Source organism: Amycolatopsis sp. QT-25, assembly GCF_029369745.1.
In the GTDB taxonomy this organism is placed as follows: Bacteria; Actinomycetota; Actinomycetes; order Mycobacteriales; family Pseudonocardiaceae; genus Amycolatopsis.
On the sequence record NZ_CP120210.1, the window covers coordinates 3,772,874 to 3,884,521 of the forward strand.

Genomic DNA, 111,648 nt, shown 5'->3' on the forward strand with positions numbered 1-111,648 from the left:
CACGCCTCGCGCGCTGGCGCGAAGCCGTCTCCATCGGCACCGGTCCGTCGGCGGAGGACACCGTCGCGCGACTGCGTGACCACCTCACCGACGACCTCGACACGCCCAAGGCGCTCGCGGCCGTCGACGCGTGGGCGGAGCAGGCGCTGAACCGCTCCGGCACCGACCCGGCGGCCCCCGGCCTGATCCGGAACGCCGTCGACGCGCTGCTCGGCGTCGAGCTCTGAAACGTCGAACTCGGAAACACTGCTGGGGCGGAGAAACCCCTCCGCCCCAGCAGTGTGTATAACGCCCTACACGACGACGCGGCCGGCCTCCAGCCGGAGGTGGTCACCGGCCCAATCCCGCCGCAGCCACCGATCGTGCGACGCGACGACGACGGCACCCGGCGCGGAATCGAGCGCGGCGAACAGTTCCTCGGCCAACGTGAGCGAGATGTGGTTCGTCGGCTCGTCCAGCAGGAGCACCTCCGGCGGCTCGGCGAGCAGCAACGCCAGCGCGAGCCGCCGCCGCTGCCCGACCGACAGCGCGCCCACCCTGGTCCCGAGATCGCGCGGAGCCAGCAGGCCGAGACCACGCAACGGGGGAGCGTCCTCGCCGAGGGCTTCGGCGTAGGTCCGCTGCGCGGTCTTCTCCGGCTCGGCGAACGAGACGTCCTGCGCCAGCAGGCCGATCCGCACTCCGCGGCCGGAAAGGACGGTCCCGGAGTCCGGCGTCAGCGAGCCGGCGAGAACGGACAGCAGCGTCGACTTCCCGGCGCCGTTCCCGCCGGTGATCAGCAGTCTGGACGTCGTCGTGACGTCGAGAGTCGCCAGGCGCAACCGCCCGGCGATCTCGATGTCCCGGACCGAGATGGCCGTCTTGTCCTCACCGGGTTCGCCGGTCAGGCCGCCCCGGAACCGCAGCGGCGCGGGCGGTTTCCGCACCTGGTCGCGTTCCAGTTCGTCCAGCCGCGACTGGGCGTTGCGGACCCGGCGTGAGATCTGCTTCTGCACCCTCCCGGTCTTGAAGTCGTAGAGCATCTTGGCGTTGTCGCGCTGCGGCCGGTCGTGCGCGACGGCGCGTGCGGTGACGGCCACCGATTCGCGCAGTTCCTTGAGTTCGTCCTGCTCTTCGGCGTAGCGCTGTTCCCAGCGTGCCCGTTCCGCCCGTTTCTGGTCCAGGTAGTCGGAATACGTGCCGCCGTACCGGGTCGGCCCGCCCAGTGCCGGGTCGAGGTCGACGATGTCGGTGCATACCGCGTCGAGGAACACGCGATCGTGCGACGACAGCACGAGGACACCGGTCAGCGACGCGAGATGCCGTTCCAGGAACTCCATCGCGGCGTCGTCGAGGTGGTTCGTCGGTTCGTCCAGGATGAGCGTGCCCGGCCGCCGGATCAGCAGCGCCGCGAGGCCGAGCCTCGATCGTTGCCCGCCCGACAGCGTGCCCAGTTCGCGCGCCGGGTCGATGCCGGCGAGCCCGAGACCCGCGCAGACCACCTCGGCCCGCCGGTCGGCGTCCCAGAGATCGTGCGCCTGTGCCCATTCCAGGACGCTGCCGTACTCGTCGAGCACGGCGGCGTCCTCCGGACGACGAGCGAGCGCTTCGGTCAGTTCGCCGAGTCTCGCCGACGCTCGCCGGATCTCGGTGAGCGCGTCGTCGATGACGTCGGAGAACCGTGCGGTCAGCGGAAAAGGCAGTTCCTGCAAGAGGAAGCCGAGGTCATCGCCTCGCAGTACCTCACCACCGTCAGGCTCTTCGACCCCGGCCAGCAAGCGCAGGAGCGTGGACTTGCCGACGCCGTTCTCACCGACCAGTCCGAGCCGCTGTCCCGCCGAGGCCGTCAGATCGACGCCGTCGAGCACGACACGGGCACCGTAGGAATGGACGAGGTCTTTGGCGATCAGGGAACGAGACATACGACATCACCGTGTTTCTTCGGACAGGAGGGATCCCTGCCGGGCGTCGTGGCTTACGGGAGCAGCGCTCGACCGAAGCCGCCTCGGAGCGGGGAAGGGGTGATGTCAGTCGTCCATGATGGGAGCAGTCTAACGCAACCGATGTAGCGTTAGTCAACCCCTCTTTTCGGGGAAACCCGATCGCAGGCGCGCGGCCTCTTGTTCGGCGAAGGCGCGTCCGTCGGTCATGACGCCGAGAAGCGCGGCGAGCTGACGCCGGTCGAGCCTGCCGAGACGGTCGCCGAAGAAGCGGGCCATGGGGGAGTAGAGGTCGGCGATGTCGTCGAGCCGGTCGGGAAGCGGGCGGATCGCGATCCGGCGGCGGTCCGCGGGATCGGGTACCCGCTCGACCAGGCGCTGTGCCTCCATCCGGTCGAGCATCCGGGTCACCGCGCCGGTGGTCATGCCGAGAGCGCGCGCCAGTCCGGTCGGCGAGGTCGCGGCGCCGCTGATGACCAGCTGGAGCCCGTGCAACTCGGTGGCGCTGATGCCGAGCCGCTCCGCCATGGCCGTCTGGAACAGGACGGTCGCGCTGACGAACCGGGGGATCTCCAAAGTCACCGCGGTGGCGAGTTCTTGCTGGTCGGACACGTACTTCCCTGAGTCGATAGTTGAGCTGTGCAGCTACTGCAGCGTGCAGCAACTGTCTGGACAAGGTATCCGAATGCCGTTTCTCGCAGGCTTGACATCTTGCCGGGTAGCGGCGAATCTGAAAGGGAACTTTCGAAAGAATCCTTTCAGATTGGATCGGACGATGACCGGATTGCCGCCGCGCAAGCGGATCGAAGACGTCGAGCTGATGCGGGCGCTGGCGCATCCGCTGCGCTCGGCGCTGGTGGACCACCTCATGGCGGTCGGTCCGCGGACCGCGAGCGACTGCGCGGCGGCCGTCGGGTCGACCGCCTCCAACTGCAGCTGGCATCTCCGTCAGCTCGCCCAGCACGGCCTCGTGGAGCGGGTCGAGGGGGAGGACGGGCGGGAGCGGCCCTGGCGGGCGTGTCAGGTCGGCATCGAGTTCGGCGACGACCCGGCGCTGCACGGCGCGCAACTGGCGGTCGTGGGCACCACGCTCGCGCGGGAGAAAGAGCTGACCGAGCGCTATCTCGACGCCGCCGACCGGCTCGGCAAGGAATGGCGGGACGCGTCCGGAATCAGCAACTACTCGCTGCGGGTGACCGCGGCGGAGCTGGACGAGCTGGTGCGGGGGATCGACGCGCTCGTGCGGCCCTATGTCGGCGCGATCCGTGAAGACACCCCTGCGGAGGCCCTCCCGGTCCACTTGGGACTGCGGGCCTTCCCCCGCATCGACGCCGAGGGGAAGCCGAGTAGATGAAACCGTTGAGAGAACCCGCCTTCGCGCGGCTGTGGATCGCTGCCTTCTTCTCCGAGACCGCCGAGTGGATGCTGCAGATCGCGTTGCCGGTGTTCGTCTTCCAGGCGACCGGTTCGGCGGCCACCACGGCGTTGAGCATCGTTCTCGGCCTGGTGCCCGCGGTGCTGCTCAGCCCGGTCGCCGGGGTGATCGCGGATCGCTGGAACCGGCGGCTGGTGCTGTGCGTGGTGTGCGCGGGGCAGGCGTTCGTGGCGCTGCCGCTGCTGTTCGTCGCGTCCGGCGGTCCGGTGTACGTGCTCTACGCGGTGATGGCCGCGCAAGCGGGTCTGGCCTCGTTGTTCGAGCCGGCCCGCAACGCGCTCGTGCCCGAACTGGTCACCCCCGGGGAACTGGTGGGTGCCAACGGTCTGATGAGCATCAACGGCAGCGTCGCTCGCCTCGTCGGCGGCTGGGCGGGCGGTCTTCTGCTCGGGTCCGGCGGCCTGGGCCGGGTCGTGGTGGTTTATCTCGGCGTGCTGGTGATCGGTGCGGCCCTGCTGGCGCGCCCGTTTCCGCGCGTCGCCGCGCCGAAAGCGGCAGGACCGCACGAACCGGTGTTGCGAGCCTGGATCGACGGGCTTCGCGAGATCGGCCGCGAAGGACGTCTTCGCCTCGCCGGGGTCGTCGTGGTGCTGACGTCACTGGCGCAAGGGATGTTCCTGGTGCTGTTCGTGGTCTTCGTACTCGACATCCTCGACGGCACCGAAGGCGACGTCGGCCTGCTGCGCGGTGTGCAGGCGCTCGGCGGGCTGGCCGCGGGGTTCGCCGTCGCCACCGTCGCCCGCAAGGTCGCGCCGGCCGCCTTGCTCGGCTGGGGCGGGCTCGCGCTCGGTCTGCTGTCGGTGGTGATCTGGAACCTGCCCGCGCTCACCGTGTCACTGCCGCTGGGTGTCTTCGTCGGACTCTTCGGCCTGGTCGGCGCTCCGGGGGTGCTCGCCGGTTCCGGGCTGCTCTCCCTGGTACAGACGACCGCTTCCCCCGCACGGTCCGGCCGCGTGCTGAGCACGGTGTTCGCCGGCACGGCGGGGTTCACGGCGCTGGGCGCGCTGCTGACGGGCGCACTGGTGACCGTGCTGGGCACCGGGGTGCTGCTGAACGTCCAGGCGGGGCTGCACATCGTCTCGGCGTTGGTCGTGCTGGGCGTGTCGGCGACCGGCAGGCCGCGTCGTGACGCGGTCTCGGCGGTTCCCCGGTCCGAGTGAAGCTACGGTGGTGGAGTGCCGCATCTCTTCGCCACCAGCGATCTCCACGTCACCCATGAGGGCAACGCCCCGCTCGTCGACGAGGTCGTCCCCCGGACCCCGGACGATTGGCTGCTCGTGGTCGGCGACGTCGCCGAACGCGCCGAATCGGTGATCGGGGTGCTCAAGACCCTGCGCGAACGTTTCGCGAAGGTCGTCTGGGTCCCCGGCAACCACGAACTGTGGACCACCCAGAAGGACGAATGTCAGCTACGGGGCCAGCCGCGCTACGAGCATCTGGTCGAGCGCTGCCGGGAGATCGACGTCCTCACCCCGGAAGACCCGTATCCGGTGTGGGAGCACCAGGACAAACCACTGACGATCGCCCCGCTGTTCGTGCTGTACGACTACAGCTGGCGGACCCCCGCGGCCGACGGGCTGCCGATGCCGGCGGCCATCGAGCAGGCGCGCGAGGCGGGTGTGCTCTGCACGGACGAGTTCTTCCTGCACCCCGATCCGTATCCGAGCAGGCAGGCCTGGTGCGCCGACCGGGTGAAGATCAGCACGGAACGGCTGGAGGCGATCCCCGAGGACCACGGAACGATCCTCATGTCGCACTGGCCACTGCACCGCCACCCGACCGAGCCCCTGTACTTCCCGGAATTCGCGCTGTGGTGCGGGACGACCGAGACCGAGGACTGGCACCTGCGCTTCCGGGCGGAGGTCGCCGTCTACGGGCACCTGCACATCCCGCGCTCGACGGAGGCGGACGGCGTGCGGTTCGAAGAGGTCTCGCTCGGCTATCCGCGCGAGTGGCGGAAGCGGTCGCGGGGGCCGATCCCGCTGCGGCGCATCTTCTGACGCCTAGTGAGTGTCCAGGACGGTTCCGATCTCTGTTCAACGGTCTGAATCCTCCCCACTCGACCGCCTGAGCCCGATCAAGGCCGGAGCCCGGACCGTGGAGGAACATGAGACGACCGAGTCCGTGAAGGCCTCCTTGAGAGACCCAGAGTCCCTCAAGGAGGCCTTCACGGACCGGGCTGGAGACCTACCGCGGCCAGAATTCACGTAGGTACCCGAGAGAGATACGAGACCGCGCGCTCAGCCTCGTCCGGGGCCGTCCTGACCGGGGCGCCGCCGCCGCAGGTACCGCTCGAACTCGGCCGCGATCTTGTCCCCGCTCACGTCGTCCAGCGTGAACTCGGTCTCCGCGTCACCGCGCTCCTCGAGCCCCCGGACGTACTCGCTGATCTCCTCGTCCTCTTCGGCCATCTCGGTGACCGTCCGCTGCCACTCCTCGGCCTGCTCGGGAAGCGCGCCGAGCGGGATCTCGACGTCGAGGACGTCCTCGAGTTTGTGCAGCAGCGCGAGTGTGGCCTTGGGCGACGGCGGATGCGAGACGTAGTGCGGCACGGCCGCCCAGATCGACACCGCCGGGACGCCCGCCTGCACGCAGTAGTCCTGCAGGACGCCGACGATGCCGGTCGGCCCCTGATAGTTGTTCAGTTCCAGGCCGAACTGCGAAGCCGTGTCTTTGTCATACGCCGTCCCGGTGACCGGGACGGGCCGGGTGTGCGCGGTGTCGGCCAGGAGCGCGCCGAGGGTGACGACGGTGACGACGTCCAGTTGCTGGATGTACTCCAGCAGTTCGGCGCAGAAGGCCCGCCAGCGCATGTTCGGTTCGGGGCCCTGGACCAGCACGATGTCCCGGCTGATGCCCTCCGGGCGGCACACGGAGAGCCGCGTGGTCGGCCAGTCGACCCTCCGGGTGACGCCGTCCACCATGCGTACGGTCGGTCTGCTGACCTGGAAGTCGTAGTACTCGTCCGGACTCAGCTCGCTCAGCGGTGTCGCATCCCAGTTGAGCTGGAGATGCTCGACCGCCCGGCTGGCCGCGTCACCTGCGTCGTTCCATCCTTCGAAAGCGACGATCATGATGGGCTTGGTGTCATCCGGGTGGTCGCGGCCGGGCCGCTGGGTCTCGTCGACGGGCTCACTCACCGGACCAGCCTACGACCAGACGGCCGTGCGGCGTCGGGCGTGTCCGGTGGCGTTTCGTCGTGACGAACCGCACGGAGCCGACGTAATGCGGCATTTCGGGCGACGACCGCGGCGCCGACGTGAATCGGTCTCGGCTACCGTGGGCCCCGAAAGGTCCATCAGATCGTGAGGGGGAGCCGTGACCGAACCGTCCACACCGGACGGACTCGCCGCCGTGCTGTGGGATATGGACGGCACGCTGGTCGACTCGGAGAAGCTGTGGGACGTCGCGCTCTACGAGACCGTCGAAACCCTCGGCGGCACACTGACCGGGCAACAGCGCCTGAGTCTCGTCGGGTCCAATATGGACGACACGGCCGCGTTCCTGCTCGAAGTGTGCGCCAAACCCGTCACCCCGGAGTCGATCGCGGAGATGGGGAAGTGGATCCGCGAGCGCACGGCCAACCTCTTCGACGGCCCGCTCCCGTGGCGCCCCGGCGCGCGGGAACTGCTCGAACTGTTGCGCGCCAACGGCGTCCCGATGGCGCTGGTCACCTCCACCGAACGGTCGCTGACCGAACTCGCGCTCGACACCATCGGCCGCGAGTACTTCGCCGCCACCGTCTGCGGTGACGAGGTCGATGGTCTGAACAAGCCGGACGCCAGGCCGTATCAGCTGGCCGCGGAGCTGCTGGGAGTACCGGCATCCCGCTGTGTCGCGATCGAGGATTCACCGCCGGGCGCGGCTTCCGCGGTCGCGGCGGGCTGCACGGTGGTGGTGATCCCGAACGACGTCGACGTCGCACCGGGAGAGCGGCGGGTGTTCCGTTCCTCGCTGGTCGGGCTCGACGTGCCCGCGCTGACCGCGCTCCTGCCCTGACCGCCATGTCGCATTTCCGCTAGACCGCGGCCCGTGCGGTCGGCGATGCTGACCGGGTGCATGAGGATTTCGAGCGCTGTGTCCGCGCGGTCCAGGCGAAGGACGCCCGGTTCGACGGCTGGTTCTTCACCGCCGTCCTGACGACGCGGATCTACTGCCGGGCGAGCTGCCCGGTCGTCCCGCCCAAACCGGAGAACATGTCGTTCTATCCGAGCGCGGCCGCCGCACAGGAGGCCGGGTTCCGGGCCTGCAAACGGTGCCGTCCGGACGCCAGCCCCGGTTCACCGCAGTGGAACGAGCGCGCGGACCTGGTGGCCAGGGCGATGCGGCTGATCGCCGACGGCGTCGTCGACACCGACGGGGTGCGCGGTTTGGCCGCCCGGCTCGGCTACAGCGTCCGGCAGGTGGAGCGGCACGTGCGCGCCGAACTGGGCGCCGGCCCGCTCAGCCTCGCCCGTGCGCAACGCGCGCAGACGGCGCGGCTGCTGATCGAGACGACCGGCCTGTCGATGATCGACGTCGCCCTCGCGGCGGGGTTCGGCAGCGTCCGCACCTTCAACGACACCGTCCGCGAGGTCTTCGCGTTGTCTCCGACCGAACTGCGGGCCAGGGTCCGTACCGAGCCGTCGACCGCGCCCGGGACGCTGAATCTGCGCCTGCCGTATCGGAAGCCGCTGTTCCCGGACAACCTGTTCGGCCATCTGGTCGCGACCGGGGTCCCCGGCGTCGAGGAATGGCGTGACGGCGCGTACCGCCGGACGCTGCGGCTTCCGCACGGCCCCGCCATCGTCGCCCTCAGCCCGGAAGACGGCTACATCGGCTGCCGTCTCTCGCTCTCGGACCTGCGTGACCTCCCGACCGCGATCAGCCGTTGCCGCCGCCTGCTCGACCTCGACGCCGACCCGGTCGCGGTCGACGACGCGCTGGCCGGGGACCGGCTGCTCGGGCCGCTCGTGGCCGCCGCGCCGGGCAGGCGGGTACCGAGGACGGTCGACGGTGACGAATTCGCCGTCCGGGCCGTGCTGGGCCAGCAGGTGTCCACCGCCGCCGCCCGCACCCACGCCGCCCGGCTGGTCCTCGCGCACGGCGACCCCGTCGACGATCCGGACGGCGGCCTCACCCACGTGTTCCCCGACGCGGCCGCGCTGGCGGAGATCGACCCGGAAAGCCTCGCGATGCCGCAAAGCCGCAAACGGACCCTGCTCGGCCTCGTCGCCGAACTGAACGACGGTGGACTCGACCTCGGCGCGGGAAGCGACTGGCAGCAGACCCGGGAGAGGCTGCACGCGCTGCCCGGCTTCGGCCCGTGGACCGTCGAGAGCATCGCGATGCGCTCGCTCGGCGACCCGGACGCCTTCCTCCCGACCGACCTCGGCGTCAAGATCGCCGCGAAAGGGTTCGGGCTCGGCCCGGCCGCGTTCGCCGCCCACGCCGAACACTGGCGCCCGTGGCGCGCCTACGCCGTTCAGCACCTCTGGGCGACCGGAGACCACCCGATCAACCGCCTGCCCGCAGCCTGAAGTGCAGAGGAACGCCATGCGCACGCACACCGTCATCGACAGCCCGTACGACAAGCTGACCCTGGTCGCGGACGGCGAAAGCCTCTGCGGGGTGTACATGGTCCAGCAGCGGCACCGTCCGCTCGAGGAGAGCTTCGGCCATCCGGATCCGGGCTCGCCGATCTTCGTCGACACCGAGAGGCAGCTTGAGGAGTACTTCGCCGGCCGGCGGAAGGATTTCGATCTCCCGCTGAGCTTCGGCGGCACCGCGTTCCAGCGGATGGTCTGGGAGGGGCTGCTCGAGATCCCGTATGGCGAGACGGTCTCCTACGGCAGGCTCGCCCACCGGCTCGGCAGGCCCACCGCGTCGCGCGCGGTCGGGCTCGCGAACGGCAAGAACCCGATCAGCATCATCGTGCCGTGCCATCGCGTGATCGGTTCCACCGGCGATCTCACCGGTTACGGCGGCGGGGTCGAACGGAAGCGGCACCTGCTCGATTTCGAGCGCGGCGGCTCGGTGCTGTTCTGAAGTGTGAAGCGAGCGGCGCCACACCGGCCCGGGGCAGCGCGAGACGGGCGCGGATGGAAGGATCTCCAGACTGTGAAGACCTTCGATGAGCTGTTCGCCGAGCTTGCCGAGCGCGCCCGTACGCGCCCCGATGGTTCCGGCACCGTCGCCGCGCTGGACGCGGGAGTGCACGCCCAGGGCAAGAAGGTGCTCGAAGAGGCGGGCGAAGTGTGGATCGCCGCCGAGCACGAATCCGACGACAGGCTCGCGGAGGAGATTTCGCAACTGCTGTACCGCGTACAGGTGCTCATGCTCGGCCGAGGACTGTCGACAGAGGACGTGTACCGGTACCTGTGACGCGTCCGCGTCCGGAAAACCAAGGAGAGACAATGTTGCGTGTCGCCGTGCCGAACAAGGGAGCCCTCGCCGCCGCGGCGTCGGAGATGCTCGGAGAGGCCGGCTACCGCAAGCGCCATGAGGCCCGCGACCTGACCGTGCTGGACACGGTCAACGAGGTCGAGTTCTTCTTCTTGCGTCCCAAGGACATCGCGATCTACGTCGGCTCCGGCGAGCTGGACCTCGGCATCACCGGCCGCGACCTCGCGCTCGACTCCGGTGCCCCGGTCGAGGAAATCCTCGGCCTCGGCTTCGGCGGCTCCACGTTCCGCTACGCCGCACCCGCGGGCCGGGACTGGACGGCCCAGGACCTGCACGGCAAGCGGCTCGCGACGTCGTACCCGCGGCTCGTACGCGAGAATCTGAAGCAGCACGGGGTCGAAGCGGAGGTCATCCGCCTCGACGGCGCCGTCGAGATCTCGATCCAGCTCGGCGTGGCCGACGCCATCGCGGACGTCGTCGAGTCCGGACGGTCGTTGCGCCAGCACAACCTCGTGGCCTTCGGTGATCCGATCTGCGTGTCGGAGGCGGTGCTGCTGCAGCGCGCGGGCACCGAGCACACCCGGCCCAAGGACCAGCTCACGGCCCGGTTGCAGGGTGTCGTCTTCGCCCAGCACTACATGATGCTGGACTACAACTGCCCGCGGTCGCTGCTCGACGCGGCCATCGCCATCACGCCGGGTCTCGAGTCGCCGACCGTCGCGCCGCTGGCGGGCGAGGACTGGGTGGCCGTGCGGGCGATGGTGCCGCGCAAGGAGGTCAACCGGATCATGGACGAACTCGCCGAGACCGGCGCCAAGGCCGTGCTGGCCTCGGACATCCGGGCCTGCCGCCTCTGACCCTCCAGTCACCGACGCTATGAAAGGTCCTTTCCTTGCGAAATTTGCAAGGAAAGGACCTTTCATAGCGTTGGCTAGCGGGGCCGGTTCGGCTTCTTGGGCATGAGGTCGTAGAGCTTCTTGCGGGCCCCGTTGTCCTTCGCGCTGCGAGTCACCGACACCTCGGTGATGAAATCCTCGAAGACGAAGTCCTCGTCCGCGGGCACGATCGCCGCTGCCGGATGGTTCCGCAGGTAGCCGTCCAGCGTCTCCGCGATCTCCCGGAACGAGAGCGCCTGCAGGGTTTCCGGCGCGTACGTCGTCACGGGCACGCCGTGGGCCGCGGCCTCGTTCATCACGACGCCGAGCGGCACGTGCGACAGCATCGGAATCCCGAACGTGTACAACTCCTGCAACGCCGCCGCCGCGTAGTGCGAGATCGGGCGGCGGTACAGGCCCGGCACGAGACCGTAGTAGGCGATCGGCGGGCGGCCGACGGTCTGTTCGACGTACCGCACCTGGTCCGCGAGCAGGCGCAGCGCGCGGATGCTCGTCCGGTCCGGCTGCACCGGCACGAGGATCCCGTGCGAAGCGGCCAGCGCGTTGTTGGTCAGCACGTCGAGCGCGGGCGGGCAGTCGATGACGATGTGGTCGTAGTTCGCGAACTGGATGACCCTGGCCAGCTGCCAGCCAGGGACCCGGAACTGGTCCAGCCGCCGGATCAGGTCGAACATGCCCGGCGACGTCGGGATGACGTCGAACGCGCCGCCCCGCCCGACGTTGCTGCGCGGATGCCGCACGGCGAGTTCCTCGATCGGGCCCTTCCACACCTTGGTCAGGGCTTTCGCCAGGCTGGGCATGTCCGGGGCCACCTCGTCCAGCCCGAGGAGTTCGGTGGTCGCGTGGCCCTGTGGGTCGAGGTCGATCAGCAGCACCCGGCGACCGCGTTCGGCCAGTGCGGCCGCCGCGCCCACGCTGAGTGAGGTCTTGCCGACCCCGCCTTTCTGGTTGACCACCGAGGTGATCTGCATGCCGAAGCGCTCCCTGCGTCTGTTGTTCCGGGAAGGCTATTGGAAACGGGCTCGGAAAGCGCGTCTATCAGCCCGCCTGTCGCGGTCTCACCAGCAGCGCCTGCGCGCCGGAGGCGATGGGGCCCGAGGCGTCGTGCAGTGTGGTGGTCGCCGTGCCGATCCCGTTCGGGCCGACCAGCGTGGCCGCCTCGACCCCGAGCCAATCGCCCAGCGGCGGACGGCGGAGGTGCACCGTCAGCTCCGAGTTGATGAACCACCACTCCCGCGGGTCGAGGAAGTTCGAGATCCCGTTGCCGGAGTCCGCCAGGACGAACAGCCGCTGCAGCGCGCTCGGCTTCTCGCCATCGACGAGGGCGACCCGCTGACGGCCCCAGACGGTCGCCGGGCCGGGGGTGTCCGGCGAACCGCTGATCCGCCGCCATTCGACCGCGTCGAGGTAGCCGCCGTGCCAGCTTTCCGGCCAGCTCGGCGGCGGAAGGCCGTCCGGTGGCGGCAGCGGGGGACCTTCGGGAGTGGCCACCGCGGTGGTGTCCGAGGTCGCGATCCGCCATGCCGCGGCGCGGGCGACGACTCGCTCACCGCGGGAGAGCTCGGCTTGCAGCCATTCGACCGATCGGCCCGGCCGCTGCACCCAGGCTCGCGCCGAAAGCTCCTTGAGCGGCGCGGGACCGAGAATCTCGATCGTCACCCGCGCCAGCTGGCTCGCGTGCGGCGCGTCGAGCTCCTCGAGCGCGCGGACCAGCAACGCCGAGGGCGGCCCGAAGTGCTGCGCGTCCGGCGTCCACGGGCCGGCGGTGTGCGGGGTCGGGAGGAAGACGCCGTCGCCCGACGGCACGTAGAAGGCTGCTGTCACCAGGGCACCCTAATCCGCACGGTCCAAAACGGACTCTTCCCCGGGATCCGGCTCTGGCCAGCCGGGATACGGCGGGGGAGTGCCGCCGTACTGCGGGCAGAGCGCCTGATGGTCGCACCACGCGCAGAGTTTGCTCGGATTCGGCCGGAAATCGCCGGTCTTGCCCGCTTTGAGGATCGCCTGCCAGATCGCCTCCAGCGTGCGCTCGAAGCGGATCAGCTCGCCCTCGTCGGGCGTGTAGGCCAGTGACTGCCCGTCGGTGAGGTACATCAGTTTCAGCTGGCGCGGCACGACACCGCGAAGCCGCCAGAGGACCACGGCGTAGAACTTCATCTGGAACATCGCCTTGGCCTCGCCGATCTCGCGGGGCGCGGCGCCGGTCTTGTAGTCGACGACGCGGATCTCGCCGGTCGGCGCCACGTCCAGCCTGTCGACGTACCCCCGGAGCAGCACCCCGGAGCCCAGTTCGATCTCGACGTGCAGCTCGCACGCTTCCGGCTCCAGCCGGCGCGGATCCTCGAGGCCGAAGTAAGTGTCGACGAGCTGTTCGGCCGAGGAAAGCCACGAGGTCACGGCCTCGGGATCTTCCTGGTCGAACAACTCGATCCATTCGGGTCGTTCCGCGGCCAGGTTCTCCCACGCCGGCGCGAGCAGCTCCTTGGCCTGAGGCGGCGTGCGCTCGTCCTGCGGAAGGGAGAACAGCCGCTCCAGCACGGAATGCACCAGCGTGCCGCGCAGCTGGGCCTTCGTCGGGATCTCGGGCAGTCTGTCGACCGCTCGGAAGCGGTAGAGCAGCGGACATTGCTTGAAGTCGCTGGCACGCGACGGGGACAGGGCCGGCCGACGGCGCGGGACTTCGGCGCCGGGCGGCGGATCGGCGGTGACCGTGTCGGTGTCGGGCATGGGACGAGGGTATCTCCGGACACCGACAGTTCTCCGCCCGCGCATCGGCGCGGCATGACCGACACCACTCGGACGGGAAGGGCGGGTCACCGCTACCCCACACCTGGGCATCTACGCTCTCTTCCATGGCGGTGACGGGTGAGCAGGGCCCGCCTCGACGAGGCGTGGCACCAGAGGGCGGGCTCCTGCTGTTCCGCGTCTCCGGGATCCCCGTGCTGCTGGCCCCCTCGTGGTGGATCGGCTCTCTGCTCATCGTGGTGCTCTACACGCCACTGGTCGAACGGTTCCTGCCCGGCGCGTCGACCCTGACCTCCTGGCTGCTGGCGGCCGCGTTCGCGGTCCTTCTCGGACTCTCGGTGCTGGCGCACGAACTCGGGCACTGCCTGGTCGCGCTGCGCCTCGGCATCCCGGTCCGGCGGCTGCGCCTGTTCCTGCTCGGCGGGCTCTCGGAGGTCGCCAGGACACCCCGCCAGCCACGGCAGGAAGGGCTCGTCGCCGCCGCGGGACCGGTCGTTTCCTTGCTGCTCGGCGGTTTCTGCGGACTCCTGATGTTCGCCGCCCCGCCGGAAAGCGCGGCGTGGCTGCTCGTCGCGGAATGCGCCGTCGCGAACTTCGCCGTCGGGATCTTCAACCTCCTTCCCGGGCTTCCGCTCGACGGCGGCCGTCTGGTCCGCGCCGGGGTCTGGGCGGCGACCGGCCACCGGGAGAAGGGCACGCGGGTGGCGGTCGCCGGTGGCGGCGTCGTCGCGGCGGGCCTGGTCGTCTGGGCGCTGTGGGGATTGGCCGCGGGCAGCGAAGACCGCTGGCTCCGGCTCGGCGTCTGCCTTGTGACGGCGTGGTTCGTGATCCTCGGGGCGCGAAGCGAACTCGCCGCCGAAACACGCCGAGGCTGGCCTGAAGGCGTGCGGTTGAGCGAACTCGTCCGGCCCGTCCTTCAGCTTCCCGCGGAGAGCCCCGTCTCGGACGCGTTGGCCGCTTCGGCGGGCCGTGGAGTGGTCCTGGTGCGTGCCGACGGCGTCGCGGCCGGGCTGCTCGACGAGACGGCCGCCGCGCGCCTGGCCGGGACGTCACCGCACGCGCCCGCGGAGCTGGCCGCGGAACCGATCCGCGCCGACACGGTGCTGCTTTCCTCCGAGTCGGGGGAGGAGATCGCCGAGCGGGTCCGCGAGACCGCCGCGTGGCAGTTCCTCGTCGTGGACGACGAGGGCAGGCCGGCCGGGGTGCTCCGGCGCGAGGACCTGCGTGCCGCGATGACCCGGAGCCGACCCCCGGCGTAGCGCGGTGCGGCCACCTGCGAGGATCGGTCGTCCCGTTCGAGGCACTCTTTCCCGCCGAGGACGCATGGGCTCAGCAGTTGTTCGCGCGCGTGTGGAGGTTCCGTGTCGGTCCGTGGGCCGTTTCGTGTTGGTGACCGGGTTCAGCTGACCGACTCGAAGGGGCGGCACTACACCATGGTCCTCGCCGAGGGGCAGCAGTATCACACCCATCGCGGCGCGCTGGCGCACGACGACGTGATCGGGGCGCAGGAAGGCTCGGTCGTCACCTCGGCGGGCGGCAGCCACTACCTGGCGCTTCGCCCGCTCCTGCCGGACTACGTGTTGTCGATGCCGCGTGGCGCGCAGGTGATCTACCCGAAGGACGCCGCACAGATCGTGATGTGGGGCGACATCTTCCCCGGGGCCCGGGTGCTCGAAGCGGGTGCCGGCTCCGGTGCGCTGACCTGTTCCCTGCTGCGAGCGGTCGGTTCGGAAGGCACCGTGCGGTCCTACGAGATCCGGGACGACCACGCCGAACACGCCGAGCGGAACGTCGAGAAGTTCTTCGGCCACAAACCGGACAACTGGTCGCTCACGGTCGCGGACCTGTCGACGCACACCGGCGAGGTGGACCGTGTCGTCCTCGACATGCTGGCGCCTTGGGACCAGCTCGAGACGGTCGCCGCGCATCTGGTGCCCGGCGGCGTGCTGACGGTTTACGTGGCGACGGTCACACAGCTTTCGCGGATCACGGAGGCTTTGCGGGACCAGCAGTGCTGGACCGAGCCGGAATCGTGGGAGACCCTCATGCGGCCCTGGCACGTCGTGAGTCTCGCGGTGCGGCCGGATCACCGGATGGTCGCGCACACCGCGTTCCTGCTGACGGCGCGCCGTCTGGCCGACGGGACCGTGTCGCCGCGGGTCCACCGCCGCTCCGGCAAGGGCTAGCCACTCAGGTCAGCCGATCGTTTGCTGTCCGTGAAGGCCTCCTTGAGGGACCCAGGGTCCGTCAAGGAGGCCTTCACGGATCGAAGACCAAGGGAAAGCCGTGCGATGTCAGGGCACGCACCACTTGCCGTCGCGCTTCTTGAGCGGGAACGGCGTGTCCTTCCGCCCGCCCGCTCCCTCGACGTGCACGGTCACGGTGGCGGAGTCGCCTCTCACCGCGGGCGGGTCGGGGACGGTCGCGGTGACCTTGCCGGCCGCGTCCCACTTCCGCTTGAGTTCGGCCAGATCGGCCGAGGACTGCTGGACGCAGGTGAGCGTGCCGAACGCCGTCGCGTCGTGATCGACGATGGCCGCGGCGATCGCCTTGCCGACGACCTCGACCGCCGCCACGTCCGGGTCCACCGGGACGGGACGGGACGCACTCGGCCCCGCCGAAGGCGTGACGGTGTTCGACACGGCCGGGTCGGAGCCGGACGGGGCCACCAGCAGCAGCCCCACCACGACCCCGGCCACGACCGCGCCACAAACCACCGCGGCGGCGGTCAGTTTGTGGCTCACCGTCACCGGTGAGTCACTTCTTGTCGGCCTTGATGTCCTTGAGGCACCACAGTTCCGACTCCTTGGCCGCGGTGATGGTGCCTTCCGCCGTCTTGGTGCCCTGGGTGGCGCGGTAACGGCCGGTCGCCCGGTCGCCGCTTTCCTTGGCGGGCTGGGTGATCTCCAGCTTGATGGGGTCGAGCGGCTTGCCCTCGTCCTTGGTGTTCTCGCTGCGGCAGACCAGGTCGAGGAACGTCTTCTTGTCACCCGCGCTGTAGGAGGTCGCGGCACTCTCGAAGACTTCCTGAGGCGAGGCCTTGCCGCCGGGTGCCGGACCGGAGCCCTTGGTCGCCGACGTGCTCGGCGAGCTGGACTTGCTCCGGGTCGAACTCGGCTTCTGCGCCGACGAGGACGGGGCCTCCGACGGGGCCGCGCTGCTGGTGGGCGGCGCGGCGGTCGGGTTGTCGTCACCGGAGTTCAGCGCGATGACGAGGGCGGTCACCCCACCGCCGACCAGCACGACCGCGCCGATCGCGATGCCGACGATCAGGCCCGTCTTCTTTTTCTTGGGCGGCTCGCCCCCGTAACCGCCGCCTCCCTGCGGGTACGCGTTGTAGCCGCCCTGCTGCCCGTAGGGATCCGGCTGGCCGAACTGCTGCGTGCCGCCCGGGTATCCCTGCTGGGGCTGAGGTCCGCTCTGCGGATAGCCACCTTGCTGCTGGCCGTACGGGTCCTGGCCGTACTGGCCGCCCCCGGGGTATCCCTGCTGCGGCTGGGGGCCGCTCTGCGGGTACCCGCCCTGCTGGCCGTACGGATCTTGTCCGTAGCCGCCGGGCTGTTGCGGCGGGTAGGTCATGGCTGTTGCCCCCTAGCTGTTCTGCGAAAATGCTCAACACGACGCGCCGGTCGACCTCCCCGGCGAACGTCGCCCGATGCTAGCCATCGAGCCGGTTCGCCGCTCGATTAGGGCCGAACTGATACCGGGAACCCGTTTGCACCCGGACGGAGCCGGGTATCCCGCCGCAGGTCAGGCCAGGTGGACGGATTGTGACCAGGAGAGTGCCGGACCCGGCACCGGGATGGCCCCTTGCGCGTGCCGAAGGTACGTGCTGGGGGGTCGTCCGGAAGGCGACGCGCCGATCTTGTGATGCGGAAAGGCCTTTTAATGTCGGTGATCGCCGGTACCGTGGAATGAAAAGCACTCCGAGGAGGTGCCCGATGCATCATGACCTTCCCGGAGGTCGGCGCGAGGAGGCCGACCCTTCAGAAACGACCGGAGCTGGAATCACGTCCGACGAGCAGGCACGACAAGTTCGCTTCCTCGAGGAGGAAGTGGCCCTGCTGCGCCGGAAGCTCACCGATTCGCCACGTCAGAACCGAGTGCTGGAGCAGCGACTCGCCGAGGCGTCGGACCGAGTGAGCCAACTCACGGAACGCAACACGAAACTGGTCGAGACGCTCCGCGAGGCGCGTGGCCAGTTGCTCGCGTTGCGGGAGGAGGTCGACAGGCTGGCCCAGCCTCCGAGCGGTTACGGCGTGTTCGTCACCGCGTACGAGGACAACACGGTGGACGTGTTCACCGCGGGCCGCAAGATGCGGGTCTCGGTCTCACCCGCGGTCGAAGTGTCATCGCTGCAGCGCGGACAGGCGTTGCGGCTCAACGAGGCGCTCACCGTCGTCGAAGGCGGCGACTTCGAGCGTATCGGCGAGGTCTGCGCGTTGCGCGAGGTGCTGGCCCCGGACGTCGAGGGCGGCAGCCCCCGTGCGCTGGTGGTCGGGCACGCGGACGAGGAGCGGGTCGTCCTGCTCTCCGATCCGCTGGCCGGACAGCCCCTCAAGCCGGGCGATTCCCTGCTGGTGGACTCGAAGGCCGGTTACGCCTACGAGCGCGTGCCGAAGGCGGAGGTCGAGGATCTCGTACTGGAGGAGGTGCCCGACGTCCGGTACGAGGACATCGGTGGTCTCACCCGGCAGATCGAGCAGATCCGCGACGCCGTCGAGCTTCCGTTCCTGCACGCGGATCTCTACCAGGAGTACCAGCTGCGCCCGCCCAAGGGTGTGCTGCTCTACGGGCCTCCTGGCTGCGGTAAGACCCTCATCGCCAAGGCGGTGGCCAACTCGCTCGCCAAGAAGGTCGCCGAAGCCCGCGGCGACGCGGCGGACGGGAAGTCCTACTTCCTGAACATCAAGGGTCCGGAGCTGTTGAACAAGTTCGTCGGGGAGACCGAGCGGCATATCCGCCTGATCTTCCAGCGGGCGCGGGAAAAAGCCTCCGAAGGCACCCCGGTGATCGTGTTCTTCGACGAGATGGACTCGATCTTCCGCACCCGCGGTTCGGGCGTGTCCTCCGACGTGGAGACCACGATCGTCCCGCAGCTGCTCTCGGAGATCGACGGTGTCGAAGGCCTGGAGAACGTCATCGTCATCGGCGCCTCCAACCGTGAGGACATGATCGACCCGGCGATCCTGCGGCCGGGCCGGCTCGACGTCAAGATCAAGATCGAGCGTCCGGACGCCGAAGGCGCGAAGGACATCTTCTCCAAGTACCTGTCCGATGGCCTGCCGATCCACGCGGACGACCTCGCCGAGTTCGGCGGGGACCGCAGGGCGACGTTCGACGCGATGATCCAGCACACGGTCGAGCGGATGTACGAGGAGACGGACGAGAACCGGTTCCTCGAGGTCACCTACGCCAACGGTGACAAGGAAGTCCTGTACTTCCGCGACTTCAACTCGGGCGCGATGATCCAGAACATCGTGGACCGGGCGAAGAAGTCGGCGATCAAGTCGGTGCTGGAGACCCAGCAGCCCGGCCTGCGCGTGCAGCACCTGCTGGACGCGATAGTCGACGAGTTCGCGGAGAACGAGGACCTGCCCAACACCACCAACCCGGACGACTGGGCCCGGATCTCCGGCAAGAAGGGCGAGCGGATCGTGTACATCCGCACGCTCGTCACCGGCAAGAACCAGGATTCGGGGCGGGCGATCGACACCGCCACGAACACCGGTCAGTACCTGTAAAGCAAGCCGAAAGGGCCCTTCGCCGCAGCATCTGCGGCGAAGGGCCCTTTCGCGTCACACGGGTACGGATTCCTCGACTTTCTTGCGCACACCCAGCCGGCCGTGGGCGGCCAGGATGCCGAGGACGACCAGCAGCGCGCCGACAGGCTGGTTCCACGCCAAGGGTTCGTCCAGGACCAGGACACCGAGCAGCACGCCGACGACGGGTGTGAGGTAGGTCACCGCCGAGGCGTTCGACGCGCCCCACGCCGCGATGATCGACGCGTTCCAGGCATAGGCGAGCCCGGTGCCCAGCGCCCCGAGCGCGATCATGCTCAAGACGATCGGCGTGTCGAGACGCACCGGCGTCGTCGCGATGAACGGCGCGAGCAGCAGCATCACGACGGCGCCGCAGCAGACCTGCCCGAGCGCGATCGTCGGCGCGTCGAGGTCGCGCCAGGAGATGAACCGTCGCACGTAGACGAACGAGATCCCGTAACAGGTCGTCGCGCCGAGGCACGCCAGTTGCGCGGTCAGTTCGTGGGAGACGTCGATCCCTCGCCAGACCCCGACGATGATGAGCACGCCGAGGAAACCGAGGATCAGGCCGGTCGTGCGGGCCTTCGTGAAGCGTTCCGACGGCAGGGCCGCGGCGGCGATCAGCATGGTGATCAGCGGGGTCGTCGCGTTGAAGATGCTGGCGAGCCCGGAGGAGATGTACTGCTCGGCCCAGGAGAACAGCAGGAACGGGATGACGCACAACAGTACGGAGACGACCGCGAGATGGCCCCAGAGCACCGGGTCGCGGGGGAGTGGCTTGCGGCGCCAAGCGGCGATGGCGATCAGGGCCACCGCGCCGAGGCAGACCCGCGAAAGCGCCACCTGAGCCGGCGACAGGCCGGTGAGACCGACCTTGATGAACAGAAAACTCGCACCCCACACGATCGCGAGTGCCGCGAAACGGATCGCGATACTGAAACGTCCCAATTGTCCTACTCTCGAGTTCGCGTCTTCCGGCACAGTGAATCGGGAATCCACTGTGTACTCCAGCGGTTTTCGGACGAGGTGTTCCCCGCCTTCGCGTGGCGGTCCGCCGACCTGCGTATAACGACCTATACTCAATGGCCGTGAGCGAATCCTCTGAGCGCCCGCGCGCGCCGATCACCGAGGCCGATGTCCTGGCGTGGCTGGAGACGACGGCGGCCGCCGTACGGGCGGGGGAGGTGAGCGCTCCCGAACTCATCGAGATCCTGGGGGAGTTGCGCCGTGCCTCCGCGGCCTGCGCCGACGCCTCCGACTGGGCCCTGCTCGCCGCCAGGGAGGAGGGCGCCAGCCTCCGTCAGATCGCGCCCGTCTTCGGCAAGGGTTACGTCCGGGCCCCGGCGGCCCGCCTCGAAAAGCTCCATCGGCAGGCGCAGAACTCGAGCCAGTGGCTCGCGATCCTCCGCCACAAGAACGAAGGAGCCCGGTGACCGCCTCGGAACCCCGCACCGGCGACCGGATCGCCGTCGGACTGGCGGCGCTCGGCAGGCCCGCGTACATCAACCTCGGCCGGGTCGACGCGCTGCCGCCCGGACGCGGGTTCGAGGCGATGCGCGCGGCGACCTACGACGTGCTGGACGACGCGTACCGCGCGGGCGTCCGGTGGATCGACGTCGCCCGTTCGTATGGTTCTTCGGAGGAGTTCCTCGCCGGTTGGCTCACCGATCGCGCCCACCAGGACGTGACGGTGTCGAGCAAGTGGGGCTACCGCTACGTGGGGGAGTGGAAGCTCGACGCGGAGGTCCACGAGGTCAAGGAGCACACCGCGGCCCGGTTCACCGAGCAGTGGGCGGAAACCGTTGACCTGCTGAGGAAAGCGGTTTCGCTCTACCAGGTCCACTCGCTCACTGTGGACAGTCCACTGTTCACCGACGACCGGCTGATCGGCGCGCTGGCCGAACTCGCCGCCGGCGGTGTCCCGGTGGGGTTCTCCACCTCCGGCCCCGCGCAGGCCGACGCGGTCCGCCGGGCGTTCGAGCTGGAGGTCTCCGGAACACCGGTCTTCAGTGCCGTGCAGTCGACGTGGAACCTGCTCGAACCCTCCGCCGGCCCGGCGCTCGCGGAAGCGCACGCCGCCGGGAAGCGGGTGCTGGTCAAGGAAACCGTCGCGAACGGACGGCTGGTGGTCGAGCCACCGCCACCGCTCGCGCGGATCGCTCGTGAGCACGGGGCCGGTCCGGACGCGGTGGCGATCGCGGCCGTGCTGGCGCAGGACTGGCGGCCGGTCGCGGTCGTCGGCCCGTCGAGTACCGCTCAGCTCGCGGAGAATCTCCTTGCCACGAAGGTGAAACCGACCGCGGACGAACTCGGGGAGCTGGCCGCGCTCGCCGAAGAACCGGTCGCCTACTGGCGGCACCGGTCCTGCCTCGGCTGGCAGTGAGGGGCTGGACTAGTCTCGCGGCAAACGTCGGGCGGGTCACCGGGGAGGCTTGAGGGTGCGTCATCGGCAGGTGCTCGCGGTGGCGACGGTCGCGCTGTTCGGTTTGTCGGGCTGCGCCGACCGTCCCAACGACCTCGACACCTATTACGACGACCCGGCACCGACGCCCACGGCCGAGCCCGTGCAGCCGTCGGTGAGGCCGCAGGCCGCACCGATGCCCCCGTCCTCGTCCCCGGCCCCCGCGGCCGTTTCCGCCGCGCTGCTGACCGACGAGGACGTCGCCGGGGAAGAGGTCGTCCCCGGTGTGGGCGAGGTGTCCGGCTGTCTGACCGGGCTCACCCGCGACACGAGCCGCTCGGCGACGTGGTCGTATCCGAGTGGCTCGAAGCTGGAACACCAGGTCACCGAGTACACCGACCGGGGTGCTTCGGCCGTCGTCACCAGGGCGGACTGTGCCGGCAAGAAACTGACGCTGACGAAACAAGCCGGGGTCGAGATCCAGCGCGCCTGGTGCGAGGGCACGACGTGCACGGTGCTGCTCGCCAAGGGGAAGCTCGTCTCCGCCCTCAGCGTGACGGCCGGCACCGGAACGCGGGCGACGGACGCGGCGAAGCGGCTGTTGCCGATCGTCGCGGAGCGCCTCCGTTCGGCTTAGGCCGAGTCCTGTGCGGCTTCCCGCCGGAACCACTCCAGCGCACCGAGACGGCCGTCCGGGATGAACCGGCTCTCCGGATCGTCGAGCCACGAACGCAACTCGGCCAGCGTCAGCCAACGTCCTTCCACGACCTCGGACGGTTGATGGACGAAGGGGCCGTCCCAGCGTGTTTCGAACGCGAAGTTGTGGCAGCGGATCGTGTCGTCGTCGGTGACGTGGACGAAAAGGGGCCGCAGTTCCACTCCGTGAACACCCAGTTCTTCGGCGAGTTCCCGGCGCGCGCACTCCTCCGGGGTCTCACCCACCGCGACGATGCCACCCGCCCAGCAGTCCCAAGTGGAGGGATAGACATCCTTCGTGGGAGTACGCAGGTGCACGTAAACGGAGCCACCGTCACTCGAACGGACCAACACCACACCCGCCGCGTGCCACAGCCCTTCGGCACGGACGCGGGACCGGGTGGCCGCTCCCACCGCGGTTCCGTCGAGGTCATAGAGCGCAACGAGTTCGTCACTGCCTGACATGGGGGGCATCGTCGCACGGCCCCGACCCCGTAGGGTGGTGGGTATGCGGCGGATCATGGGAACCGAAGTCGAGTACGGCATCGCGGTGCCGGGCGACGCGACGGCGAACCCGGTACTCACCTCGACCCAGGTCGTGCTGGCCTACGCGGCCGCGGCCGACATCCCGCGGGCGAGGCGGGCACGGTGGGACTACGAGGTGGAATCGCCACTGCGCGACGCCCGCGGGTTCGACCTGACCGGCCCGAGCGGCCCAGGGCACGACCCGGACGTCGAGGATCTCGGTGCGGCGAACGTCATCTTGACCAACGGGGCGCGGTTGTACGTCGACCACGCGCACCCCGAGTACTCGGCCCCCGAGGTGACGAACGCGCGCGACGCGGTCATCTGGGACAAGGCGGGCGAACGGGTCATGGAGGAGGCGGCACGCAAGGCCGCCACCGTGCCCGGGCAGCCGCCGTTGCAGTTGTACAAGAACAACGTCGACGGCAAGGGCGCGAGCTACGGCACGCACGAGAACTACCTGATGCAGCGCTCGACGCCGTTCACTGCGGTGATCGCGGGGCTGACGCCGTTCTTCGCGTCCCGGCAGGTGATGACCGGTTCGGGACGGGTCGGTGTCGGGCAGCAGAGCGAGGAAGCCGGTTTCCAGCTCTCGCAGCGCTCCGACTACATCGAGGTCGAGGTCGGCCTGGAGACGACGCTGAAGCGCGGGATCATCAACACCCGCGACGAGCCGCACGCCGACGCGGACAAGTACCGCCGTCTGCACGTCATCATCGGCGACGCGAACCTGGCCGAGTACTCCACGTACCTCAAGGTCGGCACGACCGCGCTGGTGCTGGACCTGATCGAGGCGGGCATCCGGTTCGACGACCTGAAGCTGGACGAGCCGGTGCGGGCCGTGCACCAGATCAGCCACGACCCGACACTGAAGGCGAAGGTGTCGCTGGCCAACGGGCGCAAGTACACCGGGCTGGACCTCCAGTTCGCCTACCACGAGATCGCGTCGGCGAACCTGGAGCGCACCGGCGCGGACGAGGCATCCAAGGAGGTCCTGCGGGTCTGGGGCGAGATCCTGGACGCCTTGGCGCGGGACCCCCAGGAATGCGCGGACAGGCTGGACTGGCCGGCGAAGCTGCGGTTGCTCGAGGGCTACCGCGCGCGGGACCAGCTGGCCTGGGGCGCGCCGCGGTTGCGGCTGGTCGACCTGCAGTACTCGGATGTCCGGTTGGACAAGGGCCTGTACAACAGGCTCGTCACCAGGGGTTCGATGAAGCGCCTGGTGACCGAGGATGAGGTGCTGGCGGCGGTCACGACGCCGCCTTCGGACACCAGGGCCTATTTCCGGGGCCGCGCGCTGGAGAAGTACGCCAACTCCATCGCCGCGGCGTCGTGGGATTCGGTCATCTTCGACGTCGGCAGGGAATCGCTGGTGCGGATCCCGACGTTGGAGCCGTTGCGGGGTACGAAGGCCCACGTGGGGAAGTTGCTGGACGACTCCGCGACCGCCGAGGAGCTGGTGGAGGCGCTCACCGGTTCGGACTAGCGGGATTTCCTTTCATCGGGGTTAAGCGATCACGGATCCCGCGGAATGTCGGGACCGCTGGGTAGGCTAGGAAACATCGGCCACACCGGGAGGCGAGATGGCTCAGGAAAAGATCGAAAAGCATGGCGGCGGCGACTCGGACGAGGAGTTCGAGGGCGGCGGTCCGGCGGGGCAGGAACGGCGCGAGAAGCTCGGCGAGGACGTCGACACGATCCTCGACGAGATCGACGACGTGCTCGAGGAGAACGCCGAGGACTTCGTCCGCGCCTACGTGCAAAAGGGCGGCGAGTAACTCGTCTTCCGGCGGCCATCGCGGCCGCCTGTGGGGAGCCGGCGGATCACACAGATGGGAACTTTGAGCACGTATGGAACACACCTCGGGTAAGTCGGCGCTGCCCGCCGCGTACTTCTCGTCGGCGACCTCGTCGTTCTCGGACTTCCTTCGGGCGCAGGCGCCCGAGTTGCTCCCGGAGCGACGGGTCTCCACCGGGGCGGGCGGGCTCGACGCCCCGCACGGCACGACGATCGTCGCGGTCAAGTTCGCGGGCGGGGTGCTGATCGCCGGCGACCGGCGGGCCACGTCGGGCAACCTGATCGCTTCGCGCGACATGGAGAAGGTGCACGTCACCGACGAGTACTCCGCGGTGGGCATCGCGGGCTCGGCCGGCCTCGCGATCGAGATGGTGCGGCTGTACGCGGTCGAACTGGCGCACTACGAGAAGATCGAGGGTGTTTCGCTCTCGCTCGACGGCAAGACGAACAAGCTCGCCGGGCTGGTGAAGTCCAACCTCGAGATGGCGATGGCGGGGCTGGCCGTGCTGCCGTTGTTCGTCGGGTACGACCTCGACGCGGAGGACGCGAAGCACGCGGGCCGGATCGTCTCGTACGACGCGACGGGCGGACGTTACGAGGAGACCGCCGGCTACCACGCCATCGGCTCGGGATCGCTGTTCGCGAAGGGCTCGCTGAAGAAGCTGTACGACCCGGACGCGGACGCCGAAGCCGCGATCCGGACGGCGGTGGAGGCGCTGTACGACGCGGCGGACGACGACACCGCGACCGGCGGGCCGGATCTGGTGCGCCGGATCTTCCCGACGATCGTGACGGTCACCGCGGAGCAGGGTGCGGTGGCGTTGCCGCTCGAGCGGACGACCGCGGTGGCCGAGGCCATCGTGGCCGCACGAGCCGAGCGCGGGCGCTAGCCCTCTCCCTGTCCCCTTCCCGATGAGAGCCCGAAAGAGCGGAGCACCACAGTGACGATGCCGTTGTACGCCTCTCCCGAGCAGCTGATGCGGGAGCGTTCCGAGATCGCGCGCAAGGGCATCGCGCGTGGCCGGAGCGTGGTCGTGCTCAAGTACCGCGGTGGCGTGCTGTTCGTGGCCGAGAACCCCTCGGCGACGTTGCACAAGGTGTCGGAGATCTACGACCGGATCGGCTTCGCGGCCGTGGGCCGCTACAGCGAATTCGAGAACCTCCGCGTCGCCGGCATCCGGCACGCGGACCTGAAGGGCTACCAGTACGACCGGCGGGACGTCAGCGCGCGTGCGCTGGCGAACGCGTACGCCGCGACGCTGGGCAGCATTTTCACCGAGCAGCTGAAGCCGTTCGAGGTGGAGGTCTGCGTCGCCGAGGTCGGCGCGACGGCGGCCGAAGACCAGCTGTACCGGTTGACCTACGACGGCTCGATCTTCGACGAGCCGAAGTTCGTCGTGATGGGCGGTCAGGCCGACACGCTCACCACGAAGCTCAAGGAAAGTTTCGAGTCGGACATGGAACTGGATGCGGCGCTCGGCGTCGCGGTGAAGGCGTTGCGCGCCAACACCCCCACGCCCACGAACGGCGACTCGGACCCGGTGAAGCTCGAGGTCGCCGTCCTGGAACGGGAGCGGCGCGGCCGCAAGTTCCGCCGGGTCACCGGTGCCGCGCTGGACACGCTTCTGCCCGCCGAGCCGGAGGAGCCCGCGAAGGACGAAGCCGAGGGCGAGTCCAAGAAGGACTGAGACTCGATTACAGGAAGGCCCCCTTCCTTGCGCCCAGCGCAAGGAAGGGGGCCTTCCTGTACCCCGGGCGCACCGGCACAGCCGGCGAACCCGACCTCATCCCTGCCGAATACGTGAAGGCCTGCGATCGGTCGAGGCCGGAATGCAGTAGGTATCCAAGACATTCTCGGCCTTGACTGCCCTGGCTGCCTTGACTGCCCTTACCGCTCATGACCCGGCGCAAGGCCGCACAAAGCGCTCGAATCGGGCACTGGGGCCGCTTCGAAGTCCTTTGTGGATGGTCCTCGGCGCGCCGGATCCCTGTGGCGATCACGCCATTCAAGGCTTCGGCGTCCGGACACGTTCGTCCTACCCGTCGATAACCCGAATCGCCACCCACGACCACCTGGGCTGCGCTTCCGCGACCGTTGACACGCCGAACGCCGTGAAGGCCTCCTTCCCTGCCTTGAGAGTGGGGAAGAAGGCCTTCACGGGCATCAGGTCGCGTCGGTCAGCGACCGGGCCGGGCCTCAGGCGGGGCCGCTGCCCCACCACTGGCTGCGGCCACCGGCGATGAAGCTCCACAGCTGGAGCCGCGTGCCGTTGCTGGCCGAGTTGCCCTCCGCGGTCAGGTAGCGGCCACTGCTCGGGTTCTGGAAGCGAACGTAACCCTCGGGGTTGACGGTGCCGCCCCACCACTGGTTCTTGGCGCCGGCGATGAAGTCCCAAAGCTGGACGATGGTGCCGTTCTTGTTGATGGTGTTGAGGTCCGCGTCCAGGTAGCGGCCGCTGGCCACGTTCTGGAAGCGGGTGTAGCCCTCGGGGTTGTCGGTGATGTAGAACGCCTGGTGGTCCGCGTCGAAGTTGCAGTCCCAGAGCTGCATTTTGGTGCCGTTGCGGTTGATGGTGTTCAGGTCGGCGTCCCAGCACTTGTTCGTGTCGAGCCCGGACGGGATGAGGAACATGTCCGCGTCGGCGAGTCCGGCGGCCTGCGTGCGCGCGCCGGTGGAGGTGCGCTTGACCGGGATGAGCTTCATACCGTGCACGCTGACCGTCTTGAACCCGTCGCCGGTGGGCTGCGGGGCCGCGGTGGCGGCGGGCGCGGTGACCAGGGTCAGGACACCCGCGACGGCGGCGACGATCCCTGCCATGCGCTTCATTTTCGTCATTCTCTCCCCTTTGTGGAAAGCGTTTTCTCCCAGTGGATGAGGAGAAGCGGTAGTCATCGGGCCACGACGAATCGCGCTCCGAAGGCACTGCCGGTGAATCCCCCTCGTGGAAGGCTCCGCGTAAACCCCCGAGAAGCGGACCTTCTCCGAACATCATTCAGGTCTGAACCACGGCCGTCGAGGAGATTTCCGAGAGCGGCAATAGGGCAGTTCAGCGATGTAACGGAATGGCCCGGCTCACGATCACACGGCGACGACTTCGAGCAAGGCGAGGGGATCCGTGCGCATCGAGCTGACGTTGCAGGACCTCACGCGCGTCCGGCTCGCGCCCGAAGCCGATCCCTTGGCCGAGCTGGTTTCCAGCCTGCAGATCCTGCAGCGGCGCGACGCGGGCTCGGCGTTGTTCAACCGGTGGCGGCACCGTGTCCGGCACGGGTTGGCGGAGTCGGCTTCGGTGCTGCTGTGGTTGTGCCGCCCGTACGCGCCGATTCCGGCTTTTCTCGTTCCGGAAACCGACGAAGCGGGCTTGGAGGCAGGGCTCGCGGAGATCGCCCGGACCGACTCCGTTGGCTTGAAGTCGGCGTTGCGCGACGTCCCGGTGAACCGCCGGCTGCCCGCCTGGGCGGCGGGATTGCCGGACGGGGACACCGCCGGCCTCCCGAAGCTCGTCCAGGCTATGCAGGACTACTTCGACCTTTCGCTGGCGCCGGGATGGGAACCGGCGCGGGCCCAGGTCGACGCGGACCGGGGGATGCGGGCCCAGTTGATGCTGAACGAGGGCGTGGACGCGGTGCTGGCGAGTTTGCGGCCGCTGGTGCGCTGGTCGTCCCCGGTATTGGAGGTCGGCGACGGAACAGTCGGCTCCTGTGGTGCGGACGGCGCCGGGTTGATGATCTCGCCGACGTATTTCGCGGTGTGCCCGGTGGTCGTTCCGGCGGCGGGCCGGGGGGCCGTCCGGCTGCTCTGCCCGTCGGTGCGGCAGGCGGCCCCGTCGACCGGGTACGGCCGCGACGTACGGAGATCGCCGGACACCGCCCTGGCCGACCTGCTGGGGCCGACCAGGGCGGCGACGCTGGCCGTTCTCGCGTCCGGCTGCAGCACGTCGGAGCTGGCTGCCCGGCTCGGCGTGACTCCGTCGGCGGCCAGCAAGCACACCTCCGTGTTGCGGCGTGCGGGGCTGATCACCACCGCGCGTGACCGCAACGCCGTGCTGCACTCGCTGACGCCGCTGGGCAGCGCCCTGCTGGACGCTTAGAGCCGGTAGACGGTGAGCGCGCTGGGCCGCGACCGGAAGCGGAAGTCGTTGCCGAGCGGGCCGACCTCGCCGTCGGTGGCGACGCGGCGGTTGCCGTCGAGCAGCCGGACGTGCAGCTCCGGGACGTCGAGTTCCTGGTAGACGTGGCTGGCGTTGAGGCTGTTCGTGATCGTCGCGAGGATGAACCGTGCCCGCGAATACGGCACGTCGGCCCGCAGATAGCGGACGTCGAGCAGGCCGGTGTCGAGCGCCGGGCGGCGGGACGGCGCGAGCCCCTTCGGCGAGTAGGTCCCGTTGCCGACGAACAGCAGCCAGATGCTGATGCGCTTGCCGTTGAGGGTCACTTCGAGCGGCTTCGCGCGCCGGAGGGTGCGGGCGAGCGCGATCGCCGCGGACGGCCACTTCGGATGCCGCTTCTGCAGCCTTTCCCGGATGCGGACCATCTCCGGGTAACCGCCGAGGCTGGCGGTGTTGACGAAGTAGCGGTGGTCGTCGCCGTCGTTGATTTCGACCTCGCCGAGGTCGACTCCGACGGCGTTGCCCGCTTCGGTGGCGGCGTCCGCGTCGGGCATCGAGCGCATGCCGATGTCGCGGGCGAAGTGGTTGAGGGTGCCGGCCGGGATGAGCGCGAGCGGCAGATCGTGGTCGGACGCGACGGCGGCCACCGCGGCGACCGTTCCGTCACCACCGGCGACACCGAGCGCGCGCACGGTGTTGTCGTGGGCGGCGATCTCTTCGCAGAGCTGCTCGCGCAGGTCCCGCTTCTCGTCCGGGTACAGGATGGTGGCCTTGGGCCAGGCGAAGCGGGCTTCCTCGGTCGGGTCCTTGCCGTCGATCCCCGAATGCGGGTTGATCAGCACGAGCATGTCCTCCCCGTCGCGCATCTCGGGCGCTTCGGCGGTGTGCGCGGTGCGACCGGGGACGTCGGGGTGCAGCGGCCACCAGTGCCGCGTCAGCAGGCCCGCGCCGATGCCGATGCCGATGCCCACGCCGACGTCACTGGGCCAGTGGACGCCCGTGTGGACCCGGGAATAGGCCACGGCCACGGCCAGCGGGGCGAGCGCGGCACCGGTCCTGGGCGATTCCATCGCGACGGCCGTGACGAAGGCCGCCGCCGACGCCGAGTGGCCGGAGGGGAACGACGACGAGGTCGGCCGCCGGACGAGGCGCCGGTGCATCGGCACCTCTTCGGCCGCGGGACGGCGGCGGGGGAACAACGGTTTGCCGATCAGGTTCGCCGCGGCGCTGGCGCCGGCGATGGCGGCCACACCGCGAAGCGCGCCCCGGCGCGTCGGCCCCTTCTTCGCCGCGAGCAGGACCGCGACACACCACCAAAGCTTGGATTTGTCCGCACTTTTGGAGAGCGAGGTGATCACGTCGTCGGCCCGTGTCCTCGGGAGGGCGGCGCTGCGGGCCATCAGCCTCCGGTCGGTTCGCCCGACCTTGCGGAAAGGGCGTTTGAGCTGCTTTAACACGGATTCACCGCTTCCGGGTCGGGATGTCATGCGCGTGATACCCGATCGGGACTTCCCGCACACCTTTCACCGAATGCAACGTACCTACCGCGTGTCGCCGCCCGAACGGCGCACCGTCAGTGGGCCCGCACCGCCTACTCTGGTGGAATGCAGCGGCGGATCTTTGGCATCGAGACCGAGTTCGGGGTCACGTGCACCTTTCACGGGCAACGCAGGCTCTCCCCGGACGAAGTGGCGCGTTACCTGTTTCGGCGTGTCGTGTCCTGGGGGCGTTCGTCGAACGTCTTCCTGTCGAACGGGTCGCGGCTCTACCTCGACGTGGGCTCCCACCCGGAGTACGCGACAGCCGAGTGCGACGACCTCGTCCAGCTCGTCACGCATGACAAGGCAGGCGAGCGCATCCTCGAGGACCTCCTGGTCGACGCCGAGCGGCGGCTGGCGGACGAGGGCATCGGCGGCGACATCTTCCTGTTCAAGAACAACACCGACTCGGCGGGCAACTCCTACGGCTGCCATGAGAACTATCTCGTGACCCGTGCCGGGGAGTTCTCGCGGATCGCCGACGTGCTGCTGCCGTTCCTGGTGACCCGGCAGCTGATCTGCGGCGCGGGCAAGGTGCTGCAGACGCCGCGGGGCGCGGTGTACTGCCTGTCCCAGCGAGCGGAGCACATCTGGGAAGGCGTCTCCAGCGCCACCACGCGTTCGCGGCCGATCATCAACACCCGCGACGAGCCGCACGCCGACGCCGAACGCTACCGGCGCCTGCACGTGATCGTCGGCGACTCGAACATGGCCGAACCGACCACGATGCTCAAGGTCGGCTCCGCGCATCTGGTGCTGGAAATGATCGAAGCGGGTGTCCAGTTCCGCGACTTCACCCTGGACAACCCGATAAGGGCCATCCGCGAGATCAGCCACGACCTCACCGGCCGCCGCCAGGTGCGGCTCGCCGGCGGTCGCGAGGCGTCCGCACTCGACATCCAGCGCGAGTACCACGCCCGCGCCGTCCAGCACGTCAAGGAGACCGGTTCGTCACCGCAGTCCGAGCGCGTCGTCGAGCTGTGGGGCCGGGCGCTGGAGGCGGTCGAGCAGCAGGACTTCAGCAAGATCGACACCGAGATCGACTGGGCGATCAAGCACCGGCTGGTCGAGCGCTACCGCAACAAGCACGACCTCGACCTGTCGAGCCCGCGGATCGCCCAGCTCGACCTGGCCTACCACGACATCCGGCGCGGCCGCGGCATCTTCGACCTGCTGCAGCGGAAGGGCCTCGTGCGGCGGGTCACCGACGACGGGGAGATCGAACTGGCCAAGGACACCCCGCCGCAGACCACGCGGGCGAAGCTGCGCGGTGACTTCATCGCCGCCGCGCAGGCCGCCGGGCGTGACTTCACCGTGGACTGGGTGCACCTCAAGCTGAACGACCAGGCACAGCGGACCGTGTTGTGCAAGGACCCGTTCCGTTCGGTGGACGAACGGGTCGAGAGGCTCATTTCCTCGCTTTGAGCCATCCTTGCTCAGGGCCGGCCGACCCCCGATCGTCACTCCTGTGTGCCGTGGAGGTCGCTGTGGGTTTGAGCCAGGGAGGGCAAGGCGAACGCGATTCTTCGACCGAGGGAGAGGTGCGCGATGCGCCGTGCGTTGCTGGTCCTGCTGGGCGCGGTCGTCCCGCTGGCGTTCGCCGGTGTCGCGCAAGCCGCGCCGGAATGTCCCGCGCCCGCCTGGACGGAGACCCCGACGGGTACGGACGCTCGATTGCGCGGACTCGCCGCGGTGGATTCGCGCACGGCGTGGGTCAGCGGGAGTGGGGGCACCATCCTGCGCACCACCGACCGCGGCCGCACCTGGAAGCCGGTCGCCCCGGCCGGCACCGAGGCGCTCGACTTCCGCGACATCGAGGCCTTCGACGCCGAGCACGCCGTCGCCCTGTCCATCGGGGCCGGCGACACGTCCCGGATCTATCGCACCGACGACGGCGGCAAGAGCTGGCGACTGGCCTTCCGGAACAGCGACCCGGCGGCCTTCTACGACTGTGTCGCGTTCTTCGATCACCGGCGCGGCCTCGCGATGAGCGATCCGGTGGACGGCAAGTTCCGGTTGCAGTCCACTTCGGACGGTGGCCGGACCTGGCGGCCGGTGCCGTCCGCGGGGATGGTTCCCGCGCTCGACGGCGAGTTCGGGTTCGCCGCCAGCGGCCAGTGCCTCACCACGTCCGGCCCGCGTGACGCCTGGATCGCCACCGGCGGTGGCGCCCGAGCACGGGTCCTGCACTCCGGCGACGGCGGCGAGACCTGGGCGGCCGCGGACACCCCGTTGCCCAGCGGCGCCTCCGCCGGGGTCTTCTCGGTGACTTTCCGGGACCCGCGGCACGGCGTGGCCATCGGTGGCGATCACGCGGCGCCGAACGCGCCGGGTCCGGCTGTCGCGCTGAGCGCGGACAGGGGGCGCACCTGGCGGACGCCGTCCGAGGCGCCGGTCGGCTACCGCTCCGGGCTGGCCTGGCTGGGGAACACGGTCATCGCCGTCGGTCCCGGCGGAAGCGATCTGAGCCCGGACGGCGGGCGGCACTGGAAGTCGTTCGACACCGGATCGCTGGACTCGGTCGCTTGCGCGCGCGGGGCGTGCTGGGGGAGCGGGGCGAACGGCAGGGCCGTCCGGCTCAGCGGGGTTTGAGCGCTTCGGCGGCAGGTGTCGCGTGGGCCGAGCGGGTCGGGGGTGGCAAGTAGGGTCAGCACACGAATCGCCACTTACGACCCCTTCGACCCACGAGCTTTCGAGGATCATGACCGCACGAGCCGAACCCGTTCCGGAGGCCACCGAGCACCTCGTCGAGGTGCTGAAGGCGCTCGCCAACCCCATCCGGCTCCAGGTGCTCGGGTGGTTGCGCGAACCGGACCGGCACTTCCCGCCGGAGAACGCGATCGCCGACCAGAACGAGGTCGGCGTCTGCGTCAGTCATCTCCAGGCGAAGCTGGGGCTCGCGCAATCCACGGTGTCGGCGTACCTGGCGTTGCTGCAGCGTGCCGGCCTCGTCCGGTCCACCCGCGTGGGGAAGTGGACGCACTATCGCCGGGACGAACAGCGGATCGCGCAGCTCGTCGACCTGTTGGGACGCTCCATCTGAGCTCGATCGGAACAACATATCGAAGATATGCGATACTCCGATATGTTGCACTCGATCCGAGGAGAGACAGATGGAACTGGGGCGTTTCGGGATCTGGACGTTCGACTTCGAAGACCAGCCCGCGAGCATGCTGCGGGATTCGGTGCGGGAACTGGACGAACTGGGCTGGCCCGCGATCTGGATCCCGGAACGGGACGGACGGGAAGCCCTGACCCACGCCGGATTCCTGCTCGCGTCCACCGAACGCATGACCGTGGTCAACGGGATCGCGCGGATCGGCTCGCGCGGGGCGCGCTGGGCCCGCGGCGCCGCGCTCCTGCTGGCCGACGGCTATCCGGGGCGGCACGTGCTCGGGCTCGGCTTCGGTGGCGCGCGTCCCGGCGTCGAGCCGCTGGAGGCCATGAGCGACTATCTCGACGAACTCGACACCATCACCAGCGCGAACCCGTTGCCCGCTGTGCCGATCCGCCGGTTGCTCGCCGCGTACGGGCCGAAGATGCTCGGACTGGCCCGTGACCGGTCCGAGGGGGCGCACACCTATCACGTGCCGGTGTCGCACACCGCCCAGGCGAGGGAAGTGCTGGGACGGAAGGCGTTCCTCGGCGTCGAGCACGCCGTGCTCTTCGAAACCGACCCGGGCAAGGCGCGCGAGATCGCTCGCGAGCATCTGCACGTCTACCTGACGTCGGAGTACAACGTCGCCAAGTTCCTCCGGCTCGGCTACACGGAAGCCGATCTCGACGGCGGCCGCGGCAGCGACCGGCTCGTCGACGACCTCGTGTTCTGGGGCGACCTCGACACCGTCACCGCGAAGCTGCACGGCCATCTCGACGCGGGCGCCGACCACGTCGGGGTCCAGGTCATCGGCGTCCGCCCCGGCGACTCGGCCATGCCGCACTGGCGTCGGCTGGCCGAGTCGCTGCTGCCGGGCTAGCGGACCTGCCCGGTCGGGCGGACCACGATCTCGTTGACGTCGACCGAGGGCGGCTGCGCGAGCGCGTAGAGCACCGCCCTCGCGACGTCGTCGGGTTCCAGTTTCGGCTTGGCCTTCGAGTCCTCGGGGATCATCGAGGTGTCCACCAGGCCCGGTTGCACGACGGTGACCCGGACGCCGGTGCCGATGGCCTCCTCGCGGATCGATCCGGCGAGCCCGGTCACCGCCCATTTCGTCGCCGAGTAGAGGTTCCCCGGCCGGTGGTAGCGCCCGGCGACCGAACCGGTGAGCACGAGGTGTCCCTTCGATTCCGCCAGCGACGGCAGCGTCGCCCGTGCGGTGAGGGCGGTGCCGTAGACGTTCGTCAGCACCATGTCCCGCCACTGTTCGGGGTCCGCGCCGCCGTCGCCGAAGAACGAGACCACGACGCTTTGTCCCGCGTTGGCGAAAACCGCGTCCAGCCCGCCGAAGGTGGTCTTCACCGTCTCGACCGCGGAGGACAGCGAACCCCAGTCGGTGACGTCCGCCGCGACCGCGAGCGCGCGATCCTCGCCGAACTCGGCGACGAGGGGGCGCAGCGCCTCGCGGTCGCGGGCGAGCAACGCCAGCCGGAACCCGGCCGCGGCCGCCCGGCGTGCGGTGGCCTCGCCGAGACCGCGGGAGGCACCGGTGATCAGCAGTACTCGATCGTTCATGCCTCCAAACTAGGCGGCTCGTACGAGTCCCACTCGGGCACCGGGTCGCCGGCGAGGGACGCGCCGAGCCGGTCGAGATAGAAGTGCCAGCCCTTGGCGATGTCCGAGGTGTCCCAGTCGGGTCTGGGCGTCCGGTGCACGAAGTCGAGCACCGTTCCGTCGCCGTGCGGGGTCAAGGTCAGCTCCACCTGCCAGGTCGGCTCGCCGGTGTTGTGCAGATCCACGGCCAGCCGTTTCGGCGGATCGCATTCCCGGATGACGGCGGGTGCCGGTTCGGAGCTTTCCTCCGCGGTCATCGACAGCATGATCGTGTTGCCGACCCCTGGCTCGCCCGTCCACGTGCCGAACCAGCGGGCCGTCCGCTCGGATTCGGTGAGTGCCGACCAGACGTCTTCGATCGGGTCGGGATACTCGCGCCGGAGTTCGAGCCGGGTTTCTTCGTTGTCCATGATGCGAAGATAACCCTAGGCTTAATTAAGCGTCAACTTATCTGTCGGTGAATGCGGTCGACGCCGAACTCGTACCTGACCGGTTCCCGGTACGGGCCCCGGGCTCCCCGTGCACCCAAGGACTTCCCGACCATTTCAGGCGAATTATGGGGCGTTACTCTCCATCGGGAAGTACGCACCTCGAGGTGCCCAGCCCACGCGGAGGTACGCGCACCGTGGTCACACGTCCGGCACAGGACCGGCGAAACGAGGAGAAACGGGCCTACGACGCCTATCTCGCGGCCTGCCCCGCCCGAAAACTGCTCGACGAGGTCTCGGGTAAGTGGGTGAGCCTCGTCCTCGTCGCACTGGGCGACGGGCCCCAGCGTTACAGCGACCTCTCCCGCAGGATCGACGGCGTCAGCCCGAAGATGCTCACGCAGACCCTGCGGACCCTGGAACGCGATGGCCTGCTGACCCGGACCGTCACCGCTTGCGTGCCGGTGCGTGTGGACTACGAACTGACCGAGCTCGGCCGGGGCCTCCGGCAACTGCTGGCGGGGATCAAGGGCTGGGCCGAGACGCGATTCGAGGAGGTCGAGACCGCCAGGAATCGTTACGACGCGCGATCGGCGGCTGTCACCACCGGGTCGGACGGCGCGGGCTAGGGTAGCCGGGTGTCCACCGCTCGCGCCGAACGTCTGGTCAACCTGGTTCTGGCCCTCCTGTCCACTCGGCAGTACCTCACCGCCGAGCGGATCCGGGGCATCGTGCCCGGGTACGCCGACGCGGCCAGCGACGAGGCGTACTTCCGGATGTTCGAGCGCGACAAGACCGAACTGCGCGAACTCGGCATCCCGCTGGAGACCGGCCGCAATTCCGCGTTCGACGCGATCGACGGCTACCGCATCGCGCGGCGTGACTACGAACTCGGCGAAATCGACCTCGCGCCCGACGAGGCGACCGCGGTCGGCCTCGCCGTCCGGCTCTGGGATTCCCCGGAACTGACCGGTGAGGCCCAAGGCGCGCTGGTGAAGCTCCGCGCGGCAGGGGTCGAGGTCGACGACCACGCCCCGACCGTCGTCGAGCCCCGCGTCCGCGCCGAACCGGCGTTCGGCCCGCTGCTCGCCGCCGTCCAAGCCGGGCAGGCGGTGCGCTTCGAGTACCGCCGCAGCGGTTCGGCCGAGCGCAAGATCCGCACTCTCGAACCGTGGGGCGTGGTGTCGTGGCGGGGCCGGTGGTACGTCGTCGGGTACGACAGGGACCGCGGCGCGCCCCGCTGCTTCCGCCTTTCGCGCGTGACGGGGAAGGTCGAGGCCTTCGGCCCGCCCGGCGTCGTCGAGCGTCCGGAAGGGGTCAATCTGCTGCGGATGGTCTCCGCGAGCAGCAGCGAAGATCCATCGGCGGTCACCACGGCCAGTGTCTGGGTCGCCGACGGCAGGGCGGCCGGAGTCCGCCGCCGCGGCCGGGTGGTCGGCCGCAGCGACGCCGGGGGAGAAGAAGGCGACCTCGTGGAGATCGCGCTGTTCTACCCCGAATCCGCCGTCGACTGGCTCACCGCCCACGGCCCGGACGTCCTCGTTCTCGAACCCGAGGTGCTCGCGAAGTCGGTCTTCAGCCGTCTCGAGGCCATCGCGCACGCCGGCGGTGCCCGATGAGCGCCACCGGACGGATGCCGCGGCTGCTCGCACTCGTGCCGTACCTGCTCGCCCGGCCGGGGATCAAGATCGACGACGCCGCGCACGACTTCGACGTCACGCCCAAGCAGCTGCGCAAGGACCTCGAACTGCTGTGGATGTGCGGGCTGCCCGGCTACGGCCCGGGCGACCTGATCGACCTCTCCTTCGAAGGCGACACGATCGTCGTCACGCACGACGCCGGGATGAACCGCCCCCTGCGGCTCACCGGCGGCGAGGCGACGGCCATGCTCGTCGCGCTGCGGGCCTTGGCCGAGACGCCCGGCGTGGTCGACGCCGACGCGGTCCGCCGCGCCATCGCGAAGATCGAGGCCGCCGCCGGCCAGGCCCAGCCGTCGGGGATCGTCGTCGGCGGGGGAGTGCGGGAGGGCAAGAAGACCGCCGGCACCCGCGAAGCCGTCCGGTCCGCTCTCACCGCGAAGCGCGCGTTGCGGATCCGGTACTACACGGCGTCGAAGGACGAGATCACCGAACGCACCGTCGATCCCATGCGGCTGCTCATCGTCCAGGCGGTCGGGTACCTCGAAGCGTGGTGCCGCCGTGCCGAGGGTGTCCGGCTGTTCCGGCTCGACCGCATCGACGAGCTCACCGTGCTGGGCGAACCCGCCGTCCCGCCGGCGCACGCGCGGCCCACTGACCTTTCCGATGGTGTTTTCCGGCCCCGTCCCGATCAGCAGGAGGGCGTCCTCGTCCTCGACCCCGACGCACGCTGGGTAGCCGAGTACTACCCCTGCGAGGAGCTCGACGAACTCGACGGCGGGCGGCTGCGCATCCGAATGCGGTACGCGGACGAGTCCTGGATGGTCCGGCTGATCCTGGGGCTCGGCGGAGACGCGCAGGTCGAAAGCCCGGCGGCGCTCGGAGAGGCGGTTCGTCAGCGGGCGGCCGACGCACTGGCCCGGGCTCGTCACCTAACGTCAACCTACGAGCAGTAAGGTGACGCCGTGTCGTACCTGCCGAGCATCGCCCTCGCCGTCGCCGGGCTGCTCCTGCTCCTTGTTCTGCTCCTCAAATTACGCAGAGTCTTGCGCGTGCTCACCCATACGATGAGCATGGTGGCTACGAACACCCGGAAACGGACAGGGCTCCTTCGCGCCCGGTCGGCCGCGCTCCACGTGGCGATCGCGGAACGACGTGGGCTCGAAAACCGGTAACATCACCCCTGAGACATTCGAGAAGGAGGCCGCAAACGATGAACGCGCTGCAGCCGTGGCACATCATCATCCTGGTGCTCGTCGTTGTCCTGCTGTTCGGCGCCAAGAGGCTTCCGGACGCCGCGCGGTCCATCGGCAAGTCCATGAAGATCTTCAAGGCCGAGACCAAGGACATGGCCGGGGACAAGGACAAGGCCGCCGAGACCGAAGAGGTCGAGACCAAGCAGCTGCCGCAGGCCACCACGCCCGCGCCTGCCGGGACCGCGCAGGACAAGCAGGTCGCCGACCTCCAGCGCCAGCTCGACGAGCTCAAGAAGCAGCAGGCCGCCACGCCCGCTCCGGCCGAGCAGGTGCAGAAGAACGCCAGCTGAGCGGTCTTCGGTAAGCCAGCTTCCAGCCAGCCCAGCGGAGCCTGTTCGCGGATGAGCGCGCCGAAGTCGCGGCGCGCTCATGGTGGACCCTGACGAGAACGGACTGTCCAGTGGCGGATTCCGCCTCCGGTGAGGAGCGCCGCGGCCCGAAGCGGCGCAAGCGCAGTCGTCGGAGCAACCCCGACGGCACGATGACGCTCATCGAGCACATCTACGAGTTCCGGCGCCGTCTGGGCTTCGCGCTGCTCGCCATCCTGGCGGGCGGGATCATCGGCTTCCTCTGGTTCCAGACCAAGGTGGGGCCGATCCCCTCGCTCGGCCAGATCATGACCGGCCCGTACTGCGGCATCCCGTACCAGCGCAGGCTCGGTGGAGAACTCAACGGTCCCTGTCAGCTGCTCCAGACGGTCCCGTTCGAAGCCTTCATGATCCAGTTGAAGGTCGGTCTCGCCGCGGGCGCGGTGCTGCTGGCCCCGCTGTGGCTCTATCAGATCTGGGCGTTCATCGCGCCCGGCCTCTACTCGAAGGAGCGCAAGTACGCGCTCACCTTCGTCTTCTTCGCGTCGATCCTGTTCGCCGCCGGCGCCGTGCTGGCGTACCTGCTCATCCCGCACGCTCTCGAGCTGCTGATGAACTTCGGTGGCGACCAGTTCATCACCGCCCTCACCGGTGACAAGTACATCTCGTTCATCCTGTCCCTGCTGCTGATCTTCGGCGTCAGCTTCGAGCTGCCGCTGTTCGTGGTGATGCTGAATCGCGTCGGCGTCCTGAAGTACCAGATGCTGAAGAAGTGGCGCCGCGGCCTGATCATGGTCGTGTTCGTCTTCGCCGCCTTCGCGACGCCCGGTTCGGACCCGTTCTCGATGATCGCCCTGGCGGGTGCGCTGGTGGTCCTGCTGGAGATCTCGATCCAGATCGCGCGCTTCCACGACCGCAAGCTCGACAAGGAGCGCGGCACCGAGGGCTGGGACCAGCTCGCCGACGACGAGGCCGCGCCGTTCGACTACACGCCGAGCAAGATCGACGAGGAGCCGTCGGCCGCCACGAACGGCAAGCGCACCAGCACCGACGACGTCACCTGAGCCGGGGATGCACGCGGCGCTGGCCGTCCACCCCGCCTCCGGTGACGGGGCCGCGGGACGGCTGATGGAGTCGGTCGCGGCGCGGCTGCGGCCCGTCGTGGACCGGCTCGACGTCCTCGTCGCCGACACGGTCGAGGAATCCCGCGCGCTCATGACCGATTCGCGCGCGGCCGGGCTGGACGTCCTAGTCGTACTCGGTGGCGACGGGGCGGCGCACCAGGGTGTGCAGTTCTGCGCCGAATCCGGCGTCGCCCTCGGCCTCGTGCCCGCGGGCACCGGCAACGACTTCGCCAGAGCGCTCGAGCTCCCCGGACGACCGCACGTCGCCGCCGATCTCGTCGCCAGACGGATCGCGGGAGGAAACCGGCGGAGGATCGACCTCGGCCGGGCAGGCGGCGAATGGTTCGCCACGGTCCTGTGCTCCGGTTTCGACGCATTGGTCACCGAACGCGCCAACCGGCTGACCTGGCCTCGCGGCCCCCGCCGCTACGACGTCGCCATCCTGGCCGAACTCGCCGCGTTCCGGCCCCGGCCGGTGGTGCTCCGCACGGACGTCGAGACGATCGAACTCGACGCCACCATGATCGCCGTCGGCAACACCCCGTACTACGGCGGCGGCATGCCGATCTGCCCCGGCGCGGACCCGGAAGACGGCCTGTTCGACGTCACGGTCGTCGGGAACGCGACCCGGAGCGATCTGCTCCGCATGCTGCCCCGTGTCCGCTCCGGCCGGCATCTGACGCATCCGGCGGTGCGGACCCTCAAGGCCGGTCGGATTCACCTGGCGGGCAGCGAGCTGCCCGTCTACGCCGACGGCGAGCCGCTGGGCGGACCGCCGATCGACATCACCTGTGTCCCCGGCGCGCTCACCGTCCTCGGCTGAGTCCCGCGTAGTCGCCCGCGCGTTCCACCTGCCCGCGGAACGTCGCGGCCGACATCAGTTCGCCGCGCGGGAGGAACACCCCGCCACAGCGATGGCAGAACCACGCCTGCCGCCAGTACGCGAGCGCGTCGGGGATCCCTCGCCGGATCCGCGCGTTGCGCCGCAGCCGGAGCACGAACAGCACGGCGAACAGCGCGACCAGCGCGAAGGCCCCGGACGGGAAGATCCAGGCGCCGATGGCCGCGCCGACACGGCCACCCGCGGTCGGAGCCGGGTTCTCGGCGAGCACTTCGGTGGCGAACGAGGCGAACACGAACGCGGGGATCAGCATGACCAGCGCGAGGGTCAGAAAGCATCCGCCACCGCGGAGCACCGGGTACGGGTCGAGCGCCGCAGCGGTAGCGGTCACCGACACACCGGTGTGCGTCGTCGCGGTGTAGACCACGCCATCGCCCGCAGGGATGGCCGTCATGCCGCCTCGCACCCGGTAGGTGGTCTGGCCGCTCTGGAACACCGCCGGCACACTCTGCACCTGGTCGACCTGCGCGCACCGCGGGCAACCGATCTGCATGGCGTCCCCTCTCGATCCCGGATTCGGCCCTTGGATGACACAGGCGCGTCGGCCGTTCCCGCGATCGTCACACCGAGTGCGAACTGTCGGTGGGGTATGGAACCCTGACGAAGTGGTCAATAGCCCTCCTCAGACCCCGGCCGAGGCCTACGCCGCCTCCCAGCGCCGCGGCCGGTACCCCCAGCTGACCCGCTTCGCGGCGGAATCGTCGTTCGAATTCGACGACTTCCAGGTCCGCGGTTGCGAGGCGCTCGAAGACGGGCACGGCGTGCTCGTCTGCGCGCCCACCGGTGCCGGGAAGACCGTGGTCGGCGAGTTCGCGGTGCACCTCGCCCTCGCCGAGGGCCGCAAGTGCTTCTACACGACTCCCATCAAGGCGCTGTCGAACCAGAAGTACGCCGACCTCGTCGCCCGCCACGGCGCGGACGCCGTGGGCCTGCTGACCGGTGACACCTCGATCAACGGCAACGCGCAGGTCGTGGTCATGACCACCGAGGTCCTGCGTAACATGCTCTACGCCGGGTCCTCGACCATCGGCGAGCTCGCGTACGTGGTGATGGACGAGGTCCACTACCTCGCCGACCGGTTCCGCGGCGCCGTCTGGGAAGAGGTCATCCTCCACCTGCCCGAGCACGTCCGCGTCGTCGGCCTGTCGGCCACGGTGAGCAACGCCGAGGAGTTCGGCGAATGGCTGGTCGAGGTCCGCGGGGACACGACCGTCGTCGTCGACGAACACCGTCCCGTGCCGCTGTGGCAGCACATGCTGGTCGGCAACCGGCTGCTGGATCTGTTCGCCGGCCAGGAGGAACACGCGCCGGACGCCGAACTGCGGATCAATCCCAGCCTGCTTCGCCGCACGGAGGAGATCGGCGGCCGGTTCGCCCCGGCCGGCCTGCGCGGGCCGAAGGGACGGCGAGGAGCGCCGTCGCGGATGCCCAGGTACCGGCCGCCGTCCCGCACCGACACGGTCGAGCGGCTGGACAACGCCGGCCTGTTGCCCGCCATCGTCTTCATCTTCTCCCGCGCCGGCTGCGACGCCGCGGTCGGCCAGTGCGTCCGGTCCGGTCTGCGGCTCAACGATCCCGAAGAGGTCGAGAAGGTCCGCCGGATCGTCGCCCAGCGCACCAAGGACCTGCCCGAAGGAGACCTCGGCGTCCTCGGTTTCTGGGAATGGCGTGAGGCGCTCGAACGCGGTATCGCCGGACACCACGCCGGGCTGCTCCCGGCGTTCAAGGAGACGGTCGAGGAGCTGTTCGTCCAGGGCCTCGTGAAGGTCGTCTTCGCCACCGAGACACTGGCGCTCGGCATCAACATGCCCGCGCGCACCGTGGTGCTGGAACGGCTCGTGAAGTACAACGGAGAGGCGCACGTCGACCTGACGCCGGGGGAGTACACGCAGCTCACCGGGCGAGCGGGGCGGCGCGGCATCGACGTCGAGGGGCACGCCGTCGTCGCCTGGCAGCCGGGGATCGACCCGAAGCAGGTCGGCGGCCTGGCCTCGACCAGGACGTACCCGCTGCGGTCGTCCTTCCGGCCCGGCTACAACATGGCGGTGAACCTGGTCGCCCAGGTCGGCGCCGAGGCGGCCCGTGACCTGCTGGAACAGTCGTTCGCGCAGTTCCAGGCCGACCGGTCGGTGGTCGGGACGGCGCGGCGGATCGAGCGGAACAAGGAAGCCTTGCGGGGCTACGCCTCCGCCATCACCGGCGATTTCGACCAGATGCTGGAGTACGTCGACCTGCGCGCGAAGATCTCCGCACGGGAGAAGGCGCTCTCGCGCCAGAACACGTCGGCTCGCCGGGCCGGCACCGCCGAGTCGCTGGAGAAGCTCCGCAAGGGCGACGTCATCGCCGTGCCCGCCGGGCGCCGCGCGGGGCTCGCGGTCGTCGTCGATCCGGGGCTCGACCCGATTCGTGAACCGCGGCCGGTGGTGGTCACCGAGGACCGCTGGTCCGGGCCGCTCTCGGTCTCCGACTTCCCGTCGCCGGTGGAGGCGCTGGGGAACATCAAGCTGCCGAAGCACATCGAGCTGCGTTCACCCAAGACACGGCGTGACATCGCGTCGAGTCTGCGCAACGCGGGAATCTCCTTGCCGGGCAGGCAGAAGCGTCGCGCCGGGGCCAATGAGGACGGTGAGCTGGCCGCGCTGCGGCGTGCGCTGCGCGCGCATCCGTGTCATGGCCTGGCCGAACGCGAGGCGAACCTGCGCTGGGTCGAGCGGTATCAGCGGCTCACCGCCGAGACCGAGCAACTGGAACGCAAGGTCGCCGCGACCACGCATTCACTCGCACGCGCCTTCGACCGCATCCTGCGGCTGCTCGGCGAACGCGGGTACCTCGGTCCCGAATCGAAGGGCAACGGCGAGAACCGCGTCACCGAACACGGCAAGCGGCTCACCCGCCTCTACAGCGAGTCGGACCTGCTCGCCGCCGAATGCATCCGGCACGACGTCTGGAAGGGCCTCACGCCGGCCGAACTCGCGGCGGTCGTCTCGACGCTGGTCTTCGAGGCACGCCGGGACACCGCCGGAGAGCCTCGTCTGCCGGTGGGCAAGGTGGTCGACGCCTGGCAGGCGACCACGCGCCTGTGGATGGAGCTCACCGAGGACGAGCGGCGCCACAAGCTGAACCGCACCCGCGAGCCCGACGCCGGTTTCGCCTGGCCCGTGTACCGGTGGGCTCGCGGCGAGTCGCTGGAGAAGGTCCTCACCGCCGCCGAAGCGAACGGGCAGGAGTTGTCCGCCGGTGACTTCGTGCGATGGTCGCGGCAGGTCATCGACCTGCTGGACCAGATCCGCGACGTTCTCGGGAAGGCGGATCCGGTCGGGGCGGCGGCATCGGACGCGGTGAAGGCCTTGCGGCGCGGAGTCGTGGCGGCCGGGGGCGCGTAAAGGACTTCTTCCCCGGTACATGAAGGCCCCCTTCCTTGCGCCTAGGTACAGCAAGGGGGCCTTCATGTACCTCACCGGCGCCTGGAACGTTCGTAGCGGGAACCGTCCTCGCTACTGGCGAGACGTTGGGCCGACCGGCGGAGTGACCACGCCGCCGGTGTGCGCACGGTCGCGGCCAGTTGTCCCGACACCAGCCGTGAACAGTGGGCAGGGGTGCCAACCTGTGGTTGGATCGCCCACGACGGTCGGTGATCCGGCCGGTGACGATGGCGGAACAGGCGGAGGCGAAACGATGAGCACGCCGTATGGCGGCAACGACCCGCAGCAGCAGCCCCAGTGGGGGCAGCAGCCGGGCTACGGGCAACAGCCGGGCGGCACTCAACCGCCGAGCGGCCCGCAGCAGCAACCGCAGTGGGGCCAGCAGCCGCAGCACGACCCGTCGCAGACCCAGCAGCAACAGCCGCATTGGGGTCAGCAGCCCGCGCCCTACGACCCGGCCCAGCAGCAGCCGGGGTATCCGCAGCAGCAGCCCGGTCACGACCCTTCCCAGACGCAGCAACAGCAGCCTCAGTGGGGTCAGCAGCAGCACTACGGCCAGCAACCGGGCTATCCGCAGAGCGGGCCCCAGCAGCAGCCGGGTTACCCCCAGAGCGGCCCGCAGCAGCAGCCGCAGTACGGGCAGCAGCCCGGTCAGTACGACCACGGCCAGAGCCAGTTCCAGGGCGCCCAGGGGGAGGCGCCGGACAAGCCGAAGTCCAAGAAGGGCCTGTTCATCGGGATCGGCGCGCTCGTGGTGATCATCGCGGCGGTCGGCATCCTCGGGTTCGTCACCCCCGGCTGGTTCAACACCCAGGTCTTCAACAACACCCAGATGCAGACCGACGTGCAGAAGCTGCTCACCGAGACCTACGGGATCAAGGACATCAGCGCGGTCACCTGCCCCGCCGGCCAGGAGGTCAAGGACGGGGTGAAGTTCGCCTGCACCGCGACGATCGAAGGCAAGCCGCAGGAGGTACCGATCACCGTGAAGGGTGACACCGGCAACTACGAGGTCTCGCCGCCCGCCGTCACCAAGTAAACGACGGGCGCCGGGCACGGTCGATCCTGCATGATCGGGTCATGAGCGACTTTTCCGTGCGGCCGCTGCGGGCCGACGAGGACCGTGCCGCGACCGATCTGTTCAGGCGTGCCTTGCACGTCAAGGAGATGACCGACGACGAATGGTCGGCCATCGCCGCGTCGATGCAGCCGGACCGCGGGTTGGGCGCGTTCGACCCGGAACTGATCGGCACCGTCCGGTCCTTCGACTCGGAAGTGACGCTGCCCGGCGGGGGCACCACGCCGCTCGCCGCGGTGAGCCTCGTCGGGGTCCGCGCCGACCGTACCCGCCGCGGTGTGCTGACGGCGTTGATGCGGGCCCAGTTCGAGGATTTCGCCGCCCGCGGCGTCCCCGCGGCGATGCTGCACGCCTCCGAAGGCGCGATCTACGGACGGTTCGGTTACGGTGTCGCGGCCAGGGGCAAGTCGATCGAGATCGACCGGAGTCGTACCCGGTTCCGCCCCGAGGTACCGGCGGGCGGGCAGATCTCCTTGCTCGATCTGGAAAGCACGATCGAGCAATGGCCGTCGCTCTTCGACGGCCTTCCGCGCACCCGGCCCGGCATGATCGCGCGGAGCCCGACCCTGTGGCCGGGTTACGTCCGGGAGGTGCGCCGGGCGACCGCTCCGGTCGCGACCGCCGTGCACCGAGGCCCGGACGGCACCGACGGCTATGTCACCTACACCGTCGAAAGGGCCCACTTCGGCGCACCGGCGGTGATGAAGATCCAGTCCTTCCATTACGCGAATCCCGACGCGTTCGCCGGGTTGTGGCGTTACCTGCTGTCCGTTGACCTGGTCGACCGCATCACCGCCGAGAAACGGCCGCTCGACGAACCGGTCGAGCTGCTGTTCACGGACCCGCGGCACGCGACCGTGCAGAAGATCCAGGACGAGGGCTGGCTCCGGCTGGTGGACGTCGCCGCGATGCTCGACGCCCGCACGTATCGGGGCGAGCCGATCGTCGTCGAAGTCATCGATCCGTTCCTGGAGCACAACTCCGGCCGGTACCGTCTTTCCGAGGACGGCGCCGCCCGCACCACCGATCCGGCGGATCTCGAACTGCACGTCGACACCTTGTCGATGGTGTACCTCGGCGGCTGGCGTCCGTCGGATCTCGCGGCCGCCGGACGCGTGCGAGCCACCGGCGAAATCGCCCTGGAACGGGCGGACCTGCTGTTCGGCACGCGAGAGAACCCCTGGTGCGGTACCTTCTTCTGACGTTGGACGAGCACACCGGTGGGGGTGGAGAAGCTTGAGCAGGCGAACCGTCGCGACGGTCGGTCTGTGTTGTGCCGCTTTCGTCGTACCGACGGCTTGTTCGGACACCCCGGTGCCCACGCCGGCGACGAAGACCGTCACGGTCCCGCCGACGACGAGCGCCTCTTCGAGTTCGAACGCGTCCGGCACGTCGGGTGGTTCGTCCTCCACCGTTCCGGGCAGGGTCTTCGACCCGAGGACCATGCAGGCGGACGTGCGGAAGATCCTCACCGAGACCTATCGGCTCAGTGCGGTCGGCGACGTGCTGTGCCCGTCGAACCAGACGGTCAAGGACGGAAGCACGTTCACCTGCACCGTGCAGGTCGGCGGCAAGGGCAAGACCGTCACGATCACCGTCACCGGTGACGACGGCCGCTACGAGGTCGGCGCGCCCGCCTGAAAACCGGTTGGGTTCGCCGGGGCCGGACGGCAGGATCACCCGCTATGAGCGAATTCCCTGTGCGTGCCGTGGCCGAAGGCGAACAACGGGCCTGCCTAGAGCTCCTGGTGGAGTCTTTGCACGGCAGGCCCGCCTCGGACGAGGTCTGGGCGAAAATGGCGCCCTCCTGGCCCGCCGCCGGGAAATTCGCCGCCTTCGACGACCACGGCACCCCGGTGGGGATCACCAGCTCGTTCGACGTCGAGCTCACCGTCCCAGGTGGACAGAAGCTCGTCACGGCGGCCGTCGACGGGGTCGCCGTCCGCGCCGACTGGACCCGCCGCGGGATCCTCACCTCGATGATGGCCGTCCAGTTGGAGGAGTTCGCGGCACGCGGTGTCCCGCTGGCGGCGCTGCACGCGTCGGAAGCCGTGATCTACGGCCGCTTCGGTTACGGCGCGGCCACCTTCGGCAAAGGTGTTTCCGTCGAACGCCCACGCGCCCGGCTCCGTGACGGCGTGGGACGGGAAGGAGTCGTCAGGTTCGCCACCTGTGCCGAGGCCGTGGAGCGCATTCCCGCGCTGTACAACAGCTTCGAGGGGACGCGGCCGGGGTTCGTCGCTCGACCGGCACACTGGTGGCCGGGTTTCTTCGAGCGCGTGGTCACCGGGAACGACGGCTATCGCGTCGCCGTCCACAGTGGACCGGACGGGGACGACGGTTTCGTCGTCTATCAGACCATCGACGCGCGTGACCGCCAGGCGCCGGAACGCGGAGCGATCCTGGACATCCGGGAGCTCCACGCCGCCACGCCGCGCGCTTGGGCGGGACTGTGGCGGTTCCTGCTGTCGGTCGACCTCGTCTCGGCCGTCACCGGACGCGGCCGCCCACTGGACGAGCCGATCGCCGAACTGCTCACCGATCCGCGTGCCGTGAACACCATCGAGGTCATAGACGACCTGTGGCTACGGCTCGTCGACGTCTCCACCGCGCTGCGGGCCCGCACTTACGGCACCGCCGAACCCGTGGTGTTCGAAGTGCTCGACAAGCAGCTCCCGGGCAACAGCGGCCGTTACGTCGTCGGCCCGGACGGCGCGGAGCGGACGACCGCCGACGCCGATCTGCGGCTGGACGTCGCCGCCTTGTCGTCGCTGTACCTCGGCCACGGTCTCTTCGGTGAGCTGGCCTTGTCAGGCCGGGTCGAGGTGCTGGACGAGGCGGCGGTCGCCCGTGCCGACTCCCTGTTCCACACCGCGCGGTCGCCGTGGTGCGGAACGTTCTTCTAGCTCCCAAGTACATGAAGGCCCCCTTCCTGTACCTAGGCGCAAGGAAGGGGGCCTTCATGTACTTGGCAAGGTGTGAAGGGCGGGTTTCCGTGTCCTAGGCCGGATTGCGACGAGGTTTGATCCGCACCTGCGGCAGCTTGGGTGCGGGCAACCACGCCGTCGTGCCCTGGTAGCCCTCCACCCGGCCGAACCGGTCCGCCTGCGCCTGCCACGCCTCGCGGTATCCGGCGATCTCCTCGTGGCTGCGGCCCACGAAGTTCCACCACATGACGAGTTCCTCGGTGAACGGAGTCCCGCCCAGCAGGAGCACCCTGGCCGGCTCGGTGCCCGAGTTCGTCAACTCCAGCCGTCCGGCGCCGGGTGCGAGATAGGCGAGTTCTCCGGTGCGCAGTGCTGCTCCGGCGACGGTGACGGAGCCGATGTCCTGCAGGACACCGTGTTCGAAGGCCGGGTCGACGTCGAGGGCGAGGGTCGCTCCGGGCTCCACGAGGAGTTCGGCGCCCAGCAGGGGAGTGAACGCCGGGATCGGTGAGGTGGTTCCGGCGAGGCTGCCGAGGAAGACCCGCGCCGTGGCCCCTGGCAACCGGAGCGCTGGTGGCGCGTAGTGCCGGAAGTCCCGTGCGGTGTCGCGATGCCCGTCCGGCAGCGCGATCCAGAGCTGGACGCCGTGCAGCGTCGTGGTGTCCGGAGTGGACACTGTGGTGACCTCGGAGTGCGCGATGCCGTGGCCGGCGGTCATCAGGTTCAGTTCACCGGGCCGGACCACGGCCACGGTGCCGATGCTGTCGCGATGCTCGATCTCGCCGCTGAACAGCCAGCTCGCGGTCTGCAAACCGGTGTGCGGATGCGGCGCGACGTCCATCCCGCCGGAATCCGACACCTCTTGCGGACCGTAGTGGTCGACGAAACACCACGCTCCGATCAGCGACCGTCGCCGTTGCGGGAGTGTGCGGCGGACCCGGATGGCGCGCGGACCGCCGAGCGGGACGTCGCGCGGGGTCAGCACGGTGACACCCTCGCCCGGCCGCTCCCGGCACAGCGACTCGGCCGGGTCGGCCTCGGTGTTGCTCACGGCTTGGGGAGCGCGGCCAGCAGGCGCTCCACCGAACGGCCGAGATTCCAGCGCTCCGCCAGTTCCGCGACCTTGTCCGGGTCGGCGGGTTCGGCCGGGACGGTGTCCGGCCGGGACTGCTCGACCGGCGCGTCGGCCGCGACCCGGACGACGGTCGGCGCGACCGCGAGATAATCGGCGGCATCGCTCAACCGCAACCGCGTCTTGAGCGGCACTCGCGAGTCGCCGGCGTCGGCCGCCTCGATCAGCTCCTGCAGCGAACCGAACTGGGTGATCAGCTTCGCCGCGGTCTTCTCGCCGATCCCGGCGACGCCCGGCAGTCCGTCCGAGGGGTCTCCGCGCAGCGCGGCCATGTCGGCGTACCCGGGGCCGGCGTTCGCGGCCGGGATCCCGTACTTCTCGGCGAGCTCGTCCGGGCCGAGGATCTCGGCCTTGTTCCAGCCCTTGCCGACGTAGACGACCACGGTGGACGTCGGTTCGTGCCGGACCAGCTGGAACAGGTCCCGGTCTCCGGTGACGACCTCGACAGGGGAGTTCTGCTCGCGGATCGCGAGCGCGCCGATGACGTCGTCGGCCTCGTACCCGGCGGCCTCGGCCGTCGCGATGCCGAAGGCTTCCAGCAGGTCCAGGATGATCGGGACCTGCGGCGTCAGCGTGTCCGGCACCTCTTCGACGTCGCCACCCTCCGGAACCTCTTCGGCCACCCGGTGCGCCTTGTAGCTGGGCAACAGGTCGGTGCGGAACTTCGGCCGCCAATCCGCGTCCAGGCACGCCACGAGCCGGGAAGGACGCCGGTCGACGAGGATCCGCGCGACGGTGTCGGTGAACCCGCGTACGGCGTTGACCGGCGTCCCGTCCGGGGCGGTCATCGACTCGGGCAGTGCGTGGAACGAGCGGAAGTAGAGGCTCGCGGAATCGAGGAGAGCGAGTGGTCCGGTCACGCGGACAGCCTGCCATGTCCCGGCCCGGATGTCCGTTGAAGGACCCGACCCCCAGCCGAGTCCTCCACGGGACCGGTCAGGCCGCGTAGGGCCGTACCCGGCGGGCGTCGCGCAAGGCGTTGGCCCACCAGTTCAGCTGGTTCAGCAGCGTGGTGGCCGCGACGGAGGCGCCTTCGAAGTCGTCGTGTTCTCCGTCGGGGCCGAAATGGTTCCAGGCGTAGGGGAAACTCACGGTCTCCCGGATCGTCGCGGCGTGGAGTTCGGCGAAGACCGGGCGCAGGTGCTCGACCGCGCGCAGGCCGCCGGAGATCCCGCCGTAGGAAACGAAGGCGACCGGCTTCCCATGCCACTCGGGGCCGGTGGCGTCGAGCGCGGTCTTGAGCGGGCCGGGGTAACTGTGGTTGTACTCGGGGACGATCACGACGACGGCGTCCGCGGCGGCGACGCCGGGGGAGAGATCGGCAGGGGCTTCGGCCAAGTCGATGACGGTCAGGGTGACGTCGTCGCGCTGTTTGGCGCGGTCGAGGAACCAGTTCGCGACGACGGGAGCGAAGCGGCCCTCGCGGACGCTGCTGATCACGACGGCGAGCTGGTAGGGCGAGTTCGTTGTCATGCCCAAGACCGTAAAACCTACACTTAACTTGAAGTCAAACTCCGGAGTCGCGCCATGAAGCCGACCAAACGCAGAGGATCCTTTGCAAAGATATCTCTGCGGTTGTACGGTGAACGCCATGGGGAAGAGCGAGAGGTATCTCGCGCGAGTCGACGGCCGCGTTCTCCGGGCGCTGTCGCATCCACTGCGCGTCAAAATCCTGGAGTTGCTGCGGGAGGACGGTCCGGCGACGGCGTCCGGTCTGGCGAAACGGGCGGGGGAGAGTTCCGGGACCACGAGCTGGCATCTGCGTCAGCTGGCCGAATCCGGGTTGATCGCCGAGGACACCGAACGCGGCAGCAGACGCGACAGGTGGTGGAAGGCCTTGCACGAGGGAGACCGGATGCGCGCCCGGGACTTCATCGACGACCCGGATCTCGCCGGTCCCTTCACTGCGTACGCCCACACGATGGTCGAACGCCGCTACGCCGCCGAAGCGCAGTTCGTCGCCGAAGCACGAGACTGGGCAGACGAGTGGATCGACAAGGCCGTCTTTGACGACTCGCGGCTCTCGCTGACGCCGGACGAGACCGCGGCGCTGACCGACGAGATACTCGAAGTGGTCAACCGCTACCGCCGTCCGGAGCGGGACGGCGACACCCAGGTCCGCGTGCAGTGGGCGGCCTTCCCGAGGAAGTCCCGGCCGGAGACGCCATGAGCCGGGGGCCACTGGGGGCCCTGGTCGTGGCTTCGGGGATCTCCTCGGCCGGGGTGATGATGACGTTGCTCGCGATTCCTTGGTTCGTGCTCCAGAGCACGGGCAGCGGCACCAAGACCGGTCTCGTGACCGCGGCCGAAGTCTTGGGGCTGATGGTCGCCGCGATGCTGGGCGGGCCGATCGTGGACCGGGTCGGCACCCGCCGGGCGAGCGTCGGCGCGGATTTGCTGACCACCGTCACGGTGCTCCTGATCCCGCTCGCGACGGGCACGACGGGGCTCGGTCTGCCCGGACTGATCGTGCTGTCGTTCGTGATGGGCGTTTCCCGAGGACCCGCCGACACGGCGAAGCAGGTGCTGCTTCCCGGCGTCGCCGAACTCGGCGGTGTTAGCGTGAGCCGGGCGGCGAGCGCCGTCGAAGCGGCGATGAGAACCGGCCGGATGGTGGGCGGACCCGCCGCCGGTGCGTTGATCGCGCTGATCGGCCCGATGCCGGTCCTGTTCGTCGACGCGGGCGCGCTTTTGCTTTCCTCGGCGCTGGTGTTCGCGCTGATCCCGTTGGCGGCCGGTCCGCCGAGGCCGCCGTCTGGTGGATATCTCAACCAGCTGCGCGAAGGGCTCGGATACATCAAACGCGACGCGGTACTGCGCGCGGTCGTCAGCATGCTAATGCTCACCAACAGCCTCGACTTCGGACTGCTCGGCGTCCTGTACCCGGCGTATGGCGACCAGGTCCTGCACAGCACCGCGCTCATCGGCGCGATGATCACCGCGGTCGCGGCGGGCGCGCTGCTCGGTTCGGCGATCTACGGCTGGGTGGGCCACCGATTCTCCCGGCGTACGGCGATCCTCGTCGCTGTCGCGATCGAGGGCGCGCCGCGATTCGCCTTGCTCGCGCTGGAACCCGCGCCGGCCGTGCTGCTCGCCGGACTCGTGGTCACCGGGATCGGGGCGGGCGCGCTCAACCCGATCGTGCTCCCGGCGGTCTACGAACGGGTCCCGGAAGCCGTCCGGGGCCGCGTGCTCAGCCTTCTCGTGGGCGGGGTGCTCGCCGCGATGCCGCTCGGCTCGATGGCGGCGGGACTGCTGCTGGACGGGATCGGTCTCGTCGGCGCGCTCGCCGTGTTCGGTGGCCTGTACCTGATCGCCGGCACCTTCCCGGCGATCTTCCGGGTCTGGCGTGGACTCGACGATCCCGCCCCGATCGGGGGTGACCGGCCGGTGAGCCGAGGGACGCGGACCGACTAGGCTCGCCTTCATGTCGCGCCGTTCCCTGCACAACCCAGCCCCCGACGCCGCCAGTCTCCGCGCCCGCCTCGACCGGGCCCGTGCCGCCGCGGCCGCCGCGGACACCGACGCCCTGCTGATCGCACCCGGCTCGGACCTGCGCTACCTCATCGGCCAGGCCGGGGGCTCCTTCGAACGGCTGACCACGCTGGTGATCCCGGCCGACGGCGTCCCGGCCCTGGTGCTGCCGAAGCTGGAGGCCCCCGGGTACGCCGACGTCCCCGCCGACGAACTCGGCATCGAGATCGTCACCTGGGTCGACGGCGACAACGCCTACGAACTGGTCGCCGACCGGTTGGGGCTCGCGCCAGCCGGTCGGCGAGGCCGCGTGGCGGTCAGCGACTTCACCCCGGCGCTGCACGTACTCGCTTTCCGCGGCGCGCTCGGTGACGCCGAGCAGACGCTGGCCGGGCCGATCGTGCGCGAACTGCGGATGCGCAAGGACGCCGCCGAGATCCAGGCGCTGCGTGACGCGGGCGCGGCGATCGACCGCGTGCACGCCCGTGTGCACGAGTGGCTGCGCCCCGGCCGCACCGAGGCCGAGGTCGGCGCGGACATCACCGCCGCGATCGTCGAAGAGGGCCACACGCACGCCGACTTCGTGATCGTCGGCTCGGGCCCCAACGGCGCCAGCCCGCATCACGACGTCTCCGAGCGGGTCATCGAGCGCGGCGACGTCGTCGTGGTCGACATCGGCGGCCCGATCGCCGAGGGCTACAACTCCGACTCCACCCGCACGTACGCGGTCGGCGAGCCGCGGGACGCCGACGTCGTCGAGACATACGCGGTTCTGCAGCGGGCGCAGAAGGCCGCCGTCGACGCCGTCCGCCCGGGTGCGACCGCCGAGTCGATCGACGCCGCCGCGCGCGACATCATCGCCGAGGCCGGGTACGGCGAGTTCTTCATCCACCGTACCGGCCACGGCATCGGCCTCGACGTGCACGAGGAGCCCTACATCATCAAGGGCAACGCGCTGCCCCTCGAGCCCGGCATGGCCTTCAGTGTCGAGCCCGGCATCTACCGGCCCGGCCGGTGGGGTGCCCGCATCGAGGACATCGTCGTGGTCACCGAGGACGGCGTCGAGCCGGTCAACCAGCGTCCGCACGACTTGATCGTGCTCGACGCATGACCGGTGGTCTGGAGCCGCTGGACCAGGCGATCGTCCAGGAGCTGGCCGCGGACGGGCGGCGTAGTTTCACCGACCTGGCCGAGCGGGTCGGCCTGTCGGTGTCGGCGGTGCACCAGCGGGTGCGGCGTCTGGAGCAGCGCGGGGTCATCCTCGGGTACACCGCGCGGCTCGACGGGGAGCAGATCGGCCTTCCGCTCACGGCGCTGATCTCGCTGACGCCGAACGATCCGGCCGCCCCGGACGACTATCCGCAGCGGCTCGAGCACATCAAGGAGATCGAGTCCTGCTACTCGGTCGCCGGTGACGAGTCGTACATCCTCCTGGTCCGGGTGGCCTCGCCGCTCGGCCTGGAAGACCTGCTCCGCCGGATCCGCGAGTCCGCCAAGGTCTCGACCCGGACCACCGTGGTGCTTTCGACGCCGTTCGAGGGCCGCTCGCCCACATTGTGAGAGCAGAGAACGGGGCGGGGTTGCGCGGCGCTGGTACGATAAAAGGTATGGCAACACGTAAGGTCACTCTCTCGCTCGACAGTGGTGCGCTCGAGTTCGCCGAGCGGGCCGCCAAAGCACACGGGATCTCGGTCTCGTCGTGGTTGTCCAAGGCGGCCCGGAGGGAAGCCGTCCGCACCGGATACACCCCGCAGCGCGCCCCGGTCGCACCGTCCGCCGAAGCGGACGAGGCCGAGTTGACGGCCGCGGAGAAGGATCTGCGTGCACAGGGGTGAAGTCTGGACGTACCACCCTCCGACCGAACCGGCCCGGCAGCGCACCGTCGTCCTGCTGTCCTCGGACGGGGTGAACGAATCCGAGCGGCCGTGGCTGCTCGGCACCGAACTGCTGGACCGTGACCCGCAGGACATCCTCGGCGTCGCCGTCGACGCGCGTTATTGGGTCTCCACGCTGAACCTCACGCGTCTGTACCGGCCGTGGTTCGACGAGAAGATCGCGGAGATCGACCAAGAGGTCCAGGAGCGCATCGACATCGCGTTGCGCGCCGCTCTCGACCTCTAGCCACCCGAGTTACGAGTCCGAGCACGTGTGTTACGCGTCTGATCACGTGTGTCGCGTGTCTGGTCACGTGTGTCCCGGCGCCGAGCACGCGGCTAACGGGCGATCACTTCGGGTGCGGCGTGCAGTTTGCCGTCGGGGCCCGAAAGGCACGACGCGTTGCCGCCGCGGGCGGCGAGGAACTCGGTGAGGCAGTTCGCGATCTGCGCGTGCCCGTTCGCGTTGGGATGGAACGACTCCTGCAACGCGTGGCTCGCCCGGTCCGCCTGGCCGAGGTCACGCAACTGCAGGGTCAGCCTGCTGAACCATTCGTTCGCCGGGTCACTGCTGCACGCCTCGTGGCCGGCGCCCGCCCGTGACAGGTCGAGGAATCGCGCGCTGGTCGCCCTCGAAGCCTGTTTGAGCCCTTCCGACAGGACAGGGACGCCCTGACGGCGCATCCACTCCAGATCCTCGGTGCGGAACGGACAGCCGTTGAGACTGCGCAGCGCCTCCGGGATCTGAGGGCCGACAGGCGAGGCGTACGACATCAGCACGAGCTGGTAGTCCGCCGGGACGTAACCGGCCTGTGCCAGCACCTTCTTGACGTCGGCGACGGCGTTGGTCACCTTCGGCACCATGGCGTCCACTTTGGACTGCCAGGTGGTGCGGAGAGCCGCGCTGCACGGCGGATTCTGCGGGGAGAACCAGGCCTTGAAGCATTCGTTGACCTGAGCGGAGAACTTCGGCTCGTCGTTCGCGCCGATCGCGATCACCACCGCGGCGACCCGGTGGTCCTTGATCGTGTTCGCCAGCTGCTGTGCCTGTGACGGTTCGGTCCACTGCTTGGCCTCGCCGAGGGCGATCTGCTCCGACGGCGCCCCCGAGCACGCGAGGTTCACCCGCGCGGTGACGCCGGGGATCTCGACCTGCTCGACGAAGGCGTTGGGGGAGCGGTGGCACCAGTTGCCGCCCTGCCCGTTGGTCGTGGGCGTGTAGGCGCCCGCGCCCTCACCGGAGACGGTGCTGTCGCCGATGGCGACGACCGTCAGCGGCCCCGTTCCCGGTGGGCCTTGGCGCGGGGACGGCTGCCCTGGGCGGCTTTCCGACCCGGTAAAGGCAATGAACCCGACGAGAACCACCACGAACGTGAGCGCGAGAGCACCCCACCACCACCGGAAACGTCGCATCGTCCTCGGATTCTACGGACACGTGGCCCGACAGGGTGATCATGGTGGTGTGACGGTCGCGATGTCCGGCCGGCCCGCCTCCGGCAGGTCCCTTCCGGCCGCCGACTCCGTCACCATGCCGAGCACGGCAGGGAGCGCGGGTTCGCCGTTTCCGGCGACGAGGCCACTTCGGTGAAGGCAGTGTCACTCCCCAGCGGCATGAACACAGACCGCTCCGGCACAGGCTGCGCGACGACCGGCCCGGCCTCGTGACCCCGATACCGGCGACCAGACCGAGCACGGTCGCGGCCGATGTTCTCGAAGGCAATGGTGTGCTCGCCTTGCGAACGCAAGGCGAACCTCGCGCTCGATCGCCCGCGCCGCGAGCGGCTGAGCACCGCCTTCACCGCCCTGGCCGCGGCGGACCACATCAGGTGGAAGTGCCTGATGCGGCCCGCCGCCCGGCTCAGCGTTTACGCCAGATGGAGACCTCCAGGTCGGTGATCTCGTACCGATGGCCGTCGGCCCGGGTCAAGCTCGGTTCCATGTTTTCCGACAGCGGCTCGAACGCCTCACCGAGGATGTTCGCGAGCTTGGTGGCCGACGCCCGCGGAAGTGCCACGAGCAGCAGTCCTCCGGCGCGAAGGAAATTCTCCGAGCCGACGAGCGGACGCAGGCAGCCCGCCGCGCCACCGAGCCGGTCGAAGGCGTCCGCCACTACCACGCCGTCGAACGTGCCGAGCGCGGCGGGCGGACGGCCGGATTCGGCGAGGGTGAACGAGACGCTGCCGTCCGGCGCGATCGACGGCCGCCGCGCGTGCAGTTCCCCGCGTCCCGGCACCCGGTAGCCGATGTCCCATCCCTCGGCCAGCCGATCCGCCGCCGCGACGAACATGGGCCGGTCGTCCAGGCCGACGACCTCGATCGGCCGCTCGGCCAGCGAGAACGCCAACCCACCCGCCGCGGTGGCGAGATCCGCGACGCGGCGCAGCTCGACTCCGGCTTCGGCCGCGGCCTCGGTGAACCTCCTCGCCAGCCGGTCCGGATACAGCGCGGTCGCGGCGAGTGGATGCCCGGACCGGCCGAAGGCCTGTTCGGCGGTGCCGTACTGACCGAGCAGCGCCCGGTCCAGTTCCGCCCGCGCGTCACCGTCCAGCGTGGATTCCGGTGCCACGACCAGCCGGATCCCCGCCTGCTGCAGGAAATGCGGCCGGTAGAAGTGCCGCGCCCAGATGCTGCCCAGCTCGCCGGTGCTGATGTACGCGCCACCGACGATCAGCTGATGCTGCCCGCCGAAACTGGGCACCGAGAAGTCCTCGTAGTACGGGTGCGGGGTGAAGCCCTCGAGCGGGTTGAAGGTGTCTTCACTCCAGGTCCACAGGTTGCCGGCGGCGTCGTGCAGGCCCTGCGACGTCGTCGGCGAATGGTCGACCGGGCCCTCCGAACCCCAGGCCAGACCGAGGTTGATGCCGGCGTCGCGCAGCTGCCCGCCGTCGAGGCGCATGACCACGTCGTCCTCGACGCCGGGACGCTCCGGCAGGTCGCGGAGCAGGAAGTACTCCGCTTCGGTCGGCAGCCGGTACTCCCGTCCGTCCTTTTCGGACCGCCAGGCGGCGAAGGCCTTGGCCTCGTGGTAGTTGACCACCACCGGCCAGTCCCACGGCATGTCGATCTCGTCGAACAGCGTGCGCAGCCGGAACGCGTGCAGCCCGGTGGGGCCGGTCGGCACCCAGAACCGCGGCCACTTGGTGTTGCGGAAGCGGCGCCACGCCTCGCCCTCGGCCGACCACAACTCCGGCCGCCGGTACCCGCCGTCGGCGACGAACTCGTGGAACTCGCCGTTGCTCACCAGGCAGCGGGCAGCTTCGAAGTCCGGCAGTTCCTGACGGCGGGAGCCGTACGCGCTGTCCCAGCCGTACGACGGGAAGGACAGCGGCTTGCCCAGCTGTGCCGTTCGCCCTGGCACGGTGACGGTGCCGTTGGCGGGCACGGAACCGGCTTCGGGCTTGCCGGACCCGGTGGTGCGGCGCAGCGGCGACGGCGCAGGCCACGCGGTGGGCCGTTCGACCAAGCGCGCACGCATTTCGCGGATCAGGACCGAACTGGTCTCCAGGTGGATGCGATCGTGCTCGATGGACAGCAACAGCGCCCAGGCCTGGTCGTCCATCGTCACCGGCCGCCCGAGGTCGGGGGCGAACGGGGTGGTCTCGATGATGCCGACCACCGTCCGGTACACCTCGGCCCGGTAGTCCTTCACCTCCGAAACCGACGGCCACACCATGTCGTTCTTCGACATGTCGTCCCACGAGTTCTCGTCGACACCCATTTCCAGGACGTGCTCGAGATAGGCGTCGATCGGCGCGTCCAGCAGCCCGGCGACCCGCAGCTTGTTGACGTACAGCGAGGTCGTGTGGCCGTAGTAGAAGATCATCGGGTGCCGCAGGTTGTGATCCGGCGGGCGGTAGAACGCCTCGGCGCCGTTCAACCCGGCGAACAGCACCTCGTGCAAGGTCCAGGCGTTGTCGAAGTAGTCCAGCACCTCTTCGCGGCTGCATACGGACAGGTCGGGCAACGGCAGTGCGCTGATCTCGCCGGACTCGGCGACACCTGGGCAGCGGCCGGGCTCGGGGCGGATCCCGGTGTACCACCACTGTGGATCACGGGCCCCGGTCAAGCGTTCGTCGGCGTGCTTTACCGCATTTCTCTCCCAAGGTTCCATGGTGACCGTCGGCGTCATCTGACCTCACTTCGGATCGGGCACGGGGGGCGGGTGCCGAAACCGTCGCATCTCCGAAAAGGTCATTTCCTCTCCTGTCGTGCTTCGAATCGCTCTCCGGAAGAAGTCCGGCTCGGGATCGCAATCGGGAAGATGTCCGTTGATCACGGCGGATGAGACCGTCGCTGTTCCGACTCGCACCGGTTGAGGGGGGAAAGGCTTGTCGACGAAGCCCTGTGTCGTGCTCGTGGACACCTACGAAACGGCCGATCACGGGTTGCCGCAGACCGCCCGGCACATCGCGCCGACGTTCCTGGCGCTGGGCGCGGAATGTGTGCGCGTGCAGAGCGCGCCCGACGCGCCCGGGCAGTACCGCAAGTCCTCGCCGACCATGAGCAACTATCGCGAGAACATCGTCCACGACGGCGATCTCGCGAAAACGCTGGACGCGCTGGCCGCGCACGAGCCGGTCGCGGTCGTGGCCGGTGGCGAGTACGCGGTCGCCTTCACCGACGAACTCAGCGAAGCGCTGGGCGTGCCGTCGAACGGCACCGCGCTTTCCCTCGCCAGACGGGACAAATCCGTCATGGGCGAGGCCGTCGCCGCGGCGGGGCTGCCCGTCGCCCGGCAGTTGCTGACCGCGGACGAGGCCGAACTCGCCGCATGGCACCGGGAGGTGGGTGGGCGGATCGTCGTCAAGCCGAACCGCAGCGCCGGTGGCGACGGGGTGTCCTTTTGCGACACCCCGGAGCGGTCGGCCGAGGCGCTGCGCACGATCACCGGCCGCCAGAACGTGTTCTCCGAGGACAACGACTTCGTCATCGCTCAGGAGTACCTCGCCGGCAGCGAGTACATGGTCAACACGGTGAGCATGGACGGCCTGCACCAGGTGTGCGACATCTGGAAGAGCTCGCGGTTCGCCGTCAACGGGGTGTCGGATCTGCTCGGTGCCTGCCAGCTCGTGCCGAGGCGCGGGCCGGGCCACGACGAACTGGTGAACTACGCGTTCGCGGTACTCGACGCGCTGGGCATCCGGCACGGCGCGGCGCACGTCGAAATCAAGCGGACACCACGAGGCCCACGGCTGATCGAGGTCGGTTCGCGGCTCTCGGGTGGCGACCTGCCGCATCTGGCCCGGCTCGCGATCGGCGAATCCCAGCTGGACTGGATGGCCGACGCGGTGCTGCGGCCGGAGCGGTTCCGCGAGCGGTGGGGTGAGGACTACCGGATCCGGCGGCACTACGCCTGGTCCGCGTTGCTCTCGCCGGTCGAAGGCACGCTCCGCCGGTACACGGTGCTCGACGAGATCGAACGGCTGGAGAGCTTCCACGAGATGTTCGTGCTGACCCGGCCGGGTCAGCCGTTGCGCCGCACCATCGACGACACGACGTTCCCGGTGGTCGTCACGTTCATGCACGAGATCGAGGAGTACGTCCTGCGCGACCTCGGCACGCTGCGCTACCTCGACGGTGTCGCCTGCTACGAGCTCGAACCATGACGGCGCCGGGGTTTTTCCGGACGCGGCTCGGCGGGCTGCCCAAATCGTTCTGGGTGCTGTGGACGGGCACGCTCGTCAACCGGCTCGGCACGATGGTCCTGCCGTTCCTGGCGCTGTACCTGACCGGTGAGCGCGGCCTTTCGGTGGCGACGGCGGGAACCGTACTGGCGCTGCTCGGCATCGGCCAGGTGTTCTCGCAGCTGATCGGCGGGCTGCTGGCCGACCGCATCGGCAGACGGGCGACGTTGACCGGCGGCATGCTCGCCACGGGCGCGATCATGGTGGTACTGGGGTACGTCGAGCGCCTCGAACTGATCGCGGTCGCCGCGCTGCTGCTCGGGCTGGCACTCGACGTGTTTCGCCCGGCCACCCAGTCGATCGTGGCGGATCTGGTGCCCGGCGCCGATCGAACGCGGGCGTTCGGGCTGTTGCTGTGGGCGATCAACCTCGGCTTCTCGATCGCGATGGTGCTGGGCGGCACGATGGCCCGCGCCGGCTTCACGACGCTGTTCTGGGTGGACGCGGCGACGTGCGTGCTGTTCGGCCTGCTGGTCTGGCGAGCGGTCCCGGAGACCCGCGGCGGTGGCCGATCGCGGGAGCCGGGTGGCTTCACCGTCGTCCTGCGCGACCGGGTCATGGCGGGATTGATGCTCATCTCGCTGGTGGTCGCGTTCGTGTTTCTGCAGAGCCTGGCCACGTTGCCGCTGGCGATGCGAGAAGACGGCCTCTCGCCCGCGGGGTACGGCCTGGTGATGGCGGTCAACGGCATCGTCATCGTGGTCGTGCAGCCACTCGTGGGCCACCGGCTGGGCCGTGGGGACCCTTCGCGGGTGCTCACGTTCGGAATCCTGCTGACGGGGTTGGGTTTCGGCGCCACGGCCTTCGCGTCGACGACACCGGCCTACGCCGCGTGCGCCGTGGTGTGGACCCTCGGCGAGATCGTGATCCAGTCGGTGGGTGTCGCGATCGTGGCCGAACTCGCCCCACCGCAGCTGCGCGGCCGGTACAACGGCGCCTACGGTACGGCGGCGGGCCTCGCCGCGTTCGTCGCCCCGCTCGGCGGCACCCAGCTGCTCGTACTGGGCGCGCCCGTGTTGTGGACGGTCTGCTTCGGCCTGTGCCTGGCCGCGGCCGTGGGACAGTGGCTGCTCGGCAACGCGGTCCGGCACCGGATGGACGCCACGCCCGTTCCCGTGGCGGTCGGCTGACTCGGCTCATCCGTCCAGTTGGATTCGAGGATCGTCGCGCCGGGCCCGGTAGCCTCGTCGAGGGCCACGGTCCGCTAGCGGCTTTCATGATTTCGGATGAATGGCCTTGTGGCACCGAAGCCGCTCTTGGGATGTGTCCAGGGGGCGAACTCGCGTGATGGGAGAGCGATCTCGCGTGCTTGGAGGCGGAACTCGCGTGATGGGAGAGCGAACTCGCCGGGCCGGGTCAGCAGTTCGTCAGGAAGTGCCGCAGCACCCGCGTGCCGAACCGAAGCCCCTCCACCGGGACCCGCTCGTCCACCCCGTGCGCCATCGCCCGGTACGGGAAACCTTCCGGGAGCCACAGCGGCGCGAAGCCGTAGCAGTCGATCCCGAGCGGGCTGAACGCCTTCGCGTCCGTTCCGCCGCCCATGCAGTAGGGGACCACCACGGCTTCCGGGTCTTCCGAGCGCAAAGCACCTGCCATCGCCTCGAACCACGGCGAATCCACCGGTGCCTGGACCGGCGGCTGGTGCGCGACGAACTCGCGGGTGACACCCTCGCCGAGCATCGCGTCGATCTCGGCGAGCAATTCCGGTTCGGCGCCGGGAAGGACGCGGACATCCACCTGAGCCTCGGCCGACGTCGGGATCACGTTCACCTTGTAACCGGCGTCGAGCATGGTGGGTGTCGTGCTGTTGCGGACGGTCGGCACCACCAGCGCCCCGGCGGGCCCGAGCCGCGCGATCGTCCCGTCCACATCGGACAGATCGACCGGGACGCCGAGCGCTTCCCCGGTGCGTTCCAGGAACGCCCGCACCGTCGGGGTCAGCTGGACCGGCCAGCGATGCGCGGCGATCCTGCCGAGCGCGGTGATCAGCCGGGTGACCGCGTTCTCGTCGTTGGGGCGCGATCCGTGGCCCGCGCGGCCCCTGGCGGTCAGCCGCAGATGCGCGGTGCCGCGTTCGGCCGTCGCCACCGGGTAGAGCCGCACGGTCCGGCCGTCGGCGGCGGGAACGTGGTAGGTGTACGCGCCCGATTCGCTGATCGCGGCCGCGCAGCCGTCGAACAGGTCCCGATGCGCCGCGGCGAGCCAGTGCGCGCCGTACTCGCCCTTGTCCTCCTCGTCGGCCACGAACGCCAGGACGAGGTCACGCCGCGGGCGGGCGCCGGTGGCGAGGGCGGCGAGCACCATCGCGCAGAAGTCCTTCATGTCGACGGCACCGCGGCCCCAGAGGAACCCGTCGCGGACCTCGCCCGAGAACGGGTCCACCGACCAGTCGGCCGCGTCGGCCGGGACGACGTCGAGATGTCCCTGCACGAGGAGTGCCGGCAGGCTCGAATCGGTGCCGGGAACCCGGGCGATCACGTTCGCGCGCCGGGGCGCGGACTCGATGATCCTCGCGTCGATCCCGAGCCCGGACAGCAGCGACGCCACGTACTCGGCGGCTTCGCGCTCGCCCGCGGAGTCCCCGTCGCCCCGGTTCGTGGTGTCGAACCGGATCAGGCGCGAGCAAACTTCCACGACATCCAGGTCAGCCATAGATGCCCTGCACCGCCCCGGCCGCGATCGCCGTGACGATCTTGAACGCCTTCATCGCTTCGGTCATGTCCGGCGCGTCGAAGCCGACCCGCCGGACGCCGAGCTGTTCCACCGTGGGGATCACCGCCACCGCCTGCGCCAGATGGCTCGCGTCGAACTCGACCTCGATCCGGTGCGGGGTGGTGAACCGCTCGACCCGGCCCGCCCGGTTCATCCCGTCCGCCGCGGCCGAGGACAGCAGTTCGGCGGTCCTCGCGGGCGGAAGGCAGATCGCGGCGTAGCGGCTGACGCACTCCTTCACCGTGACCAGGCGGGCCTCCGGCGCGTAGTCCTGGGCGTCGTCACAAGCCTTGTCGTCACCGGACACGACGAGTACCGGGACGCCGTACTCGGCGGCCATCGCGGCGTTGAGCCTGCCTTCGCTGGCGGGGACGTCGTCGAGCCACACGCCGGTGATCTGATTCTCCAGGTACGTGTGGGACAGCACGCCGTCGAAACCGGCGCCGGCGTGGTAGCCGAGGAAGACGACACCCTCCACACCGGTGTCGATGCCTTGCATCATCGAGAGCGGTTTGTGCCTGCCGGTGAGCATGCGTGCCCGGCCGTCGAGGTCTTCGAGCAGAAGATTCCGCTGGGAGGAATGCGCCTCGTTGACCAAAACGTCGGTCGCGCCGGCGTCGAAGAGGCCCGCGATGGTGGCGTTGACGTCGCCGGTGAACAGGCGCCGGAATCGCTGCCACTGCTCGGTGCCGGGGATGACGTCCTCGGTCCAGGTGACGCCGGTGGCGCCCTCCATGTCCGCCGAGATCATGATGCGCATGCGGGGCACCCTAGTCGAGGCTCTTCGCCCTCGCCGTCGGGATCAGGGCCAGGAGCCGGAACGCGGATGGACCGCCCAGGCGCGTTCCCAGGCCGCCATCCGGTGCCGGTCGAGCACCAGCCGGACGACCCGGTGAAACAGGACCAGCGAGGCGACCACGGCGAACCAGAGCCAGAGGCCGACGAGCACGGAATCGAACACCGCCGTCGACGCGGTCCGCGGTGCGGTGGTGAGCTCACCGCGGGCGGCGATCCAGATCGGCACGGGAGATCCGGCGGGGCTGCCCGGTGTCGCGAGGACACCACCGGTGTGCCGTGCGCCGCGCGAATCGGTCCAAGTCGCCTCGGTGGTCGCGTTGTCGGTCCCGACGCTCTCGCTGTCGACGATACGAACGGGTGCGGCCTTCGAGAGAAACGCCGTGGCGGCCTGACGGCCGACCGCGTCGGTGGCGGCCGCGGCGACCTGCCTGGCGTGATTGGCCGAGCCGGCGGCGGCGACCGGGACGGTGAGCAGCGCCGCGAGGAGGAAAAGCTTGAGAAGAAAAGCTTCGAAGCGGTCGGAGGCACGGGCGAGCGAGTTGTGACCGGGAAGGAGCCGTCGCCGGAACCGGGCGATCGGATCACTGGACCCGTGCACGAGGAACCCCATTCCCTCAGACCGCGAAACCCGCGGCTTCGATTCTCGGTCAGCGGGGCGCCGCTGTCGCGGTATGGGGACACAAACCACTCCGTGAACCCGTACACGACCTTTAATTCGTTTTGCCCGCCCGCGAGTCCCGGCTACCGTCTTCGCCATGGGGATTTTCTTCAACCTGTGATTCTCGTCTTCGACGCGGCCCTGGCGTAGAGCCTTCGCTCCGCCGGGCCGCGTCCTTCCGCACGCGCTCTTCTTCCTTTCGAGAATCCAGGAGGACGCCCCTATGCGTACCCCGTGTCGACATCCCGGAACACAACTCGTGCTCTCCGGTGTCACCAGGCGTTTCGACGACCATGTCGTGCTCGATCAGATCTCCTTCAGCGTCAAACCGGGGGAGAAGGCGGGCGTCATCGGCGACAACGGTTCGGGCAAGTCCACGCTGCTGAGACTGATCGCCGGCCGCGACCGGGCGGACAACGGCACGGTGACCGTCACCGCGCCCGGAGGGATCGGCTATCTCCCGCAGACCTTGGAACTGCCCGATACCGCCACGGTCGGCGACGCGATCGATTCCGCTCTGGCCGACATCCGGGAACTCGAAGCGCGGCTGCGGGCGGCGGAGACGTCGCTCGAGACCGCCGAAGACCTCGTTCACTACGGAGACCTGATCACCGCTTACGAAGCCCGCGGCGGTTACGAAGCCGACGCCAGGGTGGAGGTCGCCCTGCACGGGCTCGGGCAGCCGGGCCTCGATCGCGGCCGCGCGCTGGGCAGCCTGTCGGGCGGGCAGCGGTCCCGGCTGGCGCTCGCGGCCACCCTGGCCGCGTCACCCGAACTGCTGTTGCTGGACGAGCCGACCAACGATCTCGACGACGAAGCCGTCGCCTGGCTGGAGAACCACCTCCGCGGGCATCGCGGCAGGATCGTCGCGATCACCCACGACCGGACATTCCTCAGCCGGGTCACCACCACGATCCTCGAAGTCGACGCCGATCGCCGGACCGTGCACCGGCACGGCAACGGTTACGCGGGTTATCTCGCGGCGAAGGAGGCCGCGCGTGCCCGGTGGGTCCGGGAGTATGAAGAGTGGCGGCTGGAAAAGGCTCGCTACGAACGGCTGGCGGACGTCAACATCGACCGGTTCTCGGCGATTCCGCGCAAGGCCCCGGCGGCCTTCAGCGGGGCCGGCGCGTTCCGGGCCCGCTCCCGGGCGCACGGGGCGATGAGCCGGATCCGGTCGGCCCGCGAGCGGATCCAGCGGCTCGACGCCGACGCGGTGCAGCCTCCGCCGCAGCCACTCCGGTTCAGCGCGCGGATCGCCACGGGTGAGGCGGAAGCCGATCGGTACGTGGTGAAGGTGGACGACGTGTCGGTCGACGGCCGTCTGCCGCGGACGTCGCTCAGCGTGCTGCCCGGCGAACGGATCCTCGTGACCGGACCCAACGGCGTGGGAAAGACGACGCTGATGCGGGTGCTCGCCGGGGAACTGGCACCGTCGACGGGATCCGCGGAGCGTGCGGGCAGGATCGGGTTCCTGCACCAGAACGGCGGGCTCGCCGGTGACGCCCGAACCGTTCTGGCGGTCTTCGCCGGGGACGGTGACGAGGACGAGGCGGCCGAGAGGTTGCTGTCGCTGGGCTTGTTCCGGGCTCCTGATCTGCGCAAGCCGGTGAGTGACCTGTCCGTCGGGCAGCGGCGCAGGCTGGAACTGGCCAGGCTGGTGACGGCCAGGACCGACCTGCTGCTGCTCGACGAGCCGACCAACCACCTCGCCCCGGCTCTCGTGGAAGAGATGGAACAGGCGCTCGCGGAGTACTCCGGCGCGCTCGTGGTCGTCACGCACGACCGGCGGCTGCGGCGGACCTTCGAGGGTAGGCGGCTCGAACTGGTCACTTCGGCGGCATGAGCGGTTCGTCCACTTCGGCCGGATCGAGACAGCTGTTCGGCCCGGCCGATTCGGTCTCGTCCCACCGGCTCGGCGTGCGCCCATTCGGCACCGAAGCGACCGGTGGTGACGCCTGCTCGGCCACGAGACGGAGGTCGTCGGCGTGGTGACCCGAGGACAGCCGTCATCCTGCGATGTGGACGCGTGCACGGTCGAAAGTGTCGCGCATAGTGAGACGGCGGCCACCGAGGACAACACCCGGCGTAACCTTCTCCGATGCTCCGGCCACTTCGTCGATCGTTCACCGGTGTCCGCCACCTTCCGGACGCCACTGCGGGTGAACGGCGTGAACAAGAGGCCTTCCGGGGGCTTCGACGACGACGTTGGGGAGATGATCGACTTGACCGGCAGCACGGTCCGACATGCCGTCTATCTGCCGCCTTTCGGCCCGTTCGGTGAACCTGGGGTGCTCGTCGACCTCGCCGTGCGCGCGGAGGCGGCGGGCTGGGACGGGTTCTTCCTGTGGGACCACTTGGTCGCGGACACCATGCCGATCGCCGACCCGTGGACGACTCTCGGCGCGATCGCGCACGCGACCAGCCGTCTGCTGTTCGGTCCGATGATCACGCCGCCCGCCCGGCGGCGCCCGTGGGTGGTCGCGCGGCACGCGTCGACGGTCAGCCGGCTCTCCGGCGGTCGGCTGATCCTCGGCGCCGGGCTCGGTTCGGACGAATCCGGTGACTTCAGCCGGTTCGGTGAGCAGACCGACCTCCTGACCCGATCGGCGATGTTCGACGAAGGCCTCGACGTCATCCGCGCGATCTGGTCCGGCAACCGGTTCGACCACGACGGCGCGCACTACCAGGTCGCCCTCGCCGAGGCCCCGCCCGAGCCGTTCCGGATCCCGATCTGGGTGGCCAGCTCCACCGACAACCCGCGCGTCGTCCGGCGGGCGGCGACGTGCGACGGGATCTTCCCGAACCCGGAAGACCACACGCCGACCGCCGAAGAGATCACGGAGACCTACCGTGCGCTCGGTCTCGCCGGGCTGGAGCCGGGGCGCCCCTTCGACGTCGCGGTCGCCGGGAACGCGAGCCCGGCGTGGGAGGAACCGATCAAGGTCGATCTGCCCGCGCTCGGGCGAGCCGGGATGACCTGGTGGATGGAGTCGCTGATGCATCTCGACCCGCTCGAACTTTCACAGAAGATCGTGGACGCCGGTCCGCCTCGGTGGTGAGCGGCAGCTCGGCTTCGTGAGTGGGTGGCAAGGACGGTTCTTGAGGCAAGGTTTTGTGTTGCGAGCCCTGCCGCACCGGTTGTCCTTGTGTGCCCGATTTCGGAGCTTTGCCTGGGGGTCGCAAGTGGCGATTCGGGTTATTGAGGGGTAAGGCAATCTTGGCGTACTGAGACCTGGTCTCAAAACTCGGCGTGTCGCTAGGTGAACCAACGGCCCGCCCCTGGCTCCGCACCGCCCGCCTGTGGGCCCGGCCCGACGGACCGGAGGTCTGTCAGGGAGACTGGGGGCCAGTGCCCGCCCTCTCGACCTGGAGCCTTTTATGCCGCAAGGGACCGTCCGTTGGTTCGACGCCGAACGGGGTTTCGGCTTCCTCGCGCCCGAGGACGGCTCGCCGGACGTGTTCGTGCACGCCTCCGAGATCGTCGGGGACGGCGGCGCGAAAGTGCTCCGCGAGGGTCAGGCCGTCGTGTTCGAGGTCGGCGAGAACGACCGCGGGCCCCAGGCGCTGCGTGTTCGCGTCACCGCCGATGCGGCCACCGGCAGCGCCGTGGGCCTGCTCGGCACCGTCAACTGGTACGAGCCGGGCAAGGGGTACGGCTTCGCGTCGCCGGACGGCGGCGGCGCCGACATCTTCGTGCACAGCTCCGCCATCGTGACCGGCGGCGTGGTCACCGAGGGGCAGCGGGTGGCCTTCCTGATCGTCGAAGGCGAGCGCGGCCCGCAGGCCGGGTACGTGATCCCGCTGGGAGCAGGGGCCGGCTCACCCGCTGCGGCTGGTATCGCCGACGGTGCCGACGGTGCCGACGGCACGGTGGCCTGGTACGACGAGGACAAGGGCTTCGGCTTCATCAACCCCGACTCGGGCGCCGGGGACGTCTTCGTTCACGCCCGGGCCCTGGCCGAGGGGCTGACGTGGCTCGCGGAGGGCGACCGCGTCGCCTACGAGGTGGCTGGTGGAGACAAGGGCCCGCAGGCCCGCGACGTGCACCTGGTCCGGGGCACCGAGCCCCAGACGGCGCCGCGGCGGTCGGCACCTGCCGCGGCCGCGGGGCCGGCGGCGCGGGACGTGCCCGTACGAGGCGGCGAGGGCGTCGTCGCGCGCTACGACGGCGACCGCGGCTTCGGCTTCATCACCCCGGACGCAGGCGGCGACGATCTCTTCGCCCACGTGTCCGTGATCATGGGGTCGGAGCCGCTGCAGAAGGGTGACCGGGTCCGGTACGCGGTGCGTCAGAGCGACCGGGGCCCGCAGGCCGACCGCATCGAACGCCTCTGACGAGGCGGCCCCACCGACGGCTGATCACTTCCCGACGAGAGTGCGCGGACCCGGCCGAGGCGGGACTTGCCCTCAATCCCGCGCCGGGCGATACGGACCTTGATACCGCGGCGGGTCAGGTAGCGGCGGTAGTCGTAGCCCTTGCCGGCGCGCAGCTTGTCCGGTCGGCATCCTGGCCGGCCCGCCCGGCCGTGGTGGCCGCGCACGGTCGGGTTCGTGTCCAGCAGCGGCTCGAACAGCATGCTGTCGTGGGTGTTTGCCGCCGACAACATGATGTGCAGCGGTAGCCCGTTCGCGTCGCACGGAACGTGGTACTTGGAGCCGGCTTTACCCCGGTCAGTGGGGCTGCGGCCGGTCAGCTCGCCCCCCTTTTCGACCGCACCGACACCGCGTCGATGCAGCCTCTGGTCCAGTCGAGCTCGTCGATGTTCGACAGCTCGTCGAGCACGAGCTGGTGCAGCCGGTCCCACACGCCGGCGTCCTGCCACTCACGTGACCGCCGCCACGCGGTGTGCCCGGACCCGCATCCGAGCTGCTCGGGTAGGTCTTCGCCAGCGGCAGCCGGTGTCGAGCACGAACAAGATCCCCTCCAGCGCGGCACGGTCATCGATCCGGGGCCGCCCACCCGGACCGCGCGGCGCTGGTCGGGACGGGATCAGGGGTTCGATCAGCTCCCAGAGCCGGTCTTCGACCCGCCGCTGCTGCGTCGTCTTCGCCACGACTGCCCACGGTCGACGACCAGGACCGGCAGGTTACGCAGTGACACACCCTTAAGTTGTGAGGCCAGGTCTGAAGTCGGAGGCACACGCGAAATCGCTGAAGGGGCCTGGCGTGGCTTCATCAGTCCACAAAGGACATCACGACCCCTGTGCCCGCTATGCCGCCGACGTGGTTCTCTCGCACGGTCCGCCCCGGGCGCACCGGCGCAGCCGTTCTGTGGCCCGGCTCGCCAGGACCAGGCCACAGAACCGCCGCGTATCGCGCCAGCCGGTCAGGGCCGTGGGTCGCGCGGTGTCGCGTCGATGTACCACTCGCGGTTGAACGCGAGGCCGAAGAGCGGTGCCGGAAGCCGGGTGATGACGCGCATCAGCGGCGCGAGCCTGCCGGTTCCCTTCACCTGGGTGGAATGCGCGGCGATCGCGGCCTGCTTCTGGCGCGCGAAACGCCGGACGTCGAAGGTGTGGGTGATCTCGGACTTCGCGCTGTAGGCGCGGAGAAGCATGTCGATGTCGTAGCGGAACGGTATCCGGAACAGGCGCACGATCCGCACCAGGCGCGCGACGGCGTCGCGGGGGATCGTGGCCTCCATCAGCCGGACGTCACCGGCGAGTCCCGCCGCGCGCTTGCCGACCTCGTGCACCTTGACGTGGTCTCGGTGGCCGTAGCCGCCGTTCCGGTCGTAGCTCAGCAGTACGGACGCTTTCTCCTCGCGCAGGATCGCCACGAGCCGGGCGGCCGCTTCGTCGGTACTCGCGCGGACGAAGCGCACCCACCCCGGAGGATCGGAACAGAGGATCGCGCCGTGGCCGCTGCCGGCATATCCGAGGTGTACGACTCGCGCGACACCCAGCACCGTCGCGCTCGCCTCCAGTTCGGCCCGGCGCGAAGGTTCCGGGCCTTTCATGCCGATGGCGGCGACCACGAGCACGACTCGGTGCCCGTCCGCGGCGGCGCGGGCGAGGGTGCCGCCGGTCAGCAGGGCTTCGTCGTCCGGGTGGGCGTGGAAGGCCACGATGGTCGTCACGCTCCGAGGATGCCCGAGGTCGCCGAAACCGTGGGTGGTCAGGTCTTGACCGTCCGTCGATCCCGTGGGTAATCTCTCCTTTACTTTCCGATAGTAAGGAAAGTTTCCTATTTAATTCCGCCGCCCTGACCGTCGGCGCGCCGACGCCGGTGCCGTCGACGCGAGAGGAGAAGCCGAATGCGTTGGGACAAGATCCGTCTCCGGGTGACGGCCGCACTGGCCGCCGGACTGCTGGCCCCGGTCGCGGCCGCGAGCACCTCGATGGCGACCGAGACCGGCACCGCCCCCGCAACGCAGGCAGCCGTCGCGCTGCCGCCGGGCAGCCCGGCGGCCGTCAACGGACAGCTGAAGGTCTGCGGCCTCCAGCTCTGCAACTCCGCCGGCAAGCCGATCCAGCTCCGTGGCATGAGCACCCACGGGATCCAGTGGTACAGCCAGTGTGTGAAGACCGCTTCACTCGACGCGCTGGCCAACGACTGGAAGGCCGACGTCCTCCGGATCTCGATGTACATCCAGGAAGGCGGCTACGAGACCAACCCGCGCAAGTTCACCGACATGGTGCACTCCTACATCGAGGAAGCCACCAAACGCGGGATGTACGCCCTGGTCGACTGGCACCAGCTCACCCCCGGCGATCCGAACGCGAACCTGAGCCGCGCCAAGACGTTCTTCACCGAAGTCGCCCAGCGGCACAAGGACAAGACCAACATCATCTACGACATCGCCAACGAGCCCAACAACGTCAGCTGGGACCGCGTGCGCAGCTACGCGGAACAGATGATCCCGGTCATCCGCGCCCAGGACGCCGACGGCGTCGTGCTCGTGGGCACCCACGGCTGGGGTTCGCTCGGCGTCTCCGACGGCCGCAACGAGACCGACATCGTCGACAACCCGGTGCGCGCCACCAACTTCATGTACACGTTCCACTTCTACGCGGCGTCGCACAAAACGGAGTACTTCACCGCGCTGAGCCGGGCCGCGAGCAAGCTCCCGCTGTTCGTGACCGAGTTCGGCACCCAGACCGCGAGCGGTGACGGCGGCAACGACTTCACCAACTCGCAGAAGTACCTGGACTTCCTGGCGTCGAAGAAGATCAGCTGGACCAACTGGAACTTCTCCGACGACAGCCGTTCGGGCGCGGTGTTCAAGCCGGGCACCTGTTCGGGCAGCTCGTTCACCGGCACGGCTCCGCTGAAGCCCGCCGGGGTCTGGATCCGGGACCGCGTCCGCACCGCGGACGACTTCCCGACCTCCTGAGCCCGGCAGCGCGCACGTCGGGAAGGGTTCGTGCAGGACACGGAATCCCTGAACGAACCCTTCCCGACAGTTCAGCCGAGCGGTTCGAAGTCGAGCGCGGCGAGGCGGTCCGGGTCGGCGAGGATGTCGATCGCCGCGATCTTCCCGTCCACCACGGTGAAGGCGAAGACCGTCGTCGGGACGCCGTCCGAGGTGGCGACCATTCCGGCCGCGCCGTTGACCAGGGCGGGTCGCGGTACCCCGCCGGTGCCCGCCGACCGGAACACGAGCGCCCGGCCCGCGACCGCGGCCGCGCCGCGTACGAAGCGCGTGGTGCCCGCCGGGGCCGCGCCGCCCTCGGCACGGAGGATGACATCCGGGTCCAGTACCGAAACCAGCGCGTCGAAGTCGCCGTCCCGCGCGGCCGCGAAAAACGCGTCGACGACTGCCCGCTGACGGCTCAGGTCCGCGTCCGGGGTCGTCGGCGAGCCCTGCAGGCGACGCCGCGCGCGGCTGGCGAGCTGCCGGGTCGCCGCGGAGGACCGGCCCACGATCGGCGCGATCTCGTCGAACGGCAAGGCGAACATGTCGTGCAGCACGAACGCGAGCCGTTCGGCGGGGTCCAGGGTGTCGAGAACGACCAGGAGCGCCAAGCCGACCGAGTCCGCCAGCAGGGCCTGGTGTTCCGGGTCGATCCCGTCCTCGCGACCGATGATCGGGTCGGGGAGCTGCGCGCCGAACGGATCCTCCCGGCGCGATTTGCGTGAGCGCAGCATGTCGAGGCAGATCCGGCCGACGACGGTGGTCAGCCAGCCGCCGAGGTTGTCCACGTCACCGGACTCCGACCGGCTCAGCCGCAGCCAGGCCTCTTGCACCGCGTCGTCCGCTTCGCTGAGCGAACCGAGCATCCGGTACGCCACCGCCCTCAGCCGCGTCCGGTGCCCTTCGAAGCGTCGCGCCAGCCAGTCGTGTTCGTCCACGGTTCCCATCCTTCATCGCTCGGTCGCAACCCTGACGGATGGGGACCCGGCGATGTGACAGCGAGGCTCAGGGCCGTTTCGGGTAGCCGCCATCGACCTTCTTCACCGGCTTGTGGGGGAACCGGCGCTCGGCGTAGGCCTGCGCCGCCGAACCCTCTCGTACGTACAGCGGCTCCACCTTGTCCTGCAACGGTTTCACCACGGTGCCGAGGAAACCGCGGCGGTCGTCGAGGTACGGTCCGAGCACGTCTTCGCCCGCCGGGCAGACGGCCATGCAATAGGCGGCCTTGTAATTCGGCTTGAACGCGAGGCTTTGCCACATCGACACGTTCTCCGCGTCGGTCACCCTGGACCGGAAGTCGGCGGCGTCCTCGCTGTCGGCCACGGTCTGCGCCCAGTCGGTGAAGCCGCTCATGAACTCGCGATAGTTGTGCGTCGAACAAGCGAGGAAGTCGAACTCGCCGGTCTTCGAGATCGCCCCGATCGGGCAAGCCGCCACGCACAGCTTGCACTCCAGGCAGGGGTTGTACTCGAGGGGTTCGCCGTGGCCGGACACCTCGGCGTCGACGAGCAGTGTCGCGAGGAGCACGAAGTTGCCGAATTTCGGGTGGATCACGTTGCGGTGCAGTCCCATGGCGCCGAGTCCGGCCGCGACGGCGACGGTCTTGTGCGCGACCACCCAGATCCGACCGGGATAGTGCTCCATCTCCATGGGGAACGTCGCCGACGGGTTGATCGCGCGGTACCCGGCGTCCTGCAGCGTCCGGACGATCGTGTGCCCGGCTTCGTTGATGATCTCGCCGCTGCGGTGGAACTCCTGGTTGGCGACACTGCGGGCGGGGGAGCGGACGTCGTCCCGGTTCATCCGCACCACGAGCGAGACCAGGGTCTTGGTACCGGGAAGTGCGCGCAGGACGTGTTCACGTTCGCCCGCCAGCTCCGGATGGCCGAGCGGGACGGCCGCCGCGTCGTCGGCACCGGCGGCGAGACAGATCTCCTTGAGCCAGCCGGCGTCGATCACCGGTGACGGCTTGTCCCGCGGTTGGGCGAGCACCGCCCGCACGGACGGATGGCTCGCCAGTTTCTCGGGAAGCCGATCGCTCACAGCGCCTCCAGGATGGTCGCGTTGGCCTGGCCGCCGCCTTCGCACATCGCCTGCAGGCCGTAGCGGGCGCCGTGATGGTGCAGCGCGTTGACCAGCGTGCCCATCAGCCGGGTCCCGCTCGCGCCGAGCGGATGGCCCAGCGCGATCGCGCCGCCGTGCACGTTGACCTTGGCCGGGTCGGCGCCGGTCTCCTGCTGCCACGCCAGCACGACACTGGCGAACGCCTCGTTGATCTCGAACAGGCCGATGTCTTCCAGGCGCAGACCGGCGCGCCGCAGCACTTTCTCCGTCGCCGGGATGACGCCGGAGAGCATGAGCAGCGGGTCGGAGCCGGTGACGGCGAAACTGTGCAGGCGGGCACGCGGACGCAAGCCCAGTCTGACGGCGGTCTCGCTGGAGGTGATGAGCACGGCGGAGGCGCCGTCGTTGATCGGGCTGCTGTTGCCCGCGGTCACCGACCAGTCGATCTGCGGAAATCTCTCCGAGATCGTTTGCTCCTGGAACGCCGGGCGCAGCTTGGCCAGCGTTGCGAGGTCGGTGGCCGGCCGGACGGACTCGTCGGTGGAGACCCGGCCCGACGGGGTCTCGATCGGCACGATCTGGCTCGCGAACCGGCCGAGCGCGTGCGCCCGCGCCGCCTTTCGGTGCGAGGACACCGCGAACTCGTCCATCGCGGCGCGGCTGAGCGACCATTTGGCGGCGATGAGTTCGGCGCTGATCCCTTGGGATACCAGGCCTTCCGGATAACGCGCGGCGACGCCGGGGCCGAGGGGATCGGTACCGGGCAGCACGTTCGACCACATCGGGACGCGGCTCATGGACTCGACACCGCAGGCGATGACGACGTCGTACGCGCCGGCCATCACGCCCTGCGCGGCGAAGTGCACGGCCTGCTGGCTGCTCCCGCACTGCCGGTCGACGGTGGTCGCGGGCACGGTCTCCGGCAGCCCGGCCGCGAGTGCGGCCCACCGTGTGACGTTCTGGGCTTGTTCGCCGACCTGGTCGACGGCGCCCCCGATGACGTCGTCGATCAGCGCCGGATCGAGTCCGTTGCGTTCGACGAGCGTGCGCACCGTATGGGCGAGCAACTGGACGGGATGGACCTCGTGCAGGGCGCCCCCGGGCTTGCCCCTGCCGATCGGGGTACGGACGGCGTCGACGATGACCGCGTCGTGCACGGCTGCCTCCAGTGGTGAGTTGGAATCTCCAACTCACTGTCGCATCGGGTGGGTTGGAAATCAAGACTCACTGGGTTTACGCTGGTCGTATGACCGAAGGGCCGAGGGACTGCTCGATCGCCAACGCGATGGAGGTGATCGGGGAGCGCTGGAGCCTGCTCGCGCTGCGCGAGGTGTTCTTCGGGGCACGGCGGTTCGACCAGATCGTCCGCAACACCGGGGCGAGCCGGGACATCCTGACCGCGCGGCTGCGCAAGCTCGTCGAGGCGGGAATCCTCGAAAAACGGCTCTACGAGGAGCATCCACCGCGCTACGAGTACGTGCTCACCGAGGCGGGGCACGCGCTCGACCACGTGCTGCTGAACCTCATGGCGTGGGGCGACCGGTACGTCACGGACGGGCCGCCGCCGACCGTGTGGCGCCATTCGTGCGGCGAGGTCCTCGCACCGGAGACCGTCTGCGCGCACTGCCAGGAACCGGTGCGGGAGAAGGACATGACGCTGGTGCGGAGCAGTAGGCGTACCCGTTCCTCCGGCAGTCCGTGAAGGCCTCCTTGAGGGACCCAGAGTCCCTCAAGGAGGCCTTCACGGAACTTCGCCGTGCTCGCGAGCTTCGTGGCCGCCGACCACGATGGCCGTACCCGCGGGGAGGTCACCGAGTCGGCGGGGATGGTGCTTCTCGGCGGCGTGAGCAGGCTAGTCGTCGTCTTCTTCGGGCGTCGTCGGGACCTGTTTGCGCGCGACGTGGACGAGCAGCCCGATGATCACCACGGGGCCGACGAAGATGAGGATCTCGTCCCAGCCGCCCTGGTGCATCATCATCACCCGCGCCGCGACGGTCATGAGCCGGAAACCAGTGCGATCCCGAGCGCGGTGTAGCCGATCATCAGCGCCAGCATGGGGTACTGCCCCACCTTGACGTAGTTCGCGCGCAGCACACCGACGGAACGGTCATGCGCCGAGGTCACGGCCAGCACGTGTCCCACGACGATGCCGGCGATCTGCACCAGCGCGATCACGCCGGTCGAGACGACCGTGTAGTCGATCGCGCGGCCGAAGCCCTGCTGTCCGGAGAACACGGCGAACGAGAAGTAATGCGCGACCGTGTAGCCGACCATGATCGGGACCAGCGACGGCGCGAACGCGGGATAGGGGTCGAAACCTCGTCGCAGATACGGCCTGGTCAGGCTGATCGCGCCCGCGTACGCGCCGTAGGTGAGCGCGATGCAGGCCGCGAGCCCGCCGGTGCCACCGAGCACGCCGGCGTCCAGCGACGTCCAGAACGGGAGCCGGGTCAGGCCGTCGAACGCCGTCGAACCGAGCACCACCAGGATCAGCGCGGTCAGCCACGGCGCGGGGGCGATGGTGAGCAGGCCGTCCAGCGGATTCCGGACCACGAGCCGCCCGTCACCGCGTCTGCCGAACGGGGACAAGGCCGCGATCAGGCGCGCGTAGACCTCGAAAGCGTCACCCCGGTCGAACCAGCGCGGACCATGCACCACGCCGAAAGCAATATGTATAACGGCATATACGGTGCAGAAGAAAGCGATCGCTCGTGGCGAATCCGAATGCGGGAACACCAGTTCCAGCCAGAGAAACGCCAGGAGACCGACGATCGCGGGCAGATAGCCCAGCCGGTCCGGGAGTTCGCGACGCCGCGCGGGGATGAGCGACGCGATCGTCCTCAGTGGATTCAGTCGCCGCCAGACCGGGCCGAACAGGAGCGAAAGCGGGACCAAGCCCACCCAGAACCAGACGTAGAACCACGCTGGAGCCGGATTGTCGGCCGAGCTGCCCGGCCCGGCCCACGCCATCGCGAGGAAGCCCGCGAACAGCGCCACGCCGGCCACGCGCGACACGACCCGCGAGAACGTGCTGTCGACGAACCGCTGCAGGGAGAGCGGAAGTGCGCGGCCGGCGTCGGCGCCGCGGAGCCTCGGCTCCTTCCAGAGCACGGTGAGCGCGAAGAAGGAGACGACGACGGCCCCCGCTCCCGCGTAGAGCGCGAGCCACAGTGGCACCGGCAGATCGGAGCGGCCACCGAGACCGTGTGCCAGGATCATCCGCTCACCCGCAGCTTGGTCACCGCCGCGCCGCTCTTGTGCAGTTCCACCTCGAAGATTCCGTCGACGTTCGCGGTGAAGGCGACCGTTCCCGGCACCCCGGGGGCCAACTGGGCGGCCTTGTCGTAGCCGTGGACGTGCAGTTCGTCCGCCTGGTCGGAGGTGACCTCGAGCGCGACGTTCTCGCCGGTGCGTATCGCGACCTCCGCCGGGCCCGCCGTGCGCTTGCCCTCGGTGATCGAGAACTGCACGGTCCGGGCACCCGTGCCCGGCGCCGGTTCGGGCGATCCCGAACAGCCGGTCACGGCCAGCAGTGCGGCCACGGTGATCCCGCAGATTCCGCCGTTCCTCCGCATCGAGGTCCCTCCAAGTCGTACGCCCCGGCTTGCCTGGCCGGAGCCATGCCTCTATCGTGTTACCCCAAGGTAACAGTTACTTAGGTTAGCAGGAAGGCGAGCACGGTGTTCATGGCTCAGGAGAGCCCGCCCGCCGGCGGCGCACAATTCGGGCAGATCGTCATCGCGGGCCTGATGTTCACCGCGGTCTTCCTGCCCTTGGCCCTTTTCGTGCTCCGCGAGCGTGCGGGGAAGCGGACCGTCATCGGCCGTGTCGCCGACTGGATGGGTGACTTCAGCGGTCTGCCGCGTTGGGCGGCACTGCCGATGTTCGTCGCGTTCCTTTCCGGGATGTCGGCGCTGATCGGTGTCTATTGGGACGTGCCGATCCACATGGAGCTCGGCCGCGACGAAGGTCCGCTCGCGAACCCGTCGCACTTCCCGATCTACTTCGGACTGATGGGCATCTTCGCCAGCGGCGTGCTCAGCGCGACCCTGGCGACGAAGAACCTGCCCAAGCGCACGTTCAAGATCGGTCCGCATTGGCGGGCACCGATGGGATCCATCCAGATGATGGCGACCGGACTGGTCGGTATCGCGGGATTCCCGCTCGACGACGTCTGGCACCGGTTGTTCGGCCAGGACGTCACCGAATGGGGGCCGACGCATGTCCTGATGATCGGCGGCGGTGTCTGCGTGGTCCTGGGGCTGCAATTGCTGCTCGGCGAAGCCCGGCAGGTCGGTGCGACCGGGCCGGTCGTGCGCCTGCTCGGCCCGGTGCTCGCCGGTGCCTGGATGATGGGCGCTTCGGCGTTCCTCATGGAGTTCGACCTCGGTGTGCCGCAGTTCCCGATGCTGTCGCAGGTCGTGCTCGTCGGCCTGATCGGCGCCTGGACGCTGACCTACGGACGGCTGTCGTGGGGTCCTGGCGGCGCACTGATCGTCGTCGCGGTCTTTCTCGCCTCCCGTGCTTCGTTCACCGTCATCCCGCTGTTCGCCGATCTGCACGTGGCCTCGTTGCTGCCGTACGTCGCCGAAGCGGTGATCATCGAGGTCGTCGCACTGGCGATGCGGAGCCGTCAGGGCTACCCCTTCGCCGTCGTCGCCGGTCTGCTCGTGGGAACGGCCGGGATGCTCGCCGAGGCGGCGTTCACCCGATGGCTGATGCCGAACCCGTGGCCGGTCTCCCATCTGCCATTGTTCGTCCTGTTCGGCACCGGCGCCGCCCTGGCGGGCGCGTTCATCGGTGTCTGGCAGTACCAACGGGTGGAGGAGACGGCGACACAGGTGCCCGCGACGGGCCCTCGGCACACGGTCGGACTCGTCGGCGCGCTGGGCGCGGTCGCCCTGATGTCGGCCGTCGCCGTCCCGCAGGATCCGGCTGCCGGATTCACCGCCGACGTCAGGCTGACCGAGGCCGCGGCCGGGCTGCCGATCTCGAACCCGCACGGAGGTGGCCTGCCCCGATGGGTCGACGCGACCGTCACGATCTCCCGTCCCGAGCTCGCCGACGACGCCGTGTGGCTGAACGGTTTCGCCTGGCAGGGTGGCGACTTCTTCACCGCGCCCCTGGAGAAGATCGGCGACGGGGTGTACCGCACGGTCCAGCCGCTGCCGGTGTTCGGGCAGTGGAAGACCGGGATCCGCGTGCATGTCCCGAATCGGGTGATGGGGCTCGCCCCGATCTACGCGCCCGCCGACCCGGCCGCGAACGCCCCGGCGATCGACGCGGCGTCCGGAACCCGCCCGTTCATGTCCGAGATCGAGTTCCTGCAACGGGAACGGAAGTCGGAGACGCCCGCCGTCCTGTGGACGGTCGCGTACGTGACCGTGGGGCTGATCTTCGCCGGCATGTGGGCGCTGTTCGCGTGGCTCTACGCGGCCGCGGCCACCGCGCGGCGGCGTGAGGTCTCCGTGGGCTGACCCCCTCCCGCGATTCGTCACCTACTTGCGATGGTTGCGCCTGCCCGACCGCAAGTAGGTGACGAATCGCTTCGCTCACACTTCGCCGCACGTATCGATTGAGCATCATCGGACGCAAGCGTTCTGCAAGCACGCTTCCCTTGAATGCCCAGGACAGTGCCCGTGTCATCGCCTCGCGCGACAGAACGGTGACTCAACGCAACTGTGATAGGACGTAAAGTAGCTGCCGGCCACGCGACGACATCCGCCGCGCACCATCGGTGTTGGCCAGTCATTGCGCGGTTACCGCGACATGTGGTTACTTTTCCGCCTCAGGGGTTGGGACACAGCGAGTTTCGATGGGGTGGTCTTCGTGCGCACTGAGCGTTTTCCGAAGCGACGACGCGGTCTTCGCGTGGTCGCGGTCCTTGCCGCTTCGGCGGTCGCGACGGTGCCTTTCGTGCCCGCCGCGGCGGCACAGCAGCAGGGCAAGGTCCTCCGGGTGGCGCTCACGACCGGCATCGACCACCTGAATCCCTTCACCGCCCAGCTGGCGGCGTCGACCCAGGTCGGCCGGTTCACCTACGAGTTCCTCACCCTGCCTTCGGCTGAGGACACTCAGCCCACGGGTGGCGTCGCGGAGTCGTGGAAGACCTCGGACGACAAACTCACCTGGACCTTCACCATCCGTCAGGGGATGAAGTGGTCCGACGGCAAACCGGTGACCGCGCAGGACCCGGCGTACACCTTCCAGCGGATGCTCGACGACGAGAACGCCCGCACCGCGAACGGCAGCTACGTCTCCAACTTCGCGTCGGTGTCGGCGCCGGACGACAAGACGCTCGTCCTCAAGACCAAGGCCCCGCAGTCGAGTATGACCTCGCTCGACGTCCCGATCGTGCCCAAGCACATCTGGGAGCCGATCAAGGACCTCAACGCCCCCTCGACCGACGAGATGGCCGTCGTCGGTGTCGGCAGCGGCCCCTATCTGCTGACCGAGTACAAGAAGAACGAGTTCGTGAAGTTCAAGGCGAACAAGGACTACTGGCGTGGCGCACCCAAGGTGGACGAACTGCAGCTTCTGCAGTTCAAGGACGCCGAGGCCGCCGTCAACGCGCTGAAGCAGGGCGAGGTCGACGTCATCAACCGGCTCACGCCGACGCAGTTCGACGCGCTCAAGGGCGAGAAGAACATCACCACGAACAAGGCGCCGGGCCGCCGGTACAACGAGCTGATCATCAACTTCGGCGTCAAGAACGTCCTCGACCAGCCGATCGGTGACGGCAACCCGATCCTGAAGGACGTCCGTGTCCGCAAGGCGATCGCGCAAGCCATCGACACCGAGACCATCGTCCAGAAGGTGATGAACGGCTACGGCCAGCCCGGTACCGGGGTCGTGCCCGCGATCTACAAGGCCTACACCTGGACTCCGTCCGAGGCCGAGAAGACCAAGTTCGACATCGCGGCCGCGAACGCCACCCTCGACCAGGCGGGTTACGCCAAGGGCGCGGACGGCATCCGGGTCGCCCCCGGCGGCGCGAAGCTGGAATTCCGGCTCGCCGGCCATGCGAACCGGCCCTTCGACCAGCGCACCGCGCAGTTCGTCAGTGGCTGGCTCAAGGACATCGGCATCGGCGTCAAGCAGGAACTCGTCTCCGACGACGAGCTGGACGACCGCACCACCGCGGGCAACTACGACCTCGCGATCTCCGGCTACGGCACCTCGCCCGACCCGGACTACGCCCTGAGCCTGAACACTTGCGCCGGCCGTCCGAACGCGGAAGGCAACGGCGGCAGCTCGTCGACGTACTTCTGCGACCCGCGCTACGAAGACCTGTACAAGAAGCAGCTGACCGAGTTCGACCCCGCCAAGCGCGCCGAACTGGTCAAGCAAGCCCAGGCCGTGCTGGCGGGCGAGTACGTCGACGTCGTCCTGGACTACGACAACGTGCTCGAGGCCTACCGCTCGGACAAGTTCTCCTCGTTCACCAAACAGCCGCAGCCCGACGGCGCGATCCTCGAGCAGTCCGGCTACTGGGGCGTCTACGGCGCCACTCCGGCCGACACGGCCGCCGCGGGTGCCGAGGAAAACAGCAACACCGGATTGTGGATCGGCATCGGCGCGGTCGTGCTCGTGGTGCTCGTCGGTGGCGGCGTGCTGCTCGGGCGGCGCGGCAAGTCGGCCGACGACCGGGAGTAAGAGCCGGTCGGCGAAGCCGGCACATTCTCCGAGAAAGGGACATGAAGCGTGAACCCGCCTGGCCGACGGCTCCGCTATCGCGGTGGCAAGGCGCCCTCCCTGCTCACGGTGACAGGGACGACCTGGTCGTGCCCTGCCGACGCGATCGCGGACGCGAGTTCACCGACAAACGCCAAAGGACCGCGTTGACCGAAGCACTCAGTTCCCTCGACCAGACCCCGGCGCTCGTCGATCCCGGCGAGCGCCGGGGTGGGACCGGCACCGCCCGGTTCGTGCTCTCCAAGATCGGCGGCGCGCTGGCGAGCCTCGCGCTCGTCGTCGTGCTGGGGTTCTTCCTGTTCCGGACGCTGCCCGGCGATCCCGTGCGGTTCATGGTCCGCGACCGGCCGACCGACCCGAAGATGATGGCCGAACTGCGTGCGCAGATGGGCGTGGACAAGCCGCTGCTGCGGCAGTTCTGGGACTACGTCGCCGGTCTGCTCCAGGGCGACATGGGGGTCTCGTACCTCCAGCGGCGCCCGGTGTTCGACATGGTCGGCGAGCGGTTGTGGCCGACGATCCTGCTGGTCGGCAGCGCGACCGTGCTCGCCGTCTTGCTCGGCCTGTGGCTCGGTGTCCGCGCGGGCTGGCGCCGGGGGAGCAGGTTCGACAAGGTCCAAACAGGACTGGCGCTGACGCTGTGGTCGGTACCGCAGTTCTGGCTCGGGCTCATGTTGCTGGTGGCCGGCAACGGTCTCTTCCCGAGCCGTGGCATGCATTCCCCCGATGTCGAGCCGGGGTTCTTCAGCGAAGGGCTCGACGTGCTCCACCATCTGGTACTGCCGTGCGTGACCCTGCTGGTGGTGTTCTACGCGCAGTACATGCTGGTCATGCGGTCGTCCCTGATCGGCGAGATGAATTCGGACTACCTCACCACCGCCAGGGCCAAGGGGCTGCGCGACGACCTCGTCCGCAAGCGGCACGCCGTGCCCAACGCGCTGCTGCCGACGGTGACGCTGGTCTTCATGCAGTTCGGGATGGTCGTCTCGGGCGCGGTCTCGGTGGAGGCCGTGTTCAGCTGGCCGGGCCTCGGGCAGCTGCTCTACGAAGCGCTCCGTGGGCCTGATCTGCCTGTCCTGCAAGGGGTCTTCGTCACCCTCGCGGGTGCGGTGGTGCTGATGAACCTGCTCGCGGAGCTGCTCTACCGCGTGCTCGACCCGAGGGTGCGGACGGCATGACCACAGCGGAAAAACCGAGTTCGATCGTCTGGCGCCGCCGCCGTGAGGCCGTGGCGAAGCGCTGGCACGAGTTCAGGACGAACAAGGCCGGCGTCTTCGGGCTGGCCTTCCTCGGCCTCCTCACGCTGCTGGCCGTCCTCGCGCCGGTGATCTCGGACGAATCCGGCCTCGATGTCACCAAGGCCGAAGGCGCTTCACTGGACCCACCCAGCGGGGAGTTCTGGCTGGGCACCGACATCGACGGCCGTTCGGTGCTGCTGATGACGTTCTGGGGCGCACGGATCTCGCTGCTCACCGGCTTCTCGGCGGCGTTCCTCTCGGTGCTGATCGGCACTCTCATCGGGATCGCGGCCGCGCACTTCGGCGGCTGGCTGTCCGGGCTGCTGCTGCGGTTCACGGACTTCTTCCTGGTGCTGCCGTCCCTCGTCCTCGCCGTGGCGCTCGCCTCGGTACTGGAGCAGGGCACGATGACGGTGATCATCGCCATCGGCGTCACCGCCTGGCCCAGCACCGCGCGCCTGGTCCGCGCGCAGACCCTCACGATCGAGGGCCGTCCGTACATCGAGCGCGCGAAGGCGCTCGGCGGCGGTCACCTGCACATCGTCGGCAAGCACGTCCTTCCCGGCGTCATGCCGCTCGTGCTGGCCAACACCACACTCGTCGTGGGCAACGCGGTCATCGCGGACGCGACACTGGCGTTCCTCGGGGTCGGCAACCCGAACACCGTCTCCTGGGGAGCCATGCTGCAGACCGCCTTGAACAACGGCGCGATCAGCAAGGGCGCCTGGTGGAACCTGCTGCCGCCGGGTATCGCGATCGTCGTGGTCGTTCTCGCCTTCACCCTCGTCGGACGCGCGCTGGAGACCGTGCTGAACCCGCGCCTGAAGGGACAGCACGCATGAGCCCCTTGCTGGAACTGAAGAACCTCGGCGTCACCTACACCACCGGAAGCGGTGAGGTCGCCGCCGTCCGCGGGGTCGGCCTCGTGCTCGAACCCGGCGACACCCTCGGAGTGGCAGGGGAGTCGGGGTCGGGGAAGTCGACGGTCGCGATGAGCGTGCTGCGGCTGCTCCCGCGTTCGGCCAAGGTCAGCGGAGAGATCCTGCTGGACGGCGAAGACGTCACGGCCATGAAGTGGGGCAGGTTGCGCGCGGTGCGCTGGGCCGAGGCCTCGGTCGTGTTCCAGGGCGCGATGCACGCGCTCAACCCGGTCCGCCGCATCGGCGAGCAGATCGCCGAGCCGATCCGCCTGCACCCGCCCGGCGGCAAGGCACTGTCGGACGGTGCGATCCAGGCCAAGGTCAAGGAACTGCTCGAACAGGTCGACCTGCCGCCCGGCCGCGCCGGGGCGTACCCGCACGAGCTGTCCGGCGGTCAGAAGCAGCGCGTCATGATCGCGATGGCGCTGGCTTGCGCGCCGCGGCTGATCATCGCGGACGAGCCGACCACCGCGCTCGACGTCGTCGTCCAGGCACAGGTGCTCGACCTGCTGGGCAGGCTGGTCGCCGAACAGGGGATCGGGCTGATCATGATCAGCCACGACCTGTCGGTGCTCGCCGCGACCTGCCGCCGGATCGCGGTGATGTACGACGGCGAAATCGTCGAGGAACGGCCGAGCGCGGAGCTGATGAACGCGCCGCGGCACGAGCACAGCAAGGCGCTGGCGGCCGCGTTCCCGACCGTCGGCGACCCGGTGTCGCGGTTCGCGCCGGCCACCAGCACGCCGCTGCCGCCCGAACCGGAACGCAGTGGCGACCAGCCCGCACTGCTGGAGGCCGAGGATCTGCGCGTCAGTTTCCGCGACCGCACCGGTAAGCGGATCGACGCCGTCGCCGGGGTGAGCCTCCAGGTGCGGAAGGACGAGATCGTCGCGCTCGTCGGCCAGTCCGGCTCGGGCAAGACGACGCTGGCCCGCACGCTGCTCGGGCTGCAGAAACCCGACTCCGGCGCGGTGCGGTACGCCGGGAAACCGGTTCCGCTCGGCGGCGCCGGGCTCAAGGCGTACCGGCGGCGGGTCCAGCTCGTGCTGCAGGACCCGACGAGCGCGCTGAACCCGAACCACACGGTGTACGAGGCCGTCGCGGAAGGTCCCCGCATCCACGGAATGACCGCGAACGAGCACGACCTCGTCCTCAAGGCACTCGAAGCGGCCGAACTGCGGCCCGCGGAGAAGTTCCTCGACCGGCTCCCGCACGAGCTGTCCGGCGGGCAGCGGCAGCGGGTCGTCATCGCGGGCGCGTTGGCGCTGGACCCCGGCGTGATCGTGGCCGACGAACCGGTGGCCTCGCTCGACGCTTCGGTGCGAGGGGAGATCCTCGCGCTGTTGCTGCGCTTGCGCCGTGAGCTGGGTCTCGCCGGGCTCGTGATCACGCACGACCTCGGGCTGGCCTGGAACATCGCCGACCGGGTCGCGGTCATGTACCGCGGGGAACTGGTGGAGGTCGGTACCGTGGAGGAGGTCCTGCTGGACCCGAAACACGACTACACGAAGTCGCTGCTCGCCGCGTTGCCCGGTGGTACCGCGCGGGAAACACCCATTGCCACGCACACGCACAGGCGCGGTGTGTAACCTCCAATCTCGAAATGGCGACCACGACAGACCCCCCGCAGACGCCCTCGGCCGGTTCCCTCGGCGAGCGGCTCCGGGTGCCTTCCCGGTTCCCGTACCGCACCATCGCGATGGGAACCATCGGCAGCACGCTGCTGATGCTGGCGGCGCTCGGTGCCGGCGGCATCCTCGTCCGTGACCCGATCCTGGGGCACGGACCATTGTCGTGGATCCGCTACGGCCACGGCCGCATCCTCGCCAACGCGACGCTCTACACGGGCTTCGGGCTGATCATCTGGGCGTGGGTCCGGCTCGGCCGCTACGCGCTCGCCGGGCGGATCGCCAGCCGTCCGATCGTGATCGCCGCCGCCTGCTGGATGGCGCCTCTGCTGGTCTCGCCGCCGTTGTTCACCCGCGACGTCTTCTCCTACCTCGCGCAGGGCGCGCAGCTCCTCAACGGGCTCGACCCGTACGCCAACGGCCCGGCCGAACTGGTCGTGCTGCCGGACGTCGTGCAGAACGTCCACCCGCTGTGGCAGACCACGCCCGCGCCGTACGGCCCGCTGTTCCTGCTGATCGCCAAGGGGATCGTCTCGGTCACCGGCAACGACATGATCGCCGGCGTCATCGCGACCCGGCTGGTGCTGATGATCGGCCTGGTCGGAATGCTGTGGTCGCTGCCGCGGCTGGTCAAGCACCTCGGTGGCAAGCTGCCGATCACCCTGTGGCTCGCCATCGCCAGCCCGATGACGGTGATCCACCTCGTCGGTGGCCCGCACAACGATCTGCTGATGCTGGGCTTCCTCACCGTCGGCGTGCTGGCCGCGCTGGAGCGCAGACACGTCGTCGCGATCGTCCTGGTCACCATCGGCATGCTGATCAAGCCCACCGCGGCGTGGGCGCTGCCGTTCCTGGTCTGGGTGTGGGCGAACCACCTGCCCGGCGACCGGAAGGTGGCCGACTTCCTCCGCGCGGGCGCCGCGTCGGTCGGGATCTTCCTGCCGGTGTTCGTCGCGGGCACCTGGCTGTCGCTCGGCTCGGTCAACCTCGGCTGGCTGACCGGCCTCAAGGCGCCGACGCTGATCGCGAACTGGATGAACTTCCCGACCGGGATCGGCGAGATCTTCTACTCGCTGGTCAACCTGGTGATCGACGTCGAGGTCTCGCCGTTCGTCACCGTGTTCCGGGCGATCGCGATGGTCGGCCTGTTCGTCTTCGCCGGCCGCCAATGGTGGCTCGCCCGCGACGGCGGCAACCCGGCCGTCCACCGGATGGCGATCGTCCTGCTGGCCGGCGCGATCGTCCCGCCGCCCTCGCTGCCGTGGTATCTGACCTGGGGTTTCGTGGTCCTGTCCGCGTTCGAATGGCGCCGCCGGAACCTCGCGGTCGTCGTCGCGGTGTCGGTGTTCGTCACGCTGGTCTACTACCCGACCGGGGAGCAGGCGCTGTACGACTGGTGGTTCATGGCGGTCGTCGTCGCGGCGAGTGTGTACGCGGCCGCTTCACTGCTGCGGCCGGATCCGATGGGGATCATTTCGGCTTGGCGGGGGAGGCCGGTGGAGCAGTTCCTGCCCGCCGAGGCTCCTCGCTCCACCTGAGTTTCGAGTACATGAAGGCCCCCTTCCTTGCGTTGGACGCAAGGAAGGGGGCCTTCATGTACTCGGGGGCAGGGCAGCCGGCGTCATTAGCGGGGGCTTGGCTGAAGGTGGTAGGGGCTTCTGTCGTCGCTTCTCAGGCGATGCCAAAAACTTGGGCGGCTGCCAGGCGCTCGCCGAATGTATAACGACCTATACGGTCTCGCGATGGCGTTGTCACCGCAAAGCAGCAACAACGCCGAAAAAGAAAGCTCAAGAAGCCCGCCACCCACTCCACGAGTGGACCAGCGTGCTCACCACGGCGTGCGGCGCAGGTTGTGCCTCGTACTGCGGATATTTCTCCCGCAGCAGCCGCACCGGCAGTGCCTGCTCGTGGGGGTCGGTCAGCACCCGGGCGACCCCGTCCGCCCGGGCCCACCACAGGCCGGTCCAGTCCTCGGCGTAATGGTCGGTAAGAAAACCGACCACCGGGTTCTCCGCGATGTTCTCCAGCCGTCGCAACGCCGTGGTGCTTTTCGGCTTGTGGTCGATCGCGAACGCGACCGAGTCGCCTTCGACGACGAAGGTCACCGGCACGAGGTGCGGCTTGCCGTCCGAGCCCGTCGTCGCCAGCCTCGCTACCCGCTCGCCTTCGAACCGTGACCGGGCTTCCGCAGCCGTCATCCGCATGCCGCGACCGTACCTAGCGCGAGCGTCGCACGCGGAGCACGTTGTCCGAACGCGTTCCGTGCTGTCCCTCCGGTCCGGGGGAATCGTGCGTGATCAGGTCCTGCCGTTCCACGGTCCAATCACCGTCGGTGAGCACGATTGTTTCGAGCACCTCGGCCGTCGTCGGGAAGTGGACGTCCTTGTGCGGTGGCTCCTCCATCCACGTCGGCCAGCCCGCGTGACCGGCGACGACCAGGGTGCCACCGGGGGCGACGGCCTCGGCTGCGCGGCGGAGTGCCTTGTCCCGCTCGTCGTCCTCCGCGACGGGGGAGTGGAAGAACTGCGCGGAGACGAGATCGAAGCGACCCTCCGGGAACGATTTCGCCAGGTCGTGACGTTCCCAGACGATGCCCTCGACTCCGGCCGTTGCCGCGTGCGCGGCGGCGCGTTCGAGCGCGACCTCCGAGATGTCGACGGCGGTGACCCGCCAACCCTGCTGCGCGAGCCAGATGGCGTCGCCGCCTTCGCCGCAGCCGAGATCGAGCGCCGTGCCCGGGGTGAGCGAGGCGACCTCGTGCACGAGGATCGGGTTCGCCTTACCGCTCCAGACCTGCTCTTTGTCTCGATAGAAGTCTTCCCAGAACTGCTGTGTGGAATCCATGTCCGAAAGATGCCCTCGGCCCGGCCAAGAGCGCAAGTTCCGTTGCCGTTATGGCAAAACGCGGAGGGTGCCCGCGTCCGCGTCGAGGGTGGCCCGCGCACCGAGGGGGATGGTCGGTGACGCGGGAACGTGTCCGACGCCGAATTCCCACGCCACGGGCACCCCGAGCGGTCCGAGCCGGTCGAGCATGAGGCCACGGATGGCCTCGGGCTCACCGCAGGACCGCCACGAGCCCAGCACGAACCCGCGGACACCGTCGAGCCAGCCGGAACGCAGCAATTGCGTGAGCATCCGGTCGATCCGGTAGAGGCTCTCGGTGACGTCCTCCAGCACCACGAGCGCGTCGCGTGCCGAGCCTTGTTCCGGAGCGCCGAGGCTCGAGGTCAGCAGGGCGAGATTGCCACCGATGAGCGTGCCGGTCGCGGTGCCCGCCACGAGCGGCGAAGACGTCGGCGACGCGATCGTCCGCACGGAGTCCGGCTCGAACAACGAAAGCCGCAGGTGTTCGGCGGCGACCGCGTCGAACAGGGTGGTCGCGGGCATGGGCGAGAACAGCGTCTCCAGGCCCAAGTGGACGTTCACGGCCAAGTGCAGTGCCGTCACGTCGCTCGATCCGGCGAACATCTTGGGTCCGGCCGCCCGCAGCGCCGCCCAGTCGACGAGGTCGAGCATCCGCTGTGCGCCGTAGCCGCCGCGGGCGGCGAGGACGCAGGTCACTCCGGGGTCCAGCCAGGCGCGGGTGAACTCGGTGGCCCGTGCCTCGTCGGAGGCCGACAGGTAGCCGGTGGACGCCGCGCGGACGCACTCGCCGACGTGGACTTCGACGCCCCAGCCGCGGAGGACCGGCAGCGCCTTGTCGACCAGGTCCGCCGGGACGGGGCCTGCGGGGGCGAACAGGGCGATCGTGTCACCCGGCCGCGTTTTCGCCGGCCTCACCGGCTCAGCCGGAGTTTCGGTACGCCGGGCGTCTCGAAGCCGAAGACCTGCCCGTAGAACGACAGCTCCGCTTCGAGTGCGGCCACGATGGTCTCCGCCTTCCGGAAACCGTGTTGCTCGCCTTCGAACCTCAGGTAGGCGTGCTCGATGCCGCGCCCCGCCAGCCCGGCCACGAACCGGTCCGCCTGCTCCGGTGGGCAGATCTCGTCCTCCAGCCCCTGCAAGAACAACAACGGGCCGGCGAGGGTGTCCGCGTTGTTGATCGGCGACCGGTCCCGGTAGCGCTGTTCGCAGTCCGGCAGCGGCCCGACCAGCCCGTCGAGGTAGCGCGACTCGAAGTCGTGCGTTTCGCCGCCGTCCCCGGTCCACTGGCCGAGGTCGAGGATCGGGTACATCACGGTGCCCGCGCGGTAGGTGGTCGTGGTGGTCAGCGAGGCGGCGGCGGTGTACCCGCCGGCGCTGCCGCCGCGGATCGCCAGCCTGTCGCCGTCGACGGTGCCTTCGGCGGCGAGGGCCTCGGCGACGGTGACACAGTCCGCGACGTCGACGACGCCCCACTGTTCCCGCAGCCGTTCGCGATAGGCGCGGCCGTATCCGGTCGACCCGCCGTAATTCACCGTGACCACGGCGATCCCGCGGCTGGTGAAGTACGCGATCTCGTAGTCGAGCACCGCGCTGTCCCGGCCGGTCGGGCCGCCGTGCGGGTACACGAACAGCGGCGGGCGTTCGCCGTCCGGCGCGGCGAAGTCGGCGTTCGCGGGCAGGTAGACGAAAGCCGGGATCTGGTCGCCGTCGTCGTTCTTGAAGATCCGCTCCACCGGCGTCGGCAGGTAGGCGGGCGACGGTGGTTCGGGTGCCGGCGCGAGTTCGGTGACTGTCCCGCCGTCGAGATCGACCTTCACGACGGCGCCTTCGCGGGCCGGGCCCGCCGCGACGCCGACCACGTGGCCTTCGTGTACCGCGAAAGCGTTGGCGGACCACGCGGTGAGGTCGGCGGCGGCCGCCACCGGGGTCACTTGCCGCGTTGTCTCGTCGAGGATGGCGAGCTTGCCCGAGGCGATGACGGCGAACCGGCCGTCCCCGAGCGGCGCGAACCAGCGTGCGCCGAGTTTCCACTGCGCACCGCCGATCTCCTGCTCCGACGGTGCGAGGTTCGTGATGCCGCCGTCGAGTCCGACGCGGTGCAGATTCCACCAGCCGTCCGGGTCGAGCAACGCCAGCAGGCTGTCCGCCGTCTCCCATTCGACCTGGCAGACGGCGACGTCCGGCGCGCCGGCGAGTACGCGGTGGGGTCCGAAGGTCCCGTCCTCGCGGAGTTCGGCGACGCACAGTTCCGTGCCGTCCCAAGGCATCGCGGGATGGTTCCAGCCGATCCACGCCGCCCGCCCGCCGTCGGGTGAGAGGTGCGGCGCGGTGAGGAAGTGGTGGCCGGCCGTCAGCACCCGTTCAGGGCCGCCGTCGAGGGGGACGGCGATGAGGTCACGGGCGATGTCGACGCGCCGGGGGCCGGTGCTGCGTTCGCGCACCAGCCAGACTTCACCGGTCCGGCCGGGCCGGAGGTCGCTGTAGCGGATCTGGTGCGGGGTGGCCGGTTCCGGGGTGAGCGGGGTCGTCTCGCCGGTGGCCAGGTCGCGGCGGTAGACACGCTGATCGGCCCAGTGGGTGAAGACCAGGTCGTCGCCAAGGACGAGCCAGGGGCGGCCACCGTATTCGTGGACCCGGTTCCGGACGTTCCAGGGAGGGGGAAGGACGTCTTTGACCGTGCCGTCGGCGCGGGACCGCACGAGGGTCACGCGGCCACCCTCACCGGTTCTCGCTTCGGCCCACCACACCTCGTTCCCCGCCGTTGCCAGCCATTGCGCGCTGCCTCCCGAGGCCGCGACATCGGCGGCCGACAGGGGAGACGTCCAGGTGCCGTAAGGGGCGATCTCAACCACAGGAGAAGAGTAGGTTCGCCCCCTTTGCCCATGACGGTCCGGGCGCGGCGGTTTCGCCCTGGGCTGAACCTTGGGGCGGCGGGTGCCGATCACGGGGTCGTGGCCTAGGGTCAAAGGTGCCATGTCTCGCGTAATCCACGTCTTCCGCCAGCCCGACCGGTTCGTCGCCGGAACCGTCGGTGAGCCCGGCGACCGCACCTTCTACCTCCAGGCGTCCGAGGACGTCCGCACGATCAGTGTGACGATCGAGAAACAGCAGGTCGTGGTCTTGGCCGAACGGCTCAGCTCGCTGCTGGAAGAGGTCGCCAGCCGGTTCGGCGCGGACGTACCGGCCGACGCGCCCGACGAGCTGCTCGACGTCGACCCCCTCACGGTTCCGGTCGAGGAGGAGTTCCGCGTCGGCACCATGGGGCTCGGCTGGGACGCGGACAGCAGCGCCGTCGTCATCGAGCTGCTCGCGATGACGGAGGGCGAGGTGGACGAAACGGTCGTTCTGGACGACACCGAAGAAGGCCCGGACGCCGTCCGTGTCTTCCTCAGCCCTGGCGCGGCGCGCGCTTTCGCGGAACGAGCCGACCGGGTGGTCAACGCCGGTCGCAAGCCGTGCCCGCTGTGCGCCGAGCCGCTCGACCCGGCGGGCCACATCTGCCCGCGGCAGAACGGGTACCGGCGCGACGTCGACGTTCTCGAGGACTGAACGGGGTGACGGAGACTTCGCGGGAGCTGGTGACGCGCGGCAAGATCGACGTCGAAGGCAGGCTTGTCGACGCTTCCAACGTCACGCTCTTCTGCACGATCGAACTCGACGGCGTCTCCGGCAACGTCGTGTACAAGCCGGTGTCCGGTGAGCGGCCGTTGTGGGACTTCCCGGACGGGACGCTCGCCGGCCGCGAGGTCGCGACGGCCATGGTCGCCGAAGCTTCCGGGCTCGGCGCGATCCCGCCCACGGTGTTGCGCGACGGCCCGTTCGGGCCCGGCATGGTGCAGCTGTGGATCGAGACCACCGAGGAGGAACTGGTCGACGTCCGGTCACCAGGTGATCTGCCGGAGGACTGGCGCGTCGTCCTGCACGCGCACGACCGCGACGGTGAACCGGCGGTGCTCGCGCACGCGAATCGGCAGGGGATGCGGGAACTCGCCTTGCTCGACATCGTGGTCAACAACACCGACCGCAAGGGCGGCCACGTGCTCGCCGGTGCCGACGGCCGGGTCTACGGCGTCGACCATGGCATCTGCCTGCACACCGACCCGAAGCTGCGGACGGTGCTCTGGGGCTGGATCGGTGAGCGGCTGACCGAGGCCGAGGCCGGCAAGCTGCGTGGCCTGCGCGAGCGGCTGGACGGCGAACTCGGCGACGCGCTCGGCGAGCATCTCACCGGCTTCGAGATCCGAGCGCTGGCCGAGCGCACCGAACTGCTGCTGGCCGAGGGTGTCTTCCCGGAGCCCGGCGACGACTGGCGGGCTGTCCCGTGGCCGTTGTTCTGATCGACGACGAGGCGCGAGCGCGCCTGGTCGCGCGGTTCGGCGAAGACGTCACGGCGTGGTGCGACGCACTGCCCGCGCTCGTGACCCGGCTGGCGGCGCGGTGGGGGCTCACCGTCGTCGACGCGAAACCCGGCAACACCGGCCGGACCCTGATCTGTGCCGGGGACGACGGCGCCAAGAAGGTCCTCAAACTGACGCCGGATCACGCGATCGCCGAGTCCGAGGCCGCCGCGCTGCGGGCGTGGGACGGCTGCTCGCGGGTCGTGCAGGTCCTCGCCACCGCACTCGCCGACGGCGCGATCCTGCTGGAAGGCATCGATCCCGGCACACAACTGGGGGAAGCCGGGGCGAACCTTCCCTGGGCCGAGGTCGGCGATCTGCTGGCCCAGATCCACGTGGTGAGGCCACCATCGGGTTTTTCGCCGTTGGAGGATCGTGTCGCTTTCATGTACCGGCTGGCCGAGCGCAGGCTGCGCGGTTCGGTGGCCGAGGCCACGCTTTCGCTGGAGACCCTCGATCGCGCCCGGCTACGGGCACTGGCACTCGCGACCGGCGGGGGAGCGAGGTCGATCGTGCACGGCGACCTGCATCCGGGCAATGTCCTCGACGGCGGGCCCGGCCGGGGAGCGGTCGCGATCGATCCGCGCCCGAGCGTCGGTGATCCGGCCTTCGATCTCGTCGACTGGGTCACGTTGCCGATGAGGGAAGGCGGCACGCTCGAAGACGGTTTCGACGCGATCGCGCCGCATCTGCCGGGCTTCGACGCCGAGCGTGTCCGCGCGTGGTGTGTCGCGCTCTCGCCGCTGGTCGTGATGCGTCCGCTCGACCGAGGTGAGCGGACCCCGTTCGTCGAAGCGATGCTCCAAATGACCGCCTGACCGGCGTGGCGGGGAGACGCCGACTCCGTGCCCCGATAGCGTCGAACGCCGTGCGCTCCCATTCGTACGACGACGTGTTGTCCGGTCCGCGCAAGCGGAAGATCCCCGAGGTGCCCGCCGAGCCCGGGCTCGTGGTCGAGGACCCGGCCAGCGGCTATTGCGGTGCCGTGGTGAAGATCGAGTACGGCAACGTCGTCCTCGAAGACCGGCACGGCAAGCACCGCGTGTTCCCGTTGAATCCCGCGGGTTTCCTGCTCGAAGGCAAACCGGTCACGCTGGTGCCCGCGAAGGCGGCCCCGAAGACCCCGGTCAGGCGGATCTCCGCGTCCGGTTCGGTCCAGGTCCAAGGGCTCAAGGCCAGGGTCGCGCGCGATTCGCGGATCTGGGTGGAGGGCAAGCACGACGCCGAACTCGTCGAACGGGTGTGGGGACACGACCTGCGCGTCGAAGGGGTGGTGGTGGAACCACTCGATGGTGTGGACGTGCTCGCCGAGCGCATCGACGAATTCGGCACCGGAACCGGCCGTCGCCTCGGTGTGCTGGTGGACCATCTGGTCGTGGGCAGCAAGGAATCCCGGATCGTCGACGGAATCCGCGACGAGAACGTGCTGATCACCGGGCATCCGTACATCGACATCTGGGAGGCTGTGAAACCCTCCGTCGTCGGCATCCGCGGCTGGCCGAAGATCCCGCGTGGCACGGAGTGGAAACAGGGAGTCTGCGACGCGCTCGGCTGGGGCGAGCCGTGGGAAGGCTGGCAGCGCGTCCTGGCGGCGGTCGGCAGCTACCGGGATCTGGAAACGCCGCTGATCGGAGCGGTGGAGCGGCTCATCGACTTCGTCTCCGACCCGGGTGAGGAATCCTGAATGCCCGGTTTGCGCGGGGTCACTCAAGGTCACGCGTCGGTCACGTCGGTTTCGCTTCTTCGGTATGAAACGGCGCGATCTGGGAGCATGAACGCATGACAGGCGCGCTCATCTGGCTGATCGCCGGGATCCTCTTGATCATCGCCGAGCTGCTCTCGGGTGACCTGTTCCTGCTCATGCTGGGCGCGGGAGCCCTGTTCGGGGCCGGCTCCGCCGCGCTGACCGGGAACCCGTTCATCGACGTCGCGGTGTTCGCCGTCACCTCGGTCGGGATGCTCGCCCTCGTCCGGCCCGCCCTCAAACGCCGGTTCCTCGCGGGACCGGACATCAAGACCAACACCGACGCGCTGATCGGCGCGCGAGCGGTAGTAGTGTCCACAGTGGACGTCGAAGCCGGGCAGGTGAAGCTGGCGGGTGACGTCTGGTCGGCCAGGGCCATGACCGAAGGGGAACCGATCGCCCCGGGGACATCGGTGACGGTCGTCGAGATCTCGGGTGCCACGGCGGTCGTCTCCGCCGAGCTGTGAGCCGGACGGCCGAACTGCAAGGGTTTCTACGTAAGGGGAAGGTAGTTGTCAGAAACAGTGGTGTTCATCGTCGTCGGATTGCTCGCGTTGTTCGTGATCGTCGTCGTGGTCAAGGCGATCATGGTGGTGCCGCAGGCGCAGTCCGCCGTGATCGAACGGCTGGGCCGGTTCCGGACGGTGGCTTCTCCCGGCCTGACGTTTCTGGTGCCCTTCCTGGACAAGGTGCGGGCACGGATCGACCTGCGCGAGCAGGTCGTCTCGTTCCCGCCCCAGCCCGTGATCACCGAGGACAACCTGACCGTGTCGATCGACACGGTCGTGTACTTCCAGGTGACCGACTCGCGTGCCGCGGTCTACGAGATCTCGAACTACATCGTCGGTGTCGAGCAGCTGACCACCACGACGCTGCGTAACGTCGTCGGTGGCATGAGCCTCGAGCAGACGCTGACCTCGCGCGACTCGATCAACAGCCAGCTGCGCGGGGTGCTCGACGAAGCCACCGGCCGCTGGGGTATCCGCGTCGCCCGCGTCGAGCTGAAGGCGATCGACCCGCCGCCCTCCATCCAGGATTCGATGGAGAAGCAGATGCGTGCCGACCGTGAGAAGCGCGCGATGATCCTGACCGCCGAAGGTCAGCGTGAATCGGCGATCAAGACCGCGGAAGGTCAGAAGCAGAGCCAGATCCTCGCCGCCGAAGGTGCCAAGCAGGCCGCGATCCTGAGCGCGGAAGCGGAGCGGCAGTCGCGGATCCTGCGGGCGCAGGGTGAACGTGCCGCCCGGTACCTGCAGGCGCAGGGTCAGGCGAAGGCCATCGAGAAGGTCTTCGCGGCGATCAAGGCCGGACGTCCCACGCCCGAGGTCCTGGCGTACCAGTACCTGCAAACCCTGCCGCAGCTGGCGCAGGGCGACGCGAACAAGGTCTGGATGATCCCGAGCGACTACGGCAAGGCCCTGGAAGGCTTCGCCCGGGCGCTCGGTGCCCCCGGCGACGACGGCGTGTTCCGCTACGAGCCGCCGAAGGAAGACCCTGTCGAGAAGCCGGACCTCGAGGACGAAGAGGTCCAGGGCTGGTTCGACACCTCCAGCGACCCGAAGGTCGCCGAAGCCGTCGCGGCGGCGGAAGCCGTGGCACGCAAGGAAGTTCCGGCGCTGGGCGTCGCGACGCCGAGGCAGGAGCCGCCCGCTCCGCGTCAGGTGCCCAAGGCCGCGCCCGCTCCCGAGCCGGAGGCCGCTCCGGAGCCGCCGCAGCAGCAGATTCCGCCGCCCTCGCGGTTGCCGCAGCCGCAGTCGCCCGCCGGCCCGCAGGGTGGCCCGTACCAGGTGCCGCCGTCGCAGGGGTCGGGCGGCGGGCCGTTCCCGCAGCAGGGCCCGTTCGGTGGGCCGCAAGGTGGTCCGCCGCCGCAGCGCTGAGTCAGGTGAGGAAGAGGGCCGTCCCGCTTGGGGGCGGCCCTCTTTCGTTTGCTTTAGGGCCGCTAGTCCGTGAAGGAGTCTTCGGCGGTACGCAGGGAGTACACGACAGCGGAGAACACAATGGTCGGCACCGGGAACGGGCCTTCCGCGGACAGGTCATGCACGCACGTCGCAACATGAGCTGTCGTCGGCAGGTTTGCGACGGCGGCCGGCCCGCGCTATGGTGTCCACCGATTTTTCTTAATTGATAAGCTGCTCAATTTCTTCGACGCGGCATGTCAGGCGGGTGGAATTGATTCCAGTTGAAGTGATCCGGGCGTCCTCGATGACGTCGCGTGCGGCATCTAGCTCGCCCGCGCGAGCGTAGGATTCGGCTAGCCAGGTTTGATACAGGGCGATTTCACGCACGTGACTGGCTTCGTATCCGTTAATAGCCTTAATGAGAAGCGGAGCGGCCTCCGCAGGCTGCCCGATCTCGATGTAACAGCGACCGGCCATGACGTCGATTTCGTCACGGTTCAGCCAGTAGACCCATTCCGGCTCTTTGATTCCAGCGGAGCGCGCTTCGTAGGCGTCGTCTACGGCATTCAATGCTCTACGTGCGGCCTCGGTGTCCCTGGACTTGGCAGCAGCCCAGGCCACGCGCTCTAGCAGCAATGCCTTGGCAACGGGTGTCGCGCGCTCGGCGCCCTTGACGGCAGTCTTCGCTAACAGGGCCGCATCGACAGGGTTTCCCACGTTCGTCATCTGGTATGCGAGCGAGGAAAGCAGTTGCCCGGCAAGCGTCTGGTCGCCCGCGTCCCGTGCGGCGGAGACTCCGTCCAGGTACACCCGCTGCGCTTCCTGGTAGTGCCCTGCGTCGCTAGCGACCCAGCCGACGAGCTGAGAGAGTTCGCCAAGCGCGACGAGAAGCCGCTTGCCGATGTTCTCGGTATAGCTCCCGATTTCCACGATTTCCATCGTGTCTGCCAGCTCCCGGTGAACGATCGGCATGAGGTCCCCGCCGCCGATCGTGTCGTCCAGGTAGCGGAGATCGATAACCCGCCGTTCGATCTCGGAAGTCAGGCTTTCCCCGACCCGCCGTCCAGAGGTTCGGTGCACAGCGACAGGCGTGGCCGCCACGAGCCACTCGTGTGCCATCCGAAGAGGGTCCTGTTTCGGGCCGTAGAGAGCCTCCGCCGAGACGTTGAGCGCGCGTGAATATGCCGTCACATGCTCCGGTCTCACGGTCCGTTTGCCGTTCTCCAGGAGGCTCAAGTAGGGCTTGGTGTAGTTGGTCTTGGCGGCCATCGCGGACAGGCTGAGGTCGGCGGCCTCGCGTGCCGCCCGCAACCGCTGCCCTAGCTCAGCCATGCCCATCCACCACGTCTGTAAACCCTTGTAAACAGCGGCGCTATTCCAATCATGGCGTGTGACGACCAGGCTACCTGATGTGAACAGGTCAACCACCAGCCGAAGGAGGGAGATGACAGCACTGGACGACAGGCCTCGGCGACTCGCCAAACGGTTGTTCGTGTCGCGTGCGGCCACGTACGAGTGGCATGCCTTTATCGACGGCCTTGCGCACAGCTACCTCACTGGCCAGGTTGAAAATGATTGGCCGCCCCTCCTGACGCCTTGGTGCGAGGAAACGCAGGCATACCCGCTGAAACATGATCGAGCGAGCGTGACGCAACATCGCGTCCGGCCCACGCCGGACCGGATCTGCGCACGCTGTGTCCACCGAGTGCGCACAGCGAACCAGGAAGCGCGCCGTGGAGAAGCGTGACCGAGAGCTTTTCGCTCGGCTTGCCCTGATCAACCACGAATACGGCGACATCGTCCTTCATCTGTTGTCGATTCAGTACGACGAAACGGAATTCGCGCGGAGCCTGCGGACACTCGGTGAAGCCCACACCCAGCTTGGCCACGAACTCACAGAGCGGGCGGTCGAGTTGACTAAAGAAGGGCTCGAACCCTAGGCGCCCGGTCGAGGCAGCCGTGCAGCCCCCGAACGGGTGCGTCGGCTGGTTCCTCGTCTTTGACGTGGCAAAAAAATGGTTCATGAAGAGGAGAGAGAATGACTATCACCGTGGAAGAAATCACCGGGCAAGGCCTTGTCTCCGAGAAGCTGTTCAACCGGCTCGTGAACAAGGTCTCCAAGGAACACGACATGACGCGCGAGTTCGCCGCGCGGATCATGGATCAGGCCCTCGCGTATCTCGGAGCCTGCTCCGGGGCGTCCGAGCCGCTGTCTCCGAGTGAGACCGTCGACATCGGCTGGCACACCTTCATTCTCTACACGCGCGAGTACGCCGCGTTCTGCGACCGCGTAGCAGGCCGGTTCATCCACCACGAGCCCACCGACACCGGGGCCATCCCCTTCACGAAGACTCTGAAGGATTCGATGAGCGCGACCATGAAGGCCCTGCGCGATGCCGGGTACGCCGTCGATCTTCCGCTGTGGACCGCGTCGGCAAAGTGCAACCAGTGCACGGACGGGTGTACGCACTCCGGCGGCGACACAGGATGCCATCAGTACCAGGTGTGCGCTGATACGGTCCCCGCGTGATGGAGCGATTCACCTGGGATGACCTACCGGTCACCATCCACAGCGCGGTCCAGGCGCGCCTTGGTTCGATCACCGTCGTGCGAGAGATCGAACAGGGGCAGAACTGCAATGTCGCTCTCGTGCTGCGCGGTGATCAGGGAGACGTCTTCCTGAAGGGCGTTCGAGGTGTCAGCCCACAAATGCGCTGGCTTCGGAACGAGTCCGGGGCCGGAGAACTCGCTCCCGGAGTAGCCCCGGAAACCCGGTTCAGCGAAGACATCGACGCGGAGGCTCCCTGGCTCATCGTCGGTTTCGAGTACGTCAACGGTCGTCCCGCCGATCTGTCTCCGGGATCTGACGACCTCGCGACCGTCGCCACGACAGTTGCCAGGATCAATGGGCTTTCCGGCGAAGCGGCACAGCCCCTCAGCAAGCGCTGGGCGTCCACCGACTGGTGGACCAAACTCGCGGCCGAGGCCCCGGACAAGGTGGCGGGATTCAATCCCGAGGAGCTGACCGACTGGTGCCGTGCGACCCCCAGCCTGATCGAGGGGGCCGCTCTGCTCCACACCGATCTCCACGAGCACCAGTTCATGATCGACGATGATTCGTCGTCTGTGCGGGTGATCGACTGGGGACGGCCTGCCTCGGGCGCGGCATGGGTAGATACAGCCTTCTTGGTCGTGCGGCTCATCGCGGCGGGCCATGAGCCGGGCGAGGCCGAGGAGTGGGCGTCAACGGTGCCGTCGTGGTCCGAACGGACGGATAAAGCAGTCACGGCCTTCGCCTGCTATGTAGCTGGACTGTGGAGCTACCGAGCCGCGACAACTCCGTTCCCCGGCGCCACCAGGCTCGCCACCGCCGCAAGGCAGTATGCCCGGCACCGCCTGACGAGCTAGTCCAAGCGAAAGCGCCGGGGGACCGCGAGTCGCTCGTGATGCTCCCGTTCTTGCCAACGCTGCGCAGGTGACGCACAAGGCCCCCACCTGCGCGAAGGTGAGGGCCTACTGCTCGTGTACCGGTACACGCTGGGTACACCGGAGCACCGAAAAGGGCCGGTAACGACCGTGCTAACCGGATCGATTTTCGCTGATCAAGACCCTCTCGACGCGTTTTATACAAGTCAGAACCGGTCATTACAGAAGGAGGCCTTCACGACTCGTTTCCCGGGCGCTGAAACCCGGTCGTCACTGGAGTTCGTCCCTGGTCGAGGGTGCAGGGTGACGCCATGGACTCAGCGGCTTTCGTTCAGCTTCTGAGGAAAGCGAGCGTCCGGTACTCGTCGACCACGGCGGCGAGTTCGGCGATGCGGGTCTGTCCGGCCTCGACGAGTCGTTGCCCCGCACTTGACCACTGCTCGAGGTCGGAGGACATCGGCGGGATCTCGGCCAGGATCTCCGCGCTTTCGGCGAGACTGAGTCCGACGCGCTGGGCGGCGACCGCGAGCCGGATCCGGCAGATGGCGTCGATCGTGAACCGGCGCGCGTTGCCGGTGGTGCGTTCGGCGGTGACTATCCGGTAGCGCTCGTAGTAGCGGACGGCGTTGGCCGAGACCTTGGCCTTGTTCGCGACCTCGCCGACGGTCAGCCGGGCGTGGTCCCGGGATCGTGCCGGCGTTGTCATGTCGTGTTCCGGACGAGTTCCGCCGCCGGAATGGGCTTGGTCCGCAGCCTGACCACCAGGGCGAGCACCATGACCGCGAGGACACCGACGAGAGTCAGACGATACGCGTCGACGATCTCCCCGGTGAGCGCCGCGCCCGCCGCCGGATCGCTCAGCGCGGCGAGCCCCTGCCCGGCGGTGGCGGCTGCGATCAGGCCGGTGAACACCCCGCTCACCACCGCCGTGCCGACCGCGCTCGCGATGGTGCTGGACAAGGGAAGGATCGCGGAACCGGACGCGAGATCCGGGCCGTGCAGGTGCCGGCCCGCGCTCACGATGGTGGGCAACATGATCGCCCCCGTACCCGCCCCCTGCAGTACTCCCAAGATCGCCAGCACCGGGTAGGGCGTGTCCGGTGTCAGGACGAGGATGGTCAGTGCGGTCGAGACGATCGCGAGACTCAGCCCGGTCCCGACCACGATCCGCGGGCCGAAGCGTTCCAGGACGCGGGCGGCGAACTGGATGGTGAGGCCCATCCCGATCGTGCTCGGCACCATCATCAGCGCGCTGATCAATGCCGAATCGCCCCGCATCAGCTGAATGTAGGCGGGCATCAGCAGCATCGAGCCGAAGTACGGGCCGGCGTACAGGACGAGGACCGCGGCGTTGCGCCCGAACGTCCGGTCCTGCAGCAGCCGGACGTTCAGCAGCGGTGCGTGATGCCGCCACGACCTCCGGATGAACACGGCCATCAGCGCCAGACCGGCGGCGACGATGGCCGCTCGGACGTTCATGCCGACCGTCTCTTCGCTGAATCCGTACGCCACCGCGACCACACCGGGGACGAGCAGCAAGCCACCGGCGAAATCGATCGGAGCGCGTTCCGCCGACGGGATGTCCGCGGGCACCCAGCGCAGCACGCCGGCGACGCCGAGCAGGGCGGGCGGAACGGTGATGAAGAACAGTGCCCGCCACGACAGGTTCTCCAGCAGAAGCCCCCCGAGCATCGGACCGAGGATCGGCCCGATCAACAAGGGAAGACCGGTGATCGTGGTCATCCGGCTCCGGCGTTCCGGGGCCACCGCGCCGAATCCGATGGTCATCCCCAGCGGATTGATGAGGCCGCCGGCGAGGCCCTGCACCGCCCGTGTGGCGATCAGCCAGCCCAGCTCGCCGGCGGCTCCGGCGGCCGCGGACGTCACCGCGAACACGAGCAGCGCCGCCAGATACACCCGGCGCGCTCCCCAGCGCTGTGCCAAGGTCGCCGCGAGCGGCATCGCCGCGACCATGCCGAGCGCGTAGGCGGTCGCGATCCACTGGATCGTGGTGAGCGACGCGGAGAACGTCGTCATGAACCGTGGCAGCGCGACGGCGACGATCGTGGTGTCGAGAACGGCCATCAATCCGCCGAGCGCGATCACCGAGGCGATGCGCAGTTCCTGTCCGGTCAGGCGATTCATGCCGCATTCGCCTGAGCCGCGACGCGTCCGGCGCGCAGGGTGCGGGCCCACCAGCCCAGTTCCGTCATCGTCGCGGCCAGTGCGCCGCGTTCGCCTTCGGTGCCCTCGTATCCGTTCGGGCCCAGGCGGGTCCACGGTGCGGTCAACAGCACCGCGTCGCGGATGGTGGTCGCGCGCAGTTCGGGGAAGATCAGCCGTAGCTGCTCGATGGCGCGGATACCGCCCGAACCGGCGCCGTAGCCGACGAACGCGACGGGTTTGTGCGCCCATTCGGTGAAATGCCAGTCGATCGCGTTCTTCAGCGCCGCCGGGAAACTGTGGTTGTACTCCGGGGTGAGGACGAGGTAGGCGTCGGCCACGCGCAGCCTGGCGCTGATCACCGTCTCGGTGCCGCCGGGCTGTGTTCCCTGCAACGGCAGATGGATGTCGGCGAGGTCGATGGGGTCGACCTCGAATCCGTCGAGCGCGGCGAGTTCGGTCAGGAGCCAGCCGGTGATGGCGTCGGCGAAGCGTTCGTGCCGGACGCTGCCGATGATCACGGCGAGGCGAAGGGGGGACTGGGTGGTGCTCTCTGTGGTCATGCCGAAGACGCTAAAAGCTCGTCCTAGGATGAACTCAAGCTCTTGCGGTCCTGGTCACGAACTCTGGACCTCTATTTAAGTAGAGGTTGTATGGAGATCAGGATTGAAACGTAGGAAATCTCCTACATATGGTTGCGGCATGAACATCGAGCGCGTCCAGTTCCTCACCGTGCCGGTCACCGATCAGGCCAAGGCGTGGGACTTCTACGTCGGCAAGCTCGGTTTCGACCTGCTCGTCGACGTCAATGGGCCGCGCGGTCCGTTCATCATGGTCGGCTCCTTCCAGCAGAGCACCGCCGACATCGATGCCGACATTGCGGAGCTTCGTGCTCAGGGCATCGAGGTCGGCGACGCGGAGGAGATGCCGTGGGGCCGTGTGACGTCGTCGAAGGACCCTGACGGCAATGTGATGGGGTTGCTCGAACCGTCCGGCTACGGCAACGGGCCGCGCTAATGCCGGTCGACGACGACGTCTTCGCCGCGCTCGCCCACCCGGCCCGCCGCGAAGTGCTGGACATCCTCCTCGACGGTCCGCGGGCGGCGGGGGAGATCGCCGAACGCTTCGACATGCGGCGGCCCAGCCTGTCGGAACACCTTCGGGTGCTGCGTGAGGCCGGACCCGTCCGGGAAGAGCGACAGGAGCGCAACCGCGTCTTCTCTCTCTCGAAGCCGCTCCGTTGCGAGAGGTTTCCGACTGGCTTTCACCCTACGAGCGCTACTGGCGCGGCAAGCTGGGCGACCTGCTGGACGAGGAGAAGTTCTGAACGACGAAGACCCGACGGCCGTTCACGTCGACCGGTTCCTGGCGCATTCGCCGCGCAAGGTGTGGCGCGCGCTCACCGAACAGCAGTTTCCGGAACGCCGGCTCCGGATGCCGAATGACATCGAACCCGTGGTGGGACACCGATTCGAGCTGCTCGCGGACCCTATGCCCGCCACCGGATTCGAGGGTGGCCCGGTCGCCTGCGAGGTGCTGGCCGTCGAGCCGGAACGATGGCCGAGCATCAGCCGGGGTCCGGAGTGGACGGTCACCTGGCGGCTTCAGCCGGAGGGCGGGGGACCAGGCTGTTCCTCACCCATGAGGGCTTCGATCCCGACGACGAGTTCCAGCGGATGGCACGCCGGGTCATGGGCGGGGGCGGGCGCACCGGGGTTTCGAAGGCGCTGGCGCGTGTGCTGGACGAGATGCCGGACTAGTGGGTGCTCGCGCGTGAGGCGGTTCCGGCGTTTCGGTCTCCGCCGGAATCCGACCTCGGCTCGGTCGCGCGGGTGAGTGGGGAAGGTCTGAACCGGGTCGACCCCGCGACGATGGAGGAATCGGGAACACGAGGTCCCGATTCCTCCATCGTCGATCCGGAGACCCGAGTCGTCGGACAGGTCCTCGACATCGGGTCTAGGATCCCCGCTGTGACGGACGAGAGACCGCTCCGAGCCGATGCCCGCCGTAATCGCACACGGGTGTTGGAGGCTGCGGAGCGCGTCTTCACGGCCAAAGGCACCAGTGCGCCGACAGAGGAAGTCGCCCGCGAAGCCGGCGTCGGAGTCGGCACCGTTTTCCGGCACTTCCCGACGAAAGAGGCGCTTCTGGAGGCCGTGCTCTTCGCACGCCTTCACCGCTTCGTCGACGAAGCGGAGGCAACGGTGGCTGCCGACTCACCCGACCCGGGCGCCGCGTTCTTCGGGTTCCTGATCGGCTGGATCGAGATGTCGGGTGCCAAGAACGCGTACTTCGAAGCCCTGTCGGCGGCCGGAGTCAGCATTCCGTCGACCGGGTCGGTCATCGGCGTGCGCCTGAAGGACGCGCTCGGCGTCCTGCTCAGCCGGGCGCAGAGCACCGGCGACGTCCGCGAGGACCTCAGCGTCGACGAACTGATCCCGGTGATCATCGGAACGGCGAAGGCTGCGGAGCATGCCGGGCCGGAGCTCCGGACCCGGACGACCTGCATTCTCTTCGACGGGCTTCGGCCGCGTCAGACGTAGGGGTCCATCGTCGGCCGCTTCGGCGCGAGCTCGTCGCCCGAGGATTCGCCACGCAGCCTGCGCTTGATCCACGGAACGGCGTGCTCCTTGCCCCATTGGAGATTCTCGGTGCGCCGTGCCTGTGTGCTCAGCAGTGGTCGCGGTCCGAGTCCGGCGGGCGTCAGCTTGTGCGGTTCACCGAGCGCGTCGAGTACGGCGATGGCGATCTCGTTGTGCCCCGACGAGTTCAGGTGCAGGCGGTCCGGTGCCCACAGTCGCCTGTCCCGCAGTTGCCGCATCGCCCACATGTCCACCAGCAGCGCGCCGTGCCGCGCGGCGATGCCGCGGACGTGCTCGTTGTAGATCGCCACGCGGCCCCGGATCCTGCGGAACAACGCGTCTTCGACCCCGTCGACACCGGTGAAGAGGATGACCCGTGCACCCGTGGCCACGACCTTGCCGACAGCGATGTCGTAGTTGTCCATGAGAGCGTCGATGTCGACCTTCGGCCGCATCAGGTCGTTGCCGCCGGCATACAGCGTCACGAGGTCCGGGTTCAGCGCGAGCGCCGGGCCGAGCTGTTCCGCGAGGACCTGCCCGAGGAGTTTGCCGCGGATGGCGAGGTTGGCGTAGCGGAAGTCCTGGTGGTTGGCCGCGAGCGTGGCGGCGACGCGGTCTGCCCAGCCGCGCACGCCGTTGGGCGACGACGGGTCCTCGTCGCCGACACCCTCGGTGAAGGAATCCCCCAGGGTGACTAAGCGCTTGCTAGTAGTACGAAGCACGGGATAGATCCCCGAATCGGTGATGGCATACCGGAGATGCTAATGCCGCGTCGCGATCTGAAGAGCACCGGGCGCCCTATGTGGGCGAGGTCTTCGTGCAGCGTGACGGACCTAGGGAGGCCCCGCCCGCCGCGAGCCGATCGTGTGAAGTTGTCGCAGCAGTGGCTGAATGGAATCGCCTGATGACACTCCGTACCCCGTCGATCTGGGAGGCTGTTCAGCTCTATCGCCGCCCGTCGTTCCTGTACTGACAGGGGAGTCAGTGCAGGAACGAGCTCAGCAGCGTGTCGCCGCTGGTGGCTTCGGCGCCGTAGAGGGAAAAGGAGCCGTGGACCCGCTTCTGCCGTACAGCGGTGGGCGTTTAAACGGAGTGAAGGTGCCGGTCAAGGCCGGGGTCCGGTATGAGCGGAACAGAGAACCCCGGTTGGTGTCACATTTGTTGACAGTCGTGCCCGTAGGTTCTGGCCGACACAATCCGATGACGCAGCGTCATGGTCGGCCCCGCCGACCAACCCGACCGCGCCACCACGAGGTAGCGGAGATCGCCGGCCTCGGCGCCTTGTGTCCGGTGGCACGTTGATCACTGGTTGTGCCGGTGATTCCGCGGTGATGATTCACTCGCGCGCCGGGGTCACAGCCGGACCGGTCCGAGGTCGCGGGCCAACGTGATGAACCGCTCCGCCGCCGGCGACAGCGGCCGGTCCGGCACGGCCAGGGCCAGCTCGATCGGCGGTGCGGCCGGGACCAACCGGGCGAAGGTCACGTCGAGCGGCCCGCGCCCGGCGACCGAGGCCGGCACGACGGCCACGCCGTACCCGGCGGCCACCAGGCCGACCACGGTGTCCATGTCGACGGCTTCCTGCGCCACCCGCGGCTCGAAACCGGCCACCCGGCACCGGGCCGTGACCGTCTCGTGCAGGCCGGCACCGAGACGACGCGGGTTGCGCACGAACGGGTCGTCCCGCAACGCCGACAGGTGGATGGCGGGTCGCCCGGCCAGCCGGTGCTCCGGCGGCAGCACCGCGACCAGTTCCTCCCGTGCGACCGTGATCAGCTCGAACTCACGGGCACTCGGATCCGGTAGTGGCGGGCGGAGGAACCCGACGTCAAGAGTGCCGGCCCGCAGCCGCTCCACTTGCTCGGTGGTGGTGAGCTCGGCGAAGTTGACGGTGACCGCAGGGAACCGTTCACGAAAGGCCCGCAGCAGGCGCGGCAGTGGTGCGCCCAGCGCCGATCCCACGGTGCCGACGGCGAGGGTCCCGTGCTCTCCGCGTCCCGCCGCCCGAGCACGCTCTGCTGCCGCGTCGAGCCGCTCCAGCGCCGCACCGGCGTCGGCGAGGAAAGCGGCACCGGCCGAGGTCGGCGCCACGTTGCGGCTATCCCGGTCGAACAAGCGCACCCCGAGTTCGCGCTCCAGCGCCGCCACCTGCTGGCTGATCTGCGACTGCGCGATGGCCAGGGATGCGGCGGCGCGGCCGAAGTGCAGGTGCTCCGCCACCGCCGCCACGGCCCGTAACCAGCGGATCTCCATCATTAGAGTCTACTGATCGATCAGCTGAAATCCATTCTTGAAGCGGCATCGATTGGGTCGGCGCGACAAGGTGTTGAATACCTGACCCCGACATCAAGGAGAATCATGCGCACCGCTGTCGTCACCGGAGCAGGCACCGGCATCGGCCGCGCCGTCGCCGTCGCCCTGCACGCCGCCGGCCTCCACGTCATCGTGACCGGGCGGCGGCTGGATCCGTTGGAGGAACTCGTCGCCGATCTCGGCGGTCGCGCCGTCGCCGTCCCGTTCGACGCATCCGACCCCGCCGCCGTCGAGGCCGCTCTGGAGAAGCTGCCCGAACACGTCCACGTCCTGGTGAACAACGCGGGCGGAAACACCGACTTCGACCGGAACGCCCCTACCGGCCTCGCCGCGGTCGCCTCGGCCTGGCGGGCGAACCTGGACGCGAACCTGCTGTCCGCGGTACTCGTCACCACCGCCCTGCGGGACCGGCTGCGGCCCGGCGGCACGGTCGTGCACATCGGATCGATCGCCGCGGACAAGGGCGCCGGTGCCTACGGCGCGGCGAAGGCCGGCCTCGCGTCGTGGACCGTGGACCTGGCGCAACAGCTCGGGCCGGACGACGTCACCGTCAACACCGTCGCGCCCGGCTACGTCATGGACACCGAGTTCTTCCGGGACCGGCTCACCGACGAGCGCCGGGCGGCCCTGATCAAGGCCGCCGCCACCCGGCGGCCGAGCACGCCCGACGACATCGCCGCAACGGTCGCGTTCCTCGCCTCGCCCGGCGCCCGGCAGATCACCGGCCAGTGCGTCGCCGTCAACGGCGGCGAACGCACTACCCGCTGACCGCTCCAGCAACTGTTCCCACCACGTCGGCGGCGATGGCCATGACGCGGACCTGACTTCCGTCTGCCGATTCCAGTCCCTACCCGGCATCGGCGTCAGGACCGCCGCCCAGATCCTCCTCGAACCGGAACAAGCACCAGCAGCCACCTCGTCGAGGTCGACATGAGTGAGTGCTCCCGCAGCGGTCTTGGACGCGTCGGCTTTGCCGGGGATGGCGCGGATCGAGGTCACCGCCGCTGACCTGTGGGCCACTGGCATCTCGCCCGATTCTCACTCTGTCGAGTACCTGCGTTAGTGGCTCACCGACCACGGCGCCGTCACCGCCGCCCAGCTTGGCCAGGCCGAGGACGGGGCACGGGTGTGGATCGGGGCACGGGTGTGGATCGGGGGAGTGGTCACGCACCGGCAACGCCCCGCCACCGCCGGCGGGATCACCTTCTTCACCCTCGGGGACGAGACCGGCATGGCCAGCATTCTCGTCTCGCCGGTCATGGTCCACACCTACCGGAAGGTCCTGCAGGCCGGCAGCGCGTTGCTGTTCCGCGGCATCGCCCAGATAGCCGAGGGAACCGCTACGGTGGTCGCCGATCACGTACGACCGCTGGATCTGCGGGACCTGACAGGGAAGTCGAGGGACTTTCGATGACCGGTCCGGCAGTGGCGCACGCTGGAAGTTCCCCTCCGGCCCGGCACGGGCACATCGGCACGATGCCCGTGGGGCCGCGACCTCACGGTCGCAGGGGTGCGGCAAGGCTGGTCGCAGGACTACCAGTCGCCAGAATGGACGTGCGAGGCGTGTCATGCCCTGTCCGCGGGGTCCGGAGTGCGGGCGATGATCGACCCCGGCCCCGTCCGGCACGTCACCGAAGACCACGTTGACGAGTACGGCCTGCGCCTCGTGCTGCTCCGGCCCGCCCACGGCGGCCGGAATCGGCGCCATCCAGCTACGCATGGGACACCGCGTTCGGCGAGATCCGATTCTCCTTGTGCGGCCCTGACCGGCGCGCCGTCCTCCTCAGTGTCGACGTGGAGGACAAGCACCGGCACCGGGGCGCCGGGCGGGTACTGGTGGCTGCGACCCGAGCACGCGCCACCCGCTACCACTGGACGATGCTGCCGCTGGGCGAGGATCCCGTCGCCGTCGCGTTCTGGGCCACAGTAGGAGCACTCGGCCCCCAGAATCCGCACCCATGCACGCACCAGAACGACGCCCAGGTCGTGCCCGCAGAGGCGAGATGGACACAGTGGTGGTGACAAGCGGTGCAGCATCATGGCCCTCCACCATCACCGACCTCGCCAGGCATTTCTCTCGGAACGGCGCACGGGTCGGGAAAACCCTCTTCCGCATTTGTTCAGTGAGTACCTGTGTGCTACGGCCTCGTACCCTGGGCTCAGATGGTCAGTGCACCGGCTGGGGATAATGCTCGTTCTGGGTAGTGAAGGGGTGTTCCGTGTCGCGTGGTGTTCCGTTGAGACACATATCCACGCCAGACAATCCGCAAGCACTGGATGCAATACACGAGAGCCGGACCCGGGCCGGGCGTCGTATTTCGATAGCATCGACCATCCATCGCCCGTGGGATCGCAGTGGAACGGGAGCGGAGTTGCTCAACGTGGTAATGTCATGACGGGTAGTCTGCCGAGGCGGCCTTTTACCGGCCTGCTGGTCGCTCAATTCACCTCGGTGCTCGGTACATCGATGTCGGCCTTGGCAATCCCCTGGCTGGTGCTCACCTCAACCGGTAGTGCCACCCGCATGGGACTGATTGCCTTCGCGGAGATGGCACCGTATGTCGCGATGCAGGCACTCGGTGGACCGTTGATCGACCGAATCGGCGCCAGGCGGGTATACGTTCTTGGTAACGCCGCGGCGGCGGCCGCGATATGCGCGATTCCAGCCCTTTACGCCGCTGACCTTCTCCCCTTGGGAGCGCTCGCTTGCTTGGCGGCCGCCGCCGGGGCGGTCCGGGGTTTGGCCGACTGCGCGGGCCAGGTCCTGGTGCCCGGCACGGCAAGTCTGGGGGCGGTTCCGCTGGAACGCGCCGCTGGACTGCACGGCAGCGCGAACCAGACCGGCCTGTTCGTGGGGGCCTCGGTAACCGGCATCTTGGTGTCGGCGCTTGGAGCTCCGACCGTCGTGCTCATCGACGGCATCAGCTTCGGGCTCGCCGCCGCGCTCGTAGCCTTGCTCGTCCCGGCAGCCGCCGAGCCGCAGCGGATTGAACGGCGACTGAGCACACGTCAATACGTGGCGGACCTCGGCGAGGGCGTACGGTTCATCCGTACCAATCGGTTGATGCTCGCGCTGGTGGCCATGATCGCGGTGACCAACCTGCTCGATCAGGGCATCAACGCAGTACTCGTGCCGGTATGGGTCCGCGAGCGTCTGCAGCAACCCGACGCACTTGGTCTCATCGCCGGCGCGCTCGGCGCGGGAGCCATCATCGGCGCACTCATCGCCGCCTGGCTGGGACCGAGACTGCCCAGACGGATCGTCTTCACCTTCGGGGTACTCATCGCCGGTGCTCCCTTGTCGCTTGTCCTAGCTCTGACCGGCACCCTGCCGATCGCACTGGCGGTCGCGTTCGTCGCCGGGCTCGGTACTGGAGGACTCAATCCGATCCTCAACGCTGTGCTCTACGAGCGCATCCCGCCCCAACTACGTGCCCGCACGCTCGGCTCCCTCAAGGCCAGTGCCTGGATCGGCACTCCGATCGGCCCCCTGCTCGCGGGCAGCCTCATCGAAGCCATCGGCCTGCGCAGCACCCTTTTCGCCTTCGCGGCGATCTTCTTGGTCGCCACCGCGGTACCGGTGATGTTGCCCGTCATGCGGAACATGAACCGCGCTCCACACCTGCGAGCCGACGGAACCGAAGCGCGAGACAGCGAAGTCGTGGCGGAGTCCACCTAGCACCGGCGCGGGCACCTGTCGAGAATCCGCAAACGCAGCTCCGGACGACATCCCATCAAGCACCAACTGTCGCCATACGCACTGTGCAGTGCCGCGGTGAGTGGTGCAGCGTAGGGCGGGGCGGCGTTGCGGACCGGGTCGAAGTCGGTGCACAGGCCGATCATCGCCGAGCTGGCTTCGCCGAAGCCGTTGCGGGTGCCGGTTGCGGGGGCGGACGGGGCTTGGTCGGCGGGCCATGTCGCCGCGCCGGCGTTCCGCTGCTGTCGCGCATCGATATACAGACGATTATCGAGTGCGAGGTATCTGCATCAGCACGCTCTTGAAGGGCGCTGAATGATCCGGGCATGATACGGGGACAGGCTGGTGAGCTGAACAGGAATACGTGGTATTCGTAGCTGGAGACTGTGCGCGGGGGAAGACGCCGGTCGAGTGCGGAAATCTACGCATCGCCGATCGTCCGGTTCGGTCTGTTCCAGGTATTCACTGGCAAGCGGATCCCGAGGCGTCAGCCTGCACTATTGCTTCGAGCGAGGAGAAAGAAACATGCGATGGTTGAGAGCAGCGGTGGCGATGATCGGTGTGGTGACAGCACTTGTCGTCGCGGCGCCCGCGGCGTCGGCTTCGTCGTCCGGCATTACGAACGAACAATACTGTAATCGTCAGGTCTGCATGGAGGTGAACAGCAAGAGCGGGGGCTACTACAGCGTCCGTGCGGCCTTCCGGACCAACCCGCCGATGGGCGCTACGCACTGGGGTCACTTCCATCTCTGGGGGCCCGGCCTGGACAAGTACACCCCCTCTCAGGAACGACCTGCCTACCAGTGGACCGAGTGGTTCCTGGCTCGCGGGGTGGGCACCGTCTGCGTGGAGGGCTGGTCCCGTTTGTACGGCGAGATGAAGTCGATCGGGTTGCCCTGCGGCCCGACTCACACCTGACGACACGAAACCGTCGCCGGTGGCCAGGCCGCGACAGCGGCCAGGAATCCGTTCGTGCGGTGAGGCGGCCGAGCGTCAAGGTGATCGTGTGATGACAGTTGTCAGACGTGCGCATTACGAGAAAAGTTCTGCTTTCCTGGCTTCATGCAGCGACAGCGAGCTTGCTGCGCTCGTGGAAGTAGGGTGCACCGATAGCGTGGGTGTGGGTGGCGGCTCGATGGTCCTCGACGTCGACGGGGTGTCGGTGTTCGCCAAGCGCATCCCGCTGACCGACCGGGAGCTCGCCAACCCGGGCTCCACCGCGAACCTGTTCGATGTGCCGGTGTACTGCCAGTACGGCGTCGTTAGGGCGTGTCCTGCGGATCTTTTTCATGATCGTGTGCAGATGATGGATCGTGGTTGGTCGTG

At 69.0% G+C, this 111,648-nt stretch carries 113 protein-coding genes and 4 pseudogenes (3 of these 117 cut by a window edge); 76 read left to right on the top strand and 41 right to left on the bottom strand.

Going from position 1 to position 111,648, the window contains the following annotated elements:
* Positions 1-227 carry the 3' portion of a cysteine--1-D-myo-inosityl 2-amino-2-deoxy-alpha-D-glucopyranoside ligase gene (gene mshC / locus P3102_RS17535; RefSeq protein WP_276370619.1) on the top strand. The gene continues 1,012 nt to the left of window position 1, outside the view, so only the last 227 of its 1,239 coding nucleotides appear in the window; the start codon falls outside the window, past its left edge; its stop codon occupies positions 225-227.
* 66 nt (positions 228-293) lie between these two features.
* Here mshC and P3102_RS17540 read toward each other — a convergent pair whose 3' ends face one another.
* Together P3102_RS17540 and P3102_RS17545 are read right to left on the bottom strand one after the other, a co-directional pair.
* Positions 294-1,901: an ABC-F family ATP-binding cassette domain-containing protein gene (locus P3102_RS17540; protein WP_276370620.1), complete on the bottom strand. Its 1,608-nt coding sequence runs from the start codon at positions 1,899-1,901 to the stop codon at positions 294-296.
* A gap of 153 nt (positions 1,902-2,054) precedes the next feature.
* Complete coding sequence (locus P3102_RS17545) at positions 2,055-2,531, bottom strand: MarR family transcriptional regulator (RefSeq protein WP_276370622.1); 477 nt, start codon at positions 2,529-2,531, stop codon at positions 2,055-2,057.
* A gap of 163 nt (positions 2,532-2,694) precedes the next feature.
* Between P3102_RS17545 and P3102_RS17550 the strand changes: the two genes are divergently transcribed.
* Genes P3102_RS17550 through P3102_RS17560 form a run of 3 tightly spaced genes read left to right on the top strand, consistent with a single transcriptional unit; the run spans position 2,695 to position 5,354 of the window.
* Entirely contained in the window at positions 2,695-3,273 is a 579-nt protein-coding gene (locus P3102_RS17550; RefSeq protein WP_276370624.1) for a helix-turn-helix domain-containing protein, read from the top strand.
* Positions 3,270-4,514: an MFS transporter gene (locus P3102_RS17555; protein WP_276370626.1), complete on the top strand. Its 1,245-nt coding sequence runs from the start codon at positions 3,270-3,272 to the stop codon at positions 4,512-4,514. Before P3102_RS17550 ends, P3102_RS17555 begins: the two co-directional genes overlap by 4 nt.
* A gap of 15 nt (positions 4,515-4,529) precedes the next feature.
* Positions 4,530-5,354, top strand: coding sequence for a metallophosphoesterase (locus tag P3102_RS17560; RefSeq protein ID WP_276370627.1), 825 nt, complete (start codon positions 4,530-4,532; stop codon positions 5,352-5,354).
* A gap of 240 nt (positions 5,355-5,594) precedes the next feature.
* Here the strand turns inward: P3102_RS17560 and P3102_RS17565 are convergent, their stop codons facing one another.
* A complete protein-coding gene (locus P3102_RS17565) occupies positions 5,595-6,494 on the bottom strand; it encodes a PAC2 family protein (protein WP_276370629.1) in 900 nt (299 codons plus the stop codon).
* Positions 6,495-6,672: 178 nt separating this feature from the next.
* On the opposite strand from P3102_RS17565, the gene P3102_RS17570 reads away from it, so the two are divergent.
* The 5 genes from P3102_RS17570 (at position 6,673) to hisG (ending at position 10,595) form a co-directional block, all read left to right on the top strand.
* Positions 6,673-7,353, top strand: coding sequence for an HAD family phosphatase (locus P3102_RS17570; protein ID WP_276370630.1), 681 nt, complete (start codon positions 6,673-6,675; stop codon positions 7,351-7,353).
* A 56-nt stretch (positions 7,354-7,409) separates the two neighbouring features.
* Entirely contained in the window at positions 7,410-8,873 is a 1,464-nt protein-coding gene (locus tag P3102_RS17575; protein WP_276370632.1) for an AlkA N-terminal domain-containing protein, read from the top strand.
* A gap of 16 nt (positions 8,874-8,889) precedes the next feature.
* The gene (locus tag P3102_RS17580) at positions 8,890-9,381 is read left to right on the top strand and encodes a methylated-DNA--[protein]-cysteine S-methyltransferase (RefSeq protein WP_276370634.1); all 492 of its coding nucleotides are present in this window, start codon (positions 8,890-8,892) and stop codon (positions 9,379-9,381) included.
* Between the two features lie 72 nt (positions 9,382-9,453).
* On the top strand, positions 9,454-9,717 hold the full coding sequence (locus P3102_RS17585; RefSeq protein ID WP_007035378.1) for a phosphoribosyl-ATP diphosphatase: 264 nt from the start codon (positions 9,454-9,456) through the stop codon (positions 9,715-9,717).
* Positions 9,718-9,749: 32 nt separating this feature from the next.
* Positions 9,750-10,595 (top strand): ATP phosphoribosyltransferase, encoded by an 846-nt coding sequence (gene hisG / locus P3102_RS17590; protein ID WP_276370636.1) that lies wholly within the window; start codon positions 9,750-9,752, stop codon positions 10,593-10,595.
* A gap of 74 nt (positions 10,596-10,669) precedes the next feature.
* On the opposite strand, the gene P3102_RS17595 is transcribed toward hisG, so the two are convergent.
* From P3102_RS17595 to P3102_RS17605, 3 genes are all read right to left on the bottom strand, one after another.
* Entirely contained in the window at positions 10,670-11,605 is a 936-nt protein-coding gene (locus tag P3102_RS17595) for a ParA family protein (protein WP_276370638.1), read from the bottom strand.
* A 67-nt stretch (positions 11,606-11,672) separates the two neighbouring features.
* The gene (locus tag P3102_RS17600; protein ID WP_276370640.1) at positions 11,673-12,458 is read right to left on the bottom strand and encodes a thioesterase family protein; all 786 of its coding nucleotides are present in this window, start codon (positions 12,456-12,458) and stop codon (positions 11,673-11,675) included.
* A 9-nt stretch (positions 12,459-12,467) separates the two neighbouring features.
* Positions 12,468-13,361 (bottom strand): RecB family exonuclease, encoded by an 894-nt coding sequence (locus tag P3102_RS17605; RefSeq protein WP_276370642.1) that lies wholly within the window; start codon positions 13,359-13,361, stop codon positions 12,468-12,470.
* Positions 13,362-13,486: 125 nt separating this feature from the next.
* On the opposite strand from P3102_RS17605, the gene P3102_RS17610 reads away from it, so the two are divergent.
* Both P3102_RS17610 and P3102_RS17615 read left to right on the top strand, forming a co-directional pair.
* On the top strand, positions 13,487-14,638 hold the full coding sequence (locus P3102_RS17610; protein WP_276370643.1) for a M50 family metallopeptidase: 1,152 nt from the start codon (positions 13,487-13,489) through the stop codon (positions 14,636-14,638).
* Between the two features lie 102 nt (positions 14,639-14,740).
* Positions 14,741-15,565: a tRNA (adenine-N1)-methyltransferase gene (locus tag P3102_RS17615; RefSeq protein ID WP_276370645.1), complete on the top strand. Its 825-nt coding sequence runs from the start codon at positions 14,741-14,743 to the stop codon at positions 15,563-15,565.
* Positions 15,566-15,673: 108 nt separating this feature from the next.
* On the opposite strand, the gene P3102_RS17620 is transcribed toward P3102_RS17615, so the two are convergent.
* Both P3102_RS17620 and P3102_RS17625 read right to left on the bottom strand, forming a co-directional pair.
* A complete protein-coding gene (locus P3102_RS17620; RefSeq protein WP_276370646.1) occupies positions 15,674-16,129 on the bottom strand; it encodes a hypothetical protein in 456 nt (151 codons plus the stop codon).
* A gap of 7 nt (positions 16,130-16,136) precedes the next feature.
* Positions 16,137-16,958: a hypothetical protein gene (locus tag P3102_RS17625; protein WP_276370648.1), complete on the bottom strand. Its 822-nt coding sequence runs from the start codon at positions 16,956-16,958 to the stop codon at positions 16,137-16,139.
* A gap of 362 nt (positions 16,959-17,320) precedes the next feature.
* Here P3102_RS17625 and arc point away from each other — a divergent pair, with 362 nt between their 5' ends.
* Positions 17,321-19,123 carry a proteasome ATPase gene (gene arc / locus P3102_RS17630; RefSeq protein WP_276370649.1) on the top strand — a complete coding sequence of 601 codons (1,803 nt, stop codon included), beginning with the start codon at positions 17,321-17,323 and terminating at the stop codon, positions 19,121-19,123.
* A 54-nt stretch (positions 19,124-19,177) separates the two neighbouring features.
* On the opposite strand, the gene P3102_RS17635 is transcribed toward arc, so the two are convergent.
* A complete protein-coding gene (locus tag P3102_RS17635; protein ID WP_276370651.1) occupies positions 19,178-20,089 on the bottom strand; it encodes a DMT family transporter in 912 nt (303 codons plus the stop codon).
* Positions 20,090-20,229: 140 nt separating this feature from the next.
* Here P3102_RS17635 and P3102_RS17640 point away from each other — a divergent pair, with 140 nt between their 5' ends.
* The 3 genes from P3102_RS17640 to P3102_RS17650 are packed head-to-tail and all read left to right on the top strand — an operon-like array spanning position 20,230 to position 22,179.
* The gene (locus P3102_RS17640; protein WP_276370652.1) at positions 20,230-20,574 is read left to right on the top strand and encodes a hypothetical protein; all 345 of its coding nucleotides are present in this window, start codon (positions 20,230-20,232) and stop codon (positions 20,572-20,574) included.
* Positions 20,571-21,524 (top strand): aldo/keto reductase, encoded by a 954-nt coding sequence (locus tag P3102_RS17645; protein WP_276370654.1) that lies wholly within the window; start codon positions 20,571-20,573, stop codon positions 21,522-21,524. Before P3102_RS17640 ends, P3102_RS17645 begins: the two co-directional genes overlap by 4 nt.
* 55 nt (positions 21,525-21,579) lie before the next feature.
* A complete protein-coding gene (locus tag P3102_RS17650) occupies positions 21,580-22,179 on the top strand; it encodes a hypothetical protein (RefSeq protein WP_276370655.1) in 600 nt (199 codons plus the stop codon).
* Here P3102_RS17650 and P3102_RS17655 read toward each other — a convergent pair.
* The gene (locus P3102_RS17655; RefSeq protein WP_276370657.1) at positions 22,176-22,703 is read right to left on the bottom strand and encodes an NUDIX domain-containing protein; all 528 of its coding nucleotides are present in this window, start codon (positions 22,701-22,703) and stop codon (positions 22,176-22,178) included. The genes P3102_RS17650 and P3102_RS17655 overlap by 4 nt on opposite strands.
* 43 nt (positions 22,704-22,746) lie before the next feature.
* On the opposite strand from P3102_RS17655, the gene dop reads away from it, so the two are divergent.
* From dop to prcA, 4 genes are all read left to right on the top strand, one after another.
* Positions 22,747-24,249 carry a depupylase/deamidase Dop gene (dop, locus tag P3102_RS17660; protein WP_276370658.1) on the top strand — a complete coding sequence of 501 codons (1,503 nt, stop codon included), beginning with the start codon at positions 22,747-22,749 and terminating at the stop codon, positions 24,247-24,249.
* A 97-nt stretch (positions 24,250-24,346) separates the two neighbouring features.
* Positions 24,347-24,541 (top strand): ubiquitin-like protein Pup, encoded by a 195-nt coding sequence (locus tag P3102_RS17665; RefSeq protein ID WP_005150863.1) that lies wholly within the window; start codon positions 24,347-24,349, stop codon positions 24,539-24,541.
* 73 nt (positions 24,542-24,614) lie between these two features.
* A complete protein-coding gene (prcB, locus tag P3102_RS17670) occupies positions 24,615-25,451 on the top strand; it encodes a proteasome subunit beta (RefSeq protein WP_276370666.1) in 837 nt (278 codons plus the stop codon).
* Between the two features lie 51 nt (positions 25,452-25,502).
* Entirely contained in the window at positions 25,503-26,249 is a 747-nt protein-coding gene (prcA, locus tag P3102_RS17675; RefSeq protein ID WP_276370667.1) for a proteasome subunit alpha, read from the top strand.
* Between the two features lie 509 nt (positions 26,250-26,758).
* Here the strand turns inward: prcA and P3102_RS17680 are convergent.
* Positions 26,759-27,397: an RICIN domain-containing protein gene (locus P3102_RS17680; protein ID WP_276370669.1), complete on the bottom strand. Its 639-nt coding sequence runs from the start codon at positions 27,395-27,397 to the stop codon at positions 26,759-26,761.
* 280 nt (positions 27,398-27,677) lie between these two features.
* Here P3102_RS17680 and P3102_RS17685 point away from each other — a divergent pair, with 280 nt between their 5' ends.
* Complete coding sequence (locus P3102_RS17685; RefSeq protein ID WP_276370671.1) at positions 27,678-28,652, top strand: winged helix-turn-helix domain-containing protein; 975 nt, start codon at positions 27,678-27,680, stop codon at positions 28,650-28,652.
* On the opposite strand, the gene P3102_RS17690 is transcribed toward P3102_RS17685, so the two are convergent.
* Positions 28,649-30,127: a bifunctional phosphatase PAP2/diacylglycerol kinase family protein gene (locus P3102_RS17690; protein ID WP_276370672.1), complete on the bottom strand. Its 1,479-nt coding sequence runs from the start codon at positions 30,125-30,127 to the stop codon at positions 28,649-28,651. The genes P3102_RS17685 and P3102_RS17690 overlap by 4 nt on opposite strands.
* A 147-nt stretch (positions 30,128-30,274) precedes the next feature.
* Between P3102_RS17690 and pafA the strand changes: the two genes are divergently transcribed.
* The 4 genes from pafA (at position 30,275) to P3102_RS17710 (ending at position 34,185) form a co-directional block, all read left to right on the top strand.
* Positions 30,275-31,633 carry a Pup--protein ligase gene (gene pafA, locus P3102_RS17695; protein WP_037319655.1) on the top strand — a complete coding sequence of 453 codons (1,359 nt, stop codon included), beginning with the start codon at positions 30,275-30,277 and terminating at the stop codon, positions 31,631-31,633.
* 123 nt (positions 31,634-31,756) lie between these two features.
* Positions 31,757-32,800 (top strand): oxidoreductase, encoded by a 1,044-nt coding sequence (locus tag P3102_RS17700; protein ID WP_276370675.1) that lies wholly within the window; start codon positions 31,757-31,759, stop codon positions 32,798-32,800.
* 109 nt (positions 32,801-32,909) lie between these two features.
* On the top strand, positions 32,910-33,251 hold the full coding sequence (locus P3102_RS17705; RefSeq protein ID WP_276370676.1) for a metalloregulator ArsR/SmtB family transcription factor: 342 nt from the start codon (positions 32,910-32,912) through the stop codon (positions 33,249-33,251).
* Positions 33,252-33,321: 70 nt separating this feature from the next.
* Positions 33,322-34,185, top strand: a complete 864-nt coding sequence (locus P3102_RS17710; RefSeq protein WP_276370678.1) for a TIGR03620 family F420-dependent LLM class oxidoreductase — start codon at positions 33,322-33,324, stop codon at positions 34,183-34,185.
* Here the strand turns inward: P3102_RS17710 and P3102_RS17715 are convergent.
* Positions 34,182-34,880, bottom strand: coding sequence for an SDR family oxidoreductase (locus P3102_RS17715; protein WP_276370679.1), 699 nt, complete (start codon positions 34,878-34,880; stop codon positions 34,182-34,184). The two genes, P3102_RS17710 and P3102_RS17715, sit on opposite strands and share 4 nt — an antisense overlap.
* Positions 34,877-35,329, bottom strand: a complete 453-nt coding sequence (locus P3102_RS17720) for an SRPBCC family protein (RefSeq protein ID WP_276370681.1) — start codon at positions 35,327-35,329, stop codon at positions 34,877-34,879. Before P3102_RS17720 ends, P3102_RS17715 begins: the two co-directional genes overlap by 4 nt.
* 215 nt (positions 35,330-35,544) lie before the next feature.
* Here P3102_RS17720 and P3102_RS17725 point away from each other — a divergent pair, with 215 nt between their 5' ends.
* The 7 genes from P3102_RS17725 to P3102_RS17755 all read left to right on the top strand — a co-directional run bounded on the left by P3102_RS17725 (position 35,545) and on the right by P3102_RS17755 (position 40,495).
* A complete protein-coding gene (locus tag P3102_RS17725) occupies positions 35,545-35,976 on the top strand; it encodes a helix-turn-helix domain-containing protein (protein ID WP_276370683.1) in 432 nt (143 codons plus the stop codon).
* A gap of 9 nt (positions 35,977-35,985) precedes the next feature.
* Complete coding sequence (locus P3102_RS17730) at positions 35,986-36,966, top strand: WYL domain-containing protein (RefSeq protein ID WP_276370684.1); 981 nt, start codon at positions 35,986-35,988, stop codon at positions 36,964-36,966.
* Positions 36,963-37,940 (top strand): YafY family protein, encoded by a 978-nt coding sequence (locus P3102_RS17735; protein WP_276370686.1) that lies wholly within the window; start codon positions 36,963-36,965, stop codon positions 37,938-37,940. Before P3102_RS17730 ends, P3102_RS17735 begins: the two co-directional genes overlap by 4 nt.
* Before the next feature lie 9 nt (positions 37,941-37,949).
* The gene (locus tag P3102_RS17740) at positions 37,950-38,159 is read left to right on the top strand and encodes a bacteriophage holin (RefSeq protein WP_276370688.1); all 210 of its coding nucleotides are present in this window, start codon (positions 37,950-37,952) and stop codon (positions 38,157-38,159) included.
* A 38-nt stretch (positions 38,160-38,197) separates the two neighbouring features.
* Positions 38,198-38,530, top strand: coding sequence for a Sec-independent protein translocase subunit TatA (tatA, locus tag P3102_RS17745; RefSeq protein ID WP_276370690.1), 333 nt, complete (start codon positions 38,198-38,200; stop codon positions 38,528-38,530).
* Positions 38,531-38,640: 110 nt separating this feature from the next.
* Complete coding sequence (tatC, locus tag P3102_RS17750) at positions 38,641-39,612, top strand: twin-arginine translocase subunit TatC (RefSeq protein ID WP_276370691.1); 972 nt, start codon at positions 38,641-38,643, stop codon at positions 39,610-39,612.
* Positions 39,613-39,619: 7 nt separating this feature from the next.
* The gene (locus P3102_RS17755) at positions 39,620-40,495 is read left to right on the top strand and encodes a YegS/Rv2252/BmrU family lipid kinase (protein WP_276370693.1); all 876 of its coding nucleotides are present in this window, start codon (positions 39,620-39,622) and stop codon (positions 40,493-40,495) included.
* Here the strand turns inward: P3102_RS17755 and P3102_RS17760 are convergent.
* Positions 40,479-41,066 carry a hypothetical protein gene (locus tag P3102_RS17760; RefSeq protein ID WP_276370695.1) on the bottom strand — a complete coding sequence of 196 codons (588 nt, stop codon included), beginning with the start codon at positions 41,064-41,066 and terminating at the stop codon, positions 40,479-40,481. The two genes, P3102_RS17755 and P3102_RS17760, sit on opposite strands and share 17 nt — an antisense overlap.
* 112 nt (positions 41,067-41,178) lie before the next feature.
* Between P3102_RS17760 and P3102_RS17765 the strand changes: the two genes are divergently transcribed.
* From P3102_RS17765 to P3102_RS17785, 5 genes are all read left to right on the top strand, one after another.
* Positions 41,179-43,956, top strand: coding sequence for a DEAD/DEAH box helicase (locus tag P3102_RS17765; protein ID WP_276370696.1), 2,778 nt, complete (start codon positions 41,179-41,181; stop codon positions 43,954-43,956).
* Positions 43,957-44,248: 292 nt separating this feature from the next.
* A complete protein-coding gene (locus tag P3102_RS17770) occupies positions 44,249-45,034 on the top strand; it encodes a DUF4333 domain-containing protein (protein ID WP_276370698.1) in 786 nt (261 codons plus the stop codon).
* 41 nt (positions 45,035-45,075) lie between these two features.
* Positions 45,076-46,275, top strand: coding sequence for a GNAT family N-acetyltransferase (locus tag P3102_RS17775; protein WP_276370700.1), 1,200 nt, complete (start codon positions 45,076-45,078; stop codon positions 46,273-46,275).
* 34 nt (positions 46,276-46,309) lie between these two features.
* On the top strand, positions 46,310-46,714 hold the full coding sequence (locus tag P3102_RS17780) for a DUF4333 domain-containing protein (RefSeq protein ID WP_276370701.1): 405 nt from the start codon (positions 46,310-46,312) through the stop codon (positions 46,712-46,714).
* A 44-nt stretch (positions 46,715-46,758) separates the two neighbouring features.
* On the top strand, positions 46,759-47,979 hold the full coding sequence (locus tag P3102_RS17785) for a GNAT family N-acetyltransferase (protein WP_276370703.1): 1,221 nt from the start codon (positions 46,759-46,761) through the stop codon (positions 47,977-47,979).
* Positions 47,980-48,073: 94 nt separating this feature from the next.
* On the opposite strand, the gene P3102_RS17790 is transcribed toward P3102_RS17785, so the two are convergent.
* The 3 genes from P3102_RS17790 to P3102_RS17800 all read right to left on the bottom strand — a co-directional run bounded on the left by P3102_RS17790 (position 48,074) and on the right by P3102_RS17800 (position 50,605).
* Entirely contained in the window at positions 48,074-49,051 is a 978-nt protein-coding gene (locus tag P3102_RS17790) for a pirin family protein (RefSeq protein WP_276370705.1), read from the bottom strand.
* Positions 49,048-49,992 (bottom strand): 5'-3' exonuclease H3TH domain-containing protein, encoded by a 945-nt coding sequence (locus P3102_RS17795; protein WP_276370706.1) that lies wholly within the window; start codon positions 49,990-49,992, stop codon positions 49,048-49,050. Before P3102_RS17795 ends, P3102_RS17790 begins: the two co-directional genes overlap by 4 nt.
* A 76-nt stretch (positions 49,993-50,068) precedes the next feature.
* Positions 50,069-50,605, bottom strand: coding sequence for an NAD(P)H-dependent oxidoreductase (locus P3102_RS17800; protein ID WP_276370708.1), 537 nt, complete (start codon positions 50,603-50,605; stop codon positions 50,069-50,071).
* Between the two features lie 118 nt (positions 50,606-50,723).
* On the opposite strand from P3102_RS17800, the gene P3102_RS17805 reads away from it, so the two are divergent.
* From P3102_RS17805 to P3102_RS17830, 6 genes are read left to right on the top strand one after another with little or no spacing between them, the layout of a single operon-like run.
* Positions 50,724-51,302, top strand: a complete 579-nt coding sequence (locus tag P3102_RS17805; RefSeq protein ID WP_276370710.1) for a helix-turn-helix domain-containing protein — start codon at positions 50,724-50,726, stop codon at positions 51,300-51,302.
* Positions 51,299-52,549 (top strand): MFS transporter, encoded by a 1,251-nt coding sequence (locus P3102_RS17810; RefSeq protein ID WP_276370711.1) that lies wholly within the window; start codon positions 51,299-51,301, stop codon positions 52,547-52,549. The genes P3102_RS17805 and P3102_RS17810 overlap by 4 nt, the downstream gene beginning before the upstream one ends.
* A gap of 10 nt (positions 52,550-52,559) precedes the next feature.
* Positions 52,560-53,717, top strand: a complete 1,158-nt coding sequence (locus P3102_RS17815) for a Xaa-Pro peptidase family protein (RefSeq protein ID WP_276370713.1) — start codon at positions 52,560-52,562, stop codon at positions 53,715-53,717.
* Complete coding sequence (locus tag P3102_RS17820) at positions 53,714-54,166, top strand: Lrp/AsnC family transcriptional regulator (protein ID WP_125787729.1); 453 nt, start codon at positions 53,714-53,716, stop codon at positions 54,164-54,166. Before P3102_RS17815 ends, P3102_RS17820 begins: the two co-directional genes overlap by 4 nt.
* Positions 54,167-54,213: 47 nt before the next feature.
* Complete coding sequence (locus P3102_RS17825; protein ID WP_276370715.1) at positions 54,214-54,441, top strand: hypothetical protein; 228 nt, start codon at positions 54,214-54,216, stop codon at positions 54,439-54,441.
* On the top strand, positions 54,428-54,727 hold the full coding sequence (locus tag P3102_RS17830) for a hypothetical protein (RefSeq protein ID WP_005150941.1): 300 nt from the start codon (positions 54,428-54,430) through the stop codon (positions 54,725-54,727). Before P3102_RS17825 ends, P3102_RS17830 begins: the two co-directional genes overlap by 14 nt.
* Positions 54,728-54,819: 92 nt before the next feature.
* Here the strand turns inward: P3102_RS17830 and P3102_RS17835 are convergent, their stop codons facing one another.
* A complete protein-coding gene (locus P3102_RS17835) occupies positions 54,820-55,893 on the bottom strand; it encodes a GDSL-type esterase/lipase family protein (RefSeq protein WP_276370718.1) in 1,074 nt (357 codons plus the stop codon).
* Positions 55,894-56,338: 445 nt separating this feature from the next.
* The gene (gene ovoA, locus P3102_RS17840) at positions 56,339-58,609 is read right to left on the bottom strand and encodes a 5-histidylcysteine sulfoxide synthase (RefSeq protein WP_276370720.1); all 2,271 of its coding nucleotides are present in this window, start codon (positions 58,607-58,609) and stop codon (positions 56,339-56,341) included.
* Positions 58,610-58,808: 199 nt separating this feature from the next.
* Here ovoA and P3102_RS17845 point away from each other — a divergent pair, with 199 nt between their 5' ends.
* Together P3102_RS17845 and P3102_RS17850 are read left to right on the top strand one after the other, a co-directional pair.
* On the top strand, positions 58,809-60,086 hold the full coding sequence (locus P3102_RS17845) for an ATP-grasp domain-containing protein (RefSeq protein WP_276370721.1): 1,278 nt from the start codon (positions 58,809-58,811) through the stop codon (positions 60,084-60,086).
* On the top strand, positions 60,083-61,294 hold the full coding sequence (locus P3102_RS17850; RefSeq protein WP_276370723.1) for an MFS transporter: 1,212 nt from the start codon (positions 60,083-60,085) through the stop codon (positions 61,292-61,294). The genes P3102_RS17845 and P3102_RS17850 overlap by 4 nt, the downstream gene beginning before the upstream one ends.
* A 226-nt stretch (positions 61,295-61,520) precedes the next feature.
* Here the strand turns inward: P3102_RS17850 and P3102_RS17855 are convergent, their stop codons facing one another.
* Genes P3102_RS17855 through P3102_RS17865 form a run of 3 tightly spaced genes read right to left on the bottom strand, consistent with a single transcriptional unit; the run spans position 61,521 to position 64,272 of the window.
* Positions 61,521-62,816 (bottom strand): M20/M25/M40 family metallo-hydrolase, encoded by a 1,296-nt coding sequence (locus P3102_RS17855; protein ID WP_276370724.1) that lies wholly within the window; start codon positions 62,814-62,816, stop codon positions 61,521-61,523.
* On the bottom strand, positions 62,809-63,636 hold the full coding sequence (locus P3102_RS17860) for a M55 family metallopeptidase (protein WP_276370726.1): 828 nt from the start codon (positions 63,634-63,636) through the stop codon (positions 62,809-62,811). The genes P3102_RS17855 and P3102_RS17860 overlap by 8 nt, the downstream gene beginning before the upstream one ends.
* A 42-nt stretch (positions 63,637-63,678) precedes the next feature.
* Positions 63,679-64,272 carry a hypothetical protein gene (locus tag P3102_RS17865; protein WP_276370728.1) on the bottom strand — a complete coding sequence of 198 codons (594 nt, stop codon included), beginning with the start codon at positions 64,270-64,272 and terminating at the stop codon, positions 63,679-63,681.
* 283 nt (positions 64,273-64,555) lie between these two features.
* On the opposite strand from P3102_RS17865, the gene abc-f reads away from it, so the two are divergent.
* From abc-f to P3102_RS17880, 4 genes and pseudogenes are all read left to right on the top strand, one after another.
* The gene (abc-f, locus tag P3102_RS17870) at positions 64,556-66,178 is read left to right on the top strand and encodes a ribosomal protection-like ABC-F family protein (RefSeq protein WP_276370730.1); all 1,623 of its coding nucleotides are present in this window, start codon (positions 64,556-64,558) and stop codon (positions 66,176-66,178) included.
* 286 nt (positions 66,179-66,464) lie between these two features.
* A complete protein-coding gene (locus tag P3102_RS17875; RefSeq protein WP_276370732.1) occupies positions 66,465-67,394 on the top strand; it encodes an LLM class flavin-dependent oxidoreductase in 930 nt (309 codons plus the stop codon).
* A gap of 319 nt (positions 67,395-67,713) precedes the next feature.
* Positions 67,714-67,911: pseudogene (locus P3102_RS37830) on the top strand (cold shock domain-containing protein); the annotation flags it as partial.
* A 30-nt stretch (positions 67,912-67,941) separates the two neighbouring features.
* Positions 67,942-68,670: a cold shock domain-containing protein gene (locus P3102_RS17880; RefSeq protein WP_346660195.1), complete on the top strand. Its 729-nt coding sequence runs from the start codon at positions 67,942-67,944 to the stop codon at positions 68,668-68,670.
* 44 nt (positions 68,671-68,714) lie between these two features.
* Here the strand turns inward: P3102_RS17880 and P3102_RS17885 are convergent.
* Both P3102_RS17885 and P3102_RS17890 read right to left on the bottom strand, forming a co-directional pair.
* Positions 68,715-69,389, bottom strand: a pseudogene (locus P3102_RS17885) (IS5 family transposase); the annotation flags it as partial.
* A gap of 272 nt (positions 69,390-69,661) precedes the next feature.
* Positions 69,662-70,414, bottom strand: coding sequence for a PIG-L family deacetylase (locus P3102_RS17890; protein WP_346660184.1), 753 nt, complete (start codon positions 70,412-70,414; stop codon positions 69,662-69,664).
* Between the two features lie 177 nt (positions 70,415-70,591).
* Here P3102_RS17890 and P3102_RS17895 point away from each other — a divergent pair, with 177 nt between their 5' ends.
* Complete coding sequence (locus tag P3102_RS17895; RefSeq protein ID WP_276370735.1) at positions 70,592-71,671, top strand: glycoside hydrolase family 5 protein; 1,080 nt, start codon at positions 70,592-70,594, stop codon at positions 71,669-71,671.
* A gap of 71 nt (positions 71,672-71,742) precedes the next feature.
* Here the strand turns inward: P3102_RS17895 and sigJ are convergent, their stop codons facing one another.
* The 3 genes from sigJ to P3102_RS17910 form a co-directional block, all read right to left on the bottom strand.
* Positions 71,743-72,630, bottom strand: coding sequence for an RNA polymerase sigma factor SigJ (gene sigJ, locus P3102_RS17900; RefSeq protein ID WP_276370737.1), 888 nt, complete (start codon positions 72,628-72,630; stop codon positions 71,743-71,745).
* 67 nt (positions 72,631-72,697) lie between these two features.
* Positions 72,698-73,735 (bottom strand): (4Fe-4S)-binding protein, encoded by a 1,038-nt coding sequence (locus P3102_RS17905; RefSeq protein WP_276370739.1) that lies wholly within the window; start codon positions 73,733-73,735, stop codon positions 72,698-72,700.
* Positions 73,732-74,913, bottom strand: coding sequence for a thiolase family protein (locus P3102_RS17910; protein ID WP_276370740.1), 1,182 nt, complete (start codon positions 74,911-74,913; stop codon positions 73,732-73,734). The genes P3102_RS17905 and P3102_RS17910 overlap by 4 nt, the downstream gene beginning before the upstream one ends.
* A gap of 89 nt (positions 74,914-75,002) precedes the next feature.
* Here P3102_RS17910 and P3102_RS17915 point away from each other — a divergent pair, with 89 nt between their 5' ends.
* Positions 75,003-75,458: a helix-turn-helix domain-containing protein gene (locus P3102_RS17915; RefSeq protein WP_276370742.1), complete on the top strand. Its 456-nt coding sequence runs from the start codon at positions 75,003-75,005 to the stop codon at positions 75,456-75,458.
* 150 nt (positions 75,459-75,608) lie between these two features.
* On the opposite strand, the gene P3102_RS17920 is transcribed toward P3102_RS17915, so the two are convergent.
* From P3102_RS17920 to P3102_RS17930, 3 genes are read right to left on the bottom strand one after another with little or no spacing between them, the layout of a single operon-like run.
* Positions 75,609-75,755, bottom strand: a complete 147-nt coding sequence (locus P3102_RS17920; RefSeq protein ID WP_276370744.1) for a hypothetical protein — start codon at positions 75,753-75,755, stop codon at positions 75,609-75,611.
* Complete coding sequence (locus P3102_RS17925; RefSeq protein ID WP_276370745.1) at positions 75,752-76,975, bottom strand: hypothetical protein; 1,224 nt, start codon at positions 76,973-76,975, stop codon at positions 75,752-75,754. The genes P3102_RS17920 and P3102_RS17925 overlap by 4 nt, the downstream gene beginning before the upstream one ends.
* Positions 76,972-77,331 (bottom strand): hypothetical protein, encoded by a 360-nt coding sequence (locus P3102_RS17930; protein WP_276370747.1) that lies wholly within the window; start codon positions 77,329-77,331, stop codon positions 76,972-76,974. Before P3102_RS17930 ends, P3102_RS17925 begins: the two co-directional genes overlap by 4 nt.
* 111 nt (positions 77,332-77,442) lie before the next feature.
* Between P3102_RS17930 and P3102_RS17935 the strand changes: the two genes are divergently transcribed.
* From P3102_RS17935 to mptB, 6 genes are all read left to right on the top strand, one after another.
* Positions 77,443-79,233 (top strand): hypothetical protein, encoded by a 1,791-nt coding sequence (locus tag P3102_RS17935; protein WP_276370749.1) that lies wholly within the window; start codon positions 77,443-77,445, stop codon positions 79,231-79,233.
* Between the two features lie 394 nt (positions 79,234-79,627).
* On the top strand, positions 79,628-81,412 hold the full coding sequence (locus P3102_RS17940) for an ABC transporter substrate-binding protein (RefSeq protein WP_276371224.1): 1,785 nt from the start codon (positions 79,628-79,630) through the stop codon (positions 81,410-81,412).
* Positions 81,413-81,597: 185 nt separating this feature from the next.
* Complete coding sequence (locus tag P3102_RS17945; protein ID WP_276370750.1) at positions 81,598-82,629, top strand: ABC transporter permease; 1,032 nt, start codon at positions 81,598-81,600, stop codon at positions 82,627-82,629.
* Positions 82,626-83,531, top strand: a complete 906-nt coding sequence (locus P3102_RS17950) for an ABC transporter permease (RefSeq protein ID WP_276370752.1) — start codon at positions 82,626-82,628, stop codon at positions 83,529-83,531. The genes P3102_RS17945 and P3102_RS17950 overlap by 4 nt, the downstream gene beginning before the upstream one ends.
* On the top strand, positions 83,528-85,198 hold the full coding sequence (locus P3102_RS17955) for an ABC transporter ATP-binding protein (RefSeq protein WP_276370754.1): 1,671 nt from the start codon (positions 83,528-83,530) through the stop codon (positions 85,196-85,198). Before P3102_RS17950 ends, P3102_RS17955 begins: the two co-directional genes overlap by 4 nt.
* 14 nt (positions 85,199-85,212) lie before the next feature.
* Positions 85,213-86,775 carry a polyprenol phosphomannose-dependent alpha 1,6 mannosyltransferase MptB gene (gene mptB, locus P3102_RS17960; RefSeq protein ID WP_276370756.1) on the top strand — a complete coding sequence of 521 codons (1,563 nt, stop codon included), beginning with the start codon at positions 85,213-85,215 and terminating at the stop codon, positions 86,773-86,775.
* 249 nt (positions 86,776-87,024) lie between these two features.
* Here mptB and P3102_RS17965 read toward each other — a convergent pair whose 3' ends face one another.
* The 4 genes from P3102_RS17965 to P3102_RS17980 are packed head-to-tail and all read right to left on the bottom strand — an operon-like array spanning position 87,025 to position 90,954.
* Positions 87,025-87,441 (bottom strand): TIGR03668 family PPOX class F420-dependent oxidoreductase, encoded by a 417-nt coding sequence (locus P3102_RS17965; protein ID WP_276370758.1) that lies wholly within the window; start codon positions 87,439-87,441, stop codon positions 87,025-87,027.
* Between the two features lie 13 nt (positions 87,442-87,454).
* The gene (locus tag P3102_RS17970; protein ID WP_276370760.1) at positions 87,455-88,081 is read right to left on the bottom strand and encodes a class I SAM-dependent methyltransferase; all 627 of its coding nucleotides are present in this window, start codon (positions 88,079-88,081) and stop codon (positions 87,455-87,457) included.
* A gap of 48 nt (positions 88,082-88,129) precedes the next feature.
* Positions 88,130-89,017, bottom strand: coding sequence for an LD-carboxypeptidase (locus P3102_RS17975; protein WP_276370762.1), 888 nt, complete (start codon positions 89,015-89,017; stop codon positions 88,130-88,132).
* Positions 89,014-90,954 (bottom strand): prolyl oligopeptidase family serine peptidase, encoded by a 1,941-nt coding sequence (locus P3102_RS17980; protein ID WP_276370765.1) that lies wholly within the window; start codon positions 90,952-90,954, stop codon positions 89,014-89,016. Before P3102_RS17980 ends, P3102_RS17975 begins: the two co-directional genes overlap by 4 nt.
* Positions 90,955-91,075: 121 nt before the next feature.
* Here P3102_RS17980 and P3102_RS17985 point away from each other — a divergent pair, with 121 nt between their 5' ends.
* The 6 genes from P3102_RS17985 to P3102_RS18010 all read left to right on the top strand — a co-directional run bounded on the left by P3102_RS17985 (position 91,076) and on the right by P3102_RS18010 (position 96,120).
* Positions 91,076-91,651, top strand: a complete 576-nt coding sequence (locus tag P3102_RS17985; RefSeq protein WP_276370766.1) for a DUF3090 domain-containing protein — start codon at positions 91,076-91,078, stop codon at positions 91,649-91,651.
* Between the two features lie 5 nt (positions 91,652-91,656).
* The gene (locus P3102_RS17990) at positions 91,657-92,439 is read left to right on the top strand and encodes an SCO1664 family protein (protein WP_276370768.1); all 783 of its coding nucleotides are present in this window, start codon (positions 91,657-91,659) and stop codon (positions 92,437-92,439) included.
* Positions 92,424-93,317 carry an aminoglycoside phosphotransferase family protein gene (locus P3102_RS17995; protein WP_276370770.1) on the top strand — a complete coding sequence of 298 codons (894 nt, stop codon included), beginning with the start codon at positions 92,424-92,426 and terminating at the stop codon, positions 93,315-93,317. The genes P3102_RS17990 and P3102_RS17995 overlap by 16 nt, the downstream gene beginning before the upstream one ends.
* A gap of 50 nt (positions 93,318-93,367) precedes the next feature.
* A complete protein-coding gene (locus P3102_RS18000) occupies positions 93,368-94,183 on the top strand; it encodes a DUF3097 domain-containing protein (RefSeq protein WP_276370771.1) in 816 nt (271 codons plus the stop codon).
* Between the two features lie 95 nt (positions 94,184-94,278).
* Positions 94,279-94,710, top strand: a complete 432-nt coding sequence (locus P3102_RS18005; protein WP_276370773.1) for an NfeD family protein — start codon at positions 94,279-94,281, stop codon at positions 94,708-94,710.
* A 57-nt stretch (positions 94,711-94,767) separates the two neighbouring features.
* On the top strand, positions 94,768-96,120 hold the full coding sequence (locus P3102_RS18010; RefSeq protein WP_276371226.1) for an SPFH domain-containing protein: 1,353 nt from the start codon (positions 94,768-94,770) through the stop codon (positions 96,118-96,120).
* Between the two features lie 240 nt (positions 96,121-96,360).
* On the opposite strand, the gene P3102_RS18015 is transcribed toward P3102_RS18010, so the two are convergent.
* Complete coding sequence (locus tag P3102_RS18015) at positions 96,361-97,569, bottom strand: helix-turn-helix transcriptional regulator (RefSeq protein ID WP_276370775.1); 1,209 nt, start codon at positions 97,567-97,569, stop codon at positions 96,361-96,363.
* 305 nt (positions 97,570-97,874) lie between these two features.
* Here P3102_RS18015 and P3102_RS18020 point away from each other — a divergent pair, with 305 nt between their 5' ends.
* The 3 genes from P3102_RS18020 to P3102_RS18030 all read left to right on the top strand — a co-directional run bounded on the left by P3102_RS18020 (position 97,875) and on the right by P3102_RS18030 (position 99,549).
* The gene (locus P3102_RS18020; protein ID WP_276370777.1) at positions 97,875-98,081 is read left to right on the top strand and encodes a hypothetical protein; all 207 of its coding nucleotides are present in this window, start codon (positions 97,875-97,877) and stop codon (positions 98,079-98,081) included.
* 110 nt (positions 98,082-98,191) lie between these two features.
* Positions 98,192-98,671, top strand: a complete 480-nt coding sequence (locus P3102_RS18025; RefSeq protein ID WP_276370778.1) for a hypothetical protein — start codon at positions 98,192-98,194, stop codon at positions 98,669-98,671.
* The gene (locus P3102_RS18030) at positions 98,671-99,549 is read left to right on the top strand and encodes a phosphotransferase (RefSeq protein ID WP_276371228.1); all 879 of its coding nucleotides are present in this window, start codon (positions 98,671-98,673) and stop codon (positions 99,547-99,549) included. Before P3102_RS18025 ends, P3102_RS18030 begins: the two co-directional genes overlap by 1 nt.
* Before the next feature lie 349 nt (positions 99,550-99,898).
* On the opposite strand, the gene P3102_RS18035 is transcribed toward P3102_RS18030, so the two are convergent.
* From P3102_RS18035 to P3102_RS18045, 3 genes are read right to left on the bottom strand one after another with little or no spacing between them, the layout of a single operon-like run.
* Positions 99,899-100,273: a MerR family transcriptional regulator gene (locus tag P3102_RS18035; protein WP_276370780.1), complete on the bottom strand. Its 375-nt coding sequence runs from the start codon at positions 100,271-100,273 to the stop codon at positions 99,899-99,901.
* Positions 100,270-101,712: a DHA2 family efflux MFS transporter permease subunit gene (locus P3102_RS18040; protein ID WP_276370781.1), complete on the bottom strand. Its 1,443-nt coding sequence runs from the start codon at positions 101,710-101,712 to the stop codon at positions 100,270-100,272. Before P3102_RS18040 ends, P3102_RS18035 begins: the two co-directional genes overlap by 4 nt.
* Complete coding sequence (locus P3102_RS18045) at positions 101,709-102,293, bottom strand: NAD(P)H-dependent oxidoreductase (RefSeq protein WP_276370783.1); 585 nt, start codon at positions 102,291-102,293, stop codon at positions 101,709-101,711. Before P3102_RS18045 ends, P3102_RS18040 begins: the two co-directional genes overlap by 4 nt.
* 139 nt (positions 102,294-102,432) lie before the next feature.
* Here P3102_RS18045 and P3102_RS18050 point away from each other — a divergent pair, with 139 nt between their 5' ends.
* The 4 genes and pseudogenes from P3102_RS18050 to P3102_RS18065 all read left to right on the top strand — a co-directional run bounded on the left by P3102_RS18050 (position 102,433) and on the right by P3102_RS18065 (position 104,273).
* Positions 102,433-102,747: a VOC family protein gene (locus P3102_RS18050; protein ID WP_276370785.1), complete on the top strand. Its 315-nt coding sequence runs from the start codon at positions 102,433-102,435 to the stop codon at positions 102,745-102,747.
* Positions 102,747-103,057, top strand: a pseudogene (locus P3102_RS18055) (metalloregulator ArsR/SmtB family transcription factor). Before P3102_RS18050 ends, P3102_RS18055 begins: the two are co-directional and overlap by 1 nt.
* 229 nt (positions 103,058-103,286) lie before the next feature.
* Positions 103,287-103,490: a hypothetical protein gene (locus P3102_RS18060; RefSeq protein WP_276370786.1), complete on the top strand. Its 204-nt coding sequence runs from the start codon at positions 103,287-103,289 to the stop codon at positions 103,488-103,490.
* 210 nt (positions 103,491-103,700) lie between these two features.
* Complete coding sequence (locus P3102_RS18065; protein ID WP_276370788.1) at positions 103,701-104,273, top strand: TetR/AcrR family transcriptional regulator; 573 nt, start codon at positions 103,701-103,703, stop codon at positions 104,271-104,273.
* On the opposite strand, the gene P3102_RS18070 is transcribed toward P3102_RS18065, so the two are convergent.
* Both P3102_RS18070 and P3102_RS18075 read right to left on the bottom strand, forming a co-directional pair.
* Positions 104,264-105,034: an SGNH/GDSL hydrolase family protein gene (locus P3102_RS18070; protein ID WP_276370790.1), complete on the bottom strand. Its 771-nt coding sequence runs from the start codon at positions 105,032-105,034 to the stop codon at positions 104,264-104,266. The two genes, P3102_RS18065 and P3102_RS18070, sit on opposite strands and share 10 nt — an antisense overlap.
* Positions 105,035-105,665: 631 nt before the next feature.
* The gene (locus P3102_RS18075; RefSeq protein WP_276370792.1) at positions 105,666-106,565 is read right to left on the bottom strand and encodes a LysR family transcriptional regulator; all 900 of its coding nucleotides are present in this window, start codon (positions 106,563-106,565) and stop codon (positions 105,666-105,668) included.
* Positions 106,566-106,670: 105 nt separating this feature from the next.
* On the opposite strand from P3102_RS18075, the gene P3102_RS18080 reads away from it, so the two are divergent.
* On the top strand, positions 106,671-107,393 hold the full coding sequence (locus P3102_RS18080; RefSeq protein ID WP_276370794.1) for an SDR family oxidoreductase: 723 nt from the start codon (positions 106,671-106,673) through the stop codon (positions 107,391-107,393).
* A gap of 358 nt (positions 107,394-107,751) precedes the next feature.
* The gene (locus P3102_RS18085) at positions 107,752-108,039 is read left to right on the top strand and encodes an OB-fold nucleic acid binding domain-containing protein (protein WP_276370795.1); all 288 of its coding nucleotides are present in this window, start codon (positions 107,752-107,754) and stop codon (positions 108,037-108,039) included.
* A gap of 380 nt (positions 108,040-108,419) precedes the next feature.
* Positions 108,420-108,647, top strand: a complete 228-nt coding sequence (locus P3102_RS18090; protein WP_276370797.1) for a hypothetical protein — start codon at positions 108,420-108,422, stop codon at positions 108,645-108,647.
* Between the two features lie 370 nt (positions 108,648-109,017).
* Entirely contained in the window at positions 109,018-110,304 is a 1,287-nt protein-coding gene (locus tag P3102_RS18095) for an MFS transporter (protein ID WP_276370799.1), read from the top strand.
* A 543-nt stretch (positions 110,305-110,847) separates the two neighbouring features.
* Entirely contained in the window at positions 110,848-111,240 is a 393-nt protein-coding gene (locus P3102_RS18100; protein ID WP_276370801.1) for a hypothetical protein, read from the top strand.
* 91 nt (positions 111,241-111,331) lie between these two features.
* On the top strand, positions 111,332-111,648 hold the 5' portion of the coding sequence (locus P3102_RS18105) for a hypothetical protein (protein ID WP_276370802.1). Its footprint extends 4 nt past the window's final position; the window shows 317 of its 321 coding nt (coding positions 1-317); it begins with the start codon at positions 111,332-111,334; its stop codon lies beyond the right edge, outside the window.
* Positions 111,636-111,648, top strand: a pseudogene (locus P3102_RS18110) (IS5 family transposase) (it continues 862 nt past the right edge of the window). Before P3102_RS18105 ends, P3102_RS18110 begins: the two are co-directional and overlap by 17 nt.

What these genes read in the sequence shown, in the direction of transcription:
- P3102_RS17950 (WP_276370752.1), top strand. Translation starts at nt 82,626, where the DNA reads ATGACCACAGCGGAAAAACCGAGTTCGATCGTCTGGCGCCGCCGCCGT.
- P3102_RS17735 (WP_276370686.1), top strand. Translation starts at nt 36,963, where the DNA reads ATGAGCGCCACCGGACGGATGCCGCGGCTGCTCGCACTCGTGCCGTAC.
- arc (WP_276370649.1), top strand. Translation starts at nt 17,321, where the DNA reads ATGCATCATGACCTTCCCGGAGGTCGGCGCGAGGAGGCCGACCCTTCA.
- P3102_RS17970 (WP_276370760.1), bottom strand. Translation starts at nt 88,081, where the DNA reads ATGGATTCCACACAGCAGTTCTGGGAAGACTTCTATCGAGACAAAGAG.
- P3102_RS18100 (WP_276370801.1), top strand. Translation starts at nt 110,848, where the DNA reads ATGCGATGGTTGAGAGCAGCGGTGGCGATGATCGGTGTGGTGACAGCA.
- P3102_RS17710 (WP_276370678.1), top strand. Translation starts at nt 33,322, where the DNA reads ATGGAACTGGGGCGTTTCGGGATCTGGACGTTCGACTTCGAAGACCAG.
- P3102_RS17580 (WP_276370634.1), top strand. Translation starts at nt 8,890, where the DNA reads ATGCGCACGCACACCGTCATCGACAGCCCGTACGACAAGCTGACCCTG.
- P3102_RS17955 (WP_276370754.1), top strand. Translation starts at nt 83,528, where the DNA reads ATGAGCCCCTTGCTGGAACTGAAGAACCTCGGCGTCACCTACACCACC.
- P3102_RS18060 (WP_276370786.1), top strand. Translation starts at nt 103,287, where the DNA reads ATGGCCGAGCATCAGCCGGGGTCCGGAGTGGACGGTCACCTGGCGGCT.
- P3102_RS17595 (WP_276370638.1), bottom strand. Translation starts at nt 11,605, where the DNA reads ATGCAGATCACCTCGGTGGTCAACCAGAAAGGCGGGGTCGGCAAGACC.
- P3102_RS17860 (WP_276370726.1), bottom strand. Translation starts at nt 63,636, where the DNA reads ATGCGCATCATGATCTCGGCGGACATGGAGGGCGCCACCGGCGTCACC.
- P3102_RS17770 (WP_276370698.1), top strand. Translation starts at nt 44,249, where the DNA reads ATGAGCACGCCGTATGGCGGCAACGACCCGCAGCAGCAGCCCCAGTGG.
- P3102_RS17665 (WP_005150863.1), top strand. Translation starts at nt 24,347, where the DNA reads ATGGCTCAGGAAAAGATCGAAAAGCATGGCGGCGGCGACTCGGACGAG.
- P3102_RS17965 (WP_276370758.1), bottom strand. Translation starts at nt 87,441, where the DNA reads ATGCGGATGACGGCTGCGGAAGCCCGGTCACGGTTCGAAGGCGAGCGG.
- P3102_RS18080 (WP_276370794.1), top strand. Translation starts at nt 106,671, where the DNA reads ATGCGCACCGCTGTCGTCACCGGAGCAGGCACCGGCATCGGCCGCGCC.
- prcB (WP_276370666.1), top strand. Translation starts at nt 24,615, where the DNA reads ATGGAACACACCTCGGGTAAGTCGGCGCTGCCCGCCGCGTACTTCTCG.
- P3102_RS17775 (WP_276370700.1), top strand. Translation starts at nt 45,076, where the DNA reads ATGAGCGACTTTTCCGTGCGGCCGCTGCGGGCCGACGAGGACCGTGCC.
- P3102_RS17815 (WP_276370713.1), top strand. Translation starts at nt 52,560, where the DNA reads ATGTCGCGCCGTTCCCTGCACAACCCAGCCCCCGACGCCGCCAGTCTC.
- P3102_RS18075 (WP_276370792.1), bottom strand. Translation starts at nt 106,565, where the DNA reads ATGGAGATCCGCTGGTTACGGGCCGTGGCGGCGGTGGCGGAGCACCTG.
- P3102_RS18050 (WP_276370785.1), top strand. Translation starts at nt 102,433, where the DNA reads ATGAACATCGAGCGCGTCCAGTTCCTCACCGTGCCGGTCACCGATCAG.
- P3102_RS17835 (WP_276370718.1), bottom strand. Translation starts at nt 55,893, where the DNA reads ATGCGACGTTTCCGGTGGTGGTGGGGTGCTCTCGCGCTCACGTTCGTG.
- P3102_RS17935 (WP_276370749.1), top strand. Translation starts at nt 77,443, where the DNA reads ATGGCTCAGGAGAGCCCGCCCGCCGGCGGCGCACAATTCGGGCAGATC.
- dop (WP_276370658.1), top strand. Translation starts at nt 22,747, where the DNA reads ATGCGGCGGATCATGGGAACCGAAGTCGAGTACGGCATCGCGGTGCCG.
- P3102_RS17920 (WP_276370744.1), bottom strand. Translation starts at nt 75,755, where the DNA reads ATGACCGTCGCGGCGCGGGTGATGATGATGCACCAGGGCGGCTGGGAC.
- P3102_RS17895 (WP_276370735.1), top strand. Translation starts at nt 70,592, where the DNA reads ATGCGTTGGGACAAGATCCGTCTCCGGGTGACGGCCGCACTGGCCGCC.
- P3102_RS18035 (WP_276370780.1), bottom strand. Translation starts at nt 100,273, where the DNA reads ATGACAACGCCGGCACGATCCCGGGACCACGCCCGGCTGACCGTCGGC.
- P3102_RS17680 (WP_276370669.1), bottom strand. Translation starts at nt 27,397, where the DNA reads ATGACGAAAATGAAGCGCATGGCAGGGATCGTCGCCGCCGTCGCGGGT.
- P3102_RS17755 (WP_276370693.1), top strand. Translation starts at nt 39,620, where the DNA reads ATGCACGCGGCGCTGGCCGTCCACCCCGCCTCCGGTGACGGGGCCGCG.
- P3102_RS17925 (WP_276370745.1), bottom strand. Translation starts at nt 76,975, where the DNA reads ATGATCCTGGCACACGGTCTCGGTGGCCGCTCCGATCTGCCGGTGCCA.
- P3102_RS17715 (WP_276370679.1), bottom strand. Translation starts at nt 34,880, where the DNA reads ATGAACGATCGAGTACTGCTGATCACCGGTGCCTCCCGCGGTCTCGGC.
- hisG (WP_276370636.1), top strand. Translation starts at nt 9,750, where the DNA reads ATGTTGCGTGTCGCCGTGCCGAACAAGGGAGCCCTCGCCGCCGCGGCG.
- P3102_RS17700 (WP_276370675.1), top strand. Translation starts at nt 31,757, where the DNA reads ATGCGCCGTGCGTTGCTGGTCCTGCTGGGCGCGGTCGTCCCGCTGGCG.
- tatA (WP_276370690.1), top strand. Translation starts at nt 38,198, where the DNA reads ATGAACGCGCTGCAGCCGTGGCACATCATCATCCTGGTGCTCGTCGTT.
- P3102_RS18005 (WP_276370773.1), top strand. Translation starts at nt 94,279, where the DNA reads ATGACAGGCGCGCTCATCTGGCTGATCGCCGGGATCCTCTTGATCATC.
- P3102_RS18095 (WP_276370799.1), top strand. Translation starts at nt 109,018, where the DNA reads ATGACGGGTAGTCTGCCGAGGCGGCCTTTTACCGGCCTGCTGGTCGCT.
- P3102_RS17655 (WP_276370657.1), bottom strand. Translation starts at nt 22,703, where the DNA reads ATGTCAGGCAGTGACGAACTCGTTGCGCTCTATGACCTCGACGGAACC.
- P3102_RS17540 (WP_276370620.1), bottom strand. Translation starts at nt 1,901, where the DNA reads ATGTCTCGTTCCCTGATCGCCAAAGACCTCGTCCATTCCTACGGTGCC.
- P3102_RS17625 (WP_276370648.1), bottom strand. Translation starts at nt 16,958, where the DNA reads ATGACCTACCCGCCGCAACAGCCCGGCGGCTACGGACAAGATCCGTAC.
- P3102_RS17555 (WP_276370626.1), top strand. Translation starts at nt 3,270, where the DNA reads ATGAAACCGTTGAGAGAACCCGCCTTCGCGCGGCTGTGGATCGCTGCC.
- P3102_RS17550 (WP_276370624.1), top strand. Translation starts at nt 2,695, where the DNA reads ATGACCGGATTGCCGCCGCGCAAGCGGATCGAAGACGTCGAGCTGATG.
- P3102_RS17810 (WP_276370711.1), top strand. Translation starts at nt 51,299, where the DNA reads ATGAGCCGGGGGCCACTGGGGGCCCTGGTCGTGGCTTCGGGGATCTCC.
- P3102_RS17720 (WP_276370681.1), bottom strand. Translation starts at nt 35,329, where the DNA reads ATGGACAACGAAGAAACCCGGCTCGAACTCCGGCGCGAGTATCCCGAC.
- P3102_RS17930 (WP_276370747.1), bottom strand. Translation starts at nt 77,331, where the DNA reads ATGCGGAGGAACGGCGGAATCTGCGGGATCACCGTGGCCGCACTGCTG.
- P3102_RS17825 (WP_276370715.1), top strand. Translation starts at nt 54,214, where the DNA reads ATGGCAACACGTAAGGTCACTCTCTCGCTCGACAGTGGTGCGCTCGAG.
- pafA (WP_037319655.1), top strand. Translation starts at nt 30,275, where the DNA reads ATGCAGCGGCGGATCTTTGGCATCGAGACCGAGTTCGGGGTCACGTGC.
- P3102_RS18045 (WP_276370783.1), bottom strand. Translation starts at nt 102,293, where the DNA reads ATGACCACAGAGAGCACCACCCAGTCCCCCCTTCGCCTCGCCGTGATC.
- P3102_RS17850 (WP_276370723.1), top strand. Translation starts at nt 60,083, where the DNA reads ATGACGGCGCCGGGGTTTTTCCGGACGCGGCTCGGCGGGCTGCCCAAA.
- P3102_RS17610 (WP_276370643.1), top strand. Translation starts at nt 13,487, where the DNA reads ATGGCGGTGACGGGTGAGCAGGGCCCGCCTCGACGAGGCGTGGCACCA.
- P3102_RS17800 (WP_276370708.1), bottom strand. Translation starts at nt 50,605, where the DNA reads ATGACAACGAACTCGCCCTACCAGCTCGCCGTCGTGATCAGCAGCGTC.
- P3102_RS17985 (WP_276370766.1), top strand. Translation starts at nt 91,076, where the DNA reads ATGTCTCGCGTAATCCACGTCTTCCGCCAGCCCGACCGGTTCGTCGCC.
- P3102_RS17785 (WP_276370703.1), top strand. Translation starts at nt 46,759, where the DNA reads ATGAGCGAATTCCCTGTGCGTGCCGTGGCCGAAGGCGAACAACGGGCC.
- P3102_RS17705 (WP_276370676.1), top strand. Translation starts at nt 32,910, where the DNA reads ATGACCGCACGAGCCGAACCCGTTCCGGAGGCCACCGAGCACCTCGTC.
- P3102_RS18030 (WP_276371228.1), top strand. Translation starts at nt 98,671, where the DNA reads ATGGAGCGATTCACCTGGGATGACCTACCGGTCACCATCCACAGCGCG.
- P3102_RS17760 (WP_276370695.1), bottom strand. Translation starts at nt 41,066, where the DNA reads ATGCAGATCGGTTGCCCGCGGTGCGCGCAGGTCGACCAGGTGCAGAGT.
- ovoA (WP_276370720.1), bottom strand. Translation starts at nt 58,609, where the DNA reads ATGACGCCGACGGTCACCATGGAACCTTGGGAGAGAAATGCGGTAAAG.
- P3102_RS17915 (WP_276370742.1), top strand. Translation starts at nt 75,003, where the DNA reads ATGACCGAAGGGCCGAGGGACTGCTCGATCGCCAACGCGATGGAGGTG.
- P3102_RS17605 (WP_276370642.1), bottom strand. Translation starts at nt 13,361, where the DNA reads ATGCCCGACACCGACACGGTCACCGCCGATCCGCCGCCCGGCGCCGAA.
- P3102_RS17820 (WP_125787729.1), top strand. Translation starts at nt 53,714, where the DNA reads ATGACCGGTGGTCTGGAGCCGCTGGACCAGGCGATCGTCCAGGAGCTG.
- abc-f (WP_276370730.1), top strand. Translation starts at nt 64,556, where the DNA reads ATGCGTACCCCGTGTCGACATCCCGGAACACAACTCGTGCTCTCCGGT.
- P3102_RS17855 (WP_276370724.1), bottom strand. Translation starts at nt 62,816, where the DNA reads ATGGCTGACCTGGATGTCGTGGAAGTTTGCTCGCGCCTGATCCGGTTC.
- P3102_RS17805 (WP_276370710.1), top strand. Translation starts at nt 50,724, where the DNA reads ATGGGGAAGAGCGAGAGGTATCTCGCGCGAGTCGACGGCCGCGTTCTC.
- mptB (WP_276370756.1), top strand. Translation starts at nt 85,213, where the DNA reads ATGGCGACCACGACAGACCCCCCGCAGACGCCCTCGGCCGGTTCCCTC.
- P3102_RS18040 (WP_276370781.1), bottom strand. Translation starts at nt 101,712, where the DNA reads ATGAATCGCCTGACCGGACAGGAACTGCGCATCGCCTCGGTGATCGCG.